The organism is Bacillus sp. V26, assembly GCF_034296245.1.
Classification (GTDB): domain Bacteria; phylum Bacillota; class Bacilli; order Bacillales; family Bacillaceae; genus Bacillus; species Bacillus halotolerans.
The window spans coordinates 229502-311626 of the sequence record NZ_JAXKQF010000004.1 but is presented as its reverse complement, the minus strand read 5'-3'; the positions used below and the strand labels follow the sequence as shown (position 1 = coordinate 311626).

The 82125-nt window shown below is 43.4% G+C and carries 81 protein-coding genes, 1 tRNA gene, 1 rRNA gene, 2 pseudogenes and 2 riboswitches (1 of these 87 running past the window's edge); of the genes and pseudogenes, 34 read left to right on the top strand and 51 right to left on the bottom strand.

Annotation, left to right across the window (positions count from 1 at the left end; genetic code table 11):
• A 16S ribosomal RNA gene (locus tag UJ203_RS14885) occupies window positions 1–126 on the bottom strand; the annotation flags it as partial.
• 473 nt (window positions 127–599) lie between these two features.
• Window positions 600–701: riboswitch (TPP riboswitch) on the top strand.
• 100 nt (window positions 702–801) lie between these two features.
• On the opposite strand from UJ203_RS14885, the gene thiT reads away from it, so the two are divergent.
• On the top strand, window positions 802–1380 hold the full coding sequence (thiT, locus tag UJ203_RS14880) for an energy-coupled thiamine transporter ThiT (RefSeq protein ID WP_322011881.1): 579 nt from the start codon (window positions 802–804) through the stop codon (window positions 1378–1380).
• A gap of 40 nt (window positions 1381–1420) precedes the next feature.
• Here thiT and UJ203_RS14875 read toward each other — a convergent pair.
• From UJ203_RS14875 to UJ203_RS14865, 3 genes and pseudogenes are all read right to left on the bottom strand, one after another.
• Window positions 1421–1944, bottom strand: a pseudogene (locus UJ203_RS14875) (GNAT family N-acetyltransferase).
• Between the two features lie 26 nt (window positions 1945–1970).
• Window positions 1971–3500, bottom strand: coding sequence for a flotillin lipid rafts scaffold protein FloT (gene floT / locus UJ203_RS14870; protein WP_105955439.1), 1530 nt, complete (start codon window positions 3498–3500; stop codon window positions 1971–1973).
• Between the two features lie 18 nt (window positions 3501–3518).
• Window positions 3519–4043: a hypothetical protein gene (locus tag UJ203_RS14865; protein WP_322011879.1), complete on the bottom strand. Its 525-nt coding sequence runs from the start codon at window positions 4041–4043 to the stop codon at window positions 3519–3521.
• Between the two features lie 167 nt (window positions 4044–4210).
• On the opposite strand from UJ203_RS14865, the gene UJ203_RS14860 reads away from it, so the two are divergent.
• Entirely contained in the window at window positions 4211–4699 is a 489-nt protein-coding gene (locus UJ203_RS14860) for a DinB family protein (protein WP_322011877.1), read from the top strand.
• Between the two features lie 5 nt (window positions 4700–4704).
• Here the strand turns inward: UJ203_RS14860 and UJ203_RS14855 are convergent, their stop codons facing one another.
• The 3 genes from UJ203_RS14855 to betB form a co-directional block, all read right to left on the bottom strand.
• Window positions 4705–5283, bottom strand: coding sequence for an MOSC domain-containing protein (locus UJ203_RS14855; protein ID WP_322011875.1), 579 nt, complete (start codon window positions 5281–5283; stop codon window positions 4705–4707).
• Between the two features lie 89 nt (window positions 5284–5372).
• The gene (gbsB, locus tag UJ203_RS14850) at window positions 5373–6581 is read right to left on the bottom strand and encodes a choline dehydrogenase (RefSeq protein WP_024122615.1); all 1209 of its coding nucleotides are present in this window, start codon (window positions 6579–6581) and stop codon (window positions 5373–5375) included.
• A 14-nt stretch (window positions 6582–6595) separates the two neighbouring features.
• A complete protein-coding gene (betB, locus tag UJ203_RS14845; RefSeq protein WP_095713946.1) occupies window positions 6596–8068 on the bottom strand; it encodes a betaine-aldehyde dehydrogenase in 1473 nt (490 codons plus the stop codon).
• A 200-nt stretch (window positions 8069–8268) separates the two neighbouring features.
• Between betB and cudC the strand changes: the two genes are divergently transcribed.
• The 4 genes from cudC to UJ203_RS14825 all read left to right on the top strand — a co-directional run bounded on the left by cudC (window position 8269) and on the right by UJ203_RS14825 (window position 11957).
• The gene (gene cudC / locus UJ203_RS14840) at window positions 8269–8811 is read left to right on the top strand and encodes a choline uptake/conversion transcriptional regulator CudC (protein WP_101864220.1); all 543 of its coding nucleotides are present in this window, start codon (window positions 8269–8271) and stop codon (window positions 8809–8811) included.
• A gap of 208 nt (window positions 8812–9019) precedes the next feature.
• Complete coding sequence (gene bslA / locus UJ203_RS14835) at window positions 9020–9565, top strand: biofilm surface layer hydrophobin BslA (protein WP_322011873.1); 546 nt, start codon at window positions 9020–9022, stop codon at window positions 9563–9565.
• 158 nt (window positions 9566–9723) lie between these two features.
• Window positions 9724–9873, top strand: a riboswitch (cyclic di-AMP (ydaO/yuaA leader).
• A gap of 71 nt (window positions 9874–9944) precedes the next feature.
• Window positions 9945–10613: a potassium channel family protein gene (locus UJ203_RS14830; RefSeq protein WP_024122619.1), complete on the top strand. Its 669-nt coding sequence runs from the start codon at window positions 9945–9947 to the stop codon at window positions 10611–10613.
• Window positions 10614–10619: 6 nt separating this feature from the next.
• A complete protein-coding gene (locus tag UJ203_RS14825) occupies window positions 10620–11957 on the top strand; it encodes a TrkH family potassium uptake protein (RefSeq protein ID WP_105991675.1) in 1338 nt (445 codons plus the stop codon).
• 35 nt (window positions 11958–11992) lie between these two features.
• Here UJ203_RS14825 and UJ203_RS14820 read toward each other — a convergent pair whose 3' ends face one another.
• The 3 genes from UJ203_RS14820 to UJ203_RS14810 form a co-directional block, all read right to left on the bottom strand.
• Window positions 11993–12256: a YiaA/YiaB family inner membrane protein gene (locus UJ203_RS14820; protein ID WP_010331626.1), complete on the bottom strand. Its 264-nt coding sequence runs from the start codon at window positions 12254–12256 to the stop codon at window positions 11993–11995.
• A 107-nt stretch (window positions 12257–12363) separates the two neighbouring features.
• Window positions 12364–13212 (bottom strand): glucosaminidase domain-containing protein, encoded by an 849-nt coding sequence (locus UJ203_RS14815; RefSeq protein WP_202853321.1) that lies wholly within the window; start codon window positions 13210–13212, stop codon window positions 12364–12366.
• Between the two features lie 149 nt (window positions 13213–13361).
• Window positions 13362–14924 (bottom strand): MFS transporter, encoded by a 1563-nt coding sequence (locus tag UJ203_RS14810; protein ID WP_322011868.1) that lies wholly within the window; start codon window positions 14922–14924, stop codon window positions 13362–13364.
• A gap of 538 nt (window positions 14925–15462) precedes the next feature.
• On the opposite strand from UJ203_RS14810, the gene UJ203_RS14805 reads away from it, so the two are divergent.
• Window positions 15463–15948: a cysteine dioxygenase family protein gene (locus UJ203_RS14805; protein WP_322011867.1), complete on the top strand. Its 486-nt coding sequence runs from the start codon at window positions 15463–15465 to the stop codon at window positions 15946–15948.
• 203 nt (window positions 15949–16151) lie between these two features.
• Here UJ203_RS14805 and UJ203_RS14800 read toward each other — a convergent pair.
• The 3 genes from UJ203_RS14800 to UJ203_RS14790 form a co-directional block, all read right to left on the bottom strand.
• Window positions 16152–16224 (bottom strand) — tRNA-Ala (locus UJ203_RS14800).
• A gap of 107 nt (window positions 16225–16331) precedes the next feature.
• Window positions 16332–17162: an undecaprenyl-diphosphate phosphatase gene (locus tag UJ203_RS14795; RefSeq protein ID WP_010331630.1), complete on the bottom strand. Its 831-nt coding sequence runs from the start codon at window positions 17160–17162 to the stop codon at window positions 16332–16334.
• 91 nt (window positions 17163–17253) lie between these two features.
• Window positions 17254–18420: an AI-2E family transporter gene (locus UJ203_RS14790; protein WP_024122625.1), complete on the bottom strand. Its 1167-nt coding sequence runs from the start codon at window positions 18418–18420 to the stop codon at window positions 17254–17256.
• A 180-nt stretch (window positions 18421–18600) separates the two neighbouring features.
• On the opposite strand from UJ203_RS14790, the gene UJ203_RS14785 reads away from it, so the two are divergent.
• A complete protein-coding gene (locus tag UJ203_RS14785) occupies window positions 18601–19587 on the top strand; it encodes a Gfo/Idh/MocA family oxidoreductase (protein ID WP_322011863.1) in 987 nt (328 codons plus the stop codon).
• A 40-nt stretch (window positions 19588–19627) separates the two neighbouring features.
• Here UJ203_RS14785 and rhaA read toward each other — a convergent pair whose 3' ends face one another.
• From rhaA to UJ203_RS14740, 10 genes and pseudogenes are all read right to left on the bottom strand, one after another.
• Window positions 19628–20902, bottom strand: coding sequence for an L-rhamnose isomerase (gene rhaA, locus UJ203_RS14780; protein WP_095713953.1), 1275 nt, complete (start codon window positions 20900–20902; stop codon window positions 19628–19630).
• A gap of 15 nt (window positions 20903–20917) precedes the next feature.
• The gene (gene rhaM, locus UJ203_RS14775) at window positions 20918–21232 is read right to left on the bottom strand and encodes an L-rhamnose mutarotase (protein WP_059292671.1); all 315 of its coding nucleotides are present in this window, start codon (window positions 21230–21232) and stop codon (window positions 20918–20920) included.
• Window positions 21233–21247: 15 nt separating this feature from the next.
• Window positions 21248–22705, bottom strand: a complete 1458-nt coding sequence (gene rhaB / locus UJ203_RS14770) for a rhamnulokinase (protein WP_322011860.1) — start codon at window positions 22703–22705, stop codon at window positions 21248–21250.
• Entirely contained in the window at window positions 22702–23487 is a 786-nt protein-coding gene (locus tag UJ203_RS14765; protein ID WP_024122630.1) for a DeoR/GlpR family DNA-binding transcription regulator, read from the bottom strand. Before UJ203_RS14765 ends, rhaB begins: the two co-directional genes overlap by 4 nt.
• 57 nt (window positions 23488–23544) lie before the next feature.
• Window positions 23545–25614, bottom strand: coding sequence for a bifunctional aldolase/short-chain dehydrogenase (locus UJ203_RS14760; RefSeq protein WP_322011858.1), 2070 nt, complete (start codon window positions 25612–25614; stop codon window positions 23545–23547).
• Window positions 25615–25755: 141 nt separating this feature from the next.
• The gene (gene tlpB / locus UJ203_RS14755; RefSeq protein WP_322011856.1) at window positions 25756–27744 is read right to left on the bottom strand and encodes a methyl-accepting chemotaxis protein TlpB; all 1989 of its coding nucleotides are present in this window, start codon (window positions 27742–27744) and stop codon (window positions 25756–25758) included.
• Between the two features lie 112 nt (window positions 27745–27856).
• Window positions 27857–28807 carry a methyl-accepting chemotaxis protein gene (locus tag UJ203_RS20930; protein WP_369810968.1) on the bottom strand — a complete coding sequence of 317 codons (951 nt, stop codon included), beginning with the start codon at window positions 28805–28807 and terminating at the stop codon, window positions 27857–27859.
• A pseudogene (locus tag UJ203_RS20925) lies at window positions 28802–29698 on the bottom strand (cache domain-containing protein); the annotation flags it as partial. The pseudogene UJ203_RS20925 and the gene UJ203_RS20930, both read right to left, overlap by 6 nt.
• A 270-nt stretch (window positions 29699–29968) precedes the next feature.
• Entirely contained in the window at window positions 29969–31957 is a 1989-nt protein-coding gene (locus UJ203_RS14745; protein WP_322011853.1) for a methyl-accepting chemotaxis protein, read from the bottom strand.
• Window positions 31958–32130: 173 nt separating this feature from the next.
• The gene (locus UJ203_RS14740) at window positions 32131–34119 is read right to left on the bottom strand and encodes a methyl-accepting chemotaxis protein (RefSeq protein WP_322011852.1); all 1989 of its coding nucleotides are present in this window, start codon (window positions 34117–34119) and stop codon (window positions 32131–32133) included.
• A gap of 154 nt (window positions 34120–34273) precedes the next feature.
• Between UJ203_RS14740 and UJ203_RS14735 the strand changes: the two genes are divergently transcribed.
• Window positions 34274–35011: a protein-glutamine gamma-glutamyltransferase gene (locus tag UJ203_RS14735; protein ID WP_044158904.1), complete on the top strand. Its 738-nt coding sequence runs from the start codon at window positions 34274–34276 to the stop codon at window positions 35009–35011.
• Window positions 35012–35023: 12 nt separating this feature from the next.
• Here UJ203_RS14735 and UJ203_RS14730 read toward each other — a convergent pair whose 3' ends face one another.
• From UJ203_RS14730 to UJ203_RS14700, 7 genes are all read right to left on the bottom strand, one after another.
• The gene (locus UJ203_RS14730; protein WP_024122638.1) at window positions 35024–35278 is read right to left on the bottom strand and encodes a hypothetical protein; all 255 of its coding nucleotides are present in this window, start codon (window positions 35276–35278) and stop codon (window positions 35024–35026) included.
• 30 nt (window positions 35279–35308) lie between these two features.
• The gene (locus UJ203_RS14725; RefSeq protein ID WP_322011849.1) at window positions 35309–36334 is read right to left on the bottom strand and encodes a nitronate monooxygenase; all 1026 of its coding nucleotides are present in this window, start codon (window positions 36332–36334) and stop codon (window positions 35309–35311) included.
• 14 nt (window positions 36335–36348) lie between these two features.
• Window positions 36349–36747: a secondary thiamine-phosphate synthase enzyme YjbQ gene (locus UJ203_RS14720; protein ID WP_095713960.1), complete on the bottom strand. Its 399-nt coding sequence runs from the start codon at window positions 36745–36747 to the stop codon at window positions 36349–36351.
• 116 nt (window positions 36748–36863) lie between these two features.
• Window positions 36864–38528, bottom strand: a complete 1665-nt coding sequence (locus UJ203_RS14715; protein ID WP_322011847.1) for an alpha-glucosidase — start codon at window positions 38526–38528, stop codon at window positions 36864–36866.
• Between the two features lie 186 nt (window positions 38529–38714).
• Entirely contained in the window at window positions 38715–40004 is a 1290-nt protein-coding gene (locus tag UJ203_RS14710; protein ID WP_322011845.1) for a hemolysin family protein, read from the bottom strand.
• A gap of 43 nt (window positions 40005–40047) precedes the next feature.
• Window positions 40048–40725, bottom strand: coding sequence for a zinc metallopeptidase (locus UJ203_RS14705; protein ID WP_024122643.1), 678 nt, complete (start codon window positions 40723–40725; stop codon window positions 40048–40050).
• Between the two features lie 44 nt (window positions 40726–40769).
• Window positions 40770–41033, bottom strand: a complete 264-nt coding sequence (locus tag UJ203_RS14700) for a hypothetical protein (protein ID WP_059335356.1) — start codon at window positions 41031–41033, stop codon at window positions 40770–40772.
• Between the two features lie 132 nt (window positions 41034–41165).
• Between UJ203_RS14700 and UJ203_RS14695 the strand changes: the two genes are divergently transcribed.
• Window positions 41166–41420, top strand: a complete 255-nt coding sequence (locus UJ203_RS14695; protein ID WP_024122645.1) for a protein mistic — start codon at window positions 41166–41168, stop codon at window positions 41418–41420.
• Entirely contained in the window at window positions 41417–42403 is a 987-nt protein-coding gene (locus tag UJ203_RS14690; RefSeq protein WP_105955459.1) for a potassium channel family protein, read from the top strand. Before UJ203_RS14695 ends, UJ203_RS14690 begins: the two co-directional genes overlap by 4 nt.
• Here the strand turns inward: UJ203_RS14690 and UJ203_RS14685 are convergent.
• The 5 genes from UJ203_RS14685 to UJ203_RS14665 all read right to left on the bottom strand — a co-directional run bounded on the left by UJ203_RS14685 (window position 42400) and on the right by UJ203_RS14665 (window position 47197).
• A complete protein-coding gene (locus tag UJ203_RS14685; protein ID WP_024122647.1) occupies window positions 42400–42804 on the bottom strand; it encodes a YugN-like family protein in 405 nt (134 codons plus the stop codon). The genes UJ203_RS14690 and UJ203_RS14685 overlap by 4 nt on opposite strands.
• A 60-nt stretch (window positions 42805–42864) precedes the next feature.
• Window positions 42865–43236, bottom strand: a complete 372-nt coding sequence (locus UJ203_RS14680) for a hypothetical protein (RefSeq protein ID WP_322011905.1) — start codon at window positions 43234–43236, stop codon at window positions 42865–42867.
• A 58-nt stretch (window positions 43237–43294) separates the two neighbouring features.
• Window positions 43295–44647: a glucose-6-phosphate isomerase gene (locus tag UJ203_RS14675; protein ID WP_024122649.1), complete on the bottom strand. Its 1353-nt coding sequence runs from the start codon at window positions 44645–44647 to the stop codon at window positions 43295–43297.
• Between the two features lie 111 nt (window positions 44648–44758).
• Window positions 44759–45931 (bottom strand): iron-containing alcohol dehydrogenase, encoded by a 1173-nt coding sequence (locus UJ203_RS14670; RefSeq protein ID WP_024122650.1) that lies wholly within the window; start codon window positions 45929–45931, stop codon window positions 44759–44761.
• Between the two features lie 102 nt (window positions 45932–46033).
• Window positions 46034–47197 carry an iron-containing alcohol dehydrogenase gene (locus tag UJ203_RS14665; RefSeq protein ID WP_322011838.1) on the bottom strand — a complete coding sequence of 388 codons (1164 nt, stop codon included), beginning with the start codon at window positions 47195–47197 and terminating at the stop codon, window positions 46034–46036.
• Between the two features lie 241 nt (window positions 47198–47438).
• Here UJ203_RS14665 and UJ203_RS14660 point away from each other — a divergent pair, with 241 nt between their 5' ends.
• Window positions 47439–47675 carry a DUF378 domain-containing protein gene (locus tag UJ203_RS14660; protein WP_003220771.1) on the top strand — a complete coding sequence of 79 codons (237 nt, stop codon included), beginning with the start codon at window positions 47439–47441 and terminating at the stop codon, window positions 47673–47675.
• A gap of 45 nt (window positions 47676–47720) precedes the next feature.
• On the opposite strand, the gene yugI is transcribed toward UJ203_RS14660, so the two are convergent.
• The 3 genes from yugI to UJ203_RS14645 all read right to left on the bottom strand — a co-directional run bounded on the left by yugI (window position 47721) and on the right by UJ203_RS14645 (window position 49975).
• A complete protein-coding gene (gene yugI, locus UJ203_RS14655; protein WP_019259312.1) occupies window positions 47721–48113 on the bottom strand; it encodes a S1 domain-containing post-transcriptional regulator GSP13 in 393 nt (130 codons plus the stop codon).
• Window positions 48114–48313: 200 nt separating this feature from the next.
• Complete coding sequence (locus UJ203_RS14650) at window positions 48314–49474, bottom strand: aminotransferase (protein WP_059292656.1); 1161 nt, start codon at window positions 49472–49474, stop codon at window positions 48314–48316.
• Complete coding sequence (locus UJ203_RS14645) at window positions 49475–49975, bottom strand: Lrp/AsnC family transcriptional regulator (RefSeq protein ID WP_322011832.1); 501 nt, start codon at window positions 49973–49975, stop codon at window positions 49475–49477. It lies immediately after the preceding gene.
• A gap of 149 nt (window positions 49976–50124) precedes the next feature.
• Between UJ203_RS14645 and UJ203_RS14640 the strand changes: the two genes are divergently transcribed.
• Window positions 50125–50949: an alpha/beta hydrolase gene (locus UJ203_RS14640; RefSeq protein WP_322011830.1), complete on the top strand. Its 825-nt coding sequence runs from the start codon at window positions 50125–50127 to the stop codon at window positions 50947–50949.
• A 26-nt stretch (window positions 50950–50975) separates the two neighbouring features.
• Here UJ203_RS14640 and UJ203_RS14635 read toward each other — a convergent pair whose 3' ends face one another.
• Window positions 50976–51236 (bottom strand): YugE family protein, encoded by a 261-nt coding sequence (locus UJ203_RS14635; protein WP_322011827.1) that lies wholly within the window; start codon window positions 51234–51236, stop codon window positions 50976–50978.
• An 87-nt stretch (window positions 51237–51323) separates the two neighbouring features.
• Here UJ203_RS14635 and UJ203_RS14630 point away from each other — a divergent pair, with 87 nt between their 5' ends.
• From UJ203_RS14630 to UJ203_RS14620, 3 genes are all read left to right on the top strand, one after another.
• The gene (locus UJ203_RS14630; RefSeq protein WP_105991656.1) at window positions 51324–52487 is read left to right on the top strand and encodes a MalY/PatB family protein; all 1164 of its coding nucleotides are present in this window, start codon (window positions 51324–51326) and stop codon (window positions 52485–52487) included.
• Window positions 52488–52612: 125 nt separating this feature from the next.
• Window positions 52613–53899: a sensor histidine kinase gene (locus UJ203_RS14625; protein ID WP_024122657.1), complete on the top strand. Its 1287-nt coding sequence runs from the start codon at window positions 52613–52615 to the stop codon at window positions 53897–53899.
• A 45-nt stretch (window positions 53900–53944) separates the two neighbouring features.
• The gene (locus UJ203_RS14620) at window positions 53945–54331 is read left to right on the top strand and encodes a kinase-associated lipoprotein B (RefSeq protein ID WP_059334744.1); all 387 of its coding nucleotides are present in this window, start codon (window positions 53945–53947) and stop codon (window positions 54329–54331) included.
• A gap of 26 nt (window positions 54332–54357) precedes the next feature.
• Here the strand turns inward: UJ203_RS14620 and kapD are convergent, their stop codons facing one another.
• Together kapD and UJ203_RS14610 are read right to left on the bottom strand one after the other, a co-directional pair.
• Window positions 54358–55056: a 3'-5' exonuclease KapD gene (kapD, locus tag UJ203_RS14615; RefSeq protein WP_369810957.1), complete on the bottom strand. Its 699-nt coding sequence runs from the start codon at window positions 55054–55056 to the stop codon at window positions 54358–54360.
• Window positions 55053–55256 (bottom strand): hypothetical protein, encoded by a 204-nt coding sequence (locus UJ203_RS14610; protein ID WP_044160312.1) that lies wholly within the window; start codon window positions 55254–55256, stop codon window positions 55053–55055. The genes kapD and UJ203_RS14610 overlap by 4 nt, the downstream gene beginning before the upstream one ends.
• Here UJ203_RS14610 and UJ203_RS14605 point away from each other — a divergent pair.
• The 3 genes from UJ203_RS14605 (at window position 55159) to UJ203_RS14595 (ending at window position 58768) form a co-directional block, all read left to right on the top strand.
• Complete coding sequence (locus tag UJ203_RS14605) at window positions 55159–56367, top strand: multidrug efflux MFS transporter (protein WP_308315553.1); 1209 nt, start codon at window positions 55159–55161, stop codon at window positions 56365–56367. The two genes, UJ203_RS14610 and UJ203_RS14605, sit on opposite strands and share 98 nt — an antisense overlap.
• A gap of 92 nt (window positions 56368–56459) precedes the next feature.
• Window positions 56460–58334, top strand: a complete 1875-nt coding sequence (locus UJ203_RS14600; RefSeq protein WP_083244502.1) for a transglycosylase domain-containing protein — start codon at window positions 56460–56462, stop codon at window positions 58332–58334.
• Window positions 58335–58354: 20 nt separating this feature from the next.
• Entirely contained in the window at window positions 58355–58768 is a 414-nt protein-coding gene (locus UJ203_RS14595; protein ID WP_322011823.1) for a thiol-disulfide oxidoreductase DCC family protein, read from the top strand.
• A gap of 17 nt (window positions 58769–58785) precedes the next feature.
• On the opposite strand, the gene UJ203_RS14590 is transcribed toward UJ203_RS14595, so the two are convergent.
• Window positions 58786–59343: a YufK family protein gene (locus UJ203_RS14590; protein WP_024122663.1), complete on the bottom strand. Its 558-nt coding sequence runs from the start codon at window positions 59341–59343 to the stop codon at window positions 58786–58788.
• A 177-nt stretch (window positions 59344–59520) separates the two neighbouring features.
• Between UJ203_RS14590 and malK the strand changes: the two genes are divergently transcribed.
• The 7 genes from malK to maeN all read left to right on the top strand — a co-directional run bounded on the left by malK (window position 59521) and on the right by maeN (window position 68518).
• The gene (gene malK / locus UJ203_RS14585) at window positions 59521–61122 is read left to right on the top strand and encodes a malate sensor histidine kinase MalK (protein ID WP_322011821.1); all 1602 of its coding nucleotides are present in this window, start codon (window positions 59521–59523) and stop codon (window positions 61120–61122) included.
• Window positions 61115–61822, top strand: coding sequence for a two-component system response regulator MaeM (maeM, locus tag UJ203_RS14580; RefSeq protein WP_024122665.1), 708 nt, complete (start codon window positions 61115–61117; stop codon window positions 61820–61822). Before malK ends, maeM begins: the two co-directional genes overlap by 8 nt.
• Window positions 61823–62293: 471 nt before the next feature.
• Window positions 62294–63373, top strand: coding sequence for a guanosine ABC transporter substrate-binding protein NupN (gene nupN, locus UJ203_RS14575; protein ID WP_322011817.1), 1080 nt, complete (start codon window positions 62294–62296; stop codon window positions 63371–63373).
• 113 nt (window positions 63374–63486) lie between these two features.
• A complete protein-coding gene (locus UJ203_RS14570) occupies window positions 63487–65019 on the top strand; it encodes an ABC transporter ATP-binding protein (RefSeq protein ID WP_318751955.1) in 1533 nt (510 codons plus the stop codon).
• Window positions 65012–66058 (top strand): ABC transporter permease, encoded by a 1047-nt coding sequence (locus tag UJ203_RS14565; RefSeq protein WP_322011810.1) that lies wholly within the window; start codon window positions 65012–65014, stop codon window positions 66056–66058. Before UJ203_RS14570 ends, UJ203_RS14565 begins: the two co-directional genes overlap by 8 nt.
• On the top strand, window positions 66059–67018 hold the full coding sequence (gene nupQ, locus UJ203_RS14560; protein ID WP_024122669.1) for a guanosine ABC transporter permease NupQ: 960 nt from the start codon (window positions 66059–66061) through the stop codon (window positions 67016–67018). It begins immediately after the preceding gene.
• A 153-nt stretch (window positions 67019–67171) separates the two neighbouring features.
• Complete coding sequence (maeN, locus tag UJ203_RS14555) at window positions 67172–68518, top strand: sodium/malate symporter MaeN (RefSeq protein ID WP_105955469.1); 1347 nt, start codon at window positions 67172–67174, stop codon at window positions 68516–68518.
• 37 nt (window positions 68519–68555) lie between these two features.
• Here the strand turns inward: maeN and UJ203_RS14550 are convergent, their stop codons facing one another.
• A complete protein-coding gene (locus UJ203_RS14550) occupies window positions 68556–68771 on the bottom strand; it encodes a hypothetical protein (RefSeq protein ID WP_105955502.1) in 216 nt (71 codons plus the stop codon).
• A 234-nt stretch (window positions 68772–69005) separates the two neighbouring features.
• Here UJ203_RS14550 and UJ203_RS14545 point away from each other — a divergent pair, with 234 nt between their 5' ends.
• Genes UJ203_RS14545 through mnhG form a run of 7 tightly spaced genes read left to right on the top strand, consistent with a single transcriptional unit; the run spans window position 69006 to window position 74774 of the window.
• Window positions 69006–71411, top strand: coding sequence for a Na+/H+ antiporter subunit A (locus UJ203_RS14545; protein WP_322011807.1), 2406 nt, complete (start codon window positions 69006–69008; stop codon window positions 71409–71411).
• Entirely contained in the window at window positions 71404–71835 is a 432-nt protein-coding gene (locus tag UJ203_RS14540) for a Na(+)/H(+) antiporter subunit B (RefSeq protein WP_044158935.1), read from the top strand. Before UJ203_RS14545 ends, UJ203_RS14540 begins: the two co-directional genes overlap by 8 nt.
• Window positions 71835–72176 carry a Na(+)/H(+) antiporter subunit C gene (locus tag UJ203_RS14535; RefSeq protein WP_105955471.1) on the top strand — a complete coding sequence of 114 codons (342 nt, stop codon included), beginning with the start codon at window positions 71835–71837 and terminating at the stop codon, window positions 72174–72176. The genes UJ203_RS14540 and UJ203_RS14535 overlap by 1 nt, the downstream gene beginning before the upstream one ends.
• Window positions 72169–73650 carry a Na+/H+ antiporter subunit D gene (locus UJ203_RS14530; RefSeq protein ID WP_305934766.1) on the top strand — a complete coding sequence of 494 codons (1482 nt, stop codon included), beginning with the start codon at window positions 72169–72171 and terminating at the stop codon, window positions 73648–73650. The genes UJ203_RS14535 and UJ203_RS14530 overlap by 8 nt, the downstream gene beginning before the upstream one ends.
• 5 nt (window positions 73651–73655) lie before the next feature.
• Window positions 73656–74132, top strand: a complete 477-nt coding sequence (locus UJ203_RS14525; protein WP_305934765.1) for a Na+/H+ antiporter subunit E — start codon at window positions 73656–73658, stop codon at window positions 74130–74132.
• Window positions 74132–74416, top strand: coding sequence for a Na(+)/H(+) antiporter subunit F1 (locus UJ203_RS14520; protein WP_024122677.1), 285 nt, complete (start codon window positions 74132–74134; stop codon window positions 74414–74416). The genes UJ203_RS14525 and UJ203_RS14520 overlap by 1 nt, the downstream gene beginning before the upstream one ends.
• Window positions 74400–74774 carry a monovalent cation/H(+) antiporter subunit G gene (gene mnhG, locus UJ203_RS14515; RefSeq protein ID WP_202853635.1) on the top strand — a complete coding sequence of 125 codons (375 nt, stop codon included), beginning with the start codon at window positions 74400–74402 and terminating at the stop codon, window positions 74772–74774. The genes UJ203_RS14520 and mnhG overlap by 17 nt, the downstream gene beginning before the upstream one ends.
• A 38-nt stretch (window positions 74775–74812) precedes the next feature.
• Here mnhG and UJ203_RS14510 read toward each other — a convergent pair whose 3' ends face one another.
• From UJ203_RS14510 to degQ, 6 genes are all read right to left on the bottom strand, one after another.
• A complete protein-coding gene (locus UJ203_RS14510; protein WP_024122679.1) occupies window positions 74813–75193 on the bottom strand; it encodes a hotdog fold thioesterase in 381 nt (126 codons plus the stop codon).
• 17 nt (window positions 75194–75210) lie between these two features.
• Window positions 75211–75855 (bottom strand): two-component system response regulator ComA, encoded by a 645-nt coding sequence (comA, locus tag UJ203_RS14505; RefSeq protein WP_101864137.1) that lies wholly within the window; start codon window positions 75853–75855, stop codon window positions 75211–75213.
• 80 nt (window positions 75856–75935) lie between these two features.
• Complete coding sequence (locus UJ203_RS14500; protein ID WP_305934764.1) at window positions 75936–78233, bottom strand: histidine kinase; 2298 nt, start codon at window positions 78231–78233, stop codon at window positions 75936–75938.
• Window positions 78234–78240: 7 nt separating this feature from the next.
• Entirely contained in the window at window positions 78241–78393 is a 153-nt protein-coding gene (locus UJ203_RS14495; RefSeq protein WP_282459461.1) for a competence pheromone ComX, read from the bottom strand.
• A 23-nt stretch (window positions 78394–78416) separates the two neighbouring features.
• Window positions 78417–79277 carry a polyprenyl synthetase family protein gene (locus UJ203_RS14490; protein ID WP_305934763.1) on the bottom strand — a complete coding sequence of 287 codons (861 nt, stop codon included), beginning with the start codon at window positions 79275–79277 and terminating at the stop codon, window positions 78417–78419.
• A 184-nt stretch (window positions 79278–79461) separates the two neighbouring features.
• A complete protein-coding gene (gene degQ, locus UJ203_RS14485) occupies window positions 79462–79602 on the bottom strand; it encodes a degradation enzyme regulation protein DegQ (protein ID WP_024122683.1) in 141 nt (46 codons plus the stop codon).
• A 460-nt stretch (window positions 79603–80062) separates the two neighbouring features.
• Here degQ and UJ203_RS14480 point away from each other — a divergent pair, with 460 nt between their 5' ends.
• On the top strand, window positions 80063–80431 hold the full coding sequence (locus tag UJ203_RS14480) for a hypothetical protein (protein ID WP_322011794.1): 369 nt from the start codon (window positions 80063–80065) through the stop codon (window positions 80429–80431).
• Here UJ203_RS14480 and UJ203_RS14475 read toward each other — a convergent pair.
• On the bottom strand, window positions 80407–81636 hold the full coding sequence (locus UJ203_RS14475) for an EAL and HDOD domain-containing protein (RefSeq protein WP_044158949.1): 1230 nt from the start codon (window positions 81634–81636) through the stop codon (window positions 80407–80409). The genes UJ203_RS14480 and UJ203_RS14475 overlap by 25 nt on opposite strands.
• Before the next feature lie 135 nt (window positions 81637–81771).
• Window positions 81772–82125 carry the 3' portion of a nicotinate phosphoribosyltransferase gene (locus tag UJ203_RS14470; RefSeq protein WP_024122686.1) on the bottom strand. The gene runs 1116 nt beyond the window's last position, so only the last 354 of its 1470 coding nucleotides appear in the window; its start codon lies beyond the right edge, outside the window; the stop codon is at window positions 81772–81774.

The following is an 82125-nucleotide window of genomic DNA, read 5'->3' as shown; positions in this document are numbered from 1 at the left end:
TACCCACGTGTTACTCACCCGTCCGCCGCTAACATCAGGGAGCAAGCTCCCATCTGTCCGCTCGACTTGCATGTATTAGGCACGCCGCCAGCGTTCGTCCTGAGCCAGGATCAAACTCTCCGATAAATGGATCGCAGATTAAGTTCACCACATCCTGTGGCAACATCTGCGTGATCTGCATCGTGCAGACCTCAGTTTGACTGACTACGCACATCGCTGTGCGATTTATAATAAAACTTGAATTAACAGGTACGTTTTGTCTTGTTTAGTTTTCAAAGATCATCACCACTCTCGATGAAGCAGCTTTACTAATATAACACTCAGCTCCTTAATTGTCAACAACTTTTTTTAAAAGTTGTTTAAGCTTCTTGTTTTGTCTGCTGTTCATCAGCGACGTTTAATAATATAACACCTATAATTATTTATTGCAATAGTTTTTAAAAAAAAATCTATAAAACAATAAAACTGTAATCTTTCTTTATTCTATCTAACTTCTAATGCTTTATAAAACATTTATCTAATAAAGAACATTTACCATAGTCAATGTCGTCTTGTTGTTTTAACCTTTTTCTTGTATAGTAGAAACGAACTAAATATCCGATGACCACAAGGGGAGCATAAAAGCTGAGAGTGAGCGGTTTCGTTCTGACCCTTTGAACCTGTTAGTTAACGCTGGCGTAGGGATGTGGCAAAGTCAAATGAATTGCAGATTGTAAAGCAGTGCGTGGAACTTTCCTCATCCTTCCGCGTGCTGCTTTTTTGTTGTCCTTTTGGATTGTCTATCGATGGAAGGGGATTTTTATGGCTCAATCAAGACAACTGGTACGTCTTATTGAAATTGCAATCATGACTGCTGCTGCTGTCATTTTAGACATCGTTTCCGGAATGTTCCTCCGTATGCCTCAAGGAGGGTCGATATCCATCATGATGATTCCGATTTTTTTGATTTCTTTTCGCTGGGGAGTTAAAGCGGGGCTTACCACCGGTCTATTGACAGGTCTCGTTCAAATTGCGATCGGAAATCTATTTCTTCAGCATCCTGTTCAGCTGTTGCTTGATTACATTGCAGCGTTCGCCGTTGTTGGCATAAGCGGCTTTTTCGCTTCCGCTGTCCGCAAATCCGCCTTATCAAAAGCAAAAGGGAAATTGATCGTATCAATTATTTGCGCAGTTTTTATCGGCAGTTTTCTGCGTTATGCTGCACACGTGATTTCAGGGGCTGTATTTTTCGGCAGCTTTGCACCAAAAGGAACACCGGTATGGATTTACTCGTTAACTTATAATGCTACTTATATGGTTCCGTCATTCATCATCTGTGCGATTGTCCTTTGTTTATTGTTTATGACAGCTCCACGCTTGCTGAAAACTGAAAAAGCTTAATCTAACACCCCCCAGCGGCTGTTCCGCTGGGGGGTGTTTTTTATCTTCCGTTAAGCAGATTTTTTAAAGAAGCAAGATCCGGCAGCCGAATCCTATTTCTTTCATGCTTTCTCCTGCGATTTCAAAACTATCCTCGGCTGCTCTTTCAGGTGAAAACGACTGATAAAAATTAATCGAAGGATTCTCCTCTACGACCCAAACAAACATGCTCGTAAAGCCATGATCAAGCAAAAAATCTGTTCCCTTTGTCAAAAGCGCTCTGCCTGCACCTTGCCGCTGTTTTTCTTCTAAAAGGTAAATGGCATATAACTCTCCGTCATAGCCGCTCTGCTCTGAACGAATTGGACCAAAAGATGCAAAGCCGAATACTGAACCTTCTTCATCTTCTGCTACAAAGACCCCCTTCAATGAACGGCTTTTCCATTTGGCTTCAAAATCCTTGTAGTTCAAACCATTTAAGTATTCAGCAGAGACAATGCCGCTGTATGTTGTCACCCAGCTGTCAACATGCACCTTTGCGATGGCCTTTATATCATCTAGTCGTGCTTCTCTTATAGTCACCATTCATTCTCTAATCCTTTCCGCAATGGTTATTCAGATTTTTGAACAGGTTTTGTTTCTTTTAATTCATGTGTCAGTTCGTTGATGCTCTGTTTGATGTTGCCTTTTCCTGAAAAGTTCTCAATCATTTCTTTTACGTCGATTCCCGAAGACGCTTTTAAGCTTTCTTGCAGACTGGACATTAAATTTGTCGCATAGCTTGTGACTTTGTTGGCGCCGCTTGAATCACCGTTTCCTCCTGTATCAACAACGGTGATCTTATCAATATTTGAAAGCGGTGCTGATACCTGTTTCGCGTATTCCGGAAGCATTTTGACAATCATATCGAAAATCGCAGCCTGACCGTACTGCTCAAAGGCAGCGGCAATTTTTTCTTTCGCTTCCGCTTCCGCAAGACCTTTTAAGCGAATAACCTCAGCCTCTGTCTCACCTTTTGCTTTTTCAGCTTCTGCTTTTGCAAGGCCGTCAATTCTGACCCTTTCAGCTTCAGCCTTCGCCATCGCTTCTATGCTGTATTTCTTGGCATCGGCTTGGGCGAGCTGTTTGGCTTTTTCAGCAGCGGCAGATTGCTCAACTGAATAGCGGTCTGCATCGGCTTTTTTCTTCACTTCAGAATCATACTGGCGTTCACGGCGGAGAATTTCTTTTTCTTCTAATTCAATTTGTTTTTGGCGTTCTATAATCTTGACCTGCATTTCCTGTTCAGTCACCTGCTGGCGTGCTTTGGCTGTTTCCAAATCGTATGCCTGGTCAGCGTTGGCTTTTGCTGTATCTTGATCTCGCCGGTATTCAGCCATTTTAAGCTGATTGATTTTTTCAGCTTCGGCAATTTCCGTCGCTCGTTCAAGCTCTGATTTTTTGGCTTCTTTATCGGCTTCCGCCCTCTTAATTCTTGTTTCTTTATCGGCCTCTGCGGTTGCAATGTCAGCATCACGTTTTACCTGCGCAATTCTCGGTTTACCTAGTGATTCAAGATAGCCGTTTTTATCACGGACATCTTTAATGGTAAAGGAGACAATCACAAGACCCATCTTCGCAAGATCCTGTGAAGCGACACGCTGCACTTCTTGAGAGAATTTTTCGCGGTTTTTATAAATTTCTTCTACTGTCATAGACCCGAGAATGGAGCGGAGGTGACCTTCCAGTACCTCACGGGCCTCCTGCTCACGGTCTTCTTTTGACTTTCCTAAAAATTGTTCGGCTGCTGTGGCGATTTCTCCAATAGAGCCGCCGATTTTAATAATTGCAGTTCCGTCTGCCATTACAGGCACACCTTGCTCGGTATACACTTCAGGTGTCGATACATCGAGTTTGCTTGATAACAGACTTAGCGGCTCTGCCTGCTGAAAAACCGGAAGAACAAAGGTTCCTCCTCCGCGAACAATCTTCAGGCGGTTGCCTCCCTCATCAACGTGAACATTTTTATTTCCAAGATAGCTTCCTGTAACAATTAACGCTTCATCAGGCCCTGCCGTACGATATTTTGTAATAAATACCGCTATAAGTGCGATGAGTAAAAAGAATACAACTGCGATGACGATGATAATCGGCATTGTCATATGACATTCCTCCTTGTTTTATAAAGGTTCATGCGGAGCAACTGAAAGAACTCCGTCTTTGACATCCACAACTAAGACGACTGTTCCGTAACTGATCTGTTCATTTTCAAAGCTGATCGCTGATTTTGAAATCGTACCGCCTATCCCTTCAATCAGTACTTCTCCAAATCCATCAACCGGAACAGCGGTTATGACTTTTCCGAGTCTACCTCTAAGATCATCTTCCCGATAAGTCAATGATTCTTCTGCCGATGATAAAGGGACAAGCACAAATAAATGGAGCAATATCACCAGCAGCACTGAAAGAAGACAGGATAATAGAGCAATAATCAGGCTGGAGAGGGGGAAAACTGTTTCACCTATATATCCAGATGCGGAGAAAAATGTGAAAAATGAGAGCACCAATGTCGGGTGTAAAAACGGAATAGCTTCGGACAGCCCTTCAAACACATCTCCGAAAAATAAAAATAGCAGCGTGAGGCTTCCGGCTATGATAAGGGTGTAAAGGTAAATCGTTTGGACAGGAATACCGTATAACTCCAATGTTCTCATCCTTTCTAAGCTGCTACTTTAACCGACGGCCGTCGTTACCTTATATACGAGATACAGAGGAAAAGGTTTCAAAATTTTTCGATAAATACTCCCCGCGAAGCACTTTATAAATGATAAATGCTCTTATATATGGTAATGTTTTTTCAGGAGGAGATATGATGAGTATCTTTAATGAAGCCAGATTAGAAACATGGAATGAAGTAAAAGGACTTTCCGATGAAAGGCTGAATCAGAAGCCTTCTTCTGATGAATGGAGTATACGGGAAGTTCTTGATCATTTGAAGAAAATTGATATGACCGCCCAAAACATGCTGAAAGAACGAGTAAAGGAAGCGCCTGTTAAGAAGATTGAGGAAAAACCGCTTACGGCCGCACAGGATAGAAGCAATAAACGGAAAGCGCCGGCCCATCTTGAACCGGATCATGATTTTATTTCAGGCAGCCAAATGAAACGGGAGCTTGATGTTGTAAGGGAGCAACTGACAGCTGTTATTGCCTCTCTTAAAGAAGAAGATTTTGAGAGAGTATTGCCGCATCCCTTGTTTCAAGAGCTGACCGTCAGACAATGGATCGAATTTATCGGCCATCATGAAAAACGCCACCTCAGCCAGATCAAAGAAATTAAAGAGAAAATAGAAAGAGTCTGATTTAATCAGACTCTTTCTGCTTTTTGTTTGATGTTCCGCTGGTATGAATGAACGATTATTTCGTCACCCGCATACACGGCACCAGGTCTCTCGACAATACATACAATGCCCCTTATCCCCAACGCATGGCGGACAAAAGCCGGTGCAAGCTTTGGCTTGTCCGGATAATAAGACTGGATGACTTCACCCGGCTGGATACACGGATTATTTTCTCCCTCACACAGTAAAGCGGCGCCGCTCGGAAATATAAGCCGGCTTCCTTCTTTTAATGTTGTGAAATCAGGTATACCGCTGATTGCAACATTTGCACCGAGCCATTCGGGAAAAATACTCGGGACTCCCATTTTCAAAGCAATTTCGTCACATTCTTCTGTTGAAACAATTGAAATTTGTCTGCGGTTAAAAATTTCTGTTCCTCTTGAAAACATTGGCTCTCGGGCCCCAGCTTTTTTTGTCAGGCCGAAATGTAAGTCGCCGGGAATGCCGCCATAATCAAAATCGAGCTTGTCCATTTGTTTTGTTACAAAGCTATCTGTATCTGCAACATATAAGCCTTCCGTTTTTGCGGTCATGCGTTTCCACATAAGCTTGCACCGTCCTTCATCTCTAGGATTGTCACTTATGTTCAATTATCCAAAAAAATCCCGCTCTGTAAAGGAGCGGGATCATCGCATTATACAGTTTTTGGCGTAAGATTAAAACAGCGCTTGTAGATCCAGTTATATGCTTTCTCATTTAAATCTCTAGGATTTCCGAAGGTTTGCGGATCTTTCATTGCTTCTTTTGACAAGCGCTCGATCATGTCCGGCGATACCCCTTGTTCTTCTAAAGTCGGTACTTCTAACTCTTTCACAAGATCGTACATCCAGTTGACAGATGCTTTTGCAGCTTCTTCTGTTGTCATATTGCTTGTATCAATGCCGAACGCTTTTGCGATACGGGCAAATTTCTCCGGATAGCCCTTCCAGTTGTATTCCATAACAGGGCCCATCATTGCCGCTACACATTGACCGTGAGCGACCGGGATGATACCGCCGAGTGTTTGGCTCATGGCGTGAGCAGCACCCGCTGATTCACTGCCGTAAGAAAGACCGGCAAGCATAGCAGCCTGTGCCATTCCGTATCTGGCTTCGAGATCTTCTCCGTCAGCAAATGCTCTCTTAATGTAGTGAGCGGCATATTCAATCGCCATCAACGCCACTGCGTCTGTAATCGGCTGCGCAAATTTCATTGTGTAGCACTCAATGGCGTGAGCGAGAGCATCGATCCCCGTCATTGCTGTTACGTGCGGCGGCATTGAGACGTGAAGCTCTGGGTCAATCACAGTCAAATGCGCAGCAATCAACGGACCGCCTGTGTTAAATTTGAATTCTCTTTCTTCATCTGTAATAACCGCCCATTGCGTCACCTCTGAGCCTGTTCCAGCCGTTGTCGGAATTGTCGTAAGCGGAGGAATGCGATTCTCCAGCGGTTTCTTTCCTTCGGCTGCTTCATAATCAAGTACGCTTCCCTCGTGAGTCGCTTCTACCCCGATGGCCTTCGCTGTATCCATGGAGCTTCCGCCTCCGACTGCCACCAAGCCGTTGCAGTTCTCTTTTTTGTAAAGCTCAGAACCTTCATTTACAAGCCGTACAGGAGGGTTTGGCTCCACTTTATTAAAGAGCACCACTTCAATGCCTGCCCCTTTTAATGACTCGATGACAGGATCTGCGACGCCGGCTTTATAAATTCCAGGGTCTGTAACAAGCAATGCTTTTGAAACACCCAGTCCAGCTACTTCTTTTCCTACATGGTTGATGGCGCCAATTCCGTGCTTAATCACAGTCGGAATTTCAAATGTGTGAAATTTGTGCATGCTTTCTACTTTCATATTTAATGTCATAATCAATCTCCCCCTTATGAATTGAACCAATTAACCGCTGCCGGTTTTGTGTTGCGATAGACATGTTTGACTTCTGTGTACTCTTCAAGCCCTATTTTTCCAAGTTCCCGTCCGAATCCGGATTGCTTATAGCCGCCCCATGGCGCCTGCGCAAAGTACGGATGGAAATCGTTAATCCAAACTGTTCCCATTCTCAAACGGGCTGCTACACGTTCGCACTTTTCAATATCTTTCGACCATACAGCTCCGGCCAATCCGTAAATCGTATCATTCGCCAGTGAGATTACTTCTTCTTCAGAACTGAATGTTTCGACTGTTAATACTGGCCCAAATACTTCTTCCTGAACAATTCTCATGTCAGATTTACAGTTTGAGAAAATGGTAGGTTCATAGAAAAAACCGTTTTGAAGTGCTGGATCTTCCGGACGTTTGCCGCCAGTCTCCAGTTTTGCCCCTTCTTCCAGTCCGATCTCTACATATTTTTCAACCTTTGCTCTATGCTCCGCGGAGATAAGCGGACCGCTTTCTGTCTCTTCGTGAAAACCGTTTCCGAGTTTAATGCGTTTCGCCCGTTTGACAAGCTCTGCTAAAAATCGGTCATGAATATCTTCTTCTACAAGCAATCGGGACCCGGCGGAGCATACTTGGCCGGCGTGGAAAAATACGGCGTTTAGCGCCTGATCAACCGCGACTTCCAGGTCTGCGTCTTTGAAGACGATATTTGGATTTTTCCCTCCAAGCTCAAGCGCAATTTTTTTAACGTTGCCGCTTGCCGCCCGCATGATTTTTTTGCCTGTTTCAATTCCGCCTGTAAACGAAATTAAGTCAACATCTTTGTTTACAGCAAGCTCGTCACCTACTGTGGCGCCCGGTCCCAACACAAGGTTTGCGACACCTTTTGGAACCCCGGCTTCCTCCATCAGCTTAAAGACTTTCATTGTCGTCAGCGGTGTGATCTCACTCGGCTTCATGACAATTGTATTGCCTGCCGCTAAAGCCGGGGCGATTTTCCAGCTCGCTTGCAGAAGCGGATAATTCCACGGCGTGATTTGTCCGCATACGCCAATTGGCTCTCTGATGATTTTGCTTTCTGAATCAGGGATTGGAGATGAGATGATCTCTCCTCCATCTTTATCTGCCAGACCAGCATAATACTGAAAAACATTGGCGATATCGTCCATATCGGCTTTGCTTTCCTCAAGTGTTTTTCCTGTATCAAGGGATTCGAGCTCAGCCAGCTCGTCTAGATCGCGTCTGATTAATTCCGCAATTTTCAGAACTATTTTTCCGCGTTCAAGCCCTGAAAGAGAAGGCCACTCTCCTGCGTCAAAAGCTCTTCGTGCAGCGGCGATTGCTTTAACGGCATCCTCACGCCCGCCCTCGCTAACTGTTGCAATTTCTTCTTGATTAAATGGATTAATAATACTGCGGACCTGCCCTTTTTCGGCACTGATCCATTCACCGTCAATGTATAATGTTTGACTCATCTAAGTCCTCCTTGACGAAAATAAAGTTTGTTAAATAAAAATTTAATGTTTTTAACAACCTTAATCTAACATAAGGTTTTTAAACTGTCAAAGCCCTAATTGTGATTTTTCATTTTGACTTTTCTCTAGGTTTCGTTAAGATAAAGAACATAAAGAAATGACTTAACAAATTTAATTTTCTAAAGGAAAAGAGGGTCAGTATGGATGAAAATCCAGAATTTGCAGCTATAGAACAGGCACGGGATCTTGTTATTGACTCCATTGCTGAAACAATGGATCTTTACGGAATTACCCGAAGTGTCGGGATATTATATGGAACGATGTACATGCGGGACGAGATGACGCTTGACGAAATGCGTGAGGAGCTGCAAATGAGCAAGCCCAGCATGAGCACGGGTGTCAAAAAGCTTCAGGATTTAAATGTCGTGAAAAAGACATTTCACCGAGGCATCCGCAAGCACACATTTGTAGCTGAAAAAGATTTCTTTAAATTTTTCACAAATTTCTTTCCGCCAAAATGGGAAAGGGAAGTTCAGGTGAATGTATCAGCAATTGAGGAGGCTCAGGCTGATTTACAAGAGGTATTGCATAAGGAAGAACTCAATGAGGAAACGAAGAATGAAGCGCAGCGTTTATACGAGCAGCTGGAAAGTTCTAAAGCCTACTACGATTGGCTGAAACGTCTCGCTGAATCGGTGCAGAGCGGAGAGATTTTTAAATTTATACCAATTGAAACAAAATAATCGAAAAACGTCTGGAAAACCGGACGTTTTTTTGTTTTTCCGCTATATTTACTACAAATTTGAAAAATACGGGAAAAACACCCCATTTACTTCCATTTTATTTGATGGTAATTTTATGTAGGTAAAATTTGTATTTGGCCTTTTAAGAGGAGGTGGAAAGCAGAGGCAGGCCTTTAATCTTTATCACTTATTAGGGGGAATTTTTATTATGAAACGCAAGTTATTATCTTCTTTGACCATCAGTGTATTAAGTCTCGGTTTACTCGTTTCTGCACCTTCAGCTTCTTTTGCAGCTGAATCTAAGTCATCTTCTGCTCATACTGAGTCTACGATGAGAGCCCAATCAACAGCTTCATTGTTTGCAACAATTAAAGGAGCGAGCAAAACAGAATGGTCTTTCTCTGATATCGAATTGACATACCGTCCAAACACGCTTCTCAGCCTTGGCGTGATGGAATTTACATTGCCAAGCGGATTTACAGCAAATACAAAAGATACGATGAACGGAAATGCATTGCGCGAAACACAGATCCTCAATAACGGTAAAACAGTAAGGGTACCTCTGGCTCTTGATTTATTAGGCGCTGGTGAATTCAAGTTAAAACTGAATAACAAAACGCTTCCTGCCGCTGGTACATATACTTTCCGTGCAGAGAACAAATCACTGAGCATCGGAAATAAATTTTACGCGGAAGCCAGCATCGAAGTGGCTAAGCGCAGCACACCTCCGACTCAGCCATGCGGCTGTAAATAATCACAGAGGACCGGCTTAACGCCGGTCTTTTTTACGTTTTTTGACTCCTTTTCCTCTCCCTCTTCCCTCTATTTCCAGTTACCTTTTCACTTGTATTAAATTTAAATTGACAAACACTAGAAACAGGAGTAAATTCTTGAGTGTTCAATTTCATAAAGTCTCTTTTACCGCTTAATCAAACACGAACGGGGAAACCAATGATTGGCTGTTTCACAAAACGGCCTTGGGGTGAATCTTACTTAGTAAGAAGGGGTACTCTGAATCCCTAATCCGACAGCTAACCTCGTAGGCGTATACAGAGAGGAGGTCTATTTTGACCATTCTTTGTAATGGTCTTTTTTACTTCAAAACGCTAATTTTATTAAGGGAGTCTTGAACATTGGGAAGAATAAAAAACAAGCAATTTGCAGTAATCGGGCTTGGACGGTTCGGCGGAAGCATTTGCAAAGAGCTGCACAGAATGGGCCATGAGGTCCTTGCCATTGATATTAACGAAGAAAAGGTCAATGCCTTCGCTTCCTACGCAACCCATGCGGTCATTGCCAATGCCACTGAAGAAAACGAATTGCTTTCACTGGGAATTCGTAATTTTGAATATGTCGTCGTGGCTATAGGGGCGAATATTCAAGCGAGCACACTGACCACTTTGTTATTAAAAGAGCTTCACATTCCAAATATTTGGGTGAAAGCTCAAAATTATTATCACCATAAGGTTCTGGAAAAAATCGGCGCCGACCGTATTATTCATCCGGAAAAGGATATGGGCGTCAAAATCGCACAAAGTCTCTCTGATGAAAATGTCTTAAATTATATCGACTTATCTGATGATTACAGTATTGTTGAGCTGCTGGCAACACGAAAGCTGAATTCCAAATCCATTCATGATCTGAATGTTAGAGCGAAGTACGGATGTACCATCCTGGCAATTAAACATAATGGAGATGTTCGCCTTTCTCCTGCACCGGAAGAGGTGATTTACGAACAAGACTGCCTGGTGATGATGGGCCACAAAAAAGATATTAAACGCTTCGAAAACGAAGGGATGTAGACAAAGGTGGGACTTCATAAGGAAACTGTAATCAAGTGGGTTCGTTTTTCTCCCCCGCAAGTGCTTGCGATTGGTTTTTTTCTTACTATTATTATTGGCTCTCTTTTGTTAAAGCTCCCGATTTCTACTGCGAAGCCGTTGTCATGGATAGATGCCCTTTTTACAGCGGCTTCTGCTACAACTGTTACCGGGCTTGCAGTTGTTGACACTGGGACAGAATTTACGGTGTTCGGGCAAACTGTCATCATGGGTCTGATTCAAGTCGGCGGGCTTGGCTTTATGACATTTGCTGTTCTGATCGTCATGATTTTAGGAAAAAAAATCGGATTGAAAGAACGAATGCTGGTCCGGGAAGCCTTAAACCAGCCGACAATCGGCGGCGTGATAGGCCTTGTCAAAGTCCTGTTTCTATTTTCAATCAGTATCGAATTGATCGCCGCCCTGATCTTATCCATCCGGCTTGTGCCCCAGTATGGCTGGGCATCCGGATTGTTTGCCAGTGTGTTTCATGCAATATCGGCTTTTAACAATGCCGGTTTTTCTTTATGGCCGGATAATTTAATGAGCTACGTTGGTGATCCTGCAGTCAACCTTGTCATTACTTTCTTGTTTATCACAGGGGGCATCGGGTTTACAGTGCTTTTTGACATCCTGAAAAATCGGCGTTTCAAAGCCTTTTCATTACATACGAAACTGATGCTAGCGGGAACGTTCATTTTAAACATTGCTGCCACACTGATTATCTTTATTTTAGAGTACAGCAACCCCGGCACGCTTGGTTCCTTACATTTGCCAGATAAACTGTGGGCTTCGTATTTTCAGGCAGTGACGCCGAGAACCGCGGGCTTCAACTCTGTGGATTTTGGCAGCATGAGAGAAGGCACCATTGTATTTGTCCTGCTGTTGATGTTTATCGGAGCGGGGAGCGCTTCAACAGCGAGCGGTATTAAGCTGACTACTTTTCTTGTGATTTTGATGTCTGTCATCGCTTATTTAAGAGGTCATAAAGAAACTGTTATTTTCCGCCGGACCATAAAATATCCGATCATTATTAAGGCCTTAGCAGTCAGTGTTATCAGTTTGTTCATCGTCTTTATAGGGATTTTCGCATTGACCATTACTGAACAAGCGCCTTTTATTCAGATTGTTTTTGAAACCTTTTCCGCTTTCGGAACGGTCGGACTGACAATGGGGCTGACTCCCGAACTGACAACAGCGGGGAAATGTATCATTATTGCGATTATGTTCATCGGAAGAATCGGTCCGTTGACGTTTGTTTTTTCATTTGCAAAAACAGAAAAATCAAATATTCGTTACCCTGACGGCGAGGTGTTTACTGGGTGATGTAAAAAAATCCGGCATATTACATGCCGGATTTTTTATGATTCAATATGAGATTGATTTTGTCTTTTTTCCTGCTCCGCGATGATATCATTATCTTCTGCGTTATCACGCGTCACTTTTTGTGTAAGGATCGCGCCAACCGCTACAAGGATCATCACTGCAATGTAGTAGCCTTTTTCATTGAGTTCGAGATTATCAGCGTTATAGAGTCCGATACAAAACAAAAATACTCCCGCAAAAAAAGTGAAATAAGCTAATACAGTAAAGGCAACCGTGTTTCTCCGTCTATATTTCTGCACCTTTGTTCCCTCCTGAAGCATAGTTATTAAGTGATAACTTCCGTGGAATATTATACCTCAAATTCCCCTGAATGGAACAAAAAAATAAAAATACCAGGAAAAACGGCTCAGGTTGCTTCCTTTATTTCAACAGCTGAGTCATCAATCCAGCCGACCAGTTTATTATTGACTTGGAATTGGTACCATACGGACTGGCCTTTCTGTTTTTTAGATACAACCTTTATATCCTTGCCAACGTAAGATTGCGCAGAGGTCAGCTTAATGGATTGATCATCAGTAGAAGGCTTAGACCATACATCTTGAACGGCGCTGTCTTTGATGGAGCCTTTTAAATCCACAGATTTCAGAGATGGATTCACCTCATCGTATTCATCTAAATCGTACTTTTCCACAATGGCGCTGATTTTGTCAGCATATTCCGGGTCTGTGGCATAGCCTGATGTTTGAAGAGCGCCTGCTGCTTCTTTATAATCCTCAGCTTCAAGCACCGGCTTATACTTCTTTTTATTCCACGATGTGCCTTGGACAAATAATTTGGCATGATCATCCATTGATTCAAAAAACGTGCTGTATTTGCGGAATTTCGCGCGAATCGTTTTTCTTTCCCCTTTTTCAAATTCATCTGTATCCATGGTGACGTGATGTCCTTTATAATTTCCTTTTACGCCAAACAGGTTGTTGGCTTTAGAGGCAAGCTCGCTGTTTCCCCAGTCAGATTCGAGTATGGCCTGAGCTATCGTTATGCTGGGAAGGACATGATATTTTTCATATAAAATTTGAGCATGTCCGGAAAGGCTGTCAATAAATACTTGCTGTTCATCAATTTCTTCAGGTTCTTTGGATGTTTCAATTGGCTTTGAAAGAGTTGTCGCTAAAACAAACAAGGCTAGCGGAATCGATACAACGAAAAATAGAGAGGTGAAGAGTCTACGTTTTTTCAGTTTTTTACGGGCCATGAAAACCTTCCTTCGATTTAAAAGATTACGAGTGTAAAAGAATCTACCTTTAAGAATTTTACTTGTACTTCTAATATTTTTCAATTCTTTAGGGATAAAGTTTGAGAGAGAACACACAAAAGCCTTTCCCATCAAGGGAAAGGCAGTGATCATGTATCTATTTTTGTAAGACTGTGCTGTTTAAAATGTCTGAGCGCATCACGATATTCTTGATCATGTATGACTTTATGAGATTTTACGGCAGCCTTTGTCAGTCCATGTGCGAAAACAGCCGGTTTTTCCGGAGCGGGTTTTCCTTTATCATGAGGCTTATGAGCCAGCTTGTGCCCCATTCCGGTGGCGTTCATACAAAACGATAAACAAACGAGTAGCACGCTCAGGATAAAAGAAATCAAAAAAAGATCATGATAGGCAGTCATCATAGCATCCTGCATCGATCCGTTTTGTCTGGCAGCATCCTTTTTCGTGAAATAGCCGATCAGAATAGGCACACCCATATAGACAAACAATCTTAAAAACTGAACAGCTGTCATTCTTTTGACCAAATCAGGAAGCGGGCCGCCCATAGCGGCTCCCATTAGTCCTGCTGCGACCGTCAGGCCGGTTCCTGCTGTCAGCATGATGAACAGCGCCGCAAACACATAGAGAGACGATTGATACTGCATATGAAGCCATTGAACATTCACAAAAACGAGAATGAGAGAACCTATAATCCCCAGCATCCCTGGTCCGACTTTATCATATAACAGAGCACTCGCAATAGCTGCGATGGCCACTCCAATCAATAGAGTCATGTTTAAAAGAATGAGATGATCTCGGGATATATCATACATTTGACGAAGCAAGCCTTGAAAAGCTGCCAGGCTGACAGCTACCGTTATCGTTCCTGCCGCTATGATAAATAAACCGAGCACAGGTTTAGGCAGCAGCATCTGTTTAATAGAGATGAAAGGGTTTTTCACCTTATATTCTACAAATAACAGAATGAGGAGCAAACATAAAGCAATCCCAAAACCAGCCCGTACATAACCTGATGAAAAGCCCCATTTTTGCAGAAAAATGAATGTAAACGCTGAGGCTGCGGCCACGCATACAGATAAAATGATCCCTGCTTTGTCGAGTGATGACTGTTCCTTTTCTGATCCCCCATGATGCTCATCATAGAGAAAGAAATAACTCACCGCGATGCCGATCAAAGACAGTGTGCCAAAGGTAAAAAACAGCCATCTCCAGTGGCCGTAGCTCAACGCGATCGTTCCTAAAATCGAACCGATAATAACAGAGCCATAGAACCCGCCGATAAGCACCAGTAGTGCGTAATTCCGCCGGTCAATCGGAAATGACAGAACAAGCATCGGAATCATAATCATCAGCATGACACCTGTAGCCGCTCCCTGTAAAAAGCGCCCTGCCGCCATCCAGGCAATATCGCTTGAAAATGCGAAGAGCAGTGAGCCAAGTATAAAAACGGGTAATGAAGCCAGATAGATCGGACGGGCACCGAATTTTTTCCTTAGCAGCGGTCCTGCCGGAACTAATAAAGCGACGGCCATATTGCCGATCAATATTGGATTTACTGATGTGAAGTCACTTGTTCCAACCGTCTTCTGAACAAGGCCTTGAACTGACGACAATGCCGTGTTAGACATCAATCCCGGCCCGACCGCTAAAACAGCGAGCAAAGAAATCACCCAATAGTGTTTTGTCTTCATGTTGTCATTCCTTCCTATATGAATACATACGAAACATATCATTTTTTGAAAACAAAAGAAGCTAATAGATTTTGCATGCCATTAGCTTTCATTCGGATTCTCTCCCCATCATGGGAAATGATATTATTTTATGATAATATGTGAAAAAATGAGCATATACTCAAACATTATTCCAAACCGATTGTGTTTTGTCAATGGCGCAAATTTCAAGCACAAATCAAAAACCTGAACGGCTTTTGCCCGATATCGTGAATTATGAGTCCCTGCCTGCTCCCTTAAGCGATTTAAAGTAAGCCGTTTTAAAAGTAATCCTATCGGTCTTCGCTTGGGTAATGACGGCACCTTTCAATTCACTGTTTTCATCAAAATTCAAACTAATCAACCCGAATAAGTTGGTGATAAGAACAACATGTTGACCGCACATTTTTTTGTTCACTAGGCGTTTGCCGCCTCTAAATTGTCTATGGGTAAATATCATGAACTAATCTGCGAAATACCAATGTCAGGAAATTTTAAATGATCCGGGAGGTAAAAACGAATGGAACTGTATGAGTGTATCGAAGAAATTTTTAGCGGCTTGAAAAACCCATCGGTTAAAGATTTGGCAGCTTCCTTAAAACAAATTCCAAACGCGTCAACATTGAGTCAACCATATATAAAGGAACCAGACCAGTACGCTTACGGCCGAAATGCCATCTATAGAAACAATGAATTAGAAATTATCGTGATTAACATTCCCCCAAACAAGGAGACAGCAGTCCACGATCATGGTCAATCCATTGGTTGTGCAATGGTGTTAGAAGGAAAACTTCTCAATTCTATTTATCGCTCAACCGGCGATCATGCAGAACTCTCCAATTCATATTTTGTCCACAAAGGAGAATGTCTTATTTCAACCAAAGGTTTAATTCACAAAATGTCCAATACGACTTCCGAACGAATGGTGTCTCTTCATGTTTACTCACCCCCTTTGGAAGACATGATGGTCTTTGAAGAACAAAATGGTGTATTGGAAAATTCATGATTTACAGCCTGAACTGCTTTACTTGATTAAATTGTAATATGTCATTTTTCAAACGCAGGAGCCTAACGAAGGAATATCTGACTTTATCATTAGTTTATGAAATGCTCCTGGGGACATATGATTTCGGATCAACAGAAGGGTTCAACAATGAACCCTTTCTATTAAAAACAAAAAAACCCTTATAGAATAAGGGTTTACAGGTATGGAGCCAAGGGGGCTCGAACCCCTGACCTCTACGCTGCCAGCGTAGCGCTCTCCCAGCTGAGCTATGGCCCCGTATGTAACGTCATGTTTATTATAGATGATTTTTTTTTGAAAAACAAGCTGTTCCTTTCTAATTGACAGAAAAAAATAAGGCCCTTTCCGGAGCCTTATTTTTCGATTTACATCATAAACAAAAGTAAAATCACGCCGAGAATGATTCGGTAGATTGCAAACGGAACAAGTTTGATTTTGTTAATCAGTCTTAGGAAGAAACGGACCACAAACAGCGCAACAACAAAGGCACAGATAAAGCCGACGATAAAAAACGGCATTAAATCGGAGCTTAAGCTGTCCCAGTGTTTCACTAGGCTTAAGGTGCTGGCTCCCATCATAATCGGCATTGCCATAATGAATGTGAAATCGGCTGCCGCACGGTGATTCAATCCGAGAATAACGCCCCCGGAAATCGTTGAGCCGGAGCGTGAAAAACCCGGCCAAAGGGCAAGACATTGGAATAAACCGACGCCGATCGCCTGCTTATATGAAATACGGTCTAGGGTGTCTGTCGTTTCTTTCCGTTTATTAATCCAATCGGCTGCAAGCATTAAAACTGCCCCGGCAATTAAGCCAATGGCCACGGTGCGGACTGAAAATAAATATTCATCAATATAATCCTCAAACAAAAACCCGAGAACCGCGGCAGGCACAAGTCCTACTGCGATTTGGGCAATGCTTAATTTGTGACCATGCTCTTGGTCACTCGTGATATTTTTTTTCAAGCCAAGCAAATTCAAAATCCTGTCTTTAAACACGATCGCAACCGCTAAAATAGAGCCAAGCTGAATGACAACTTTAAATGAGTTGGCTGCTTCTTCAGACATGAGACTGCCTGATTTAAGCCAGATATCGTCTACTATAATCATATGTCCTGTCGAAGAAACCGGTGCGTACTCTGTTAATCCTTCTACGATTCCTAAAATAGCAGCTACAAACAATTCCCATAGAGTCATGATTTTAATTCTCCCCATTAGACATTTATTTTTTACATAACGGGAGCCTTCCATAAATGGAAAGCCCGTCTTATATAACTATAAATGAAATTTATGCTTTATGACTCTTTGCATTTTCATTTTTTTCTTCATCGTATAGATGCGACTGCATTTTAAACCAGTCAAATAAATGTGTCGTAATGACTTTGGCAACCGCATAGCCCGGAATCGCAAGAATAATTCCGATAACACCAAACAGCTTGCCGGCGGTTAACAGCAGAAAAATAATGGTGATTGGGTGGATATGAAGGTTTTTCCCCATAATTTGCGGGGAGATCAGTTTCCCTTCAATAAGCTGAACAATTGTCCAGACGATCACAAGCTTGAGCAGCATCAGAGGCGATGTCACAATAGCGATAATGATCGCAGGCGTAATGGCGATTGTCGGACCTAAATACGGCACGATGCTTGTACAAGCCGCAATAACGGCAAGTAGCGAAGCGTAATCCAGTCCGATGATCAAATAGCCGATAAACAGCAAAAATCCAATGCAGAAGCTGACAATGATCTGTCCTCTGATATAAGAACTTAGCCGATGATTCATTTCGCTTAAAACTGTGTATGTTTGCTCTTTTAATTGTGTCGGCACAAACTTCAGTATGTAGATCGGCAATTTCTTTCCGTCCTTTAACAGATAGAAAAGAATAAATGGAACTGTCACGATCGAAATGATAATCTCGGTTAAGGCGCCGATAAAATTCCCAACGCCGGTAAAGGTGCTGTTTACAATCGTCGCTGCCTGATCTGACACCTTTGTCGCGAGATCAGATATATTAATGTTCATCGTTTGCTGCGCCTGATTGACAAAGTTACTGCCGATCAGTTCTTTTGTCTGATTCTCAACAACATCCACATATCTCGGGATGTTGTCAATCAAACTCATAATTTGCTCTTTTAAAAAGGGGATAATCGACACGATTGTGATCGTGATCAGCCCGATAATCAACAGATATAACAGCAAAATGGAATAGATTCTTCTGATTCTTCTTCTCTCAAGGAAATCAACGACAGGGTTTAACAGATAAAAAACAATGCCTGTTAAAATAATCGGAAGCGATATCGTTTTGAGCAGAACAATGATCGGGGTGAATATAAATGATGTTTTTGTAAATACGAGAATATTTAAACCAATCAGCAGCAGAACAAGCAGAAATAAAACAAACTTATTGTCCAAGAAGAATCGCTTGAATCTGCCGCTCCATGTTTGCAACGTCTCCACTATCGTTCCTCCGTCATACATAGTTTAAGTAAATTGTACACTATCGTACCTATAATGAAAAATAAAAACCGCTAATTGCTGGAAAAACTTCCTTATCTAAAAAATGTGATTTGATCTATCATGTGCTTTTCTTCTTTTTAAGCTATAATTTAGCTATATCATACAAAAGGAGCGATATGCGTGATACGATTTGCAATAGTAGGAACCAACTGGATTACAGACCGCTTTCTAGAAGCAGCTTCAGAAATTGAAGATTTCCGGCTCACAGCCGTTTATTCAAGAACACCTGAACGCGCCGCTGAGTTTGCCGCTCGGCATGGGGCTGCACATACCTTCTCCGACCTTCAGGAAATGGCGGCAAGCGATGGCTTTGATGCTGTATATCTCGCCAGCCCGAATGCTCTTCACAAGGAGCAGGCGATCCTCTTTATGAAACATGGCAAACATGTGCTATGCGAGAAACCGCTTGCTTCAAATGCCAGAGAAACAGAAGAGATGATTTCAGCCGCCAGAGCGAATGGTGTTGTCCTCATGGAAGCAATGAAGACCACATTCCTGCCTAATTTTAAAGAGCTGAAAAAACACTTCCACAAAATCGGCACAATCCGCAGATTTACCGCAAGCTACTGTCAGTACTCTTCAAGGTATGATGCGTTTAGAAACGGAACTGTTTTGAACGCGTTTCAGCCTGAGCTGTCTAACGGCTCATTGATGGATATCGGCATCTATTGTATTTACCCTGCCGTTGTGCTGTTTGGAGAGCCGAAAGCCGTGAAAGCGAACGGATACACTTTATCTTCCGGCGTTGATGGAGAAGGTACCGTCATTCTCTCATATGACGGGTTTGAAGCCGTACTGATGCATTCTAAAATCTCAACCTCCTACGCGCCTGCTGAAATCCAAGGAGAAGACGGGACAATTGTATTAGATACGATCCATCGCCCTGAACGAGTGGAAATCCGCTATCGTGACGGCCGCCTGGAAAACATTTCGCTCTCTGATCCTAAACCGGCAATGTTTTACGAAGCAGCTGAATTTGTTTCACTCGTGAAAGAGAAGAAACAGGAATCTGAAGAAAATACATATGAACGCTCCTTGATCACTGCTAACATCATGGAGGAAGCAAGAAAACAGATGGGTATTGTGTACCCTGCTGATCAAGCCTAAAAAAATCCGCCCGCGGCATGTTGCACGCGGGCGGATTTTTTTAAACGATCGGTGAGGATGCCTGTCTTTTGAAAAGCACGTTTTGTTCATATTCTTTGATATCATCAAGCCAAGCCTCTTTTACCGGCACTCCCATTTGCTCACAGTAATAATCCCAGATGGCACCGAAAGGATAGGTTTTAAATTCCTCCATCAGCGCCAGCCTTTCTGTAAAGCGCCCCTCATCCTGCAATTGTTTTAAATGGTCATTCGGAAGAAGCAAAGCGTACATTAAAGCTTTCATCATATTTCTCGTTCCGATAGTCCAAGCGGCGACACGGTTAATGCTGGCATCGAAAAAATCCAGACCGATGGCGACTTTCTCTAATGCCTGATTACGGACGATCTCAAGGGCGATTTCTCTCAATTCATCGTCTAACATCACGACATGGTCACTGTCCCAGCGAACGGGCCGGGATACGTGCAAGGCGAGTTTGTCTGTGTAAAGCAGCATCGCCGAGATCTTGTTTGATACCGTTTCTGTCGGGTGGAAATGTCCCGTATCGAGCAAGCATAACTTATGGTTCGTTAAAGCATAGGCTAAATAAAACTCATGAGACCCGACGACATATGATTCTGATCCAAGTCCGAACAGCTTGCTCTCGACCGAATCAACATTGTAATCTTCACTGATTTCCTCTCGGAATATCCGATCCAATGATTCTTTTAATCTTTTGCGCGGCGTCAGCCTGTCACTCGGAATATCCTTATAGCCGTCCGGAATCCAAATATTCGTCAAGCAAGGCGTACCTAATTCTTTGCCGAAATACGCTCCGATGCGGCGGCACGCGATGCAGTGATGAATCCAAAACTCCCGGATGGATGGATCAGGGTGTGCAAGTGTAAGCCCGTCATCCGCTTTCTCATGTGAAAACAGTGTCGGATTGAAATCTAATCCGATACCAAGACCCTTCGCCCACTTCACCCAATTTTCAAAGTGATGCGGCTTCAGCTGATCACGTTCTACAACTTCTCCGTTTGTTTCTGCGTATATAGCGTGCAGGTTGACCCGATGCTTTCCCGGGATGAGAGACAGAGCTTTCTCCAGATCTCTTCTTAATTCTTCGGGGGTTTGCGCTTTTCCGGGATAATTGCCTGTGACGTCAATGCCGCCGGAAAGCTCGCCCTTATTCACTTCAAACCCTTCAATGTCATCGCCCTGCCAGCAGTGGATTGAGATCGGAACTTGCTGCAATTGCCGGAACACAGCTTCAACATCAATTCCCCATTTTTCATATTCTTGTTTTGCGCTGTCATAATTCGCTTTTATCGTCATACGGCTCTCTCCCTTTTATTCGAAATAAAAGACTTCCTTCAGATCGATTGAAACGGGACTGTCATCGGCGTTTGTTTTCATTAATGGCGCCATTGATTTCCACCATCTGCGGCAAACCTCTGTGTCCGCCATCTTCTTCCACTTTTCCTCATCCTCTATCTCTAAATAAGCAAATAACCGGCCTGTCTCTTCGTCTAAAAAAATAGAATAGTGATGCGCGCCATGGGCTTTAAGCGCTTCTGCCATTTCTGGCCAAATGTCATCATGCCGCTGTTTGTATTCCTTGAATTTATCTTTATGAACGAACATGATACTCGCTTTTCTTTTCAAGCTGATCACCTCTTTTCATTTAGATAGCGCTTTCAAAACAGTTTGATGATAGGACTGAATGATGGCGCTTCGGTCAGTATCTTTAGGCATAAACACTTTTATGGGAAAGGAGTTTCTGACGGTCTTGCGGGCCTGGTTTACGTCCTTTATTTCTTTGGCAGCAATCATTTGCATCAGCAGATTTCCGATGGCTGTCGCCTCAGCAGGTCCGGCGTATACCGTTTTTCCGCTCATATCAGCGGTTAATTGATTTAAGAAGTCGTTTTGGGCGCCTCCTCCAATAATATGAAGCTGTTGAATGTTTTTCCCTGTAATGGTTTCTAGTTCTGAGATGGCTATCGCATAGATGATGGCTAAATTGCTGTAGATACAGCAGGCAAGTTCGCCTGCTGTGTGAGGAATCTGTTGGAAGGTTTCTCTGCAATAATGTTGTATTTCCTTTATCATGTCGTTCGGATTCAGAAAACGATCATCATTTAAGTTGATAAACTGCTGAAACGGTTTTGTTTCTCCAGCTTCTTCTGCCAATTGCTGAAAATTATAATCTTCTCGTAATTGTTTCCGGACTTCTTGTATCATCCACATGCCAATGATGTTTTTCAGGAAACGAATGGTGTTGTTTGCGCCGCGTTCATTTGTATAATTGTTTTTCAATGCGAGTTTATTTATAATCGGCGTTTCGTTCTCAATTCCGATTAGCGACCATGTTCCGCTGCTGATATACGCCCAATCGTTGTTTATGCCTGGTGCGGCGAGGACAGCTGAAGCAGTATCATGTGTTGCGACGGTAACCACCCTGCAAGCCGGCAGATCATAGCCTGGAAACCAATCATTTCTTAGCATGCCGAGTTCCTGTCCCGGTTCAGTCAGCGGCGGAAATTGCTGTTCCTTAACAGACACGGCTTCGAGCAATTCGGGATCAAACTTTCCTGTTAAGGCGTTTAAGAGCTGTGTCGTGGACGCATTTGTGATTTCCGCTGCTGCTTTGCCGGTTAAGCAATAGCCTAAATAATCCGGCACCATTAAAATCTGCTTTGTTTTTCTCAGCAGCTCCTGGTCTTCTTCATATAATTGATAGATTGTGTTAAAAGGCTGAAACTGAATGCCTGTTTTTTGATAGATTGTTTCTTTTGATATCGTTTGCGCAAGCTTCTCCATTGTGTTCTCTGTTCTTTTATCCCGGTATGATATGACTTCTCGTAAGCGGCTGCCTTTCTCATCCAGCAAGACGTAATCAACGGCCCATGTATCAATGCCGACGGTGCAGCAGTCATAGCCAAGAGCTTTCACCTTTTGCAGCCCTTGCAGGATTTGCTCTAGCAAATGATCAATATCCCAATAGCCATGTCCGTCTCTTTGCATGAAGCCGTTTGCAAATCGGTGAATCTCTTGTACTGCAAGCTTTCCTTCCTGGAGTTCGCCTATTATGACTCTCCCGCTTGATGCCCCTATATCAACAGCAGCATATATCATCCTTTCACCCTTTCTTTAGGAAGGGGGACGGCTGTTACTTTCACATTCTTTTCTTCAAGGGCTTTTACTGATACCGGATCAAGTCTGGAATCGGTAATGATGCAGCTGACATCCTGCAAAGAGGCGATATGTGAAAACTCGCGGTTCCCCCATTTGCTTGAATCGGCCATCAAAATGGTCTGATCCGATCTTTCAATCATCCGTATTTTAAGCAGTGCCTGCCACTCATTTGAGTCGCTCATTCCATGTTCCATATCAAACCCTTGGCAGGACAGAAAAGTTTTATTTACATGATAAGTTTCAAGTGAACGCTCAGCTAACGGTCCCGCAAATGATAATGATTTTGTCAGCAAGATACCGCCGGTTGAAATAACTGATATTTTTTGTTTTTTGCTCAGTTCAATGGCTGCCTTCATTGAGTTTGTAATGACGGTGAGCTCAATATCAGGGAGTATTTTCGCCATGTACCATGCAGTGGTGCTTGCATCGAGAATGATTCGGTCACCGCTTTTTACATATTTGGCCGCTTCGTGAGCAATGGCTTTTTTCTCTATTACATTTGTAATTTCACGTTCAGAAAAATGAATTTCTGACTCCTGCTGCTGAATGCTGACCGCACCTCCGTGGCTGCGGCTCAGCTTATGCTCTTTCTCAAGCTTCTCCAGGTCCCGCCGAATCGTTTCTTCTGTGACAGAAAATATGTCACTCAATTCGGATACGCGGATGCTTAAACGCTTATTCACTAGTTCGACTATTTTTTTCTGCCGCTCTGCTACTAACATCGGTAACGTCCTTCCTCATGAATATCCGTCTTGCTTTTCCCAAATCATAGCATACTTCTAACGCGAAAAAGCTGCCGGGACGCCGCCGTCTACTGTAATCATACACCCTGTCGTCTTTTCAGCTTTAGAAGAAGCCAAAAACGCGATTGATTCGGCAATATCCTGAGGGTAAATATTAACCAAAAGCGTTGTGCGTTTTCGATAATGTTCCTCTAGCTGATCCGGCTCTATTCCATATGCCGCAGCCCGTTCCTCCCGCCAGCTTGACCCCCAAATCGCTGAGCCTTGGAGAACCGCGTCAGGCAAAACTGAGTTTACACGAATGCCGTATTCTCCTCCTTCTGCCGCAATACATCGAGCCAAATGGGTTTCAAGTGCTTTTACCGAACTGTAGGCTGAAGCGTTTTTTCCCGCATAGACAGCGTTTTTCGATCCCACAAACACCATGCTTCCGCCTATGTTTTGCTGTTTCATTTGCTTAAACGCTTCGCGGGCCACGAGAAAATAGCCGGTTCCCAATACATTGATATTGAGATTCCATTCTTTTAGACTTGTTTCGTCAAAAGGGCTTGATGTTGCCAGTCCTGCATTATTAACGACAATGTCAACGCCGCCGTAGGTAAGCGCTGCTTGTTCAAAGGCAGACTGTACCTCATCTTCATTTGTCACATCCATTTTGACAGCCATTGCGCGTCCTTCTCCGTACGTTTCGTTTATTTCCTCGGCAATTTTTTGTGCGCCTTCTCCATTCAGGTCAGCCGCGATCACGTGTCCGCCTTCTGCTGCAAAGTGCCGGCAGGCTGCACTTCCGATTCCGCCGGCGCCACCTGTTATCAATGCTACTTTTCGAGAAAATTCTGCTTCCGGCGGGGCCAGCGTGAGTTTATATAATTCCAGCGGCCAGTATTCAACATGATAGGATTCATTTTCGTTTAATGAAACAAATCGTCCGAGTGAGGCAGAGCCTTTCATTACAGCAATAGCTCTCTGGTATAAAGCACCGCTAACTTTTGACATGGCAAGGCTTTTTCCCGTATTGACCATTCCAATGCCAGGAATCAATATGACACGCGGCGCTGATTCAAAGATTTGATCCCCTTCCTGCTGATTGCGTGCAAAGTAAGCTTGATACTCTGCTTTGAAGCGCTCGATCCCTGACTTCAGAAGATCCTCCAGCTCCTGTGCATCTTGCGTTTCCGGATTCCATTCAATGTACAGCGGGACACGCTTCGTATGAACGAGGTGATCCGGACACGCAGCGCCAATTTGAGAAAGCTCCGGCGCTTGCACGCTGTTTACAAATTCCAATACCTCTTCATGAGCGTCATAGGAGAGGATCATTTTCTTTTCATCGCTTACAGCTCCTCGGATAACAGGCATGATACCCGCGAGAATTTGTTTCCGCTTATCAGCTGGCAGTGACTGGTATCGTCTGCCGCCGAATCGCTGTTTTTGGTTGATGCGTTCATGAATGTACTGCTCGGCTTCTTGAATAATGGAGATCGTTTTCTCATAACACTTCTCTGACGTATCTCCCCAAGTGACTAAGCCGTGTTTTTCCATTAAGACAAGCTCGGCATTTGGATTGTTTGCCACGCCGTCTGCGATCATTTTAGACAGAGTAAATCCCGGGCGAACGTATGGCACCCATACAAACCGGCTGCCGTAAATATCTTCGGCAATTTGTTTTCCATTATCTGCGCAGCAAATGCTGATAATCGCATCCGGATGGGTATGGTCAACATGATTGTATGGCAGAAATGCGTGTAAGAGTGTTTCAATGGAAGGGCGGGGATGTTTGCTGTCTATCATACAATGAGACAAGTAATCTACCATTTCTTCATCTGACATCTGGTCTCTTTCAATCAGCGGACGGATGTCATCTAATCTCAGGCCGGTAAAGTTATGCGCTTTCATTGTTGCCAAGTCTGAGCCGCTTCCTTTTACCCACATCACTTCTGTTTCACGGCCTCTAAAATCCTTCTCCGCTGTTTTCATCGACGTATTGCCGCCGCCCCAGTTGCATACAGTGCGGTCTGCTCCGATTAAATTGGACCGATACACCAATTCTTCAACACCCTTTGGCAGCTGGGCGGCATGTTCTGATTCCCATACATGTTTCACCATTTTCATCTTCCCCCGTCCCTTTTATTTGTATCCGCTTTCATTATATCTGATGTTTGTTTATTTTTGAATACCTTTTGTTTATTTTTGTTTTTTATCCAGAAACAAAAAAAAGCAGCAAAGATATGCCGCTTTCTTTTTCTATTAAGATTCAATTTTAAATTTTTTCGTAATGTCTTGAAGTTCTTCCGCCATGTTCGCCAATGTTTCAGCTGAAGAGCTGATTTCCTCCATAGACGCAAGCTGCTCTTCCGCCGAAGCTGCGATATCTTGAATGCCTGCTGAGCCTTCTTTCGCTACTGCGGAAATCTCCTCAACCGCACTTGATACTTCCTGTGATCCGACTGACAGCTGTTCAACCGTCGCATTCAGATTTTGCAATTCACCGGATATTTGCGATGTCATCTCATAGATTTGCTTAAAGCTTTCAGCTGTTTGATCTGTAATTTGCAAACCTTCTTTTACTTCATGATTCACGGATTGGAACATAGAGAGCGACGTGCTGATTTCTCTGACAATCTCTTGAATTAATCCTTCAATTTCCTTCGCAGAACTTGCAGATTGCACAGCAAGTTTTCTGACCTCTTCCGCTACAACAGAGAAGCCTCTGCCGTATTCTCCGGCTCTGGCTGCCTCAATTGCTGCATTTAAAGCCAACAAGTTCGTTTGATCGGCAATGCCATTGATTACATTTAAGATGCTGGTAATGTCCTGAGATTTTGTTTCAAGGCCTTTGACGACGGCTTCAGCTTTTTGAACGGATTCATCGATTGTCTTCATTTGGCCGACTGTGTGCTCTACCAGTTTTTCTCCGCTTCCGGCTGCCTCAGAGGACTGGATTGAAGACTTTGTAATGGTTGATGAAGCCTGAGCCACTTTTGATATGCCGTGGTTCATTTGAGAAAGATGATCTGAGCTTGTTTCCAATTTCTCGCTTTGCGCCTCGTTGCCATTTGAAAACTGTTCGATTGCCAGCGTAATGTGTTCAGTCGCCTTACTCGTTTGGGCTGCACTTGCCGTCAGTTCTTCAGAAGATGATGCCACATTTTCTACAGACGTTTGAATAACACCGATGACAGAACGCAATGATTCAGACATCTCGTTAAAGCTTTCTCCTAGCTGACCAAACTCATTTTTCGACTGAATATCAATCACTTCCGTTAAATCTCCGCTGCTGATTTTCGCAGATGTTGAAACCAGTTTTCTTAACGGTTTGGTGATGGCGCGTATAATAAAGAGAATGAGTATGCCGCCGATCACAATTGACACGCATAGAATGATAACGGCAGTGTTCAGTACCGGACTTGAAGCATCTTGCAATTCACTGACAAAGTACGTACCCGCGATTTTCCACCCTGTCAGTTTATTTGTCGCAAATGCCATTTTCTTTTCTTTGCCTTCGAAGGTATATTCAAATGAGCCGTCTGCTTTTGAATATACCTCTTTTGTCCAGTCGCCGGATCCAGTTGTTCCAGGCTTAATCGTCGGATGGGCGATATATTTTTTGTTGCCTGTTGTAATAAATGCAAAGCCGTTTTTACCGATTTTTATTCTCTGTGAAGCTGCCAGCACTTCATCCAGATTTAAATCAAGCGCTATGACCCCTGAGCCATCTTTTAATTGTTTGGAAATCGTAACAACGATATCCCCTGTCGCTTCGTCAGTATACGGCTCTGAGAATACAGCCTGTCCTTTTTTCGCAACGGCTTGTTTGTACCAGTCACGTTCTGTCGGATCGAAACCTTTAGGAACGCCGCTTTCCGGATATTTGTAAAGCTTTTTATTTTCTGAAGCCGCATAGATTGCTCCTACATCGGCATTTAGTGTTGTGTACTGCTTAAATTTTTCATTCAGTAAGGTTTTGTTTTTGCCTTGTAATATGTCCTTTTCAATCGTCTCGCTGTAATAATCAATTGCTTTTGCTTTATTTTTCAATTTGTTTTCAAGTGTGCTGTTGAGTTCTTCAACGTTTCCTATTGCACTATTCGTAAGTTCCCTGTCCAGTGCGTTCCAAGCTGATTGATAACTGAAATATGCTAACACCCCAATCGGCAAAATGAGCACTGTCAGAAACGCAGCGATAAGCGGTTTGCTGATTGATGGCTGTTTGATCCAATGTATGAATTTTCCCATTCTCGATAATTCCTCCTTTAAGCTAAAAATAATATCGTCAAGCTAGGATAAAAGCTTTAATAAAAAAACTAAAAAAAACACCCAAGCGCAGAACCTTGGGTGTTTTGACTCATTATTCGATTTTGAATCGTTTTGTCATATCGCGAAGCTCTTCAGCCATGCTTGAAAGTGTTTCTGCTGAAGAGCTGATTTCTTCCATAGAAGCAAGCTGCTCTTCGGCTGATGCCGCGATATCTTGAATGTGGGCTGAGCTTTCTTTTGAAATCGATGCAATATGCTCAGACGCTCCCGATACCTCTTCAGAGCTGGCAGAAAGCTGCTGAACCGTCGCACTCATGTTTTGCAGTTCTCCGGCTATCTGGTTTGTCATTTCAGAAATTCGTTTAAAGCTTGTCTCTGTTTGATCTGTGATGTCAAGGCCTGTTTGCACCTCTTGGTTCACAGACTGGAACATGCCGAGAGATGTGTTGATTTCTTTCACGATTTCAATGATGAGCGCTTCAATCTCTTTAGCTGAATCAGCGGACTGTACAGCCAGTTTTCTGACTTCTTCCGCTACGACTGAGAAGCCGCGCCCGTATTCGCCTGCGCGCGCCGCTTCAATGGCAGCGTTTAGTGCAAGCAGGTTCGTTTGGTCAGCAATACCGTTAATCACGCGCAGAATGTTTGTGATGTCTTTTGATTTGGTTTCCAATCCGCGAACAACTTGTTCCGCTTCTTTCACGGACTTGTCTATCACGTTCATTTGGCCGACAGTCTGATGAACAAGCTGTCCGCCCGCACTCGCGATTTCTGTCGATTGAACAGATGAATCTGTAATGACTTCAGAAGCTTGAGCCATATTCGTCAACCCGTCATTCATCTGATAAATATGCTCGGCCGCTGTTTCGATGTTTTCATTTTGTTTTTCATTGCCGTTTGAAAATTGTTCTATCGCCAATGTGATATGCTCGGTCGCCTTGCTTGTTTGCGCGGCAGATGCCGTCAATTCCTCGGAGGAAGCGGCAACATTGTCTACCGAATCCTGAATGGCGTGTATGAGAGAGCGAAGTGAAGACGCCATATTGTTAAAGCTTTTGCCCAGTTCGCCCAGTTCATCTTTTGAACGGATATCAATCGTTTCCGTTAAATCTCCCTCACTGATCCGCTTAGATGAACCGACAAGCTGTTTCAGCGGTGTCGTGATTGATCGAATAACCAATGTCATCACGATGATACCAACGAGAATGGCTGCAATCAGGACAATTAATGCGAGGTGAAGCACAGGCTTAGCCGCATCATGAATCTCGTCCAGATACATCGTTCCGCCTATCTTCCATCCCGTTAGCTTGTTCGTATCAAAGGCCATTTTTTTCTTATCGCCGTTCATGCTGTATTGAAAATCGCCTTTATCGGCAGACAGCATCTGTTCAAGCCAGTCGCCTTTCAATTCGGTACCTGAAGTCTCGTCAGGATGCGCAACGACCTTTTTGTCTTTCGTCATAATAAAAGCATAGCCTTCTGTGCCGATGTTCACTTGTTTCGTCGTTTTCAGCAGGTTATCGATCGTCATGTTGATTGCGATAACGCCTGATCCGTCTTTTGTCTGCTGGGCAATTGTCACAACCATTGTGTTCGTAGATGCTGTTTTGTATGGATCTGTTATGACGGCTTTGCCATTATTGGCAACCGCTTTTTTGTACCAGTCCCGTTCAACGGGATTATAATCGCTTGGCATCGGCAGATCCGGATAACGGGTAAAGCGTCCGTCTTTGTCACTCGTATAAATGGATTCCACGTCTTTATTGATTTTAATATATTGTGAGAATTTCTCTTCAATGCTGGCATTGCTCTTTGCTTTATATTTCTTTTGTGTCAGCCATTCACTGAAGTATTCGGCACTGTTTTCTTTTTCTCCGATGCTGGTGTTAATGATTTCGTTTAGCTGCTGTACATTTTCTAGGGCGCTTCCCATCATCTGTCTGTCGAGCGAGCTGCTGGCAGACCCATAAGCAATCGCCGCTACTATGGCAACCGGTATGATGAGAATCGATAGAAAGGAAACAAGAAGCTTCCGTGTAATTGATCTCTGTTTGATAAGTTGGAGTATTTTTTTCATCAGTTCATTTCTCCTTTTTTATGCTACCCTTCATATCGGCTGAAAATGGGTAAATATATACATTAAAAAAGAAGAAATTCAAGAAAAATAACTAAATCCCTATTAAAAATTAGTGATTTAGATCTATTAATCATCCAATTTAAATCGTTTTGTCAAATCTCGCAGCTCTTCGGACATTTTTTCAAGCGTCTGCGCCGATGAGCTGATTTCTTCCATGGAGGCAAGCTGCTCCTCGGCTGAAGCGGCGATATCTTGAATGCCGTCTGAACTTTCTTTAGAAATAGCGGCGATATCTATAGAAGCAGCGGAAATTTCCTGAGACCCTGCCGACAGCTGTTCAACCGTCGCATTCATGTTTTGCAGTTCTGCGGCAATTTGATTCGTCATTTTGGATATATGTTTAAAGCTTTGTTTTGTTTCGTCTGTCATGACCAGACCTGTTTCCACTTCTTTATTCACGGATTGAAGAACGTTTAATGATGTATGAATTTCTTTTACGATTTCACTGATCAGCGATTCAATTTCCTTTGCTGAATCCGCCGACTGTACCGCAAGTTTTCTCACTTCTTCAGCAACCACAGAAAAGCCTCGTCCGTACTCTCCTGCTCTGGCCGCTTCAATGGCGGCATTTAATGCTAAAAGATTGGTTTGATCCGCGATGCCGTTGATAACACGTAAAATATTTGTAATATCCTTTGATTTGATTTCCAGGCCTTTGACCACTTTCTCCGCTTCTTTCACAGAATGATCAATCGTATTCATTTGGCCGGCTGTTCTCTGAACGAGTGTTTCCCCTGCGCTTGACACTTCGGTGGAGTCTGCAGAGGTTTCTGTAATGACTACCGCTGCCCGGGCCAGCTCTGCCAGTCCGTCGTTCATTTCATTAATTTGTTCTGTTGTCGTCTCGATTCTGTCGCTCTGGTTTTCGCTTCCGTTTGAAAATTGTTCGATCGCCATTGTAATGTGTTCAGTGGCCTTGCTTGTCTGATCTGCAGAAGCTGTCAGCTCTTCTGACGATGAGGCGACATGTTCTACAGATTCTTTGATGCCGCAGATCAGCGAGCGGAGAGAGTGCGCCATATTGTTGAAGCTTTGGCTCAGAACCCCGAGTTCGTCTTTTGATTTGATTTCTATCGTTTCTGTTAAATCGCCTTTGCTGATTTTTTCAGCTGACGCAACGATGCGTTTTAAAGGCCTTGTAATCGACCGAATGACAAAATAAATCGCCGTTATTCCGGCTGCAATGGCAATGGCCAGAACAACTGATGCCATAACAAGAACCCTGCTTGCGGCATCATGAATCTCGTCGGCATACATCGTGCCGCTGATTTTCCAGCCTGTTGTTTCGCTTGTGGCGAACGCCATTTTCTTCTTCTCTCTTTTGTGCGTATATTCAAAGTCGCCGCTTTTGTCTTTGTAAAGTTTGTCTATCCACTCCCCTTCTAACTGCGTTCCCGCTTTTTCACCGGAGTAGGCGATGACTTTTTTATTTTGGCTGAGGATAAAGGCATAGCCTTCTTTACCAATACTGATTTCTTTTGCTGTTGCCACAAGGTCATCGATTTTCATATCCATGGCGACAACGCCTGATCCGTCCTTTGTCTGGCGCGCAATGGTGACAACCATTTTTCCTGATGAAATGGATTCGTAAGGTTCGGTCACAATTGTCTTTCCTTTATTAGCCATGGCTTCTGTGTACCAGTCACGTTCTAAAGCATTAAAGTCACTCGGCATGTCTGCGTGCGGATAGCGTGTGAATGCCCCGTCTTTGCTGCTTGAAAACACAGCAGCGACATTGTCATTCATTTGAATAAATTGTTTAAATTCTTGTTTGAGCTCCGTTTTTTTCTTGTCTTTCAACTTGTCTGCTGTCGCCCAATCGCTGAAAAACGCGAGACTTTTTTCAGTCGTTTTGATTTTGCCATCAATAATGTTATCTAATATTTGAACGTTTTCCTTTGCGCTTTGCGTCATCTGTATGTCAAGAGATGCAACGGCTGATTGATAAGCGCTTACCGATAGTGCCGTAATCGGGACAATTAAGATCAGCAGGAAAGAAATAATGAGTCTCCTGGCAATTGATGATCTGCGAATGGTGGTGAGTGTTTTTTTCATTCCTCTTGAACCTTCTTTCAATAATTTACAAATGATATCGGCTGATATTCCTTTATCTTACATTGGAAATGAAGGAAAAAATGAAAAATAGTTCAAAACTCACCGGTTTAGACAGGTCTTTTATATTATTTCTTATACAAAAAACAGCGCTTCATAAGCGCTGTTTTTTGCTCTTATTCAATTTTAAATTTCTTTGTCAGATCACGGAGCTCTTCTGCCATCTGCGCCAGGGTCGTGGCTGATGAACTGATTTCTTCCATAGAAGCAAGCTGCTCCTCGGCCGATGCAGCAATGTCTTGAATGCTTGCCGAGCTTTCTCTTGAAACATCGGCAATTCCGCTCACTGCTGCCGATACATGCTCTGAACGGCCTGACAGCTGTTCAACGGTTGTATTCATCGTCTGCAATTTGTCTGCAATCTCATTTGTCATGCTGAAAATACTTTGGAAGCTTTCCTTTGTATTGTCTGTGACAACTAGCCCTGATTGCACTTCTTGATTAACGGCTTTAAACATGTGAAGAGAAGTTTCGATTTCTGCAACGATTTCCTGGATCAGATTCTCGATTTCTTTAGATGAATCTGCAGATTGAACGGCCAGTTTACGCACTTCCTCCGCTACAACAGAGAAGCCTCGTCCAGATTCCCCGGCCCGCGCCGCTTCAATGGCTGCATTTAATGCCAGCAGGTTTGTTTGATCAGCAATCCCATTGATGACTCGTAAAATACTCGTGATATCTTTTGATTTTTCTTCTAACCCTTTCACCACTGCTTCAGCCTGCTGAACCGACTCATTAATTGAATTCATCTGCCCGACTGTCTGCTGGACAAACTTCTCGCCTGTACCCGCGATTTCCGTTGATTGGATAGACGCTTTCGTAATGTCTGATGATGTTTGTGAGACTTGCTGGAGCCCTTCATTCATCATGTTCAGCTGATGAGAGCTGGACTCCACTTTTTCACTTTGCTCTTCGTTTCCGTTTGAGAACTGCTCAATTGCCATTGTAATATGCTCCGTCGCCTTGCTCGTTTGCCCGGCGGATGCAGTCAGCTGTTCGGATGATGCGGCAACATTATTAACCGAGTCTTGAATGGCGCTGATAAGCGAACGCAAGGATTGTCCCATTTCGTTGAAGCTTTCGCCAAGCTCGCCCAGTTCATCTTTCGAACGGATTTCGATGGTTTCTGTCAGATCCCCGCTGCTGATCATTTTTGATGATTGAACCAGACGTTTTAACGGTTTTGTGATTGAACCAACGATAAACAGGATTAACATTCCGCCTGCCAGTATTGAAGCAATCAGCACGATCATGCCTGTTGTCAGGACAGATTTTGAGGATTCCTTGATTTCACTCATATACATGGTGCCGGCAATTTTCCAGCCAGTCAGTTGATTTGTCGTATATGTCATCTTTTTATCTTCATGATTCAGGGTATACTGCAGCTCGCCGCTGTCCTTGTCATACATTTTGGCAACCCAGTCGCCAGACAGCTTTTCACCAGCCTTATGGTTTTGATGGGCGACATATGTTTTGTTTTTCGTCGCGATGAAAACATAGCCTTCTTTTCCGACTTTAATTTGTTTCATCTGTTCTAACAGTTTATCAATTGTGATATCCATGGCGACGACGCCTGAACCATCCTTCAATTCCTGAGCAATGGTAATGACCATGCTTCCGTCGCTGGCTGCCACATAAGGATCGGTCACTACGATTTCACCGCCGGCTTTCATTGCATCCTGGTACCAAGAGCGTTTTCTCGGATCGTAGCCATCCGGCAATTTTTCTTTCGGTGCCTGTACATATGTTCCGTTTTCTGCCCCTCCGTAAATTCTGGCTACATCTTGGTTAATGGAAACATATTGCGAAAACTTGGCCTTAAGCTCTTCTTGTTTGGATTTTCCTTTAAATGCGGAGCTTTTCAGTGATTCGCTGAAAAAGCTGACGCCTTTCGCTTTTGCTCCTAAATCATTTGTAACTGTTGTATTAAATGAATCGACACTATTTTTCGCATTTCCCATGATTTCCTGATCCAGTTTTCCGCTTGCTGAGCGATAAGAACTGAATTCCAATATAAGAATCGGAATGATTAAAATCACAACAAATGAAATCATTAGTTTTCTAGAAATAGACGGTTTTGTCAGCCAATTGATAAAAGTCTTCATATCCAGCTTCTCCTTCAGGTTTGATACAGTATATATCGGCTGCTTTAAAAAGTTTTTAAAATAGAAGAAATTTCCTTCCTGACATTTCTCTGTCTTTTTAGCTTTCATTGCCCAAGCCTTGTGCATAGTTTATAAAAAACAAGGGGGGCTTCAGATGATTATTGTATCCGGACAATGGCTCCGTCCCCAAGACATTGAAAACTGGCAAATTGACAAAAACCTGAATCCGCTGCTAAAAGAAATGATTGATACACCCGTTCAGTTTGATTATCATTCGATCGCTGAACTGATGTTTGAGCTTCATTTGCGCATGAACATCGTTGAATCGGCAAAAGCGCTGCATAAAAGCGGGGCGAAGTTCGCCACCTTTGTAAAAACATACGGGAATACAGCGTATTGGCGGGTTTCACCGGAAGGGGCTCTGGAGCTTAAGTATAAAATGCCGCCTTCAAAGGCGATTCGGGATATTGCAGAAAACGGCCCGTTTTACGCATTTGAATGCGCGACGGCAATCGTTGTGATTTATTACTTAGCATTGCTTAAAACCATCGGAGAAGAAAAATTCGACGCAGCCTTTGACAGAATTATTTTATATGACTGGCATTATGAGAAATTGCCGATATATACGGAAACGGGACATCACTTTTTCCTGGGAGACTGTTTGTATTTTAAAAATCCTGAATTTGATCCGCAGAAAGCGCAGTGGAGAGGCGAAAATGTGATTTTATTAGAAAAGGACAAATATTTTGCTCACGGCCTGGGAATTTTAAACGCTCAGCAAATTATTGATAAGCTGAATTCTTTCAGACGAAAAGGAGCCGTACAGTCAGCTTATCTCCTTTCACAAGCAACCAGGCTTGATATTCCGTCTCTCTATCCCATCACCCGCTAAAAACCCCACCGTCTATTTTGGGGACGATGGGGTTTCAAATGCTTTTCGTTTTCGATAGAAAGGGGCTGTGCCGACATACTGGTTCGCAGCCCATTCCATTTTTTCAAGGTCATTTCTCGTCACGATGGGATCTTGGCTGCTCCACTTGATAAACCGGACAAAATAATACCCTTTGATGGGAGCCATTGTAACTTTTGAATGAGGCCAGTCTTCAAATACAAACTCAATTTTCCCTTTCTTTTTATAAGAATATTGAAGAATGTTCATCGTCTGTCACCTCTGTTAGTTACGTTACGATTAGCAAAGCTCAGCTATCAGCGTTTTCACGTCAGCGGGCCCATTGAGCAATCCGACTGATTGCCCCGCCCACAGAGACATGTGACCGGAATCTTTGGCTGCGGCGGCATGTTTTCTCATCGGTTTTGTTAACGTGTTTTGCAATGGATAAGGAAGTGTATTTGCCTCTTCAGCTTGTTGCTCTTTCATCCATTGGTTGACTATACCCCTTGCAGGCTTCCCCGAAAACAATGCGGTAAGGCGCGTGTCTGTTCCATGCGCTTCTTTTAATTCCTGTCTGTACGTTTCAGAGGCTTCGCTTTCCTCACACATAAGAAACGGAGTCCCGACCTGTACACCTTGCGCTCCGAGACAGTGAGCCGCTTGGACGCCGCGGCGGTCTGCAATTCCGCCCGCCGCAATCACGGGTGCTGAAACAGCGTCTGCTGCTTGGGGAACCAGTGACATTAAGCCAATAGCAGACTCTCCGCTGACCGGCAGAAAAGAACCGCGGTGGCCGCCTGCTTCACTGCCTTGCAGCACGATGATATCCATTCCGCGCTCTTCCAGCAGGACGGCTTCTTGCGGCGAAGTAGCCGTTCCGATAAGACAGCAGCCATTTTTCTTTAATAAATGAATGCTTTCATCAGGCGGAATGCCGAACGTAAATGAACAGGCTCTTACATTGTATGTAAGAATCAGATTTATTTTTTGATGAAAATCCTCCCACTCTTCCTCCTCTAAAGGAAAAGCAGCCGCCTGTTCCGCAAACGGAATGTTCTGTTTCCATGTGTGAACCGTTTTATCGTCCGGTGTCTTTCTTTTTTCCGGCACAAACACATTTACCTGAAAAGCGCTGCTGGTCAATTCCTGCATCTCGATGATTTGTTTTTCAAGCGTAGCTGGACTGAGATATCCGGAAGCGAGACTTCCGAGCGCGCCTTCATTCGACACAGCGGCTGCCAGTCGGGGTGTGACCAGGCCGCCTGCCATCGGCGCCTGAATGACAGGCTTTGATAATGATAGTGCTTTCATCCATTGAGTCATAGAAGCACCTCCTGTTATTCCATGATTTTGATATGGCAAGTTCGATGACGCGGGCCGTCAAATTCGCAGAAATAAATACCTTGCCACGTCCCGAGAATGAGACGCCCGTTTTCAATGATGACATGCTGTGAAGCGCCTACCGTACTGGACTTCATATGTGCAGCTGTATTGCCTTCCATATGGCGGTCCAGCTCATGGTCCCATGGATACATCTCATCAAATCTTCGGAGCATATCTCTTTTTACATCGGGATCGGCATTTTCATTAATTGTAATGCCCGCCGTCGTATGCGGACAGTAAATCAGCGCTGCCCCGCTTGCCACTCCTGTTTCTTGAAGAAACGCTTCCACCTCGTGAGTGATTTCAACCATTTCATCTCTTTTGTTTGTTTTGATTTGCAGAGTTTTCAGCATTTGTTTCTCCTTTCAATTCCCCTTCTCTTTGCATATTCGTTCTGTGTTCTTTTTTTCCTGTTAAACCAGGCTCATAAACCTGAAGAAAACAAAAACTCCAGCTTGTTTCTGGAGTTTTATTGCCATAGATATACTCTGGCTTCATAAGGTTTTAACAGCAGTGATGTCGTATGCTTGTGCGGTTCTGTTTCCATATTCGACAATAGAAGTTTGTCAGAAGATAACGGCAATGCGGGATATCTGCAGAACGCCGGCGCACCCGTCAGATTTGCCGCAATTAGCGCAGTTTGGCTCTCGTTTTTGCGAAGGTATGCAAAGATTTGCTGATCTTCCGGCAAAATCAGCTCGTATTGGCCATAAATAAATACATCATATGTTTGGCGGAGTTTGATCAAGCTTTTGTAAAAGTGATAGACAGATGTGTTATCGTTTATTTGCGCCTCGGCGTTCAGCCATGTGTAATTGTCATTTATCCCAATCCATGGCTTGGCATCAGAAAACCCAGCGTGACAAGAAGCATTCCATTGCATTGGTGTTCGAGAATTGTCTCTTCCCTTTTTCCAGACAATCTTCATCACTTCCTCGTGAGAAGCGCCTTTTGCGGTCTCTATGTCATACAGCCGCTTCATCGCGACATCATCATAATCCTCAATGGAAGGAAACGCCACATTGGTCATGCCGATTTCCTGTCCCTGATAAATAAACGGCGTGCCTTTCATCAGAAAATAAACAGCGGCGAGCGCTTTTGCACTTTCCTTTAAGGAATTCCCGTCGTCTCCCCATACAGAAACAGAACGGGGCTGATCATGGTTTTCCATAAACAAAGCATTCCAGCCGATTCCCTCTAAACGGTTCTGCCACTCTGTTAAAATCCGTTTGAATGCTACGATATCGATACTTTCATTGATCTCAATATCCCACAGACCGAGATGTTCAAATTGAAAAATCATGCTGAAAATGCCGGATTCCTCTCCCGCCCACTCAGCCGCCTCCTTTGCCGCGACACCGTTTGCCTCTCCGACCGTCATGATCGGATAGCGGGAAAATGTGTTTTCCTTCAGCTCTGTTAAAAAATCCAATATGCCCTCAGCATTCATATGATAAGGAAAAGAAGGAACATAGGACAGCCCTTTCGGATTCGGCAGATCAGGCAGCCCTTCTTTTTTCTTAATATGAGAAATGGCATCCACCCGAAATCCGTCTATGCCTTTATCGAGCCACCAATTGACCATGTCATAAACGGCGTTTCTTACCTCTTGATTTTCCCAGTTCAGGTCTGGCTGCTTTTTATCAAAAAGGTGGAGATAATACTGGCTTGTCTGCTGATCATACTGCCAAGCCGATCCTCCGAAAATGCTTTCCCAATTGTTTGGCTCTTTTCCGTCTTTCCCGTCCTTCCAAATATACCAGTCGCGTTTTTGGGATTGTAAAGATGCACGTGATTCAATGAACCATGGATGTTCATCACTTGTATGATTCACGACAAGATCCATAATGAGCTTCATGCCAAGCTCATGAATATCATGAAGCAGCTGATCGAAATCTGCCATTGTGCCGAAATCGCTCAATATGTTTTTGTAATCTCTTATATCATAGCCGTTATCCGCATTGGGTGAGTCGTACAAAGGACAAATCCAAATCACATCGGCACCAAGTTCTTTTATGTACGGAAGCTTGGACCTGATTCCTTGAATATCCCCGATTCCATCGCTGTTTGAATCCTTGAAGCTGCGGGGATAAATTTGGTAGACCACCGCTTCCTTCCACCAAGCCTTTTTCATACAGCCACTCCTTCCTGCGTGTGCGGTTTTTATATCTTATGTAGAAAAAGGCCTTTGAAGCATTCATTTTTTCAGAAAAAAAGCCTCTTGCCGATGACAGGAGACTGATCAATTTTTCAGAAGCCTTTGGTCCTGATTTTCTTTGAACTCAAAAAAACAGCCGCGATCCAGCCCGGCTGTTTTTGATTAAAACTCTGTTTTTTTGATTTCGACAAATCGAATGTGATGGTCTTCGGCGTCGAGGATTTTAAACTCGCAGCCCTCCGCCTGTATCACATCTCCTGCTTCCAGCTCCATTTTTTGCGTCAGAAGCCAGCCTGCAATCGTATCAATTTCTTCATTCTCAATGGCAATGTCGAGCAGGTCATTCACTTCATCTATTAGCGCTTTGCCATCCATCACATAATGGTGCTCGCCTTTTTTCAAAATATGCGGCGTTTCATCCTGATCATATTCATCACGGATTTCCCCGACAATTTCTTCGATAATATCCTCGACAGTTACAAGTCCCGCCGTTCCCCCGTATTCATCAACGAGAATGGCCATATGAATCCGTTCCTTCTGCATGCGGATTAAAAGCTGCTGAACAGGAATGTTTTCAATGACCCTGATGACAGGTCTCATAATTTGCTTCAGCTTAATCGGCTGGCCGAGAAAATACGCTTTAAACATATCTTTGCTGTTGATAATCCCTAAAATATGATCCTTATCTTCTTTGATGACAGGATACCGTGTATACCGTTCGTTAATGATGAGATGAATCGCTTCTTCAAGCGACTGCTCCAGAGAGATGACAGCGATTTCTGTTCGCGGAATCATAATTTCTCTCGCCACCCGGTTGTCGAATTCAAAAATCTTATTCACATAGCGAAATTCGGACTGGTTGATTTCCCCTTTTTCATAGCTTTCTGACAGGATCAGCCTCAGTTCTTCCTCGCTGATGACAACCTCATGCTCCTTGACTGAATGAAAGCCAAACAATTTCACAAGAAAACTTGCAGAGCCATTCAATGCTTTGATAAACGGATATGTGATTTTATAAAACCAGATCAGCGGCTTTGCAATCCATAAACTGACAGCTTCAGCCTTTTGAATGGAAACCGTTTTCGGCGCAAGCTCACCCATTACCACATGCAAAAAAGTGACGATGATAAATGCAATTACAAATGTGACAATGTGGTTAAACGGTTCCGGTATGCCTGCCGCTGTAAATAAGGGATGAAGAATGCGTTCAAATGTCGGTTCACCAAGCCATCCAAGGCCGAGTGCTGTAATTGTAATCCCGAGCTGGCAGGCTGATAAATACTCGTCAAGATTGGAGATGATCTTATGTGCGGCAAGCGCCCGGCTGTCTCCGCTTTCGATGAGCTGATTGATTTTTGAACCTCTGATTTTGACGATTGCAAATTCGGCTGCAACGAAAACAGCCGTAATGCCAATCAAAACAAAAATGGCGATCAATTGTAATATAAGCAAAAAAAGCCCTTACCATAAATGGTAAGGGGCCACCTCCTTAACGTTAATTCTCATTACGACCGTTTAAGAAGATCATCACAAAGCGAAGAAGTTCAAACAGGGAAACCAGGGCGGCGGCCACATACGTTAAGGCGGCGGCGCTCAGCACTTTATTTACCCCATTCTCTTCATTGTTCCGGATGAATCCTTCTGACACAATAATTTGCTTCGCGCGTGAACTTGCATTGAATTCGACAGGCAGTGTGATCAGCTGGAAAAAGACAGCGGCTGAAAACAGAATGATGCCAAGCCCGATCAAATTCAGGCTGCCGAGAAGCATGCCTCCTAAGAAAAGCAAAGGAGCTACACCGGATGCAAAATTCACGACTGGGAAAATTTTATGTCTCAGCACAAGCGCACCATATGACTCCTGATGCTGCAAGGCATGTCCGACTTCATGGGAAGCTACGGAGATGGCGGAAATTGAGCGGCCGTAATAGACCGGCTCAGATAAACGCACCACCCGTCTTGTCGGGTCGTAATGGTCTGTTAAAGCGCCTCTTACCGGTTCGACCGGCACGTCGTAAAGACCGTTTATATCTAGAATCCGTCTTGCCGTTTCTGCCCCTGTTCGACCGCTTGAGGCTTCCACTTTTGAATATTTTTCAAAGTTGCTCTTTACTTTAAATTGTGCCCAAAACGACAATCCCAATGCGGCTATTGTTAAAAATATAAACAGCATGTTTCATCATCCTTTTTTAAAGATCGTATGTTTCTTTATTACGATTATTTTAATGAGTTTTCTTTCTCGTGTACAGAAAAGCGCTTCTTCTTCCGTCTAGGCGCACACATTCCGATAAGCAAAAGGAACAAGCCGGCCGAAAACAAATAAAAAGAAAAGCCTCCAATCAGCTCTTTTAAAAAATGATGCCATGAGAAGCTATCGGAGAAGTGATTATACGAATTCAAGTCGAAAATAAACAAAATCACTGCGGATGCCGCAAGCTGCGTACCGATCAAAACCACGACGGTTCTTTGAATGATCGTCATCTGTTCCATCCTTTTTTCGCCTATTTGTTTTAGTTTATGGAGAAATCCGGTTTTATATGTTTTGTTCATTTTTTGAAAAACAATGGCGGAAGTGGGACATACTGTTATAAAAAGAGCACGGGTGTGATGAACATGAAAGTGACGAGCGAGGAAAAGGAACAGCTGAGTACAGCGATTGACCGGATGAATGAAGGGCTGGACGTATTTATCCAGTTTTATAATGAATCCGAAATCGACGAACCGCTCATTCAGCTGGAAGACGATACAGCTGATCTCATGAAGCAGGCCCGCGACCTGTACGGTCAGGAAAAGCTAAATGAGAAGCTGAATACGATTATTAAACAGATTTTATCTATTTCATTATCTGAAGAAGGGGAAAAAGAATGAAGTCAAACCGGATCTTTATTTCTTGGCTGAGATGGCCGTTATTTATCCGAATCGGGCTGATCATTCTTTTTCTGATTCTTTTGTTCGGGCAAATCATTTATTTACTTGAGCCCGAGCAGTTTACTTCCGTCTTCGAAGGTATTTGGTGGGCCGTGGTTACCATCTCAACAGTGGGCTACGGAGACTATGTGCCGCACACGCCGCTTGGTCAAGCAGCCGGAATGCTGCTGATATTCATCGGCGCAAGCTTTGTCACTGCTTACTTTGCCACCTTATCCGCTGCCGCTTTCAGCAAACAGCACCGCTACATAGAGGGAAAGGTCGCTTACAAAGGACGGGGCCATGTGATTATTATCGGCTGGAATGAAAAATCAAATCGCCTTTTGAGAGAGCTTCAGCTGGCGGCGCCCTCCAAGACAGTCGTTCTGATTGATGAATCGTTAAAAGAAGGGCCGCTCATTGAAAATGTCCATTTCATACGCGGACACGCCGCTGATGATGAAACGCTGAAACGAGCCAATATTACTGAGGCGGACACAGTTATGGTCACTGCCGACCAATATAAAAGTGAAGCGGAGGCGGACATGCTGTCGGTGCTGATTCTGTTATCAGTCAAAGGATTGAATCCGCTGGCTTACTGTATTGTCGAAATTCTGACAGACCGCTTTGTCACCAATGCAGAACGGGCGGGCGCTAATAAAATTATCGGGACGTCTCAGCTCTTAAGCCGCGTGATGCTGGAACATTACCGGGTCAAATTGCAGCTGTCTAAACCGCAAAGCTTAATCGAGCTGACACTCGATAAAAAAGTGCGGCTGATTTCGGTTCCTTCTGAACTGCATGGTGCCGCTTATAAAACATGCGTCCTCTATTTTCTTGATCACAACACCACTATTATCGGCATACAAAAAGAGGAAGGGCCTATGATTACCCCTCCTCTTTCATATAAAGTGCTTGGAACGGATCAGTTCCTTGCGCTTTAACCCAACAAAACATCCTCCAGCTCTTTGACAAGGGAGGCGCCGATATCCAAATACGCCGGATCAATCTCTGCGTCCCGTCTCTCGGGCTCAGAAAATTGATTAAACAGCGATTGAAACGGCCCTCCTTCAGCATGATCATCAAGGCCTGCCTGGAACACCTGCCTCAGCATAAACGGAGTTCCGATACGGACAGCTGCCCCGCGTTCATCCAGACTTCCTTGTATGGCATTGACGGGAATTCTTAAAAATAAATATCCGTCTCTATCATCAATTTTATAATCAAAATAGCCGTGGTCGTACTCCCAGCCGCCGTTTATCACATAACCGAGCGGCTTCATGACTTGTTCCAGCTCTTGAAGCAAGAAAGGCTGTCCATCTATCGCGGAAGGTATCGTAATCATCAAACTGCCCCTTTTTTCATTTATCCTGTCCCGCAGAACAAGACTTCATTCAGAGGCTGATTACATGGAAACCGTTTTTTCCTTTGCACGGCCAACCGAAAAGAAAGCGCATTCAATTAAGAAGTAAACAGTCATCGCTGCAGCAATCCCCGCTGCAGATTCCCATGAAACATAGACAACAGCTGCATAGAGTCCTAACTTTGTTAAAAGGGTGTGAGATCGCTTCAATTTCAGAAAATGGTGCACCGCATCGGTAAAAATGGCAAGCGGCAGCCCGATCAGAAGAAAGGTGTGGATAAAAAAGTGTGAGAGTGTGCCGCCAAGGTTGGAAGAAAACTCTGTATTCACGGCATCCAAGGATATGAGAATAACTAAAACAGCTGCAGAAAAACCCGCAATGATGAGATGTTTGACCATTTGTTTCATGAACATCAGCACCTTTCTGATTTTATAAAAAGCCGACCGGCAAATGCCAGTCAGCTTTCGTACATTAATCTTCGAGACGTTTTTCAAGCTCAGCTTTTTTCTCTTCAAAGCCAGGTTTGCCAAGCAATGCAAACATATTGACTTTATATGCTTCTACTCCAGGCTGGTCAAAAGGATTGACGCCGAGGAGATAACCGCTCATCGCGCAGGCTTTTTCGAAGAAATAAACAAGGTATCCAAAAGTATATGCATTCAGCTCAGGAATGTTGACGATTAAGTTCGGAACATTTCCGTCTGTATGAGCCAGCATTGTACCTTGGAATGCCTTTTTATTAACGAAGTCTACAGTTTTTCCGGCTAAATAGTTTAAGCCGTCAAGATCGTTATCCGCTTCTTCGATTGTCAGCTCGTGTTTAGGTTTTTCGACATTCAGCACCGTTTCGAACAAGTCTCTGCGGCCTTCCTGTACGTACTGTCCTAATGAGTGAAGGTCTGTTGAATAGTTGGCAGAAGAAGGATAAATGCCCTTCTCGTCTTTGCCTTCACTTTCGCCGAACAGCTGCTTCCACCACTCCGCAAAATATTGAAGCGCCGGCTCATAGTTGATAAGCATTTCAATCGTTTTGCCTTTATTGTAAAGCACATTGCGAACGACCGCATACTGGTATGCAGGGTTATCTTCCAATTCTGATGTGGCAAAATCCTTGCTCGCATCAAATGCGCCTTTCATCATGTCGTCAATGTTGACGCCGCTGACAGCAATCGGCAGGAGACCAACAGCTGTTAAGACAGAATAACGGCCGCCGACATCATCAGGAATGACAAATGATTCGAAGCCTTCTTCGTTAGAAAGTGTTTTTAACGCGCCGCGCTCTTTATCAGTTGTCGCGTAAATCCGCGCTTTCGCTTCTTCTTTGCCGTATTTCTCTTCAAGAAGCTTGCGGAAAATACGGAAAGCGATTGCAGGTTCAGTTGTTGTACCTGATTTAGAGATGACGTTAATGGAGAAGTCAACATCTTCGAGAAGATCCATGACATCTCTCATATAAGATGAACTGATGTTGTTTCCGATGAAAATGACTTGCGGATTGCCTCGTTTTGCTTTTGGCAGTGTATTGTAAAACGCGTGATTAAGCGCTTCAATCGCTGCCCGCGCACCGAGGTAAGAACCGCCGATACCGACAACAAGCAATACATCAGAGTCAGATTTGATTTTTTCCGCGCTTTTTTTAATTCGCGCAAATTCTTCTTTATCATAATGTTCAGGGAGGTCCACCCAGCCTAGAAAATCGCTGCCCGCGCCTGTTTTTTCATGAATATTATGGTGTGCTGTTTTTACAAAGTCGCGCAAATATGTAAGTTCATGTTCGTTGAAGAAAGTCAACGCTTTTGAGTAGTCAAAGCGTACATGCGTCATTGCTTGTCCCTCCATAACGGTATAATGTTTTCATCTTTCACTTTATATGAACTTATCTGTGAAATCAAGTCAAGAAGAAAGGACGGAATGACTGCATTCCGTCCTTAGAAATCAGAGTGACGCGCGAAGGATGGCAAGCACGTCATCTTTGTTCAGTTTTTGGAAGTTGCCGAAGCCGCCATGCTCCATTTCTTTGGCTGCGATATCAGCAATCAGTTCCAGTTTTTCCTCTCCGATATCATAGTCGGATAAACGGGAAGGCGCACCCAGACTTGTCCAAAACGCAGACAGCTTGTCGATACCTTCAAGCACGATTTCTTTATCCGTTTTGCCTTCTGTATCAATGTCAAACATATTGAGCATAAGGTTTTTAAAGCGGCCGACATTTGTATCAAGCGTGTATCTCATCCAGTTCGGGAACAGGATCGCGAGTCCGCCGGCATGCGGAATATCGTAAACAGCTGATACGGCATGCTCCATAGTGTGAGAAGCCCAGTCGCCGAAGTAGCCCATTTGAAGCGTGCCATTCAGAGCGATTGTGCCAGCATATAAAATCGTTTCACGATGTTTGTAATTTTCCAGATCCTCTAATAGTTTTGGAGCTGTTTCGATTACCGTCTGCAGAACGGCAAAGCACATTCTGTCTTGCAGCGGTGTGTTTTCGACATTATGGAAGTATTGTTCAAACACGTGACTCATCATGTCAACCATACCGTAAACCGTTTGATTTTCAGGCACTGTAAACGTATTTTCAGGGTCTAAAATCGAGAACCGCGGATGAGTTACATTGCTTCCCCATACAAATTTCTCGTTTGTTTCCCAGTTTGTAATCACAGAGTCAGGGTTCATTTCAGAACCTGTAGCAGCAAGGGTTAGAACGGTACCGAACGGCAGTGCATCTTCGGCTGTTACTTTCTTGCTGAAAATGTCCCAAGCGTCTCCGTCGTATTTTACTCCCGCAGCGATCGCTTTTGTGCAGTCAATTACACTTCCGCCGCCCACAGCAAGCAGAAAATCAATATCATGCTGTCTGCATAGGTCAATGCCTTTTTCCACAGTTGCAAGACGCGGGTTCGGCTCTACCCCCGGCAGTTCATAGACAGCGGCGCCTTCTTCTTTTAATATGCCTGTTACCTGGTCATAAAGGCCATTACGTTTAATGCTTCCGCCTCCGTAGACTAACAATACATTTTTTCCGTATTGCTTTAATTCTTTTCTTAATTGTTCAAGCTGGCCTTTTCCGAAGATCAGCTTCGTCGGGTTATAATAAGTGAAATTTTCCATTGTAAAACCTCCAAATACTGCTGTATCAAAAAACAGATTAACAATTGTAACATAAGTCCAAAGAAAAAGGGAAGCAGCCGGATCGGCTGTTTCCCCCTTTTGTTATAGAGATGCTTTTAAAATAGCGAGCACATCTTCTTTGTTAAGTGATTTAAACTGGCCGAACGTACCGTTGGCCATTGCCTTGTCGGCAATTGTGTCGAGCTGTTCGTCATTTATATCGTAGTCAGCCAGACGGTTTGGAGCGCCTAGGCTTGTCCAGAAAGCAGACAGCTTGTCGATGCCTTCCAGCGCAATTTCCTCATCCGATTTTCCAGATTGTTCTACATCAAACACACGCACCGCAAGCTGCTTCATGCGGGCCGGGTTTTCTGATAATGTATGTCTCATCCAGTTCGGGAAGAGAATCGCAAGTCCGCCGGCATGCGGAATATCGTAAACGGCTGAAACGGCATGTTCGATATTATGAGTTGCCCAATCCCCTCTTGCACCCATTGACAGCATACCGTTTAAAGCGATTGTCCCTGTGTAAAGAATCGTTTCACGCAGTTCGTAATTTTCAAGATCATTGATCAGCTTAGGCGCTGTTTCGATGACTGTGCGTAAAAGAGATTCGCACATGCGATCCTGGTAAGGTGTGTTTGATACATGGTGGAAGTATTGTTCAAACACGTGGCTCATCATATCAACCATTCCGTAGATCGTGTGGTTTTTAGGAACAGTAAATGTGTTCACTGGGTCCAAAATAGAGAATTTAGGGAACACGAGCGGGCTGCCCCAGCCATATTTCTCTTTTGTTTCCCAGTTGGTAATAACTGAACCTGCGTTCATTTCAGAACCGGTTGCGGCGAGAGTCAATACAGTTCCGAACGGCAAAGCTTCCTTCGGCTGGTGTTTTTTCGTTACGATATCCCACGCATCACCATCATACTTTGCCCCCGCAGCAATCGCCTTTGTACAGTCGATGACACTTCCGCCGCCGACAGCCAATAAGAAATCAATGTTGTTTTCTTTGCAGATCGCAACACCTTTATTAACAGTCGACACACGCGGGTTCGGCTCTACGCCTGCTAATTCATGCACCGTGACACCGGCTTTATTCAGCTGTTCCATCACTTGATCATAAAGGCCGCTGCGTTTAATGCTTCCGCCTCCGTAGACTAACAATACATTTTTTCCGTAAGGTTTCAGTTCCTCCGGGAGTTTTTCAACTTCTCCGCGGCCGAAAATTAATTTCGTCGGATTCCAATATGTAAAGTTTTGCATGACATCTCCTCCTTAGATTTTCATTATGCAGAATGCCTGCGCTCCATGTAAAGCAATCAGCTCTTTCCGTTTTCAGCGTATCGGGCAGTTTTCATTTGCAAGATGCTGGGAAAGGAACAGATACAAGCTGAGTTTGGGCCGTTTCGTCCGGCTACTCTCAATATGGAGAATGCATGTATAGATTCTCCAATTTGTCACAATCTATAACTGTTTTAATAATTCATGGAGGAGGTTGCAAAACATGAGTACAATTCAGAGAATTTGCCTTGTATTAACGATCATTGGCGCTATTAACTGGGGACTGATCGGATTTTTCCAATTTGATTTAGTAGCGGCCATCTTCGGCGGCCAAGGGTCAGCTCTTTCCCGTATTATTTACGGTCTTGTCGGAATCGCCGGTTTAATCAACCTCGGTCTGCTGTTTAAACCAAACGAGGAAAGATCACGTGAAGAGGCAGCAAATCCTGAAATGCGATAGGATAAAAAAAAGCACCGAACATTCCTGTCCGGTGCTTTTTCATGCTTATTTTTTGATAAGATCTTTGCGGTTGGACATTTCGATCCACTCTTCAAGCTTATCTTTTAATGTGTTGAAACCTTGTGGTGCAGAAGCTTCTTCGCTTACTTGCGCAGCTTTAGGTTTTCTTGGTTTGCTTTCTTTTTTCTCAGGCGCAGCTTGTGTCGCACGAATAGAAAGGCTGATTTTTCCTTTTTCTTCGTCAACAGCTAGTACTTTTACTTGTACTTCGTCGCCAACCGAAAGGTGCTCGTTGATGTCTTTTACGAAACCGTGAGTCACTTCAGAAATGTGTACTAAACCTTGAGTTTCTTCATCTAATGCAACAAACGCACCATACGCTTGTAATCCTGTAACTTTACCAGTGTAAACACTGCCCACTTCAAATTTTGCTGCCATTCATAACAACTCCTAAGTTAAATTAAATATCTGTTTATACGCAATTTAAAATTATATCATACATGTTTCATTTCCGCAAAGGAAACTTTTTTATATGATATCAGGTTTAAGCATATCAAAAAGAGGGTATACTGCAAATACCAAAGGCTTTCTAGTATTCCCCCTTTTATTGGATGCGAACAAAAGGTTCGTATCTTTTTTTATGTTGTTTTGTGTAAGAAGCGCTTCATTCTGACCAATGCTTCTTGCAGCTGTTCAATTGATGTCGCATATGAACAGCGGATATATCCTTCTCCGCTCGGCCCAAACACATTACCGGGAACAACGGCTACTTTTTCCTGCATCAGGAGCTCCTCGGCAAACTGTTCTGAGCTCATCCCAGTGCTTTTGATGGATGGGAAAGCATAGAAAGCACCGCTCGGATGGTGGCAGCTGAGACCGATTTCATTTAGCGTTTCGACAAACAAATTACGTCTTCTTCGGTAGCTCTTTTTCATCTTTTCTACGTCTTCTATTCCGTTTTTTAATCCTTCAAGCGCTGCGTATTGCGCCATTGCAGGCGCGCACATCATCGCATACTGGTGGATTTTAAGCATCGCGTTGCGGATTTCTGAAGGCGCCGCGGCGAAGCCGAGTCTCCAGCCTGTCATGGCAAATGCCTTTGAAAATCCCGAAATGACAACTGTTCGCTCTTTCATCCCCGGGAATGCTGCTATGCTTGTAAATTCCTCATCGTATGTCAGTTCCGCGTAAATCTCGTCGCTCAGTACAATCAAATCATGTGTTTTGGCAAACTCAGCAATTTCATGTAACTCTTTCTTTGAGTAAACCGAGCCGGTCGGATTCGAAGGCGAACAAATGAGAATGGCCTTTGTTTTTTCGGTCACTGCCGCTTCAAAATCTTCAGCAGTTGCTTTAAAACCTTTATCAGCCGTCGTATGGACATGAACAGGGACGCCGCCTGTCAAAGACACAAGCGATTCATACGCCACAAAACACGGCTCAGGAATAATCACTTCCTCACCGGGGTTTACAATGGCGCGGATCGCAATATCCAAAGCCTGACTCGCCCCTACCGTCACAATCAGTTCATCGTCAGGAGAGTATGCAAGACCAAACCGGCTGCTGACATAACGGCTGATTTCCTCCCGCAATGAGTATAAACCTGCATTAGCGGTATATGACGTATACCCTTGTTCAAGGGAAAGAATGCTTGCTTCACGGACATTCCAAGCCGTTACAAAGTCAGGTTCTCCGACCCCTAAAGAAATAACACCTTCCATCGTTGCCGCCAAATCAAAGAATCTGCGGATGCCGGATGGTTTTATTTGTTGTACATAATCGGATAAATAAGAAGTCATTTACGGTGACACCACGATTCTTTTGTCGTCGTCTCCCGTTTCAAATACTTTGCCGTCATGCTTGTATTTTTTCAGGATAAAATGTGTTGTCGTAGACACAACTGAATCAAGCGTTGACAGTTTATCAGATACGAAACGCGCAACGTCAGACATTGAATTGCCGCGGATCACGACAGACAGGTCGTATACGCCTGACATCAGATAGACTGATTCTACCTCCTGGAATCGGTAAATCCGCTCCGCCACTTCGTCAAAACCGACTCCGCGCTTCGGAGTGACTTTAACATCAATCATGGCTGTCACGCCTTCATGGCCGTCCACCTTCCGCCAGTCGATCATAGCGGAATAATCGATGATAACCTTTTCTTTTTCCAATTTGTCAATGATCGCTCTTACTTCATTTACAGGGATACCGGCCATCTTTGCGATTGTTTCTAGGTCGGCGCGGCTGTTTTCGTCTAAAATTTCTAATATTTCTGTTTCTTTCTCGGTCAATTTCATTCAATTCACACCTTTGCAATGTCAAGAAATCTCATGACATTATATCACGTTTTTTGACGAATGCTAAGAAAAAACGAGGAGAAACTTCCGCTAGAACTGACAATTTCAGGGCATAATACAGGACATCCTATGAAGGGAGTGACGGCAAAATGGAGGCGGTTACACCAATAAGGCGTGTTAAAGTCGGAGGAGTACATGTATATTATGAGCACTATCAAAATCCGGGCAAACAAACAATTGTCTGCGTACACGGTTTTTTATCTTCTGCTTTCAGCTACAGAAAATTAATCCCCTTGCTTCGGGACCAGTATGACATCATCGCGCTCGATTTGCCTCCTTTCGGCCAATCAGAAAAATCAAGGACATTTATATATACCTATCAAAACCTCGCCATGCTTATCATCGGACTCCTGGAGCACTTGCAAGTCAAACAGGCGGCGCTTGTCGGGCATTCGATGGGAGGACAGATATCGCTGTCGGCAGCTCTATTAAAGCCTGATCTCTTCTCGAAGATTGTGCTTCTTTGCAGTTCAGGTTATTTAAAGCGCTCACACCCGACGATTATCTTCGGGACTCACCTCCCATATTTTCATCTTTATATAAAACGCTGGCTTTCCAAAGAAGGCGTGATGAAAAACTTATTAAATGTCGTCCACAACAAATCGCTGATTGACGAGGTGATGATTGACGGCTACGGCAAGCCTTTTCAAGATGAACAGATTTTCAAAGCAATGACGAGGTTCATCCGGCACAGAGAAGGAGATTTACAGTCTGAGGAATTGAAAAAGATCAACAAACCCGCTTTATTGATTTGGGGCGAGGAAGACAAGGTGGTTCCGTTGAAAATCGGCGAACGCCTGCACCGTGACCTGCCGGATTCCAAACTGTATTCATTGCGGGAAACAGGGCATTTGGTGCCGGAGGAACGCCCTGAATTCGTTTCCGAACGAATTGCAGAGTTTATCACAGAATAAAAAAACCGGTTTGTATACCGGTTTTTTCAAGGCGTGCAAGAGCTGCTGTCTTTAATGAACAGCAGCTGGCCAGCCACATTCCGGCAGCTGTCGACAGGAAGTGTTTGTTCAAAAGAAGCTTCGAAAATATGCTGTATGCTTTTCGCTAACACTTCAGGATCGTCTTCATCATAGACGGCCTGTACGACATCAACAGCCTCCGTTTCATAAAAATCTTCACCATATTTAAACGGGTCCCATTTGGCAATGACATTGATCATTTCCCTGACTGCTTGACTTTCTTCCATTTTCATCACCCCTTATAATAAAATTTGCAGATCTATTTTATCATAGTTACGCTAAGAAAAATAAACATACATAAGAGGTGGATCAGAATGAATTTTGATAAACAAGAACAGCGCCTCGGCACCCAATCCGTCAAATGGGACAAGACGGGCGAATTGTTCGGCGTGACAGACGCACTCCCGATGTGGGTGGCGGATATGGATTTTCGTGCGCCGGAAGCCATAACAGAAGCATTAAAACAGCGCCTAGAACAAGGGATTTTCGGATATACAGCTCCAGATCAGAAAACAAAAGATGCAGTGTGTGCATGGATGCATAACCGGCACAGCTGGAAGGTGAACCCGGAAAGCATTGCATTCAGTCCCGGTGTTGTCACAGCTTTGGGCATGGCGGTTCAGGCTTTTACAGAACCAAAGGATCAAGTGATTGTCCAATCCCCTGTTTACACTCCTTTTTACCATATGATTGAGAAAAACGGCCGGCGTATTTTACATAATCCGCTTAAAGAAAAAGACGGAACATATGTAATGGATTTTGAAGATTTGGAGACAAAAATCAGTGATCCGAGCGTCAAAATGTTTATTTTATGCAATCCGCATAACCCTTCAGGGCGTGCCTGGGGCCGGGAAGATTTGCTGAAGCTCGGCGAATTATGCCTGGAACACGGCGTTACAGTCGTTTCAGATGAAATTCATTCCGATTTGATGCTCTACGGAAATACCCATACACCGTTTGCCTCTCTTTCTGACGATTTCGCTGAGATTTCTGTGACTTGCGCAGCACCGAGCAAAACGTTTAACATCGCGGGTTTGCAGGCGTCAGCAATCATTATTCCAGACCGGCTGAAGCGCGCTAAATTTTCAGCAAGCCTGCAGCGAAACGGTTTAGGCGGATTAAACGCGTTTGCCGTGAGCGCAATCGAAGCCGCTTACTCAAAAGGCGGGCCGTGGCTTGATGAACTGATTTCTTATCTTGAGAAAAACATGGATGAGGCGGCAGCCTTTTTGACCAGCGAGCTCCCGAATGTCAAGATGATGAAGCCTGATGCGTCTTACCTGATCTGGCTCGATTTCCGCGCATACGGCCTGTCTGATGCAGAGCTGCAGCAAAAGATGCTGCACAAAGGGAAAATTATTTTGGAGCCCGGCAAGAAATACGGCCCTGGCGGAGAAGGATTTATGCGTTTGAATGCAGGGTGCCCTCTGGCAACCTTGCAGGACGGACTGCGCCGGATAAAAACAGCGTTGGAGTAAATATTCGTCACAAACGCCTTTACGCATCAATCGTAAAGGCGTTCTTTATTAAGAAATTTTGTATTTTACTTCTAATGATAAGTGTTATAATAGATTCATATTTTATACGAAAGGATTTCACTCGAATGGAAATTCTAAAAGACTATCTCCTGCATATTTGCTTTATTTTGTTTCCCATTCTTCTTTACCAAGTGTTTTGGCTTGGAAAACCGTCAATCCTTGTACCAAAAATCAACAACGGATTGGTCACGTTATTTGCATGCGGCGCCTCCGTTTTATGCATTATCTTCCCTATACAGGAAATGGACTACATCCAATACGGTCTTCAAATCATTCCTGTCATCATTTGTTTATTTTACATAAACACTGCTTCCGGGCTAACAGTCGCCGCATCCGTCTTATGTTTTGAACTGCTGTTTTTTGAGCCTTCCGCCATTTTTGTTTTCACTTTGCTGCCTTTTCATATCATCATCCCAATTTTGCTTCAAAAAAAGTGGCCATTCATGTCCAAAGCGAGGAAACTGCTGCTGTCTTTATTCATCGGTTGCTTGGAGATCTTCTTATTTTTCGCCTCCATCTTGGTTTTTTCCGCCGTGAATATTTTAAATTTTCAAAATTCAGAATCCTTATATTATGAGGCAGCTGTATCGGGTTTGTTCCGCTGCATCGTTCTTCTTTTAAGCATTTATATTATAGAAAGCATCGCAGAAAATATCGCCCTGCGTTCCCAGCTTATTCATTCGGAAAAAATGGAAATTGTGAGTGAACTTGCGGCAAGTGTGGCTCATGAAGTTAGAAATCCGCTGACAGTTGTCCGGGGATTTGTCCAGCTGCTTTTTAATGATGAATCCTTTCAAAACAAATCCAGTGCGGATTATAAAAAGCTTGTGCTGTCAGAGCTTGACCGGGCTCAGGGCATTATTACAAATTATCTTGATATCGCCAAACAGCAATTATATGAAAAAGAGATTTTTGATCTATCTTCTCTTATCAGAGAGACGAGCTCCCTCATGATTTCGTATGCCAATTACAAATCTGTGACAGTAGAGGCGGACGCCGAGCCGGACCTTTTGGTATACGGGGATGCAACAAAGCTGAAGCAGGCTGTGATCAACCTCATGAAAAACAGCATTGAAGCCGTTCCCCCGGGTAAAGGGGTCATCCAAGTTTCAGCCAAAAGAAGCGGCCATATGATCGTAATCAAAATCTCAGATAACGGTGTCGGCATGACGGATCACCAAATGCAGAAGCTGGGTGAACCTTATTATTCTTTAAAAACGAACGGAACGGGACTTGGACTGACTGTGACGTTTTCCATCATTGAACATCATCACGGTACCATTTCGTTCAGCAGCAGCTTTCAAAGAGGAACCATTGTGACGATCAAGCTCCCTGCCGACCTTCCTCACTAGCAAATCAATTGGAACTTTTATAGAATGAATGCGAGGTGATAACAGATGAGTACATTTGAGAAAGGCTCTATCGTAAAAGGATTTTACAAAACAGGTGTATACATAGGAGAAATAACAGATTGCAGACCGCAGCATTATTTAGTCAAAATCAAGGCGGTTCTTACCCATCCCGCTCAAGGAGACCTTCACAATCCAAAACAGGCAGATGTGCCGTTTTTCCATGAGAGAAGAGCGCTCGCTTTCGGCGAACAGACCAATATCCCTCATCATATGGTGAAGCCCTATGACAGTGAAGTGCCGGATTATAACGAGTCTTTGCGGGAAGCGGTTGCACAGCTGAGAGCCAAACTGACCGGAGATGATTCAGAATGGGCAAAGCGCTCCCTGAACAATCTGGACGTTTTAGAAAAAGAATACTTTACCCGGCCATAACCCAGTCTGACAAAAGATTGGGTTTTTTATGTGGCGCGCCGGAACAGTTCAGATAAATCAATCCTCTCGCCGATTGTCGGCGGTTTTGGTTTTTCAAGATACTGCTTATCCTGCTCGACAAGCTTAAAAAGCTTATAGGCTGTAAGAGCATCGTCAAGCGCCTTATGATGGGTACCGGTTCCTTTATCTCCGTACTCTTCCGCGGCCTTCCACAAGCCAGTGAGTGTCCGGTCTCCAAAAAAGTTTTTATATTCAAGCGATAAATCTCTCATCTCCCCTTTAAAAGGGAAAGGAATATGGTTAAACATACAATTTTGCTTCAGCACTTTCATATCCATGTTTCCCCACGTGATGATCGTGCAATTTTTTTCAGGATCAAGCTCATTTAATTTACGGATAAAGTCCTCGAACCTCATCCCCTCATCTACCTGGTTTTGCGTAATGTTTAAAAATGATCTGCAGCGCTTCGTCAGCTTGGGGAATTTTTTTGGCCTGATATAACTCGAAAACGTCTCAACTACTTCACCATTAACCGACTTTACAATTCCTGCTTCAATGATTTCCGGAAAAAAATTTTGCGGACTGTATTTTCCTTCGGGCATCGTAAATTCGAAATCAATAATGAGTAAGTTGCCTGCCTCCACTATTTTTACACCTGCCTTTCCTCCGATCAGAAGAATGCTATCTTTATAGTATATCAATTCTCCTTCTCTACATTTCTTCATTTTCTAAAAATAATGAATTTTCCCAGCCGCATTGTTTCTTTTAAATGGTGCACTGTTTCTTTATAATTAGTAAGGAACCCGAAATAATAAGAAGGTGATGTTATTTCTATCCGCAAGAAAAACTTTGTCATTGTGTGGCTGGCGAATTTCTTTGTATCAGCCAGCACAACGATGATCGTCCCTTTTCTCTCCTTGTATATTGAGACGCTCAGCACCTTTTCCAACGGCTTTGTGCAAAGGTGGAGCGGTTATGTGTTCGGCATTACATTTTTAATGGCTTTTTTGGTATCCCCATTCTGGGGGCGGTTCGGAGACAAACGCGGTTACAAGAAAATCCTTTTGACAACCGGAACCGGCATTGCCGTCAGCATTTTATTAATGGGCTTTGTCACGTCGGTTTATCAATTGTTTTTTCTGCGTATGGCAATGGGGCTTGTAACCGGATTTATCCCGACATCCCTTGCAATGATTTCCGCACAGACGCCTAAAAGCTCAGCCGGCAAAACGCTTGGCACGCTCCAAATGGGGCAAGTGTCCGGAAGCTTGTTCGGCCCGCTTTTGGGAGGCGTTCTTGCTGACCACTTCGGCTTTACGTATACCTTTTTTATCACATCCTTTGTGATTTTCTCAGCCGTTCTTCTCGTGTTATTCGGGGTCAAAGAACAGCCGCTCACAGAGAAGATAAATAAACGTCAGTCTTATACGAGAAAAGAAGTGCTCTCCTATATTTTTCACCAGCCCGCGCTTTGGGTCATGATGCTGTTAACCATGCTGATTCAAACAGGAAATTTCAGTATCCAGCCGTTGCTCGCTTTATATGTAAACGAGCTGCACGGATCTGACAATCTGGCCTTTTTCTCCGGCATGGCATTTTCGGCAACCGGACTCGGCAGTTTGCTGCTGGCAAGAAAATGGGGAGATTTAGGAGACCGCTACGGCCACCGCCGCATCTTAATCGGGCTTTTAATCGCCGCCTCTTTATTTTTTATTCCGCAGGCACTCGCTTCTTCATTCAGTGTGCTGCTAGTTTTCAGGTTTTTATTCGGGATGGCGATGGGCGGCCTTCTGCCATGCATCACAGCGGCAATCCGCGTTCAGGCTCCCGGCTCCATCCAGGGAGAAGTCCTCGGCTACAATGTCAGCTTTCGCTTTTTAGGAAACGTTCTCGGACCTCTTCTCGGCGGTATTATATCGAGTCACTTCAATATCTCTGCAGCCTTTTATGTCACAGCATTTCTCTTTTTCGCAGGTGCCTGCCTGCTTTGGATCATGAAGAAATTCCAAAAAGAATCGTATGCCAAAGCAAGCTGATTCTCAGCAAAAATTGAGGAGTCTTCTAAATTTAACCTTCTCGTAAACTCAAAAGAATGGTACGATATGGCTAGAATTTAGGAGAAAAGAGAGTGACCATGTTACGAAAAATGATCGGATGGATTTTGCTCCTTTGCATAATCCCATTGTTTGCATTTACAGTTATCGCTTCCGGAAAAGAAGTAAAACAAATGAAGTCCCTGGATCAGGTGCTTGATAAGAATATTGATTTGAAAGAGATCAGCCTTGTTCAAAACAGCTACATGTACGACAGGGACGGATCTCTGGTCTCGGAAATCGTCAGCGATGATGAGAACCGTGTGCTGGTTCCCTTCAAGAAGATTCCCGAAGAAGTCAAACAGATATTTTTAACTTCCGAGGACCGCCATTTTTACGAACATAAAGGCTTTGACTTTATGGGGATGGTGCGGGCGGCCGCTTCCAACGTGAAGGACAAAAAGATTGACCAGGGGGCCAGCACCATCACACAGCAGCTTACAAGAAACTTGTATTTGAGCCACGAGCGCTCCTTCAGCCGCAAACTGACTGAGCTCGCGTACTCCTATCAGCTTGAGAAAAAGTATACGAAAAATGAGATTCTTGAAGCCTACCTCAATACGATTTATTTTAATAACGGCGTTTATGGCGTCGGATCAGCTGCTGAATTCTATTTCAGCAAACCGCTGAAATCTCTCACACTGGGAGAAATGGCTTTTATTTGTGCTATCCCTAATAACCCTACATTATATGATCCTCTCAAGCATTTTGACTACACGAAAAGCCGTCAAGAACGCTTGCTTAAAGGGTTAAAAAATGCCGGAGTCATTACGGACAAAGAGCTGAAAAAAGCCGTAAAACAAAAAATCAAACTGGATGTCGAAGAGAAAGAAGACAAATATCCGGACTACGTTTCCTACGTAAATGATGAATTCACTCAACTAGTGTCTGAATCTGAAGGCTTTGATAAGCGTCTTCAAAAAGCGTCAGGAAAACAAAAAGACAAGATAGAAAACGAGCTGTCCGCCAGAGTCAGCACACTTCTGAAAGATGGCGTAAAAATTTATACCGCACTTGATCCGTACATGCAAAATCAAGTCGTGGCACAAATGAATTCGAAGCTTCCGTATGCGGGCGTACAGGGCGGAGCGGCTGTGATTAATCACCAGACGCATCAAGTTGTCGCTCTATCCGGCGGCAAAAACTATCGCAAGTATGATTTTAACCGTGCCTACCAAGCATACAGACAGCCAGGGTCATCCATTAAGCCGCTTCTCGATTACGGACCTTATATTGAACAGACAGGTGCGACGGCAAGCAGTACAATTGATGCCGGCAAATTTTGCAGCAGGGACTACTGTCCGCAAAACTACAATAATCGCACATACGGCACAGTGACGCTCGATACAGCGTTTAAAAACTCGTATAATACACCGGCCATCAGAATGCTGGACCGCGTTGGCATCCAAAAAGCATTCAGCTATATTGAGCCGTATCATTTTTCAAAGCTTGTCAACAGCGACTATCTTCTGCCGGCGGCGCTTGGCGGATTTACACACGGCATGACGCCTCTTGAGATGACAAAGGCGTATACAACATTCGGCAACAGCGGAAGCTACTCGCCGAGCCACGCGATTACAAAAGTAACGGATTTAAAAGGAAAAACGATTTATAAATGGAATGACAAAGCGACACAGATATTCAGCGTCCGCACAAACATGCAGCTGAAAAAACTGATGTCTTCCGTTGTTAAAAGCGGGACAGGGAAAAAAGCATATTTCAAAGCGCCTTATATCGGCGGTAAAACGGGAACCTCAAATGATTATCATGATATGTGGTTCGTCGGCCTGACAGATACGTACACAATGGGTGTCTGGGTCGGAAAAGATACACCGAGCAGCGTTGAATACCTTCACAGTATCAGCCCTCAGCTTTCCATCTGGAAAGGAACGCTGCAGGCAGCTTATTAAAGAATCGGAGGGGATCTGCCGTGACATCAAAACAAATTCCAAATCGCGTATTGCTGTTTGACGGTGTGTGCAACTTATGCAACGGTGCCGTTCAATTTATCATAAAGCGTGATCCAAACGGTTTGATTTCATTTGCATCGCTTCAATCGGAAACAGGACAGAGCCTGCTGAAAAAAAGCGGGCTTCCGACTGGGCATTTTGACAGCTTTGTCTTTATTGAAGACGGCCAGGTTTACACTAAGTCAACTGCAGCCATAAAGGTTTTCAGGCATCTGTGGGGCCCATGGCGGCTCTTCGTCCTGTTTTTTGCAGTGCCGAAACCTATCAGAGATATGCTCTATTCTTTTATTGCCAAAAACCGTTATAAGTGGTTCGGCAAAAAAAATGAATGTATGCTCCCCTCCCCTTCTATAAAAAATAGATTTTTACCATAAACGAAAAAATGGCTAGCTTACACAGGTAAGCTAGCCATTATGCTATTATAAAGCTTGATAAATATGAACAGAATACCGATAACAAATGTAAACCAAAACAGCAGTTCCAACAGAATGAATCCTACCAATGACATGATAGAAAGTGTTGAATAAATCCGGTAAACAACGAACACAAAGTAAGCAAGTGTAACAACTGCAAACCAGATTACAATCCAGATGACATTTTGCAATAGCACAAAGGATAAGATCCCGCCGCCTAAATATATGATAGAGCCCATTCTGACTGTTTTCAGGTTGTTTCCTTCCGGATCATTTGCGAAAAACAGCAGTGACAGCTCAGTCACGGTATTTGCAATTAATTTCAGAGCGGACAGAACCATAAAATATAAAAGTGCAAAGGCCGCAAATAACGCAAGTCTGATTCCTTTCTCTGAGAAGTAATCGAGCATCCCATCGTACATTCCAAATGAAGACAGCATCTTCAATGCATAGAGTGAAGTTGAAATGGATAAAGACGAACTAAAAAGCAGGATCGCAATCAGCGGAAAGTATCCTGTCAAATAAGTATTTTTCATATAAAAAAGTCCCTTTCTGTAATCTACCTCATTTATTATGGAGGACTTAAAACACATTGACAAGATAAATTATTCCATTTTTTCTCCTTTTTACGAATTACGGTCCCAAATCTTCACAAAGCGGCATTTTGAGAGTAAAGTAGTACGCAGGAATCATAAAACGTAAGGAAGTTTTATATGAAAAAAACTTTAAAACTGCAAACCAGACTCACCATATTTGTCTGTATCGTCGTGTTAATCGCACTGCTCATCACCTTTTTTACCGTCGGTGCCCAAACCTCTAAAAGGATACGAGACCAGGAAAGAGACACAGCGCTGCAAACGGCTGAAATGGTTGCCGACGCACCGATTACTGCCTCCGCTTTGGAGAGCGGAAAAAACCAGAAGGAACTGCTCAACTACACGCTGGACGTCCAGAAAATTACCGGCACAGAATTTGTCGTTGTCATGGATATGAACGGCATTCGCAGAACCCATCCGGACCACAGCAAAATCGGAAAAAAATTCAGGGGCGGGGATGAAGCCGAAGTATTAAAAGGTCATGTCCATATCAGCACCGCCTCAGGCACGCTTGGGAAATCGCAGAGAGCGTTCGTGCCTGTCTACGCCAAGAATGGAAAACAAGTCGGAGCCGTTGCGGTCGGCATCACAGTGAATGAAATTGACGAAGTCATCAGCCACAGCTTACGGCCGCTCTATTTTATTATTTGCGTCAGTATATTCGTCGGCGTCATCGGAGCTGTTATCGTCGCACGTACGGTGAAAAATATCATGTACGGACTTGAACCGTATGAAATCGCGACACTTCTTCAAGAACGGAGCGCGATGCTTGAATCAACGAAAGAAGGCATACTCGCTGTCGACGAACACGGTAAAATCAAGCTTGCCAATGCGGAAGCAAAGCGCCTTTTCATTAAAATGGGCATAGAAACAAATCCCGTCGATCAGGATGTCAATGACATCCTGCCGAAGAGCCGTCTGAAAAATGTCATTGAGACCCGAAAACCTCTTCAAGACAGAGATGTGCGTATTAACGGATTAGAGCTTGTATTTAATGAAGTGCCCATCCAGCTAAAAGGACAAACCGTCGGAGCGATTGCGACATTCCGGGACAAAACCGAGGTAAAACATTTAGCTGAACAGCTTTCCGGTGTTAAAATGTATGCAAACGCACTGAGAGCACAGTCTCATGAATTTATGAACAAACTGCATGTGATATTAGGTCTCGTCCAGCTGAAAGAGTATGACGATCTTGGAGATTATATTAAAGATATTGCCATTCAGCAAAAATCAGAAACGAGTGAAATCATAAATGATGTCAAAAGCTCCGTGCTGGCCGGATTTCTGTTGGGAAAACAGAGCTACATACGAGAGCAGGGCGCAAATCTCGATATTGAATGCAGCGGTGTTATTCCAAACGCAGCAGATCCTTCAGTCATTCATGAACTGATTACGATTATCGGAAATCTCATCAACAACGCCTTGGACGCTGTTGCCAATATGCCGAAAAAACAAATCACGATGTCCATGCGTTTTCATGACAAGATATTGGACATTGAAATTACCGATACAGGAGCCGGCATGTCCGAAGAAGACCAAGTCAAGGTATTCGAACAAGGCTATTCAACAAAGGGCAAAAACCGGGGATTCGGCCTTTATTTCACCCAGCAAAGCATGGAGAATTTGAAGGGCCAAATGATTATCACCAGCGAAAAAAATGAAGGAACCACATTCAGTCTTCGCATCCCGTACGAACCGAAGGAGGAAAACCATGATTAATGTACTAATAGTTGAAGATGACCCCATGGTGGGTGAATTAAATAAACGATATTTAAGCCAAATAGAAGGCTTTCAGCTGAAAGGAATCGCCTCTTCCTTTCAAAGCGCTCTGCATATTTTAGGAGAGCATCACATCGACCTCATTTTGCTTGATATTTATATGCCGGGCAAAAACGGGCTTGAGCTGCTGACGGAATTGAGAGCCCAAAATGAAGCGGTTGACGTGATTGTCATCTCTGCGGCAAGCGAGCTGGACGTCATCAAAAAAACACTTCGTTACGGAGCTGTGGATTACTTAATCAAACCGTTTGAATTTGAACGTTTTCAGACTGCCCTTTCTGATTACAGACGAAAACAAAAAGTGTATTCCACCCATCGAAACATGAGCCAAAAAGAATTGGACGCGGAACTGTTTCATAAGAAGGAAGCGACGGAAAAAGTGCATTTGCCAAAAGGGCTGACAAAAAGCACGCTGAAGCTGATTTGGTCCAGCATTCAATCCTTTGAAAACGAATCCTTTACGACAGAAGACCTGGCAAATCATACTGAAATATCTCAAGTATCCATCCGAAAATACTTAAAATTTCTTGAGGATATACAGGTTCTGAATGTCGAAATGGCGTACGGAACGATCGGAAGACCGGTGTTTCAGTACAATGTCAATACAGGCAACCTTAACGGAATTAAGCAATATTTATAAAAAAACGCACTGTTCATGTTGAGCAGTGCGTTTTTTTCTGTCACATCTCTTGCCAAGGTGCTTGAACCTTTCGCCAATAAGCTATACAAGAATAATAAAGGACTTTTTTGCATATTTGAGTATATAATTCTAAAAATACTTATTTTTTAAAAAATAATACCTAATTCTATTTATTTCTTGTAAGTAAAATGATAAATTATGAGTGGTTAGTTGATCCCTAGACTAAGTCATAAGTCACACTTCAGAAAGAGATGTCACGGTTTTCCGCCCGGAACACCTTCAACATCCTTCTCTTCCCCGCCTTTCGAAGGAAACACTCACACCACACTTACTAAGGGAAGATCAGAACTGTCTCAGCTCATTCTAATTGTTATTATCTGAAAATTTTATCGATTCTAAGAATTGAGTGAGACATCCCATCTCATGACTGACCGGATCAGCTCAGGCCAAATTTTTCTGGGGGGTTATATCTTGAATAAACGCAAAATTGGATTGGCGATGTCACTTGTAATCACAGCGGGCACCATTTTAGGCGCATGCGGAAACAGCGAAAAAAGCAGCGGAAACAGTGAGGGCAAAAACAAATTCAGTGTGGCGATGGTCACCGACATTGGCGGGGTGGATGACAAATCCTTTAACCAATCAGCATGGGAAGGCATCCAAGCCTTCGGTAAAGATAATGGTCTGGAAAAAGGAAAAAACGGATACGACTACCTGCAATCTAAATCAGATGCAGATTATACAACAAACTTAAATAAATTAGCGCGTGAGAATTTCGACTTGATCTATGGCGTTGGCTATTTGATGGAAGATTCAATCAGTGAAATCGCCGATCAGCGCAAAAATACAAACTTTGCGATTATTGACGCAGTCGTCGATAAAGACAACGTCGCAAGCATTACGTTTAAAGAGCAGGAAGGCTCATTTCTCGTCGGAGTGGCCGCAGCCTTAACAAGCAAATCAGAAAAAATCGGATTTGTGGGCGGCATGGAATCCGAGTTAATCAAAAAATTCGAAGTCGGCTTCCGTGCAGGGGTTCAGGCCGTAAAACCTGACGCAACTGTCCAGGTGAAGTATGCGGGCGGGTTTGATAAAGCTGACGTTGGAAAGGCAACCGCCGAGAGCATGTATAAATCAGGCGTTGATGTAATTTACCACTCCGCAGGCGCCACCGGCACAGGTGTCTTTACAGAAGCCAAGAACCTGAAAAAAGAAGACCCGAAGCGTGATGTTTGGGTAATCGGAGTCGATAAAGATCAATACGCAGAAGGACAAGTAGAAGGAACAGACGATAACGTCACCCTTACTTCCATGGTCAAAAAGGTTGATACAGCAGTTGAAGATTTAACGAAGAAAGCAAGCGAAGGCAAATTCCCCGGCGGAGAAACGCTTACATACGGACTTGATCAAGACGGAGTCGGCATTTCTTCCTCTAAACAAAACCTATCGGATGATGTAATCAAAGCGGTTGATGAGTGGAAGAAAAAAATCATCGACGGATTAGAAGTGCCGGGAACAGAGAAAGAGCTGAAAAATTTCAAAGCTGAATAAGAATCGCGGGGATAAGGAGAAGACCCTTATCCCTTGTTTTTCTTTCAGAGCAAAGCTGCACATGTCCTTGCGGCTTTGTTAAAAGCATCTTGAAAAAAGGAGCGGTCAATTCTGTGGAATATGTCATTGAAATGCTCAATATACGCAAGGAGTTTCCCGGTATCGTCGCAAATGACAACATTAATCTTCAGGTCAAAAAAGGCGAAATCCACGCGCTGCTCGGTGAAAACGGAGCGGGCAAATCAACTTTGATGAACGTCCTTTTCGGGCTGTATCAGCCAGAAAAGGGGGAAATTCGGGTCCGCGGTGAGAGGGTGCACATCAACAGCCCGAACAAAGCGAATGATCTCGGAATCGGCATGGTGCATCAGCATTTTATGCTTGTCGATACATTTACAGTTGCTGAAAACATTATTCTCGGGAAGGAGCCGAAAAAGCTCGGGCGGATTGACCGAAAACGGGCTGTCCGAGAGGTTCAGGACATTTCCGACCGATACGGACTTCAAATTAATCCCGAGGCAAAAGTAGCTGACATATCCGTCGGCATGCAGCAGCGTGCAGAAATTTTAAAAACCCTCTACCGCGGGGCTGACATTCTGATTTTTGATGAACCGACAGCTGTGCTGACGCCTCATGAAATCAAAGAGCTCATTCAAATCATGAAGAACCTCGTCAATGAGGGAAAATCAATTATTTTAATTACCCATAAACTGAAAGAAATCATGGAGGTTTGTGACCGCGTTACCATTATCCGCAAAGGAAAAGGCATCAAATCACTGGATGTCCGGGATACAAATCAAGACGAGCTCGCCAGTCTGATGGTCGGCCGCGAGGTATCGTTCAAAACAGAAAAAAAAGCGGCGCAGCCGGGATCTGAAGTGCTGGCGATTGACAGAATCACTGTAAAAGATACTCGCGGAGTAGAAGCTGTAAGGAATTTATCGCTTTCTGTCAATGCCGGAGAAATTGTCGGCATAGCCGGCGTTGACGGAAACGGACAGTCAGAGCTGATTGAAGCGATTACAGGGCTCCGAAAAACGGAGTCTGGAACCATTTCATTAAACGGAAAACAGATACAAAACCTGACGCCGAGAAAAGTAACGGAATCCGGAATCGGGCATATTCCACAGGACCGCCATAAACACGGCCTCGTTTTGGATTTTCCGATAGGTGAGAATATCGTGCTCCAAAGCTATTACAAAAAGCCTTATTCAGCATTCGGTGTTTTACATAAAGGCGAAATGTATAAGAAAGCACGCAGCCTGATCAGCGAGTACGATGTCAGAACCCCCGATGAATATACACACGCGCGGGCATTGTCAGGCGGAAACCAGCAAAAAGCAATTATCGGCAGGGAAATTGACCGAAATCCTGACTTGTTAATCGCCGCCCAGCCGACTCGCGGTCTTGATGTCGGAGCGATTGAATTTGTCCATAAAAAACTCATTGAACAGCGTGATGCCGGAAAAGCCGTTCTTCTTCTATCGTTTGAGCTGGATGAAATCATGAATCTCAGTGACAGAATCGCCGTCATTTTTGAAGGCAGCATCATATCCAGCGTCAATCCGCTGGATACGACTGAGCAAGAGCTCGGCCTCTTGATGGCGGGAAGCACGCAAAAGGAAGCGGGGAAAGCAAATGGTTAAACGACTCTCTCATTTACTCGTGCCGCTCATTGCAATCATGCTTGGCTTGCTGGCCGGCGCACTTATTATGCTTGCGAGCGGATACAGTGTGATCAGCGGCTATTCCGCTTTATGGAATGGGATATTTGGAGAAATCTATTACATCGGGGAAACCGTCCGGCAGATTACACCTTATATTTTATCCGGATTAGCTGTTGCTTTCGCTTTCCGAACCGGGCTTTTCAATATCGGGGTAGAGGGACAGCTGCTAGTGGGCTGGACAGCTGCCGTTTGGGTCGGAACGGCGTTTGACGGACCGGCATATATTCATATGCCGCTTGCACTGATCACAGCGGCTGCAGCAGGCGGTTTATGGGGATTTATTCCCGGCTTTTTAAAAGCACGGTTTTATGTTCATGAGGTCATTGTCACCATTATGATGAATTATATCGCGCTGCATATGACCAATTATTTGATTTCAAAAGTTATGACAGACAATCAGGATAAGACGGAAAAAATTCACGAATCGGCCTCACTGCGCTCGCCGTTTCTTGAGCAGATTACGGATTATTCAAGGCTTCACTGGGGGATCGTCATCGCCCTTCTCGCAGCTGTTGTTATGTGGTTTATGATTAACAAAACAACGAAAGGCTTTGAGCTTCGGGCAGTCGGATTCAACCAGCACGCGTCCCAGTACGCCGGTATGAGCGTGCGGAAGAATATTATGACCTCCATGCTCATTTCAGGAGCTTTTGCAGGCCTTGCAGGTGCCATGGAAGGTCTGGGAACGTTTGAATACGCAGCTGTCAAAGGCGCATTTACCGGCGTCGGCTTTGACGGTATTGCCGTCGCTCTTCTGGGCGGGAACACTGCGGTCGGTGTTGTGCTTGCGGCAGCTTTGCTTGGCGGCCTCAAAATCGGGGCATTAAATATGCCAATTGAATCAGGCGTACCTTCTGAGGTTGTCGATATTGTGATTGCCATTATCATTCTGTTTGTTGCTTCAAGCTATGCCATTCGTTTTGTCGCGGATAAATTGAAGAAAAAGGGGGCGAACTAAGTGGACTTTCTGCAGATTGTATCAATCATTGTCCCTGCCACACTCGTATACGCAGCCCCGCTTATTTTAACCGCTCTCGGCGGCGTATTTTCCGAGAGATCAGGCGTCGTCAATATCGGCCTTGAAGGCCTTATGATTATCGGAGCGTTCACCAGTGTTTTATTCAATTTATTTTTAGGCCCTGAATTGGGAGCCGCAGCACCTTGGCTTTCGCTCATTGCCGCTATGGCAGCCGGCGCGCTGTTTTCACTGATTCATGCGGCAGCGGCGATATCGTTTCGCGCTGATCAGACAGTCAGCGGCGTCGCCATTAATATGCTGGCGCTTGGGGCTACTTTATTTATCGTAAAGCTGATTTACGGAAAAGCGCAAACTGACAAAATTCCCGAGCCTTTTTATAAAACAAGTATTCCCGGCTTGAGCGACATCCCCGTATTGGGAAAAATCTTCTTTTCAGATGTCTATTATACGTCTATTCTCGCAATTGTCCTGGCCTTTATTTCGTGGTTTATCTTGTTTAAAACCCCGTTCGGCCTCCGTATTCGTTCCGTCGGAGAACATCCGATGGCGGCCGATACTATGGGGATCAATGTTTACAAAATGCGCTATATCGGCGTGATGATCAGCGGATTGTTCGGCGGCCTCGGAGGCGGCGTATATGCGTCAACGATTGCCCTCGACTTTACGCACTCTACCATTTCCGGGCAAGGCTTTATCGCACTCGCCGCCCTTGTATTCGGAAAATGGCATCCGATCGGCGCACTCGGCGCTGCCCTGTTTTTCGGATTCGCGCAAAGCTTAAGCATTATCGGCTCACTGCTCCCTCTTTTTAAGGACATACCGAATGTATATATGCTGATTGCCCCTTACGTATTAACCATTCTCGCCTTAACCGGCTTTATCGGACGCGCAGATGCACCAAAAGCAAATGGTGTGCCTTATATCAAAGGAAAACGGTAACCATATCTCCCTGGGAAGCGGCTTCTCAGGGATTTTTTCTGCTCCAAAATACCCAATTAATTTAGTTGTTTATTAATTATTTAACTTAAAAAAATATCCTTTGTTAGCGCTTTCTTGTAGACTGTAACAAACAATACATGGGGGTGTATGACAATGGGAGCAATTCACAAAACAGAGGAAGTTTTACCTGAGCACAAAGACACACAGGAGAAAAGCCTGTTTAAGAAAATATGGACTTGGGAAATCGGCGTGATTCCTCTCCCATTATATACAGCATTAGCTGTCATTATTATTCTTGCGGCCTATTACAACGAGCTGCCTGCAAACATGCTGGGCGGGTTTGCCATCATTATGATTTTAGGTGTCTTTCTTGGCGATATCGGCCAGCGGATTCCGATTTTAAAGGATATTGGCGGTCCTGCTATTTTATCTTTGTTTGTGCCATCTTTTTTAGTTTTTTATAATGTGTTGAATCCATCATCATTAGATGCAGTAACCAATTTAATGAAAACGTCTAACTTTCTTTATTTCTATATCGCTTGTCTTGTTGTAGGAAGCATTCTTGGAATGAACAGAACTGTTTTAATACAGGGATTCATCAGAATGTTCGTTCCTTTAGTAGCGGGCACAATTGCGGCGGTTGCGGCCGGCGTGCTCGTCGGATTCATCTTCGGCTACAGTGCCTATGATTCCTTTTTCTTTGTCGTTGTGCCGATTATTGCCGGGGGAATAGGTGAAGGAATTTTGCCGCTCTCGATCGCTTATTCGCAAATATTAGGGTCTTCCGCTGATGTGTATGTGTCTCAGCTGGTTCCTGCCGCTATCATTGGAAACGTTTTTGCTATTATCTGTGCTGCTTTAATGAAAAAACTGGGCGAAAAACGTCCTGACCTAAACGGCAATGGGCGTCTCGTTAAATCTAAGAAAGCGAACGATATGTTCAATCAAAAAGAGGCTGAAGCTAAAATTGACTTTAAACTGATGGGAGCCGGAGTTCTGCTCGCTTGTACGTTCTTTATTTTCGGCGGTTTACTGGAGAAATTTATCTTCATCCCGGGCGCTATTTTAATGATTATTTCAGCAGCTGCAATCAAATATGCAAATATCCTTCCGAAAAAAATGGAGGATGGCGCGTACCAGCTTTATAAGTTTATTTCATCAAGCTTTACATGGCCGCTTATGGTAGGCCTCGGGATTCTCTTTATCCCTTTAGATGACGTGGCATCTGTGATTTCTATTCCGTTTGTCATCATTTGTATTTCAGTTGTCGTTGCCATGATTTCTTCCGGATATTTTGTAGGCAAGCTGATGAACATGTACCCTGTTGAATCCGCAATCGTTACCTGCTGTCACAGCGGTCTCGGCGGAACGGGAGATGTCGCTATTTTGTCCGCTTCAGGAAGAATGGGCCTTATGCCATTCGCCCAAATTTCTACCCGCCTCGGCGGAGCTGGAACTGTCATTTGCGCGACGATTTTACTTCGCTTTTTCACTTCATAATCAGAAAAAGAGTTCCGTCTAAGACGGAACTCTTTTTTTATTTGTTCACAATCCGCATATACTCCCTGGGCCCAAACGGCCTATCCTTAGATTCCGCCTCACTCATTTTAGTTGACAGGTGGTGCTCCAATAAATACAGTTCCCAATCATCATTGTCTGCCACACCGGCACGGCCGTCATATTGATTCAGCATGAATGCCCCTGCACATATCGAGCAGAATAAACCTGAGCACATAAGGACCTTTCTCTTCACCATGATCAGCTCCTTACATACAGCTTGATCAGGAGCGATTTTAAATATACAAATGACCTGATTTTTGCTAAACTTATTTTAAGGTCAAAAGAACTTGTAAAATTCATTCGCGGCAGGTTGAAGCATGGCGGCTTCCAAAAAAGTGCGATATAATTTGGACTGGGTCGTTTGACCGTATATTCTAATGATTTATACATAGAACAGGTTACAATTAAAGAAAAGGAGGTCTTGTCTTTGCAGCTCTTACATTTTGCTATTTTATCGCCTTTTGTATTTGCTTTTATCATTCCCTTTCTGGCAAAATACGCAAAAAGAGTGCATACGGGCTGGTTTGTTCTGATCCTGCCCGTCTTGCTGTTTATATACTTTCTTCCAATGATCAGAATGACTCAGTCGGGAGAAACATTACGATCGGTATTGGAGTGGATTCCTTCATTAGGCATTAACTTTACCGTTTATGTAGACGGTCTCGGACTGCTATTCGCCTTACTGATAACGGGGATCGGCTCGTTGGTCACTCTTTACAGTATTTTTTATTTATCGAAAGAAAAAGAACAGCTTGGGCCTTTTTATGTCTATTTATTAATGTTCATGGGCGCTATGCTCGGTGTTGTTCTTGTTGACAACGTCATGGTTCTCTACATGTTCTGGGAGCTTACCAGCCTTTCGTCCTTTTTGCTGATTGGATATTGGTACAAGCGTGAAAAATCTCGCTACGGCGCCGCAAAATCGCTCTTGATTACGGTAAGCGGCGGACTGTGTATGCTGGGAGGATTCATTCTCCTTTATCTGATCACAGATTCTTTCAGTATCAGAGAAATGATCAATCAGGTTCAGTTAATTGCCGGCCATGATCTATTTATTCCGGCGATGATTTTGATTTTAATAGGCGCATTTACAAAGTCCGCCCAGTTTCCTTTTTACATTTGGCTGCCTGACGCCATGGAAGCGCCGACGCCTGTCAGCGCGTATCTCCATTCAGCCACGATGGTCAAAGCGGGAATTTATGTGATTGCAAGATTCAGTCCAATTTTCGCCTTTTCAGCTCAGTGGTTTTGGATTGTTTCTCTCGTCGGGATTTTCACCATGGTTTGGGGTTCATTCCATGCCGTCAAACAAACCGACTTAAAATCCATCTTGGCGTTTTCAACCGTCAGCCAGCTCGGCATGATCATCTCGATGCTTGGTGTCAGCGCTGCAGCCCTGCATTACGGCCATACAGAATATTATACAGTTGCCGCCATGGCTGCCATTTTCCATCTCATCAATCATGCTACCTTTAAAGGAAGCTTGTTTATGGCAGTCGGCATCATTGATCATGAAACAGGCACGCGGGACGTCAGAAAGCTCGGCGGACTGATGGCGATTATGCCGATTACATTTACGATTTCCTTGATTGGCACATTTTCAATGGCTGGTCTCCCGCCGTTTAACGGATTTTTGAGTAAAGAAATGTTTTTCACCAGCATGCTTCGTGTGACACATGTCGATTTGTTCAACGTCCAGACGTGGGGAGCGCTGTTCCCTGTCCTCGCCTGGGCAGGAAGTGTGTTTACATTTATCTACAGCATGAAACTGCTGTTTAAAACATTTAAAGGCAATTACCAGCCTGAAAAACTCGAAAAACAGGCTCATGAAGCGCCGATTGGAATGCTCGTATCACCTGTCATTCTTGTTGCGCTCGCTGTCAGTCTCTTCTTTTTCCCGAATATATTGTCCTACAGCTTGATAGAGCCTGCGATGAATTCAATCTATCCGACACTGCTGGACAGCCATGAGAAGTTTCATGTTCATATTTCGCAGTGGCACGGGTTTACAGCCGAAGTTCTGATGACACTGGGCATTATCGCTGTCGGTACGATCGGATATTTGACGATGAACAAGTGGAAAGGGATCTATAAGCTGTTTACATCGAAACTCACGCTCAATCGGTTATACGAGAAGCTCCTGACCATCATGGAAAAAGGCTCTTATCGAGTGACAAAACAATATATGACCGGATTTTTGCGGGATTATCTTCTGTATATCTTCGCTGGATTTATCATTCTGATGAGCGGGGCTCTCGTTTTGAAAGGCGGATTTTCCTTTACAACTGAGGGTATGGCGAAAATCGGCATATACGAAATGATTCTGACACTTGTCATGATCAGCGCGACAGCGGCGACTGTATTCGCCCGATCCAGACTGACGGCAATTATTTCACTTGGTGTTGTCGGTTATACGCTTGCATTGTTTTTTGTTATTTTCAGAGCGCCCGATTTGGCTTTGACCCAGCTGGTCATTGAGACGATTTCCGTCGCCCTGTTTCTGCTTTGTTTCTATCATTTGCCGAAACTGCGGCTGAAAAAGAAAACGAGAACGTTCCGAATGACAAACTTTATCATTGCTTTAGGAGTCGGCATTATTGTCACCCTGCTCGGTATTGCATCCTCAAGCCAGCGGACAAAAGACAGTATCGCCTCCTTTTTTACAAAGCACAGCCACGATCTTGGCGGAGGAGATAATGTCGTCAATGTCATTCTCGTTGATTTCAGGGGCTTTGATACAATGTTTGAAATTACGGTATTAACGATTGCCGCTCTCGGCATCTTCAGCATGATTAAAACAAAAGTAAAAGAGGAGGGGAAAAGCGGTGAATGAACAAAAAACAAACGACCTCATTTTGCAGACCGTGACAAAGCTTGTATCCTTTATCATATTGCTTTTCTCTTTCTATTTATTTTTATCAGGCCATAACGCGCCTGGAGGAGGCTTTGTCGGCGGGCTGATCACATCCTCTTCCATCGTTTTGCTGCTGCTGGCTTATGATTTAAAAACCGTGCGTTCCATTTTGCCGGTTAATTTCATTTACGTCGCGGGAGCCGGTCTTCTGCTCGCTGTCTTAACAGGAGTTGGCTCCTTTGTCTTCGGGGCGCCCTTCTTAACCCACACATTCGGTTACTTTCATCTGCCGATTTTTGGGAAAACGGAGCTCGCCACGGCGACGCTTTTTGATTTAGGCGTTTATCTTGTTGTCGTAGGCATTACGATGACCATTATTCAAACGATTGGAGAGGAAGAATAATGGAAATCTTAATGGCTGTTACAGCCGGTATTATTTTTATGGCTGCTACGTATTTGCTGCTGTCTAAAAGCCTGCTTCGGGTCATTATCGGAACAGCGCTTTTGAGCCACGGCGTTCATTTAATGCTTTTAACTATGGGAGGATTAAAACAAGGCGCCGCACCGATTTTGAGCGAGCATGCCAAGTCATTTGTCGATCCGCTTCCGCAAGCCCTGATTTTGACGGCTATTGTCATTTCATTTGGAGTTACATCCTTCATCCTCGTCATGGCGTTTCGGGCCTATCAGGAATTGAAAACGGACGATTTGGATCAAATGAGGGGAAATGATCAACATGAATAATTTTGTTATATTGCCAATTCTGATCCCGCTCCTGTCCGCCATTCTGCTGATTTTCATGAACAAACACATCATGCTCATGCGGATCTTCAGCACTGCGGCATCCGCACTCGGAATTGTGATCAGCGTTTTACTCGTGCAGACTGTTTTTACAAACGGCATTCAGACACTGAGTTTGGGCGGCTGGAAAGCCCCCTACGGAATTGTGCTTGTTGCAGATCAATTTGCCAGCCTGCTTGTTCTGACCACAGCAGTCATCGGATTATTGGTTGTGCTTTATTCCTTCCGTTCTATCGGTGAAAAACGGGAACGTGCCTTTTATTACTCCGGCGTGCAGTTTTTGCTGGCTGGTGTAAGCGGAGCGTTTTTAACAGGCGATTTATTTAATATGTACGTATTTTTCGAGCTTCTGCTTATTGCTTCTTATATGCTGATTGTATTAGGCGGCACAAAAATTCAGCTGCGGGAGTCGCTTAAATACATTGTGTTTAATATCGTGTCATCAGCATTGTTTGTCATCGGCGTCGGCTTTTTATACGCGGTGACCGGCACATTAAACATGGCGGATTTAAGTGTGAGAATCAGCGAATCCGGACAAACTGGGCTGATTACTGTAATCGGTGTCCTGTTACTTATCGTGTTTGGTATGAAGGGCGGGATCTTCCCTCTCTACTTTTGGCTTCCCGGCTCTTATTACGCGCCGCCGGCAGCCATCTCTGCATTGTTCGGCGCATTGCTGACCAAGGTCGGATTATATGCGATCACAAGAGTGTTCACACTGATTTTCATTCACGATACAGCGTTTACCCACCAGCTGATGATATGGCTCGCGGCTCTCACTGTCATCTTCGGTGTCATCGGTTCACTTGCCTATCAGAATGTCATGAAAATCGTGATCTATAACATTATTACTGCTGTCGGCGTTATTTTGTTCGGTGTTGCAGTTCAAACGCCCGCATCCATTCAGGGTGCGATTTACTACCTGATTCACGACATGCTGATTAAAGGCGCATTATTTATGCTGGCAGGCACGCTGATCGCTTTGACAGGAACAGCAAGCCTGCAACGAATGGGCGGTCTGATCAAACGATACCCCGTTCTTGGATGGATGTTCTTCATTTCGGCTGTATCTCTTGCCGGCATCCCGCCTCTCAGCGGATTTGTAGGCAAATTTAAAATTGCAGAAGGCGGCTTCGCTGAAGGTGAATTTACGATTTCCATGCTGATCCTGCTTTCAAGCCTGCTCGTCCTGTATTCCGTGTTAAGAATCTTTATCCATGCGTTTTGGGGCGAAGAAAAAGAAACACCAAAGCAAAATTTTAGAACAGCTAAAGGGCTTCTATATCCGGCAGCTATTTTTCTCTTGCTGTCTCTTCTCTTCGGATTGGGTACAGAATGGGTGTCACCGTACGTTGATCAAGCGGCCGAGACTTTGCTGAATCCGGAAAAATATATTGAAGCTGTTTTGAAGGAGTAGATCGCATGGCATTTCAAATTTTATTAAATGTGTTTCTCGCTTTTTGCTGGATGTTCCTGAGCAATGACGCAAGCGCCGCCGGATTCATCACAGGCTTTATCCTGGGAATGATCTCTCTCTTCTTCTTCCGGCGCTTCCTTGCTCAACCGTTTTATCTATGGAAAATGTTTTCGATTATCAAACTTTTTTTGATCTTTATAAGGGAATTATACCTTGCCAACGTCAGTGTGCTGAAAACAGTCCTGTCGCCAAAACTGGATATCAAACCAGGCATATTCGCATTTAAAACAGAGCTGACACAGGATTGGGAAATTACCCTGCTTTCACTGCTTATTACATTAACGCCGGGAACATTGGTCATGGATATTTCCGATGACCGGACCATTCTCTATATTCACGCGATGGATATTGAGGATGCGGAAAAAGCGATTTTTGATATTCGTGAGTCATTTGAAAAAGCCATACAGGAGGTGAGCCGCTGATGTTTACGTTAATCCTTCAAATCGCGCTCGGCATTATGGCGGTGTCCACCCTGTTGTATGTCGTTCGTGTCATCAAAGGGCCGACTGTTCCTGACCGGGTTGTGGCTCTGGATGCAATCGGCATTAATCTGATAGCGATGACAGCGCTTGTCTCTATCCTGCTGAATACGAGTATTTTTCTTGATATCATATTATTGCTGGGTATTTTGTCTTTTATCGGAACCATTGCGTTTTCTAAGTTCTTAGAGAAAGGAGAGATTATCGAAAATGATCGTGATCGCTAAAATAGCAGTAGCGATATTTATCTTAATGGGGGCGCTAATCTGTCTTGCGGCTTCCTTCGGGACGCTTCGCCTTCCCGATATGTACACACGCTCTCACGCTGCTTCTAAAGGCTCAACGTTAGGGGTAAATATGATTTTGCTCGGTGTCTTCTTCTTTTTGTGGTGTATAACAGGAGAGATATCAGCAAAAATTCTGCTCGGGATTTTCTTTATCTTTATTACGACGCCGGTCGGGGGACACTTGATCTGCCGAGCTGCGTACAACTCTGGCGTCAAGCTGGATGAAAGAAGTGTACAGGATGACTATAACGGAATCAGAAACTTTGTGATTAAACGAAAAGAGGATTCTTACCTATAAAAATGAGCAGCCGGACAGGCAGAGTTCCGGCTGTTTTTTTATTTTGTGATGACAGCCAGCGTGCATCTGGATATACAGATCAGCCTCTCTTGCCCGTCATAAATGTGAATCTGATACACAATGGTCGTTCTGCCTTTATGAACGGGCTCGGCTACCGCCTTTACCGTTCCTTCCTTGACAGATTTCAGATGATTGGCGTTAATCTCCAAACCGACACAAGCTTGTGTACGAGAATCGATTAGATGCTGGGCACCCACGCTCGCCGCAGTTTCCGCAAGAGCCACTGAAGCGCCTCCATGCAAATAACCAAAGGGCTGGACGGTCCGATGATCCACCGGCATCACTGCCACGCAGCGTTCCGCTGTGCTTTCTACAATTTCAATTCCCAGTGCGCCAAGCAATGTATGTTTCATATCCATAGTTTTAACTCCCTTATTTAAAGCACACCGTCTGATTTTGCAATCAACACCGCTTCCGTCCTGGAACCGACATTAAGCTTGTTGAAAATCGACGTCAGGCTGTATTCAATGGACCGCTTGCTTAAATGAAGCGCATCTGCAATTTCTTGGTTGGTAAAACCTTTTTCAACTTCTTGAAGAATCAGGCATTCTCTTGGTGTGAGCACATCTTGTTCTTTTTGAGAGGAAGGGGCCGGCTTTGTTTTTTGCTGAGTCATCAGCTGTTTAAAGTAAGCGAAATCGACTAAAATTTCTCCGTTGAGCACGTGATATATGTATTGGGTGATCTTTTCCTTTGATTCGGTTTTGCTGATGGCGCCGTGCAGACCCGCACGAATCGCTTCCTCAAAATAATCCTCGACCTCATAACCGGTATATACGATAATTTTACAATGAGGATTCTCTTGTAAAATCTGTTTAGAAAGCTCCATCCCATTGACATCGCCGCCTAAGTTCAAATCCATTAAGATGAGATCATATGATGAGAAATCATGCTGGTGTATGAACTGTTCGCTGGGTTCAGGACTGAGACAATCAACAGACAAATTCGAATCCGTTTCCAAAATTGTCTTGGTGCCTTCCATGACAGCCGGATGGTCATCAATCACTAGTATCTTTTTCATGTTTTCCTCCCTTTTACTCACTCATTTCCATTTTATAAAAAAGACTTGGCTTCTGCCAAGTCGTTTACGTTATAAAACCATTACAATTCCATTTCAATATCGGCCTTAAAGCCCTTTCCTTCACTTGTTTCGATTCGGAGGCGTCCATCTAAAGCCCTGACTCGCTCCTTAATGCCAGAAAGACCCATACTCATGGAATGTTCGTTATTTTTCTCTAGATCAAATCCGACACCATCGTCCTCATAATGAAGAACAATTTTGTTCTGAATACTGATCAGCATGATAAGCACTTCCGTCGCCTGAGAGTGTTTCACTGCATTTGATAAAAACTCTTGAATGATCCGGTACAAATTCAGCTGCGAATCCAAATCAAGCGACGCCGTAAATCTGCCGGTATTTAAGCGGATATGAAACGGAACCCGCTCCTGCTGCTGCGCCACCAGCTTAGACAGCGCCTTCACCAGTCCCAAATCATACAAAAGCTGCGGCCGCAATTCATGACACGTCTCCCTCGTCATCGAAATCACATCAGACATCTGCTCATTCATCTGTACGAGCTTGTCCTGCACCTCTTCACGGCATGGATCATCATCCTTCTTAAATTCAGCCAAAAACAGCTCACACTGGCGTTTTAATGAAATCAGATCCTGAAGAACGGAATCGTGGAGATCGCGGGCGAGATCAGAGCGTTGTTTTTCTTCGATCGTGTACATGAGTTTTTTGAGCCAAACGGGGTTTGATTCCTGTTGTTTTATTTCTTCTAAATGACTCATCAGCTCTTCAATTTTCATGACGTTTTCGATTGAGACATTTGTATAAAAAGCCAAGGTTTTCAGCCAAGAAAGTTCTTCAAGTGTGAGACGGGGCGTATTCATTTTAGATAAACAAAGAATCACAAATGATTTACCGCCGCGTTCACCTATCTTCATGACAAAGCCTTTATTGAATTCAACGGTTTTCCCTATTTCGGATGTTACTTTTCTAAATTCTTTTTGATAGACTTTTTCGAATGAATGTTGGTTAAGCTCTTCATAGAGTTTTATACTTCCATCAGCTGAAACCTCATAAATATGGGCTCGGCTTACAAGCGAAACCTCAAGTATGGTGGTTTTCAGTTCCTCAAATACTTGGGTCAAAGAAGTTGAATCTCTAATCAGCTGTGTAAATTTATATATGCTGTCTTGATAATTAAATTTTTCCGAGACTCTTTTTAATCTAAATCTGAAATCAAGTACTTCTTTATAATAAAAGACCGCCAACATGATAATATAAATTAAAAAGGTTAGTTTAACACTATAAAAATCATTATCAGGGCTACTAATTAATTCAATTGTAGAGATTAGAATAATTGTTGGCGTTAAAGCTAAAAAACCATAATATCTTAATCTGCTTAAAATAAAATCTATATTATAGATTTTATTTGTCATGAATTGATATACCAATGAGAATGGTATTAGCAGCATAAATGAAGCCGCTAAAAAAGAAGAAACATAATGTGCATTTAAAAACACGTAAGGTATCAAATATAAACACAGAAAAGGTGAAAATGAAAAGATATTAATGATAGTGAGGACCTTAATAATATGCGCTTGTTCAGTATCTTTATTTTTAATTAAAATGATACAAAAATAAATCCCTACTATAATAAACAAAAAGAAAAAAGCAAGTAAATTTAATTTAGGAACATAATCACGAAAGAAAAGATGTGAACGAAACATTTCACATATTACATTTATGACCGGAATTAAATATAAAATAAAAACTTTTTTATCAAATAATTTGGTGCCTAACTCTTTAAAATATTGATAAAGAAAGAGAAGATAGTTTAGCGGCACAGATATTAATGTTACTACCATTATAAGCCTGCTCAGCATATCTCCCTTAGCAGATCCTCCAGCGCTTATATAAGCAATAGAGGCAGATAACAGAAAGATAATTAAAACTACAGCTGAGAGGAGGTTCTTTGATTCATTTATTTTCAATATAAAAAAGCAACAAAATAAACAAACAATATAAAATATTAATGGTATTAAGTAAGTAGTAAAATTTTTATCATTAAATAAGGTCATCTTCAGCTCATGGTTCTGGCCATTTCTCTCTACAATCATTGAACTTACATTTTTCAGTTTGTTCATTTTTATTTCGTTTGTATTTATCTTTTTATTATTAATGCTTCTTACAATATCTCCTTTTTCTATACCACTGTATGATGCCATTGAAAATTCATCTACATTCGTAATTACAATGTCACCATTTTTATCTTTAGTAACAGTTGCCCCAACTAATAAATTATTATTGCTTATATAGGTCAAATAAATAACATATATCAGACTTAATAAAACTAACACTACAGAAATTTGATTATTTCTAGACTTCATTTAACCCTCAGTACTTCCAATCAAGCATTGAATAAATTTCTAATCCTTTAAAACCATTTATTATACATTCAGATTGATCTTTATCAACACCTACTAAACAAGCATTACCTTCCATTACTTCCACTAAAACATTTGGGTATTTAATTAAATATCCTACCATTTCTTGCACAATAAATCCCCTCCTTATTTAATCATAACAGACAATAATTTTTCAGTTTTATCATCTTCTAGTTTTAATAGTGACATTTCTTTTTTTATTTTCTGGAGAGATAAATGTTTCATCACCAGCAAATATTGTATTACACCTGCTTCTGTTAATTTTTGTTTCAAAGCTTTAGTATCCATTGAAACAAATTCCTCTGGTTTTTGATATAAATTTAGAAGCTCAACTGATGCATCATTAAATTGTTTGTTTAAGTATAAGTATGCCAATGTATTTTTTTTCTGAACAAAATCGTTATTTAAGTAAAACAAACCTTTATAATCATTATCAATCTGTGACATAATGCCAAGTTCATAAGAATATGAAGCCACAATGGGATGGTATTTGCCGGTTGCCAGCATTACTCCCATAACACAGGGCAGTGCTGTTAGCGCACCTGATTTATGCTTGATCATTTCAAGACAGGCTTCTTCCGTTTGCGGTGCATTCATAATATCATCATGCTGGCCTTGAATAGACTGTAACGCAAAATTCAATATCTCCTGTGAAAATTCTGGTTCATGACTAGCTTGACACATAACCTGAATACTTAGGGTGTAAAGAGCTGTAACTGCATTTAAAGCGATAGACGAGTCAATCTTCATCCATACAGCATTTCTATTATCTTTATCCTCTAAGTCATCATAAATATCGAATGAGAGTATAAGCAATTCAATTCCGGCAGCTAGCAATTCAATTGCTTTTTTGTCCTGACCGTTAAAAGCTAGATAATGATGAAAAGCCAAATCAGCAAACTCAAAAGTATCCTTGGATCCAATAAAATCCTGAAGATAGTGATTCAAGTCTTGATTCATTATTTTTTGGCTTACAATATCCTTCATTTTCTCCTTGATCCGGATAGTATCTAAACACATCTGCTCAATAACGACTTCCCCCTTCCCATTCCATTTTACTAAATGGGACATTTAAAGGACAGCAGGTTTTTCGTTTTTTAACAATCATATAATACTTTATCCATTTATTGTACGGGAAGAACGAAAAAAAAGACTTGTTTCCAAGTCTTTTTTACGAAATTTTCATTGCGTATGTGTATTTATCGAGCTGATCAATGCTTTTGTTAATGTTTCGTAATGAATCTGTCGTTTCTTTAATATCAAGTTCGAGTCGGAATAATAATTGTTTTACTTCTTCAAGTTTCTTTTCCATCGTTTCCACACTCCTTTTTTTGAAAGATCAATGAATTGTGTATGGTGAACGAGTCCTAGGTATTTGATCTGTTACTAATAGTGTATCTGGTTTCTGCTTATTTTTCACCGAAAAGTATACAAAAAGATCCTGCGTGACACCGCAAATATCAATAGGTCCTTATGCTCAAAGGAATCACAATAAGAACGGGACTATTTTTCTATGCGGAAAAACGGTGATTTCGGATGAAATTGAGAAAGATTCTTAATTCCCTTGTTTTTATTGTGTTTATCTGTTTCACAATGTAAGACTATAGTCCCCCTCGCCGCTTTTTCAAAATTCAATATGCGATTCTTGGCGTATCGTGACCGACAAACACCGAAAAGACCGCAACGCAAAGTTGTGGCCTTTTCGCTTTGTCATATCCGGCACCTGAGTGATCTATACATATAGACATATCCCCTTATTGCGAGGTGCTTCCATGAGATATCCTTATCCTTGGTTTTACGTCTATCCGTACGCCATACGCCGTCCGCCCGCTCCTGCCGCCAATACAGAGATCTTTATCCGTTCCGCCCAGGATGCCGCTGGGCTGCTCGCTGATGCTCAGCTTGTGCTTAGGCGCATTGCGGGGTCACAGGAGCTTCCGCGCCGCCTCATGACCGCAGCGGAGCAGTCAGATAAACAAACAGTAAAGCGTCTGATCAAACAGACAGGCGTCCGGCATGATGTGGATTCGGTCTTTAATCCCGATGGCATATACATCAGCCTGATCAGCACGCAAAGCCGAATTATCGTGGCATTGCGGTGGTCAGAAGACCGCAATTACTTTTCGCCCATGAGCTTATGACACCACTCCAAGGCTTCCAAATAACAGTCGTACGCTTCTTCCTTGTCCAATTCTTTTGCTAATTCTCCGCAAGTGTCCCAATTGTTGGTTTCGATTAACTTCACAAGCTCAAGCATTTGGTAATAGTCATTTTGATGACCTAATAACGCTTGACCTACTTCATCTATTAAAGGCAATTCTTGAATAATCTCTTCTATTTCTCTGTGCAAAAGGGTGTCTATGAGAGAAAACATCCCGATCAGCATATACGAGGCCGGCTGCGGGCGCGCTGTTTTTCTTGCCAACAGTTCACATAGCTTTGCTCTCATTAAAGAAATTTTTATGATTTCGTGTTTGCTCGAATTCCCTTTTCTGCTTAAATCCTTAAAGGAAAGGATGTAAATCCACCGTTTGATTTCGTTAAACCCAAGAAGCATGATAGCCTGCTTAATGCTGTCGATCTTTTGGGTTAAGCGGCTATGGGATGAGTTTAAGAATTTTAAAATTTGATATGACAGCGATAAATCGCGTTCTATGTACTCAGTTACACGCTGGATGTTAGGCTGCTCTTTGCTTAATTCGTTGAGCAATTCATAGTAAGAATAAAAATGGGTCGACAGATCATGGCCGCTGATGATGCGCGGTTCGCTGAAAAAGTAGCCTTGGAATAACTGAAAGCCATCTTGCGCCGCTTGTTCATATTCTTTGCGTGTTTCTACTTTCTCAGCTAAAAAAATCAGGCCGCAATAGCTGTAGGTTTGCAAAATGTTTCGGCGTTCCATTCGGGTGGTTTTAAGAAAATCAACTTTCAATATATCAATATAGCTCATGAGCTTTTCCAATAATTTCTCATTTTTCGGGTTTATCGCGTAAAAATCATCGAGTGCCAGCGTATACCCCATTTTTTTCAGCTCTCTGCACCTTGAGACGAGAGCCGGAGTGATCGGTATATCTTCAAGGATTTCAATCACAAGCTGTTTTGGATTGAAGGAGGTGGGGAGATCCGAAAACATCAGGCTTTCAGTGAAATTGACAAAACAGCGTTTTCCTTCCGTCAGCTTCTCGATTCCGATGTTTAAAAAGCTGTTAATCACCAAATCTGTTGTAGCCTGATCGCCGTCTGCAGCGGAATACACATTTTCTTCGCTCTCTCTATATAAAAGTTCATAAGCGACAACCTGTTCTTTTCTATTAAATATAGGCTGTCTTGCAACAAACACCCTCATTGATTTATCCTCCTTACAAAACACGCGGCTTTCCACCCTAAGTATATCAAATAATTTGACGAAATTTGTCTAAACATGAAAAATATTATTCCCACAAAAAAACTGGCCTCTTCGCGAACGAAAGGCCAGTTTGCTTTATTCTTCGAGCTCTTCTTCCAGTCTGCTTTTCACTTCATGGATCCGCTGCATTTTGTTGCTCCAGCAGTCCTCGCTTAAATCAACCGGGTATTCTTCAGGTTTGCTGATTCTCTTATATTCCTCCCACAGAAGGCTGAGGTTGTCTTGTACATATTGCTGAATGTCAGAAATCTCAGGGTTCTGGTAGCATAGGATGCCTTTTTCAAAAATCAGCTCGTGAAGATCCTTCGCATAGAAATTCGTGACGAATTTGCTGATGAAGGTATGAACCGGGTGGAACATTCTCAGCCGCTTCTGGTCATTCACCTGCTCGTCATAAAGCGCAATGTAATCTCCTTCAGAATGATGATT

Excerpts from the sequence above, each read along its gene's own strand:
- UJ203_RS14645 (WP_322011832.1), bottom strand. The coding sequence starts at position 49,975 with ATGAAATTGACCGAGAAAGAAACAGAAATATTAGAAATTTTAGACGAA.
- UJ203_RS14685 (WP_024122647.1), bottom strand. The coding sequence starts at position 42,804 with ATGATTACGATACCTTCCGCGATAGATGGACAGCCTTTCTTGCTTCAA.
- UJ203_RS14565 (WP_322011810.1), top strand. The coding sequence starts at position 65,012 with ATGGTTAAACGACTCTCTCATTTACTCGTGCCGCTCATTGCAATCATG.
- malK (WP_322011821.1), top strand. The coding sequence starts at position 59,521 with ATGAAAAAAACTTTAAAACTGCAAACCAGACTCACCATATTTGTCTGT.
- maeN (WP_105955469.1), top strand. The coding sequence starts at position 67,172 with ATGGGAGCAATTCACAAAACAGAGGAAGTTTTACCTGAGCACAAAGAC.
- bslA (WP_322011873.1), top strand. The coding sequence starts at position 9,020 with ATGAAACGCAAGTTATTATCTTCTTTGACCATCAGTGTATTAAGTCTC.
- UJ203_RS14705 (WP_024122643.1), bottom strand. The coding sequence starts at position 40,725 with ATGCTGTTTATATTTTTAACAATAGCCGCATTGGGATTGTCGTTTTGG.
- comA (WP_101864137.1), bottom strand. The coding sequence starts at position 75,855 with ATGAAAAAGATACTAGTGATTGATGACCATCCGGCTGTCATGGAAGGC.
- UJ203_RS14730 (WP_024122638.1), bottom strand. The coding sequence starts at position 35,278 with ATGAACATTCTTCAATATTCTTATAAAAAGAAAGGGAAAATTGAGTTT.
- UJ203_RS14630 (WP_105991656.1), top strand. The coding sequence starts at position 51,324 with ATGAATTTTGATAAACAAGAACAGCGCCTCGGCACCCAATCCGTCAAA.
- yugI (WP_019259312.1), bottom strand. The coding sequence starts at position 48,113 with ATGGCAGCAAAATTTGAAGTGGGCAGTGTTTACACTGGTAAAGTTACA.
- UJ203_RS14640 (WP_322011830.1), top strand. The coding sequence starts at position 50,125 with ATGGAGGCGGTTACACCAATAAGGCGTGTTAAAGTCGGAGGAGTACAT.
- gbsB (WP_024122615.1), bottom strand. The coding sequence starts at position 6,581 with ATGACATTAAATATGAAAGTAGAAAGCATGCACAAATTTCACACATTT.
- UJ203_RS14805 (WP_322011867.1), top strand. The coding sequence starts at position 15,463 with ATGGAACTGTATGAGTGTATCGAAGAAATTTTTAGCGGCTTGAAAAAC.
- UJ203_RS14535 (WP_105955471.1), top strand. The coding sequence starts at position 71,835 with ATGGAAATCTTAATGGCTGTTACAGCCGGTATTATTTTTATGGCTGCT.
- UJ203_RS14745 (WP_322011853.1), bottom strand. The coding sequence starts at position 31,957 with ATGAAAAAAACACTCACCACCATTCGCAGATCATCAATTGCCAGGAGA.
- UJ203_RS14760 (WP_322011858.1), bottom strand. The coding sequence starts at position 25,614 with ATGGTGAAACATGTATGGGAATCAGAACATGCCGCCCAGCTGCCAAAG.
- UJ203_RS14700 (WP_059335356.1), bottom strand. The coding sequence starts at position 41,033 with ATGACGATCATTCAAAGAACCGTCGTGGTTTTGATCGGTACGCAGCTT.
- UJ203_RS14665 (WP_322011838.1), bottom strand. The coding sequence starts at position 47,197 with ATGCAAAACTTTACATATTGGAATCCGACGAAATTAATTTTCGGCCGC.
- UJ203_RS14795 (WP_010331630.1), bottom strand. The coding sequence starts at position 17,162 with ATGACTCTATGGGAATTGTTTGTAGCTGCTATTTTAGGAATCGTAGAA.
- UJ203_RS14680 (WP_322011905.1), bottom strand. The coding sequence starts at position 43,236 with ATGTTCATGAAACAAATGGTCAAACATCTCATCATTGCGGGTTTTTCT.
- UJ203_RS14765 (WP_024122630.1), bottom strand. The coding sequence starts at position 23,487 with ATGTTAGTAGCAGAGCGGCAGAAAAAAATAGTCGAACTAGTGAATAAG.
- UJ203_RS14510 (WP_024122679.1), bottom strand. The coding sequence starts at position 75,193 with ATGGATATGAAACATACATTGCTTGGCGCACTGGGAATTGAAATTGTA.
- rhaA (WP_095713953.1), bottom strand. The coding sequence starts at position 20,902 with ATGACGATAAAAGCGAATTATGACAGCGCAAAACAAGAATATGAAAAA.
- cudC (WP_101864220.1), top strand. The coding sequence starts at position 8,269 with ATGGATGAAAATCCAGAATTTGCAGCTATAGAACAGGCACGGGATCTT.
- UJ203_RS14620 (WP_059334744.1), top strand. The coding sequence starts at position 53,945 with ATGAGTACATTTGAGAAAGGCTCTATCGTAAAAGGATTTTACAAAACA.
- UJ203_RS14725 (WP_322011849.1), bottom strand. The coding sequence starts at position 36,334 with ATGACTCAATGGATGAAAGCACTATCATTATCAAAGCCTGTCATTCAG.
- UJ203_RS14525 (WP_305934765.1), top strand. The coding sequence starts at position 73,656 with ATGGCATTTCAAATTTTATTAAATGTGTTTCTCGCTTTTTGCTGGATG.
- UJ203_RS14735 (WP_044158904.1), top strand. The coding sequence starts at position 34,274 with ATGATTATTGTATCCGGACAATGGCTCCGTCCCCAAGACATTGAAAAC.
- UJ203_RS14495 (WP_282459461.1), bottom strand. The coding sequence starts at position 78,393 with ATGGTAGGATATTTAATTAAATACCCAAATGTTTTAGTGGAAGTAATG.
- UJ203_RS14675 (WP_024122649.1), bottom strand. The coding sequence starts at position 44,647 with ATGACGCATGTACGCTTTGACTACTCAAAAGCGTTGACTTTCTTCAAC.
- UJ203_RS14670 (WP_024122650.1), bottom strand. The coding sequence starts at position 45,931 with ATGGAAAATTTCACTTATTATAACCCGACGAAGCTGATCTTCGGAAAA.
- UJ203_RS14520 (WP_024122677.1), top strand. The coding sequence starts at position 74,132 with ATGTTTACGTTAATCCTTCAAATCGCGCTCGGCATTATGGCGGTGTCC.
- UJ203_RS14475 (WP_044158949.1), bottom strand. The coding sequence starts at position 81,636 with ATGAGGGTGTTTGTTGCAAGACAGCCTATATTTAATAGAAAAGAACAG.
- UJ203_RS14690 (WP_105955459.1), top strand. The coding sequence starts at position 41,417 with ATGAAGTCAAACCGGATCTTTATTTCTTGGCTGAGATGGCCGTTATTT.
- UJ203_RS14480 (WP_322011794.1), top strand. The coding sequence starts at position 80,063 with ATGAGATATCCTTATCCTTGGTTTTACGTCTATCCGTACGCCATACGC.
- UJ203_RS14660 (WP_003220771.1), top strand. The coding sequence starts at position 47,439 with ATGAGTACAATTCAGAGAATTTGCCTTGTATTAACGATCATTGGCGCT.
- thiT (WP_322011881.1), top strand. The coding sequence starts at position 802 with ATGGCTCAATCAAGACAACTGGTACGTCTTATTGAAATTGCAATCATG.
- mnhG (WP_202853635.1), top strand. The coding sequence starts at position 74,400 with ATGATCGTGATCGCTAAAATAGCAGTAGCGATATTTATCTTAATGGGG.
- UJ203_RS14810 (WP_322011868.1), bottom strand. The coding sequence starts at position 14,924 with ATGAAGACAAAACACTATTGGGTGATTTCTTTGCTCGCTGTTTTAGCG.
- UJ203_RS14695 (WP_024122645.1), top strand. The coding sequence starts at position 41,166 with ATGAAAGTGACGAGCGAGGAAAAGGAACAGCTGAGTACAGCGATTGAC.
- UJ203_RS20930 (WP_369810968.1), bottom strand. The coding sequence starts at position 28,807 with ATGGCGTCTTCACTTCGCTCTCTCATACACGCCATTCAGGATTCGGTA.
- tlpB (WP_322011856.1), bottom strand. The coding sequence starts at position 27,744 with ATGGGAAAATTCATACATTGGATCAAACAGCCATCAATCAGCAAACCG.
- UJ203_RS14855 (WP_322011875.1), bottom strand. The coding sequence starts at position 5,283 with ATGTGGAAACGCATGACCGCAAAAACGGAAGGCTTATATGTTGCAGAT.
- UJ203_RS14590 (WP_024122663.1), bottom strand. The coding sequence starts at position 59,343 with ATGAAAAATACTTATTTGACAGGATACTTTCCGCTGATTGCGATCCTG.
- rhaB (WP_322011860.1), bottom strand. The coding sequence starts at position 22,705 with ATGATATATGCTGCTGTTGATATAGGGGCATCAAGCGGGAGAGTCATA.
- UJ203_RS14860 (WP_322011877.1), top strand. The coding sequence starts at position 4,211 with ATGAGTATCTTTAATGAAGCCAGATTAGAAACATGGAATGAAGTAAAA.
- UJ203_RS14715 (WP_322011847.1), bottom strand. The coding sequence starts at position 38,528 with ATGAAAAAGGCTTGGTGGAAGGAAGCGGTGGTCTACCAAATTTATCCC.
- UJ203_RS14650 (WP_059292656.1), bottom strand. The coding sequence starts at position 49,474 with ATGACTTCTTATTTATCCGATTATGTACAACAAATAAAACCATCCGGC.
- UJ203_RS14530 (WP_305934766.1), top strand. The coding sequence starts at position 72,169 with ATGAATAATTTTGTTATATTGCCAATTCTGATCCCGCTCCTGTCCGCC.
- betB (WP_095713946.1), bottom strand. The coding sequence starts at position 8,068 with ATGAGTCAAACATTATACATTGACGGTGAATGGATCAGTGCCGAAAAA.
- UJ203_RS14635 (WP_322011827.1), bottom strand. The coding sequence starts at position 51,236 with ATGGAAGAAAGTCAAGCAGTCAGGGAAATGATCAATGTCATTGCCAAA.
- UJ203_RS14815 (WP_202853321.1), bottom strand. The coding sequence starts at position 13,212 with ATGGCCCGTAAAAAACTGAAAAAACGTAGACTCTTCACCTCTCTATTT.
- maeM (WP_024122665.1), top strand. The coding sequence starts at position 61,115 with ATGATTAATGTACTAATAGTTGAAGATGACCCCATGGTGGGTGAATTA.
- UJ203_RS14740 (WP_322011852.1), bottom strand. The coding sequence starts at position 34,119 with ATGAAGACTTTTATCAATTGGCTGACAAAACCGTCTATTTCTAGAAAA.
- degQ (WP_024122683.1), bottom strand. The coding sequence starts at position 79,602 with ATGGAAAAGAAACTTGAAGAAGTAAAACAATTATTATTCCGACTCGAA.
- floT (WP_105955439.1), bottom strand. The coding sequence starts at position 3,500 with ATGACAATGCCGATTATCATCGTCATCGCAGTTGTATTCTTTTTACTC.
- UJ203_RS14490 (WP_305934763.1), bottom strand. The coding sequence starts at position 79,277 with ATGAAGGATATTGTAAGCCAAAAAATAATGAATCAAGACTTGAATCAC.
- kapD (WP_369810957.1), bottom strand. The coding sequence starts at position 55,056 with ATGAAGAAATGTAGAGAAGGAGAATTGATATACTATAAAGATAGCATT.
- UJ203_RS14720 (WP_095713960.1), bottom strand. The coding sequence starts at position 36,747 with ATGCTGAAAACTCTGCAAATCAAAACAAACAAAAGAGATGAAATGGTT.
- UJ203_RS14625 (WP_024122657.1), top strand. The coding sequence starts at position 52,613 with ATGGAAATTCTAAAAGACTATCTCCTGCATATTTGCTTTATTTTGTTT.
- UJ203_RS14500 (WP_305934764.1), bottom strand. The coding sequence starts at position 78,233 with ATGAAGTCTAGAAATAATCAAATTTCTGTAGTGTTAGTTTTATTAAGT.